General features: G+C 37.5%; 126 protein-coding genes and 3 pseudogenes (1 of these 129 running past the window's edge). 34 read left to right on the forward strand and 95 right to left on the reverse strand.

The features are described from left to right. Nucleotides 1-27: 27 nt before the first annotated feature. The 15 genes from ACOMCU_RS12360 to ACOMCU_RS12430 form a co-directional block, all read right to left on the reverse strand. A complete protein-coding gene (locus ACOMCU_RS12360; RefSeq protein ID WP_155242532.1) occupies nucleotides 28-201 on the reverse strand; it encodes a hypothetical protein in 174 nt (57 codons plus the stop codon). A 235-nt stretch (nucleotides 202-436) separates the two neighbouring features. Continuing rightward, on the reverse strand, nucleotides 437-727 hold the full coding sequence (locus ACOMCU_RS12365) for a hypothetical protein (protein WP_421050358.1): 291 nt from the start codon (nucleotides 725-727) through the stop codon (nucleotides 437-439). 396 nt (nucleotides 728-1,123) lie between these two features. Then, nucleotides 1,124-1,870, reverse strand: a complete 747-nt coding sequence (locus tag ACOMCU_RS12370) for a spore germination protein (RefSeq protein WP_421050359.1) — start codon at nucleotides 1,868-1,870, stop codon at nucleotides 1,124-1,126. 231 nt (nucleotides 1,871-2,101) lie between these two features. Further along, nucleotides 2,102-2,770 carry a CAP domain-containing protein gene (locus ACOMCU_RS12375; RefSeq protein ID WP_010861329.1) on the reverse strand — a complete coding sequence of 223 codons (669 nt, stop codon included), beginning with the start codon at nucleotides 2,768-2,770 and terminating at the stop codon, nucleotides 2,102-2,104. Nucleotides 2,771-2,974: 204 nt separating this feature from the next. Further along, nucleotides 2,975-3,526 (reverse strand): hypothetical protein, encoded by a 552-nt coding sequence (locus ACOMCU_RS12380; protein ID WP_010861330.1) that lies wholly within the window; start codon nucleotides 3,524-3,526, stop codon nucleotides 2,975-2,977. Between the two features lie 385 nt (nucleotides 3,527-3,911). After that, the gene (locus tag ACOMCU_RS12385) at nucleotides 3,912-4,814 is read right to left on the reverse strand and encodes a CobW family GTP-binding protein (RefSeq protein WP_010861331.1); all 903 of its coding nucleotides are present in this window, start codon (nucleotides 4,812-4,814) and stop codon (nucleotides 3,912-3,914) included. Nucleotides 4,815-4,904: 90 nt separating this feature from the next. Continuing rightward, the gene (locus ACOMCU_RS12390; RefSeq protein ID WP_010861332.1) at nucleotides 4,905-6,398 is read right to left on the reverse strand and encodes a S41 family peptidase; all 1,494 of its coding nucleotides are present in this window, start codon (nucleotides 6,396-6,398) and stop codon (nucleotides 4,905-4,907) included. Between the two features lie 373 nt (nucleotides 6,399-6,771). After that, nucleotides 6,772-7,512, reverse strand: a complete 741-nt coding sequence (locus ACOMCU_RS12395; RefSeq protein ID WP_010861333.1) for a peptidoglycan recognition protein family protein — start codon at nucleotides 7,510-7,512, stop codon at nucleotides 6,772-6,774. A gap of 388 nt (nucleotides 7,513-7,900) precedes the next feature. Continuing rightward, entirely contained in the window at nucleotides 7,901-8,290 is a 390-nt protein-coding gene (locus ACOMCU_RS12400) for a hypothetical protein (RefSeq protein WP_421050360.1), read from the reverse strand. Nucleotides 8,291-8,371: 81 nt separating this feature from the next. Continuing rightward, nucleotides 8,372-8,524 (reverse strand): hypothetical protein, encoded by a 153-nt coding sequence (locus ACOMCU_RS12405; RefSeq protein WP_155242534.1) that lies wholly within the window; start codon nucleotides 8,522-8,524, stop codon nucleotides 8,372-8,374. A gap of 227 nt (nucleotides 8,525-8,751) precedes the next feature. Then, nucleotides 8,752-9,177 carry a 3-hydroxyacyl-ACP dehydratase FabZ gene (fabZ, locus tag ACOMCU_RS12410; protein WP_421050361.1) on the reverse strand — a complete coding sequence of 142 codons (426 nt, stop codon included), beginning with the start codon at nucleotides 9,175-9,177 and terminating at the stop codon, nucleotides 8,752-8,754. A 285-nt stretch (nucleotides 9,178-9,462) separates the two neighbouring features. Continuing rightward, nucleotides 9,463-9,672 (reverse strand): nuclear transport factor 2 family protein, encoded by a 210-nt coding sequence (locus ACOMCU_RS12415; RefSeq protein WP_010861336.1) that lies wholly within the window; start codon nucleotides 9,670-9,672, stop codon nucleotides 9,463-9,465. Between the two features lie 52 nt (nucleotides 9,673-9,724). Further along, nucleotides 9,725-9,904, reverse strand: a complete 180-nt coding sequence (locus tag ACOMCU_RS12420) for a transmembrane Fragile-X-F protein (RefSeq protein WP_421050362.1) — start codon at nucleotides 9,902-9,904, stop codon at nucleotides 9,725-9,727. Nucleotides 9,905-9,997: 93 nt separating this feature from the next. Next, nucleotides 9,998-10,759: a phosphotransferase family protein gene (locus tag ACOMCU_RS12425; protein WP_421050363.1), complete on the reverse strand. Its 762-nt coding sequence runs from the start codon at nucleotides 10,757-10,759 to the stop codon at nucleotides 9,998-10,000. A gap of 187 nt (nucleotides 10,760-10,946) precedes the next feature. Next, nucleotides 10,947-11,507, reverse strand: a complete 561-nt coding sequence (locus ACOMCU_RS12430; protein WP_010861339.1) for a cysteine hydrolase family protein — start codon at nucleotides 11,505-11,507, stop codon at nucleotides 10,947-10,949. Between the two features lie 119 nt (nucleotides 11,508-11,626). On the opposite strand from ACOMCU_RS12430, the gene ACOMCU_RS12435 reads away from it, so the two are divergent. After that, nucleotides 11,627-11,866 (forward strand): hypothetical protein, encoded by a 240-nt coding sequence (locus ACOMCU_RS12435; RefSeq protein ID WP_421050364.1) that lies wholly within the window; start codon nucleotides 11,627-11,629, stop codon nucleotides 11,864-11,866. Here ACOMCU_RS12435 and ACOMCU_RS12440 read toward each other — a convergent pair. Both ACOMCU_RS12440 and ACOMCU_RS12445 read right to left on the reverse strand, forming a co-directional pair. Next, the gene (locus ACOMCU_RS12440; protein ID WP_421050365.1) at nucleotides 11,853-12,974 is read right to left on the reverse strand and encodes a response regulator; all 1,122 of its coding nucleotides are present in this window, start codon (nucleotides 12,972-12,974) and stop codon (nucleotides 11,853-11,855) included. The two genes, ACOMCU_RS12435 and ACOMCU_RS12440, sit on opposite strands and share 14 nt — an antisense overlap. Before the next feature lie 131 nt (nucleotides 12,975-13,105). Then, entirely contained in the window at nucleotides 13,106-14,134 is a 1,029-nt protein-coding gene (locus ACOMCU_RS12445) for a zinc-binding alcohol dehydrogenase family protein (RefSeq protein WP_421050366.1), read from the reverse strand. Between the two features lie 142 nt (nucleotides 14,135-14,276). Between ACOMCU_RS12445 and ACOMCU_RS12450 the strand changes: the two genes are divergently transcribed. Further along, nucleotides 14,277-14,651: a winged helix-turn-helix transcriptional regulator gene (locus tag ACOMCU_RS12450; RefSeq protein ID WP_421050367.1), complete on the forward strand. Its 375-nt coding sequence runs from the start codon at nucleotides 14,277-14,279 to the stop codon at nucleotides 14,649-14,651. Nucleotides 14,652-15,006: 355 nt separating this feature from the next. Next, the gene (locus tag ACOMCU_RS12455; protein WP_421050368.1) at nucleotides 15,007-15,768 is read left to right on the forward strand and encodes a YoaP domain-containing protein; all 762 of its coding nucleotides are present in this window, start codon (nucleotides 15,007-15,009) and stop codon (nucleotides 15,766-15,768) included. 136 nt (nucleotides 15,769-15,904) lie between these two features. Here ACOMCU_RS12455 and ACOMCU_RS12460 read toward each other — a convergent pair whose 3' ends face one another. The 4 genes from ACOMCU_RS12460 to ACOMCU_RS12475 form a co-directional block, all read right to left on the reverse strand. Beyond that, nucleotides 15,905-16,666, reverse strand: coding sequence for a glycosyltransferase (locus ACOMCU_RS12460; RefSeq protein WP_421050369.1), 762 nt, complete (start codon nucleotides 16,664-16,666; stop codon nucleotides 15,905-15,907). Between the two features lie 493 nt (nucleotides 16,667-17,159). Further along, the gene (locus ACOMCU_RS12465; protein ID WP_421050370.1) at nucleotides 17,160-17,420 is read right to left on the reverse strand and encodes a hypothetical protein; all 261 of its coding nucleotides are present in this window, start codon (nucleotides 17,418-17,420) and stop codon (nucleotides 17,160-17,162) included. 225 nt (nucleotides 17,421-17,645) lie between these two features. Next, nucleotides 17,646-18,206: a GNAT family N-acetyltransferase gene (locus ACOMCU_RS12470; RefSeq protein WP_421050371.1), complete on the reverse strand. Its 561-nt coding sequence runs from the start codon at nucleotides 18,204-18,206 to the stop codon at nucleotides 17,646-17,648. Between the two features lie 275 nt (nucleotides 18,207-18,481). After that, the gene (locus ACOMCU_RS12475) at nucleotides 18,482-19,327 is read right to left on the reverse strand and encodes an MBL fold metallo-hydrolase (protein WP_421050372.1); all 846 of its coding nucleotides are present in this window, start codon (nucleotides 19,325-19,327) and stop codon (nucleotides 18,482-18,484) included. 388 nt (nucleotides 19,328-19,715) lie between these two features. On the opposite strand from ACOMCU_RS12475, the gene ACOMCU_RS12480 reads away from it, so the two are divergent. The 4 genes from ACOMCU_RS12480 to ACOMCU_RS12495 all read left to right on the forward strand — a co-directional run bounded on the left by ACOMCU_RS12480 (nucleotide 19,716) and on the right by ACOMCU_RS12495 (nucleotide 23,164). Next, nucleotides 19,716-20,900 (forward strand): Ger(x)C family spore germination protein, encoded by a 1,185-nt coding sequence (locus ACOMCU_RS12480; protein ID WP_421050373.1) that lies wholly within the window; start codon nucleotides 19,716-19,718, stop codon nucleotides 20,898-20,900. 627 nt (nucleotides 20,901-21,527) lie between these two features. Continuing rightward, nucleotides 21,528-22,190 (forward strand): YIP1 family protein, encoded by a 663-nt coding sequence (locus ACOMCU_RS12485; protein WP_421050374.1) that lies wholly within the window; start codon nucleotides 21,528-21,530, stop codon nucleotides 22,188-22,190. Between the two features lie 223 nt (nucleotides 22,191-22,413). Further along, nucleotides 22,414-22,842 carry a hypothetical protein gene (locus ACOMCU_RS12490; RefSeq protein WP_010861350.1) on the forward strand — a complete coding sequence of 143 codons (429 nt, stop codon included), beginning with the start codon at nucleotides 22,414-22,416 and terminating at the stop codon, nucleotides 22,840-22,842. Between the two features lie 79 nt (nucleotides 22,843-22,921). Beyond that, complete coding sequence (locus ACOMCU_RS12495) at nucleotides 22,922-23,164, forward strand: hypothetical protein (protein WP_421050375.1); 243 nt, start codon at nucleotides 22,922-22,924, stop codon at nucleotides 23,162-23,164. Here ACOMCU_RS12495 and ACOMCU_RS12500 read toward each other — a convergent pair. The 4 genes from ACOMCU_RS12500 to ACOMCU_RS12515 all read right to left on the reverse strand — a co-directional run bounded on the left by ACOMCU_RS12500 (nucleotide 23,145) and on the right by ACOMCU_RS12515 (nucleotide 27,697). Next, nucleotides 23,145-25,400 (reverse strand): chlorophyllase/cutinase-like alpha/beta fold protein, encoded by a 2,256-nt coding sequence (locus ACOMCU_RS12500; RefSeq protein WP_010861491.1) that lies wholly within the window; start codon nucleotides 25,398-25,400, stop codon nucleotides 23,145-23,147. The genes ACOMCU_RS12495 and ACOMCU_RS12500 overlap by 20 nt on opposite strands. Nucleotides 25,401-25,567: 167 nt before the next feature. After that, nucleotides 25,568-25,762 carry a spore coat protein gene (locus ACOMCU_RS12505; RefSeq protein WP_153062537.1) on the reverse strand — a complete coding sequence of 65 codons (195 nt, stop codon included), beginning with the start codon at nucleotides 25,760-25,762 and terminating at the stop codon, nucleotides 25,568-25,570. Between the two features lie 516 nt (nucleotides 25,763-26,278). Then, nucleotides 26,279-27,262: an MBL fold metallo-hydrolase gene (locus ACOMCU_RS12510; RefSeq protein ID WP_421050376.1), complete on the reverse strand. Its 984-nt coding sequence runs from the start codon at nucleotides 27,260-27,262 to the stop codon at nucleotides 26,279-26,281. Between the two features lie 57 nt (nucleotides 27,263-27,319). After that, nucleotides 27,320-27,697 (reverse strand): enoyl-CoA hydratase, encoded by a 378-nt coding sequence (locus tag ACOMCU_RS12515; protein WP_421050377.1) that lies wholly within the window; start codon nucleotides 27,695-27,697, stop codon nucleotides 27,320-27,322. Nucleotides 27,698-27,823: 126 nt separating this feature from the next. Here ACOMCU_RS12515 and ACOMCU_RS12520 point away from each other — a divergent pair, with 126 nt between their 5' ends. From ACOMCU_RS12520 to ACOMCU_RS12535, 4 genes are all read left to right on the forward strand, one after another. Beyond that, nucleotides 27,824-28,099: a helix-turn-helix domain-containing protein gene (locus ACOMCU_RS12520; RefSeq protein ID WP_421050378.1), complete on the forward strand. Its 276-nt coding sequence runs from the start codon at nucleotides 27,824-27,826 to the stop codon at nucleotides 28,097-28,099. Between the two features lie 990 nt (nucleotides 28,100-29,089). Continuing rightward, nucleotides 29,090-30,178, forward strand: coding sequence for a GerAB/ArcD/ProY family transporter (locus ACOMCU_RS12525; protein ID WP_010861486.1), 1,089 nt, complete (start codon nucleotides 29,090-29,092; stop codon nucleotides 30,176-30,178). 203 nt (nucleotides 30,179-30,381) lie between these two features. After that, nucleotides 30,382-30,564: a hypothetical protein gene (locus ACOMCU_RS12530; RefSeq protein WP_421050379.1), complete on the forward strand. Its 183-nt coding sequence runs from the start codon at nucleotides 30,382-30,384 to the stop codon at nucleotides 30,562-30,564. A 296-nt stretch (nucleotides 30,565-30,860) separates the two neighbouring features. Then, nucleotides 30,861-31,007 (forward strand): hypothetical protein, encoded by a 147-nt coding sequence (locus tag ACOMCU_RS12535; RefSeq protein WP_421050380.1) that lies wholly within the window; start codon nucleotides 30,861-30,863, stop codon nucleotides 31,005-31,007. Nucleotides 31,008-31,439: 432 nt separating this feature from the next. Here ACOMCU_RS12535 and ACOMCU_RS12540 read toward each other — a convergent pair whose 3' ends face one another. Then, nucleotides 31,440-32,240: a CsxC family protein gene (locus tag ACOMCU_RS12540; RefSeq protein ID WP_421050381.1), complete on the reverse strand. Its 801-nt coding sequence runs from the start codon at nucleotides 32,238-32,240 to the stop codon at nucleotides 31,440-31,442. A gap of 694 nt (nucleotides 32,241-32,934) precedes the next feature. Further along, a pseudogene (locus ACOMCU_RS12545) lies at nucleotides 32,935-33,417 on the reverse strand (bclA protein); the annotation flags it as partial. Nucleotides 33,418-33,736: 319 nt separating this feature from the next. Here ACOMCU_RS12545 and ACOMCU_RS12550 point away from each other — a divergent pair. Continuing rightward, entirely contained in the window at nucleotides 33,737-33,949 is a 213-nt protein-coding gene (locus ACOMCU_RS12550) for a hypothetical protein (RefSeq protein ID WP_010861432.1), read from the forward strand. Nucleotides 33,950-34,038: 89 nt separating this feature from the next. On the opposite strand, the gene ACOMCU_RS12555 is transcribed toward ACOMCU_RS12550, so the two are convergent. Next, complete coding sequence (locus tag ACOMCU_RS12555) at nucleotides 34,039-34,275, reverse strand: hypothetical protein (protein ID WP_010861431.1); 237 nt, start codon at nucleotides 34,273-34,275, stop codon at nucleotides 34,039-34,041. A gap of 44 nt (nucleotides 34,276-34,319) precedes the next feature. Between ACOMCU_RS12555 and ACOMCU_RS12560 the strand changes: the two genes are divergently transcribed. Next, entirely contained in the window at nucleotides 34,320-35,366 is a 1,047-nt protein-coding gene (locus ACOMCU_RS12560) for a recombinase family protein (protein ID WP_421050382.1), read from the forward strand. 20 nt (nucleotides 35,367-35,386) lie between these two features. Here the strand turns inward: ACOMCU_RS12560 and ACOMCU_RS12565 are convergent, their stop codons facing one another. Both ACOMCU_RS12565 and ACOMCU_RS12570 read right to left on the reverse strand, forming a co-directional pair. Beyond that, on the reverse strand, nucleotides 35,387-35,509 hold the full coding sequence (locus ACOMCU_RS12565) for a hypothetical protein (protein WP_421050383.1): 123 nt from the start codon (nucleotides 35,507-35,509) through the stop codon (nucleotides 35,387-35,389). 162 nt (nucleotides 35,510-35,671) lie between these two features. Beyond that, entirely contained in the window at nucleotides 35,672-36,376 is a 705-nt protein-coding gene (locus ACOMCU_RS12570) for an MBL fold metallo-hydrolase (protein WP_421050384.1), read from the reverse strand. A gap of 141 nt (nucleotides 36,377-36,517) precedes the next feature. Between ACOMCU_RS12570 and ACOMCU_RS12575 the strand changes: the two genes are divergently transcribed. Beyond that, nucleotides 36,518-37,294 carry an aminoglycoside phosphotransferase family protein gene (locus tag ACOMCU_RS12575; protein ID WP_421050385.1) on the forward strand — a complete coding sequence of 259 codons (777 nt, stop codon included), beginning with the start codon at nucleotides 36,518-36,520 and terminating at the stop codon, nucleotides 37,292-37,294. Between the two features lie 159 nt (nucleotides 37,295-37,453). Here ACOMCU_RS12575 and ACOMCU_RS12580 read toward each other — a convergent pair whose 3' ends face one another. Then, on the reverse strand, nucleotides 37,454-38,326 hold the full coding sequence (locus tag ACOMCU_RS12580) for a DnaD domain protein (RefSeq protein WP_421050386.1): 873 nt from the start codon (nucleotides 38,324-38,326) through the stop codon (nucleotides 37,454-37,456). A 334-nt stretch (nucleotides 38,327-38,660) separates the two neighbouring features. Further along, entirely contained in the window at nucleotides 38,661-39,080 is a 420-nt protein-coding gene (locus ACOMCU_RS12585; RefSeq protein WP_010861426.1) for a hypothetical protein, read from the reverse strand. A gap of 372 nt (nucleotides 39,081-39,452) precedes the next feature. Between ACOMCU_RS12585 and ACOMCU_RS12590 the strand changes: the two genes are divergently transcribed. Continuing rightward, complete coding sequence (locus ACOMCU_RS12590; RefSeq protein WP_421050387.1) at nucleotides 39,453-40,196, forward strand: amidohydrolase family protein; 744 nt, start codon at nucleotides 39,453-39,455, stop codon at nucleotides 40,194-40,196. A 150-nt stretch (nucleotides 40,197-40,346) separates the two neighbouring features. On the opposite strand, the gene ACOMCU_RS12595 is transcribed toward ACOMCU_RS12590, so the two are convergent. Both ACOMCU_RS12595 and ACOMCU_RS12600 read right to left on the reverse strand, forming a co-directional pair. Next, a complete protein-coding gene (locus ACOMCU_RS12595) occupies nucleotides 40,347-41,141 on the reverse strand; it encodes a PhzF family phenazine biosynthesis protein (RefSeq protein ID WP_421050388.1) in 795 nt (264 codons plus the stop codon). 378 nt (nucleotides 41,142-41,519) lie between these two features. Further along, nucleotides 41,520-42,083 carry a hypothetical protein gene (locus ACOMCU_RS12600; protein ID WP_421050389.1) on the reverse strand — a complete coding sequence of 188 codons (564 nt, stop codon included), beginning with the start codon at nucleotides 42,081-42,083 and terminating at the stop codon, nucleotides 41,520-41,522. A 415-nt stretch (nucleotides 42,084-42,498) separates the two neighbouring features. On the opposite strand from ACOMCU_RS12600, the gene ACOMCU_RS12605 reads away from it, so the two are divergent. Continuing rightward, on the forward strand, nucleotides 42,499-42,855 hold the full coding sequence (locus tag ACOMCU_RS12605) for a hypothetical protein (RefSeq protein ID WP_421050390.1): 357 nt from the start codon (nucleotides 42,499-42,501) through the stop codon (nucleotides 42,853-42,855). A gap of 425 nt (nucleotides 42,856-43,280) precedes the next feature. On the opposite strand, the gene ACOMCU_RS12610 is transcribed toward ACOMCU_RS12605, so the two are convergent. Continuing rightward, nucleotides 43,281-43,853, reverse strand: coding sequence for a TIGR00730 family Rossman fold protein (locus ACOMCU_RS12610; RefSeq protein ID WP_421050391.1), 573 nt, complete (start codon nucleotides 43,851-43,853; stop codon nucleotides 43,281-43,283). Between the two features lie 78 nt (nucleotides 43,854-43,931). Between ACOMCU_RS12610 and ACOMCU_RS12615 the strand changes: the two genes are divergently transcribed. Together ACOMCU_RS12615 and ACOMCU_RS12620 are read left to right on the forward strand one after the other, a co-directional pair. After that, nucleotides 43,932-44,246 (forward strand): MazG nucleotide pyrophosphohydrolase domain-containing protein, encoded by a 315-nt coding sequence (locus tag ACOMCU_RS12615; RefSeq protein WP_010861450.1) that lies wholly within the window; start codon nucleotides 43,932-43,934, stop codon nucleotides 44,244-44,246. A gap of 848 nt (nucleotides 44,247-45,094) precedes the next feature. Beyond that, the gene (locus ACOMCU_RS12620; RefSeq protein ID WP_010861451.1) at nucleotides 45,095-45,289 is read left to right on the forward strand and encodes a hypothetical protein; all 195 of its coding nucleotides are present in this window, start codon (nucleotides 45,095-45,097) and stop codon (nucleotides 45,287-45,289) included. A gap of 232 nt (nucleotides 45,290-45,521) precedes the next feature. Here the strand turns inward: ACOMCU_RS12620 and ACOMCU_RS12625 are convergent, their stop codons facing one another. The 3 genes and pseudogenes from ACOMCU_RS12625 to ACOMCU_RS12635 form a co-directional block, all read right to left on the reverse strand. Continuing rightward, the gene (locus tag ACOMCU_RS12625) at nucleotides 45,522-45,974 is read right to left on the reverse strand and encodes a VOC family protein (protein ID WP_010861452.1); all 453 of its coding nucleotides are present in this window, start codon (nucleotides 45,972-45,974) and stop codon (nucleotides 45,522-45,524) included. Nucleotides 45,975-46,158: 184 nt separating this feature from the next. Next, nucleotides 46,159-46,770 carry a flavin reductase gene (locus ACOMCU_RS12630; RefSeq protein ID WP_419185175.1) on the reverse strand — a complete coding sequence of 204 codons (612 nt, stop codon included), beginning with the start codon at nucleotides 46,768-46,770 and terminating at the stop codon, nucleotides 46,159-46,161. A 275-nt stretch (nucleotides 46,771-47,045) separates the two neighbouring features. After that, a pseudogene (locus ACOMCU_RS12635) lies at nucleotides 47,046-47,108 on the reverse strand (transcriptional regulator); the annotation flags it as partial. Nucleotides 47,109-47,299: 191 nt separating this feature from the next. Between ACOMCU_RS12635 and ACOMCU_RS12640 the strand changes: the two are divergent. Further along, nucleotides 47,300-48,019: a DUF421 domain-containing protein gene (locus ACOMCU_RS12640; protein WP_421050392.1), complete on the forward strand. Its 720-nt coding sequence runs from the start codon at nucleotides 47,300-47,302 to the stop codon at nucleotides 48,017-48,019. A gap of 603 nt (nucleotides 48,020-48,622) precedes the next feature. Here the strand turns inward: ACOMCU_RS12640 and ACOMCU_RS12645 are convergent. Then, complete coding sequence (locus ACOMCU_RS12645) at nucleotides 48,623-49,315, reverse strand: Type 1 glutamine amidotransferase-like domain-containing protein (protein WP_421050393.1); 693 nt, start codon at nucleotides 49,313-49,315, stop codon at nucleotides 48,623-48,625. A gap of 740 nt (nucleotides 49,316-50,055) precedes the next feature. Here ACOMCU_RS12645 and ACOMCU_RS12650 point away from each other — a divergent pair. Beyond that, on the forward strand, nucleotides 50,056-50,280 hold the full coding sequence (locus ACOMCU_RS12650) for a hypothetical protein (protein WP_421050394.1): 225 nt from the start codon (nucleotides 50,056-50,058) through the stop codon (nucleotides 50,278-50,280). A 439-nt stretch (nucleotides 50,281-50,719) separates the two neighbouring features. Here the strand turns inward: ACOMCU_RS12650 and ACOMCU_RS12655 are convergent, their stop codons facing one another. Beyond that, the gene (locus ACOMCU_RS12655; RefSeq protein WP_421050449.1) at nucleotides 50,720-51,331 is read right to left on the reverse strand and encodes a DUF3885 domain-containing protein; all 612 of its coding nucleotides are present in this window, start codon (nucleotides 51,329-51,331) and stop codon (nucleotides 50,720-50,722) included. Between the two features lie 638 nt (nucleotides 51,332-51,969). Continuing rightward, nucleotides 51,970-52,182, reverse strand: coding sequence for a hypothetical protein (locus ACOMCU_RS12660; protein ID WP_010861457.1), 213 nt, complete (start codon nucleotides 52,180-52,182; stop codon nucleotides 51,970-51,972). A gap of 485 nt (nucleotides 52,183-52,667) precedes the next feature. On the opposite strand from ACOMCU_RS12660, the gene ACOMCU_RS12665 reads away from it, so the two are divergent. The 3 genes and pseudogenes from ACOMCU_RS12665 to ACOMCU_RS12675 all read left to right on the forward strand — a co-directional run bounded on the left by ACOMCU_RS12665 (nucleotide 52,668) and on the right by ACOMCU_RS12675 (nucleotide 54,660). After that, complete coding sequence (locus ACOMCU_RS12665) at nucleotides 52,668-53,177, forward strand: DUF3231 family protein (protein WP_421050395.1); 510 nt, start codon at nucleotides 52,668-52,670, stop codon at nucleotides 53,175-53,177. Nucleotides 53,178-53,418: 241 nt separating this feature from the next. Then, a pseudogene (locus ACOMCU_RS12670) lies at nucleotides 53,419-53,661 on the forward strand (transposase); the annotation flags it as partial. 453 nt (nucleotides 53,662-54,114) lie between these two features. Then, nucleotides 54,115-54,660, forward strand: a complete 546-nt coding sequence (locus ACOMCU_RS12675; protein ID WP_421050396.1) for a collagen-like protein — start codon at nucleotides 54,115-54,117, stop codon at nucleotides 54,658-54,660. 484 nt (nucleotides 54,661-55,144) lie between these two features. Here the strand turns inward: ACOMCU_RS12675 and ACOMCU_RS12680 are convergent, their stop codons facing one another. The 3 genes from ACOMCU_RS12680 to ACOMCU_RS12690 form a co-directional block, all read right to left on the reverse strand. Further along, the gene (locus ACOMCU_RS12680; protein WP_010861128.1) at nucleotides 55,145-55,387 is read right to left on the reverse strand and encodes a hypothetical protein; all 243 of its coding nucleotides are present in this window, start codon (nucleotides 55,385-55,387) and stop codon (nucleotides 55,145-55,147) included. A gap of 905 nt (nucleotides 55,388-56,292) precedes the next feature. Further along, nucleotides 56,293-57,228 carry a PD-(D/E)XK nuclease family protein gene (locus tag ACOMCU_RS12685; protein ID WP_421050397.1) on the reverse strand — a complete coding sequence of 312 codons (936 nt, stop codon included), beginning with the start codon at nucleotides 57,226-57,228 and terminating at the stop codon, nucleotides 56,293-56,295. An 11-nt stretch (nucleotides 57,229-57,239) separates the two neighbouring features. Then, nucleotides 57,240-57,980 carry a sulfite exporter TauE/SafE family protein gene (locus tag ACOMCU_RS12690; protein ID WP_421050398.1) on the reverse strand — a complete coding sequence of 247 codons (741 nt, stop codon included), beginning with the start codon at nucleotides 57,978-57,980 and terminating at the stop codon, nucleotides 57,240-57,242. 93 nt (nucleotides 57,981-58,073) lie between these two features. On the opposite strand from ACOMCU_RS12690, the gene ACOMCU_RS12695 reads away from it, so the two are divergent. Then, nucleotides 58,074-58,577, forward strand: a complete 504-nt coding sequence (locus ACOMCU_RS12695) for a DUF1648 domain-containing protein (RefSeq protein WP_421050399.1) — start codon at nucleotides 58,074-58,076, stop codon at nucleotides 58,575-58,577. 20 nt (nucleotides 58,578-58,597) lie between these two features. On the opposite strand, the gene ACOMCU_RS12700 is transcribed toward ACOMCU_RS12695, so the two are convergent. The 9 genes from ACOMCU_RS12700 to ACOMCU_RS12740 all read right to left on the reverse strand — a co-directional run bounded on the left by ACOMCU_RS12700 (nucleotide 58,598) and on the right by ACOMCU_RS12740 (nucleotide 67,002). After that, the gene (locus ACOMCU_RS12700; protein ID WP_421050400.1) at nucleotides 58,598-59,230 is read right to left on the reverse strand and encodes a hypothetical protein; all 633 of its coding nucleotides are present in this window, start codon (nucleotides 59,228-59,230) and stop codon (nucleotides 58,598-58,600) included. Nucleotides 59,231-59,399: 169 nt separating this feature from the next. Next, nucleotides 59,400-59,585: a hypothetical protein gene (locus ACOMCU_RS12705; protein WP_010861120.1), complete on the reverse strand. Its 186-nt coding sequence runs from the start codon at nucleotides 59,583-59,585 to the stop codon at nucleotides 59,400-59,402. Beyond that, nucleotides 59,586-59,795, reverse strand: a complete 210-nt coding sequence (locus ACOMCU_RS12710; RefSeq protein WP_010861119.1) for a hypothetical protein — start codon at nucleotides 59,793-59,795, stop codon at nucleotides 59,586-59,588. 146 nt (nucleotides 59,796-59,941) lie between these two features. After that, on the reverse strand, nucleotides 59,942-60,118 hold the full coding sequence (locus ACOMCU_RS12715; RefSeq protein ID WP_421050401.1) for a hypothetical protein: 177 nt from the start codon (nucleotides 60,116-60,118) through the stop codon (nucleotides 59,942-59,944). Nucleotides 60,119-60,275: 157 nt separating this feature from the next. After that, a complete protein-coding gene (locus ACOMCU_RS12720) occupies nucleotides 60,276-61,499 on the reverse strand; it encodes a GNAT family N-acetyltransferase (RefSeq protein WP_010861115.1) in 1,224 nt (407 codons plus the stop codon). Further along, complete coding sequence (locus ACOMCU_RS12725) at nucleotides 61,496-62,224, reverse strand: AAA family ATPase (protein WP_421050402.1); 729 nt, start codon at nucleotides 62,222-62,224, stop codon at nucleotides 61,496-61,498. The genes ACOMCU_RS12720 and ACOMCU_RS12725 overlap by 4 nt, the downstream gene beginning before the upstream one ends. A gap of 1,298 nt (nucleotides 62,225-63,522) precedes the next feature. Beyond that, nucleotides 63,523-64,416, reverse strand: a complete 894-nt coding sequence (locus ACOMCU_RS12730) for a M23 family metallopeptidase (RefSeq protein WP_010861112.1) — start codon at nucleotides 64,414-64,416, stop codon at nucleotides 63,523-63,525. 555 nt (nucleotides 64,417-64,971) lie between these two features. Continuing rightward, nucleotides 64,972-65,409 carry a hypothetical protein gene (locus tag ACOMCU_RS12735; RefSeq protein WP_421050403.1) on the reverse strand — a complete coding sequence of 146 codons (438 nt, stop codon included), beginning with the start codon at nucleotides 65,407-65,409 and terminating at the stop codon, nucleotides 64,972-64,974. Nucleotides 65,410-65,583: 174 nt separating this feature from the next. Continuing rightward, a complete protein-coding gene (locus ACOMCU_RS12740; protein ID WP_219363799.1) occupies nucleotides 65,584-67,002 on the reverse strand; it encodes a serine hydrolase domain-containing protein in 1,419 nt (472 codons plus the stop codon). Between the two features lie 863 nt (nucleotides 67,003-67,865). Here ACOMCU_RS12740 and ACOMCU_RS12745 point away from each other — a divergent pair. From ACOMCU_RS12745 to fumC, 3 genes are all read left to right on the forward strand, one after another. Then, nucleotides 67,866-68,030, forward strand: a complete 165-nt coding sequence (locus ACOMCU_RS12745) for a hypothetical protein (RefSeq protein ID WP_155242518.1) — start codon at nucleotides 67,866-67,868, stop codon at nucleotides 68,028-68,030. Between the two features lie 774 nt (nucleotides 68,031-68,804). Further along, complete coding sequence (locus ACOMCU_RS12750; protein ID WP_421050404.1) at nucleotides 68,805-69,023, forward strand: hypothetical protein; 219 nt, start codon at nucleotides 68,805-68,807, stop codon at nucleotides 69,021-69,023. 577 nt (nucleotides 69,024-69,600) lie between these two features. Beyond that, a complete protein-coding gene (fumC, locus tag ACOMCU_RS12755) occupies nucleotides 69,601-70,992 on the forward strand; it encodes a class II fumarate hydratase (protein ID WP_421050405.1) in 1,392 nt (463 codons plus the stop codon). A gap of 60 nt (nucleotides 70,993-71,052) precedes the next feature. On the opposite strand, the gene ACOMCU_RS12760 is transcribed toward fumC, so the two are convergent. The 5 genes from ACOMCU_RS12760 to ACOMCU_RS12780 form a co-directional block, all read right to left on the reverse strand. Further along, nucleotides 71,053-71,607 carry a GNAT family N-acetyltransferase gene (locus tag ACOMCU_RS12760; protein ID WP_421050406.1) on the reverse strand — a complete coding sequence of 185 codons (555 nt, stop codon included), beginning with the start codon at nucleotides 71,605-71,607 and terminating at the stop codon, nucleotides 71,053-71,055. Between the two features lie 17 nt (nucleotides 71,608-71,624). Beyond that, a complete protein-coding gene (locus ACOMCU_RS12765) occupies nucleotides 71,625-72,164 on the reverse strand; it encodes a cysteine hydrolase family protein (protein WP_010861092.1) in 540 nt (179 codons plus the stop codon). 30 nt (nucleotides 72,165-72,194) lie between these two features. Continuing rightward, complete coding sequence (locus ACOMCU_RS12770; protein ID WP_421050407.1) at nucleotides 72,195-72,659, reverse strand: hypothetical protein; 465 nt, start codon at nucleotides 72,657-72,659, stop codon at nucleotides 72,195-72,197. Between the two features lie 86 nt (nucleotides 72,660-72,745). Further along, entirely contained in the window at nucleotides 72,746-73,693 is a 948-nt protein-coding gene (locus tag ACOMCU_RS12775; protein WP_010861090.1) for a stalk domain-containing protein, read from the reverse strand. 237 nt (nucleotides 73,694-73,930) lie between these two features. After that, the gene (locus ACOMCU_RS12780) at nucleotides 73,931-75,706 is read right to left on the reverse strand and encodes a glycerophosphoryl diester phosphodiesterase membrane domain-containing protein (RefSeq protein ID WP_421050408.1); all 1,776 of its coding nucleotides are present in this window, start codon (nucleotides 75,704-75,706) and stop codon (nucleotides 73,931-73,933) included. Between the two features lie 267 nt (nucleotides 75,707-75,973). Between ACOMCU_RS12780 and ACOMCU_RS12785 the strand changes: the two genes are divergently transcribed. After that, a complete protein-coding gene (locus tag ACOMCU_RS12785) occupies nucleotides 75,974-76,213 on the forward strand; it encodes a hypothetical protein (protein WP_010861088.1) in 240 nt (79 codons plus the stop codon). A 57-nt stretch (nucleotides 76,214-76,270) separates the two neighbouring features. On the opposite strand, the gene ACOMCU_RS12790 is transcribed toward ACOMCU_RS12785, so the two are convergent. The 4 genes from ACOMCU_RS12790 to ACOMCU_RS12805 form a co-directional block, all read right to left on the reverse strand. Then, nucleotides 76,271-77,854 (reverse strand): amidohydrolase, encoded by a 1,584-nt coding sequence (locus ACOMCU_RS12790; protein WP_421050409.1) that lies wholly within the window; start codon nucleotides 77,852-77,854, stop codon nucleotides 76,271-76,273. Nucleotides 77,855-77,867: 13 nt separating this feature from the next. Then, on the reverse strand, nucleotides 77,868-78,419 hold the full coding sequence (locus tag ACOMCU_RS12795; protein ID WP_010861086.1) for a biotin transporter BioY: 552 nt from the start codon (nucleotides 78,417-78,419) through the stop codon (nucleotides 77,868-77,870). Nucleotides 78,420-78,576: 157 nt separating this feature from the next. Then, the gene (locus ACOMCU_RS12800; RefSeq protein WP_010861085.1) at nucleotides 78,577-79,248 is read right to left on the reverse strand and encodes a TIGR04104 family putative zinc finger protein; all 672 of its coding nucleotides are present in this window, start codon (nucleotides 79,246-79,248) and stop codon (nucleotides 78,577-78,579) included. Then, complete coding sequence (locus tag ACOMCU_RS12805) at nucleotides 79,235-79,750, reverse strand: sigma-70 family RNA polymerase sigma factor (RefSeq protein WP_010861084.1); 516 nt, start codon at nucleotides 79,748-79,750, stop codon at nucleotides 79,235-79,237. The genes ACOMCU_RS12800 and ACOMCU_RS12805 overlap by 14 nt, the downstream gene beginning before the upstream one ends. A 155-nt stretch (nucleotides 79,751-79,905) precedes the next feature. On the opposite strand from ACOMCU_RS12805, the gene purU reads away from it, so the two are divergent. Beyond that, nucleotides 79,906-80,814 carry a formyltetrahydrofolate deformylase gene (gene purU / locus ACOMCU_RS12810; protein ID WP_421050410.1) on the forward strand — a complete coding sequence of 303 codons (909 nt, stop codon included), beginning with the start codon at nucleotides 79,906-79,908 and terminating at the stop codon, nucleotides 80,812-80,814. Nucleotides 80,815-80,870: 56 nt separating this feature from the next. Here the strand turns inward: purU and ACOMCU_RS12815 are convergent, their stop codons facing one another. The 10 genes from ACOMCU_RS12815 to ACOMCU_RS12860 form a co-directional block, all read right to left on the reverse strand. Further along, nucleotides 80,871-82,319 carry a diguanylate cyclase gene (locus ACOMCU_RS12815; protein ID WP_421050411.1) on the reverse strand — a complete coding sequence of 483 codons (1,449 nt, stop codon included), beginning with the start codon at nucleotides 82,317-82,319 and terminating at the stop codon, nucleotides 80,871-80,873. 294 nt (nucleotides 82,320-82,613) lie between these two features. Then, the gene (locus ACOMCU_RS12820; RefSeq protein ID WP_010861081.1) at nucleotides 82,614-83,207 is read right to left on the reverse strand and encodes an MBL fold metallo-hydrolase; all 594 of its coding nucleotides are present in this window, start codon (nucleotides 83,205-83,207) and stop codon (nucleotides 82,614-82,616) included. 17 nt (nucleotides 83,208-83,224) lie between these two features. After that, on the reverse strand, nucleotides 83,225-83,464 hold the full coding sequence (locus ACOMCU_RS12825; protein ID WP_421050412.1) for an MBL fold metallo-hydrolase: 240 nt from the start codon (nucleotides 83,462-83,464) through the stop codon (nucleotides 83,225-83,227). A gap of 425 nt (nucleotides 83,465-83,889) precedes the next feature. Next, a complete protein-coding gene (locus tag ACOMCU_RS12830; protein ID WP_230491917.1) occupies nucleotides 83,890-84,966 on the reverse strand; it encodes a LolA family protein in 1,077 nt (358 codons plus the stop codon). Next, entirely contained in the window at nucleotides 84,963-86,411 is a 1,449-nt protein-coding gene (locus ACOMCU_RS12835; protein ID WP_421050413.1) for a HAMP domain-containing sensor histidine kinase, read from the reverse strand. The genes ACOMCU_RS12830 and ACOMCU_RS12835 overlap by 4 nt, the downstream gene beginning before the upstream one ends. Continuing rightward, the gene (locus tag ACOMCU_RS12840) at nucleotides 86,408-87,106 is read right to left on the reverse strand and encodes a response regulator transcription factor (RefSeq protein WP_421050414.1); all 699 of its coding nucleotides are present in this window, start codon (nucleotides 87,104-87,106) and stop codon (nucleotides 86,408-86,410) included. The genes ACOMCU_RS12835 and ACOMCU_RS12840 overlap by 4 nt, the downstream gene beginning before the upstream one ends. Nucleotides 87,107-87,194: 88 nt before the next feature. Beyond that, the gene (locus ACOMCU_RS12845; protein WP_421050415.1) at nucleotides 87,195-87,326 is read right to left on the reverse strand and encodes a hypothetical protein; all 132 of its coding nucleotides are present in this window, start codon (nucleotides 87,324-87,326) and stop codon (nucleotides 87,195-87,197) included. Nucleotides 87,327-87,336: 10 nt separating this feature from the next. Further along, nucleotides 87,337-87,537, reverse strand: a complete 201-nt coding sequence (locus ACOMCU_RS12850; RefSeq protein ID WP_421050416.1) for a hypothetical protein — start codon at nucleotides 87,535-87,537, stop codon at nucleotides 87,337-87,339. Nucleotides 87,538-87,620: 83 nt separating this feature from the next. Next, nucleotides 87,621-88,637, reverse strand: a complete 1,017-nt coding sequence (locus ACOMCU_RS12855; RefSeq protein WP_421050417.1) for an inorganic phosphate transporter — start codon at nucleotides 88,635-88,637, stop codon at nucleotides 87,621-87,623. A gap of 15 nt (nucleotides 88,638-88,652) precedes the next feature. Continuing rightward, the gene (locus tag ACOMCU_RS12860; protein ID WP_010861073.1) at nucleotides 88,653-89,273 is read right to left on the reverse strand and encodes a DUF47 domain-containing protein; all 621 of its coding nucleotides are present in this window, start codon (nucleotides 89,271-89,273) and stop codon (nucleotides 88,653-88,655) included. A 421-nt stretch (nucleotides 89,274-89,694) separates the two neighbouring features. Between ACOMCU_RS12860 and ACOMCU_RS12865 the strand changes: the two genes are divergently transcribed. Together ACOMCU_RS12865 and nhaC are read left to right on the forward strand one after the other, a co-directional pair. Further along, entirely contained in the window at nucleotides 89,695-90,462 is a 768-nt protein-coding gene (locus ACOMCU_RS12865) for a sulfite exporter TauE/SafE family protein (protein WP_421050418.1), read from the forward strand. A 151-nt stretch (nucleotides 90,463-90,613) separates the two neighbouring features. Further along, nucleotides 90,614-91,996: a Na+/H+ antiporter NhaC gene (nhaC, locus tag ACOMCU_RS12870; protein ID WP_010861071.1), complete on the forward strand. Its 1,383-nt coding sequence runs from the start codon at nucleotides 90,614-90,616 to the stop codon at nucleotides 91,994-91,996. A gap of 178 nt (nucleotides 91,997-92,174) precedes the next feature. On the opposite strand, the gene ACOMCU_RS12875 is transcribed toward nhaC, so the two are convergent. The 5 genes from ACOMCU_RS12875 to ACOMCU_RS12895 form a co-directional block, all read right to left on the reverse strand. After that, nucleotides 92,175-92,498 carry a YnfA family protein gene (locus ACOMCU_RS12875; protein WP_010861070.1) on the reverse strand — a complete coding sequence of 108 codons (324 nt, stop codon included), beginning with the start codon at nucleotides 92,496-92,498 and terminating at the stop codon, nucleotides 92,175-92,177. Nucleotides 92,499-92,775: 277 nt separating this feature from the next. Beyond that, nucleotides 92,776-93,486 carry a cytochrome c biogenesis CcdA family protein gene (locus ACOMCU_RS12880; protein ID WP_421050419.1) on the reverse strand — a complete coding sequence of 237 codons (711 nt, stop codon included), beginning with the start codon at nucleotides 93,484-93,486 and terminating at the stop codon, nucleotides 92,776-92,778. A 27-nt stretch (nucleotides 93,487-93,513) separates the two neighbouring features. After that, a complete protein-coding gene (locus tag ACOMCU_RS12885; protein ID WP_010861068.1) occupies nucleotides 93,514-94,251 on the reverse strand; it encodes a sulfite exporter TauE/SafE family protein in 738 nt (245 codons plus the stop codon). Between the two features lie 15 nt (nucleotides 94,252-94,266). After that, nucleotides 94,267-95,193 carry a F510_1955 family glycosylhydrolase gene (locus tag ACOMCU_RS12890; RefSeq protein WP_010861067.1) on the reverse strand — a complete coding sequence of 309 codons (927 nt, stop codon included), beginning with the start codon at nucleotides 95,191-95,193 and terminating at the stop codon, nucleotides 94,267-94,269. Nucleotides 95,194-95,327: 134 nt separating this feature from the next. Further along, nucleotides 95,328-95,537 carry a hypothetical protein gene (locus ACOMCU_RS12895; RefSeq protein WP_421050420.1) on the reverse strand — a complete coding sequence of 70 codons (210 nt, stop codon included), beginning with the start codon at nucleotides 95,535-95,537 and terminating at the stop codon, nucleotides 95,328-95,330. Between the two features lie 111 nt (nucleotides 95,538-95,648). Between ACOMCU_RS12895 and ACOMCU_RS12900 the strand changes: the two genes are divergently transcribed. After that, nucleotides 95,649-96,416, forward strand: a complete 768-nt coding sequence (locus ACOMCU_RS12900; RefSeq protein WP_010861066.1) for a sporulation protein — start codon at nucleotides 95,649-95,651, stop codon at nucleotides 96,414-96,416. Between the two features lie 181 nt (nucleotides 96,417-96,597). On the opposite strand, the gene ACOMCU_RS12905 is transcribed toward ACOMCU_RS12900, so the two are convergent. The 8 genes from ACOMCU_RS12905 to ACOMCU_RS12940 all read right to left on the reverse strand — a co-directional run bounded on the left by ACOMCU_RS12905 (nucleotide 96,598) and on the right by ACOMCU_RS12940 (nucleotide 102,785). After that, nucleotides 96,598-97,536, reverse strand: a complete 939-nt coding sequence (locus tag ACOMCU_RS12905; protein WP_010861065.1) for an ABC transporter permease — start codon at nucleotides 97,534-97,536, stop codon at nucleotides 96,598-96,600. Next, nucleotides 97,514-98,434 carry an ABC transporter ATP-binding protein gene (locus ACOMCU_RS12910; protein ID WP_010861064.1) on the reverse strand — a complete coding sequence of 307 codons (921 nt, stop codon included), beginning with the start codon at nucleotides 98,432-98,434 and terminating at the stop codon, nucleotides 97,514-97,516. Before ACOMCU_RS12910 ends, ACOMCU_RS12905 begins: the two co-directional genes overlap by 23 nt. A 5-nt stretch (nucleotides 98,435-98,439) precedes the next feature. After that, a complete protein-coding gene (locus tag ACOMCU_RS12915) occupies nucleotides 98,440-99,135 on the reverse strand; it encodes an ABC transporter ATP-binding protein (protein ID WP_010861063.1) in 696 nt (231 codons plus the stop codon). 10 nt (nucleotides 99,136-99,145) lie between these two features. Then, nucleotides 99,146-99,502, reverse strand: coding sequence for a GntR family transcriptional regulator (locus tag ACOMCU_RS12920; RefSeq protein WP_010861062.1), 357 nt, complete (start codon nucleotides 99,500-99,502; stop codon nucleotides 99,146-99,148). After that, nucleotides 99,499-100,278, reverse strand: coding sequence for a hypothetical protein (locus tag ACOMCU_RS12925; protein WP_010861061.1), 780 nt, complete (start codon nucleotides 100,276-100,278; stop codon nucleotides 99,499-99,501). The genes ACOMCU_RS12920 and ACOMCU_RS12925 overlap by 4 nt, the downstream gene beginning before the upstream one ends. A gap of 178 nt (nucleotides 100,279-100,456) precedes the next feature. Then, complete coding sequence (locus ACOMCU_RS12930; RefSeq protein ID WP_010861060.1) at nucleotides 100,457-101,314, reverse strand: patatin-like phospholipase family protein; 858 nt, start codon at nucleotides 101,312-101,314, stop codon at nucleotides 100,457-100,459. A 29-nt stretch (nucleotides 101,315-101,343) separates the two neighbouring features. After that, on the reverse strand, nucleotides 101,344-102,441 hold the full coding sequence (locus ACOMCU_RS12935; protein WP_421050450.1) for a DUF2812 domain-containing protein: 1,098 nt from the start codon (nucleotides 102,439-102,441) through the stop codon (nucleotides 101,344-101,346). Nucleotides 102,442-102,446: 5 nt separating this feature from the next. Then, complete coding sequence (locus tag ACOMCU_RS12940; protein ID WP_421050421.1) at nucleotides 102,447-102,785, reverse strand: PadR family transcriptional regulator; 339 nt, start codon at nucleotides 102,783-102,785, stop codon at nucleotides 102,447-102,449. Between the two features lie 639 nt (nucleotides 102,786-103,424). Here ACOMCU_RS12940 and ACOMCU_RS12945 point away from each other — a divergent pair. Continuing rightward, complete coding sequence (locus ACOMCU_RS12945; RefSeq protein WP_421050422.1) at nucleotides 103,425-104,291, forward strand: pentapeptide repeat-containing protein; 867 nt, start codon at nucleotides 103,425-103,427, stop codon at nucleotides 104,289-104,291. A gap of 251 nt (nucleotides 104,292-104,542) precedes the next feature. On the opposite strand, the gene ACOMCU_RS12950 is transcribed toward ACOMCU_RS12945, so the two are convergent. The 6 genes from ACOMCU_RS12950 to ACOMCU_RS12975 form a co-directional block, all read right to left on the reverse strand. Beyond that, a complete protein-coding gene (locus ACOMCU_RS12950) occupies nucleotides 104,543-104,761 on the reverse strand; it encodes a hypothetical protein (protein ID WP_155242514.1) in 219 nt (72 codons plus the stop codon). Between the two features lie 362 nt (nucleotides 104,762-105,123). Further along, on the reverse strand, nucleotides 105,124-106,842 hold the full coding sequence (locus tag ACOMCU_RS12955; RefSeq protein WP_421050423.1) for an FTR1 family iron permease: 1,719 nt from the start codon (nucleotides 106,840-106,842) through the stop codon (nucleotides 105,124-105,126). After that, on the reverse strand, nucleotides 106,817-108,076 hold the full coding sequence (gene efeB / locus ACOMCU_RS12960; protein WP_421050424.1) for an iron uptake transporter deferrochelatase/peroxidase subunit: 1,260 nt from the start codon (nucleotides 108,074-108,076) through the stop codon (nucleotides 106,817-106,819). The genes ACOMCU_RS12955 and efeB overlap by 26 nt, the downstream gene beginning before the upstream one ends. A gap of 6 nt (nucleotides 108,077-108,082) precedes the next feature. After that, nucleotides 108,083-108,952: an iron uptake system protein EfeO gene (gene efeO / locus ACOMCU_RS12965; protein WP_421050425.1), complete on the reverse strand. Its 870-nt coding sequence runs from the start codon at nucleotides 108,950-108,952 to the stop codon at nucleotides 108,083-108,085. Between the two features lie 277 nt (nucleotides 108,953-109,229). Then, on the reverse strand, nucleotides 109,230-110,429 hold the full coding sequence (locus ACOMCU_RS12970) for an MFS transporter (RefSeq protein WP_421050426.1): 1,200 nt from the start codon (nucleotides 110,427-110,429) through the stop codon (nucleotides 109,230-109,232). Between the two features lie 12 nt (nucleotides 110,430-110,441). Beyond that, on the reverse strand, nucleotides 110,442-110,861 hold the full coding sequence (locus ACOMCU_RS12975) for a MarR family winged helix-turn-helix transcriptional regulator (protein WP_010861049.1): 420 nt from the start codon (nucleotides 110,859-110,861) through the stop codon (nucleotides 110,442-110,444). A 91-nt stretch (nucleotides 110,862-110,952) separates the two neighbouring features. On the opposite strand from ACOMCU_RS12975, the gene ACOMCU_RS12980 reads away from it, so the two are divergent. Next, nucleotides 110,953-111,312 carry a hypothetical protein gene (locus ACOMCU_RS12980; protein WP_421050427.1) on the forward strand — a complete coding sequence of 120 codons (360 nt, stop codon included), beginning with the start codon at nucleotides 110,953-110,955 and terminating at the stop codon, nucleotides 111,310-111,312. Nucleotides 111,313-111,330: 18 nt separating this feature from the next. Here the strand turns inward: ACOMCU_RS12980 and ACOMCU_RS12985 are convergent, their stop codons facing one another. From ACOMCU_RS12985 to ACOMCU_RS13000, 4 genes are all read right to left on the reverse strand, one after another. Next, nucleotides 111,331-112,278, reverse strand: a complete 948-nt coding sequence (locus tag ACOMCU_RS12985; protein ID WP_421050428.1) for a nuclease-related domain-containing protein — start codon at nucleotides 112,276-112,278, stop codon at nucleotides 111,331-111,333. A 137-nt stretch (nucleotides 112,279-112,415) separates the two neighbouring features. Continuing rightward, nucleotides 112,416-112,883 carry a hypothetical protein gene (locus tag ACOMCU_RS12990; RefSeq protein WP_421050429.1) on the reverse strand — a complete coding sequence of 156 codons (468 nt, stop codon included), beginning with the start codon at nucleotides 112,881-112,883 and terminating at the stop codon, nucleotides 112,416-112,418. Next, nucleotides 112,843-113,811, reverse strand: coding sequence for a FecCD family ABC transporter permease (locus tag ACOMCU_RS12995; RefSeq protein WP_051112226.1), 969 nt, complete (start codon nucleotides 113,809-113,811; stop codon nucleotides 112,843-112,845). Before ACOMCU_RS12995 ends, ACOMCU_RS12990 begins: the two co-directional genes overlap by 41 nt. A 31-nt stretch (nucleotides 113,812-113,842) precedes the next feature. Then, nucleotides 113,843-114,680: the 3' portion of a FecCD family ABC transporter permease gene (locus ACOMCU_RS13000; RefSeq protein WP_010861044.1), read on the reverse strand. It continues 164 nt past the right edge of the window; only the last 838 of its 1,002 coding nucleotides appear in the window; the start codon falls outside the window, past its right edge — the gene reads right to left on this strand; its stop codon occupies nucleotides 113,843-113,845.

The following is a 114,680-nucleotide window of genomic DNA, read 5'->3' on the forward strand; positions in this document are numbered from 1 at the left end:
ATGTGAGTTGGATATTTAGCTATTCAACTAAGGAGCCCCGTTAGTTGAACTAATAAATAGAATTACCGCACTCCCATAAATAATACTGAAAGCAAAAAAGACAATAAATAATACAGCTATAGCTTTTGGTAATTTTCCATAAAAATATATTAATGCAATACCGATTAGTATGTGAATAACAGCAAAAAGTATAAAACTCATTCACCGCACCTCCTTACCTTATTTTACCACTTCTCTATAATTAGTCGATAAGATTTTCTTAAATTATCATGTTTAGTCACTCTTGAATGTCCTCTATTTAATATGATTCGCATAATCTCGCCTTCCTTTATATTAAAATACGCTACTCGATGTGAGTAGCGCTTACTGAACAATATGAAACTAATCCGTATCAATTTTAGTAAACTGTAAAGCTAAATTTTCTTTTGTTAAATAGCTAAATGCTAAAGGATCTTGTTCTTGTTGTGGCAGCCTCTTGCGCTAAAATAGCTTTACCCTCTGCGTAATGTGCTTTTTCCTCTGCTAGTGTTGCGCTTGCATTCGCCAACTCTGTTGCGGTTTTAGTTAAAGCCGTTGCTTGTTCCGTTGCAGTCGTAGCCGTTCTTGCATCTTGTGCAGCTGTTAGAGCTTGTTGAATTAAATCATTCAAACGAGCAAGTAATTCCCCAATGTTCTCACCAGTTAACATATCAATTTGCTGTTGTAAATTATTGATTTGACCTAACATTTCTTCTCGTAAAGCGTCTGTAACCCCACTCGCTTCACCGATTAAGGCTTCTAACAGACCGAAATTAAAGTTTAAATCGCCACGGTATCCTTTTGTCTAAGGTCGTGCCGATTACACGCATACGTGAAATGGGTTGCACCTGAAATTTGCATAGTGTTCCAACCTGGTGATAGTATCAGGCCTTTTTTATTTGTGTCTTTGAAAATGCTTAAACCGTTCTTAGTAAATCTAGTAGGCGTTTCTAGCTTAATCACGTCATTGGCACTACTAGCACCTGTGTATTGCCACGTCGAGCCGTTTGTATCATTTCTAATGTTTAAATTGTTACTAGCACCACGAAATTCAATTTAAAAAAACATGTCTCGTATGTTCGTTTTCAAAGGAACATCACCAGCGTTAAAAACTCGAATTGAAAAACGTCACAGGCGCTATTATAGCTGCTGGCGAAGTATTGGTCATGACAACGACTTTCCCTTCTACTAAATTGGCAACCACGCGATCAGGTCGCTCGGTATTGAGTAATTGAGGAAATGGCGACCATACGGAGTCCTCTAACTCATCGCTTAGCTGGCCCATACTATAAAAATAGTCAATATTTATGGCTTGAATACGTTTTTCTAATTCTTGTAGGGTCTCTGGTTTTATAACGCCATCCATATAGAGATAATAGGCTTTTGTATTGGTCTCTTTACCGATTAAAAAGGATTTCACGACAAGGGCAGGCGTATTAATTCGTTTCCGTAACAAAGCTAAATTTGTATCAAGGTTTTCAATCAGACCATCATGTGATCCTCGAAGAATATGTTCATTATTAGGTTCATCTGGATTTCGATTTACCTCATTCAATATAGTGAGAGAAAGCATTTCACCTGAATTAGGTAACACAATAAGTGTTTCTCCATTACAAATCCGTTTAACTGCTTGTGGTAGCGAGAAGCGTTCTAGCGTTGATACTAAAGTTTCACTCCAAAAAGGTTTCTCCGTATCCAAACGAGCATAGATAGTATAAAGAATTCTTTGCACTTCTTTGGCATCTACTAGCGAGGCATAAAAGCATAAAATTGCAGATGATCCTTTTCGCCAATCTACCTGTCTAACTGTAAAATCAGATGAATGATAAAAGGCCTTTTGTATACTTTTCATCATTATTCCACTTTATCCATAAAACGCCTCCTATAGAGGAAGTATAGGCAAAAACGGCTTTTTTCAAACGTTACGCGTGCTAACCCAAGTGCAAGAGTGGCGTAATTTTTCGCACAGCTTAAACAACAATGCTACAAAATAAAAAGATGTCCAAAAAAGCCATTGAAGACTTTTTTGGACATCTAGATCATGAAATTATTAAACTAGCTTTTCTTAGAAAGATATTACTAATTATTTTTGAATAAATTGTTGCGTCCAGTAGTTACCTGACTTCACATAACCTACACCGATGTGTGTAAATTTACCATTTAAAATATTAGCACGGTGACCTGGTGAATCCATCCAAGCTTGTACAACCTCTTGTGGTGTACGTTGACCTTTGGCAATGTTTTCACCTGCTCCTTTATACGTAATACCTAATGCTTTCATGCGATCAAATGGTGAACCAAATGTTGGACTCGTATGTGAGAAATAATTTTTTGATTGCATATCTTGTGATTTCTCACGAGCTGCTGCCATTAATTTTGTATCCGTTTGTAGTGCTGATAAGCCAGCTTTTGTACGTTCTGCATTCGTTAATTTTACTACCTCTTGTTCAAATGCATTGACATCAGACGTAGTTGATGTCGGTTTTGAAGTAGATGGTGCTGTTGTTGTATTATCTTTTTGCGGTGTCTGTGTATTATTATTAGTCGTTGTTTGTGTTGGTTTTGATGGCGTTGTAACCTGTGTTGGTTTTTTCACCTGCCAATTATTACTTGACCATTTATAGTAATAAGTTGTACAGTTTGTTGTTTGTTTAACTGTATTCCCCTCTGTAGTATTAGATGCAGCAGAAGCCAACTGAATTGGAGCTGCTAATAGAAATGTGACACAAATTGCAGTGAGTGTTTTTTTCATTTTGCAATCTCTCCTCTCTGCAACCTATCGTAAAGGATGAATCGATAAAAAATCTTACCAACATCTGCTAGCTTCGCCAACAAAAGAGTAGATTCCTGTTAAACGGGGGTTTTTTTATAATATATTTTGGCAAGTTCCACCAATCTATGAAATACTTACGTTATAGATAGGGTTGACATCCCTCGAAAACTAGCGAATACTGTGCTAATCTTTTTCATATTGCACACCATAATATAGATTGGCGACTACCGAAAATCCATGTGGAATTGCCGTTGCATCTTCTAAATTAAGACCGAAACTAAAAAAATCTCCTGGCCCTTGTGAAAATTGGCCAAGGGCGATGGATTGCTCATTATCCCCCCGTAGTTCAATAAATGGCATTGCTATATCAATTGACGCATCCCTTAAATTTTGCGTTAAGAAATAACCTTGCGATCTAGGTAATTTATTTTCGATAGTAAATGTGAAGTAAATATCTTGCACCTCTTCTCGTACCTTCACTTCTGTTAGCACAATTTTAGAGTTGCCAATACGGGTGACCACCTCATGCATACTTTGCGGCTTCTTGGAATGCAACGTAAACCAATCAGGTTTCACAAAAAAGTTTACAGCCCTATACTCTTCACCAATAGTTGTTCTATAACTATTTGCAGTCAATATATCTTGTTCTATTGCGGCATCCCAATAATAGCGATATAGCAATAGTCCAGGCAATAGAAGAAAGAACACAAGTAATAAGGATAAGGTTTTCTTCAATCTATCGTCCCTCCTCTATATCAATACAACATTACTTGTAAGGTTAAATCATACCACTTCAGTCCAACTAAAATAGTAGGACTGAAGTGGGGGTTTTCTTTTTCTCCCACCGATTGTTAGTTGAACCAATCGGGCTTTTACGGTCAGGTGTTCGACCACCTACTCGTTTCCACGTTCCCACTGGGCGTCTTTGTCTATACTGACCGTTAACGCAGGACAAAAAAGGAAGTGCCTCAGAAATGATCTAAGACACCCCCTTGTTTGTATGAAATCATGCTGTTTGATTGCGTTGTGCATTAAAAGCCTAGTGCCAGTTATCACCTATGCTCTTAATCAGCACCATGACTTACAAGCTCCATCGTTAAAATGGCTGGCATATGTTCTTTTAATCCACCGCAATTACATGCACAGCTCCTACGTTTTCTCCTATAATAACGAGTTTTGCCGGCATTTTCACATATTCCGGTAGCCATTGGACCATGCCATATGCATATTGGAATAACATTGGATTTTTAATCCCTTCTATTGGCACGTAGCCCTTCATTCGGTACACGGAATCAGGTAATTGACGTACCCACTCTTCAAATTGCTGCTGTGTAAAAGCCACTTCTGTAAACTCGACTAAACGTGAGCCTAAATGCATAGATGCAAGAGGCGCACTTACTATATCGCTTTTATCCACCTGTGATGTTGCCGACAAACTTTCAAGTAAATGTAGTGGCACACGCCCATTAGTAGTTTGTAAAATAAAAGCATGCGGATTAAAGCCCTGCAACTCATATACTACCTGTGCTTGCTCAGTCTCTGTCAGTAAATCTATTTTATTGGCCAGCAATAAATGAGCATGACGAATTTGTTCCATAAATAATGAACGTATTTGTGGTGTTAACGTCTCCCGATCTAGCCATAACTTCGAGTCAGCCACCGTGACAATTCCTTTCACATTCAACTGCTCTGCAAATAATGGTGAGTAGACAGCATCTAATGCTTCTACGGGATGGGCCGCTCCAGTTGTTTCAATTATAAGCACATCAAATTCACTATCTAATAGAAGAGATTGAATTTGGGCCTCAGTTTTTTCAGCACCGGAACAGCAAATACAGCCTTCTAGCATTTCTTTAAGCGGTACATCTTCCTCAACAGCTTGTGAGTCGAATGGTAACTTGCCAAGTTCATTCATAATAACAGCAGGCTTTAAGCCCTTTTCTTTTAGTTGACGAATGACATCTGTCAGCATTGATGTTTTGCCACTACCTAAAAATCCACTAAATAAGTATACGTCTTTCACACTTGTGCCCTCCTATGAAAAAAGCTGCCGCATTAGCCGTACGAGACGACTTCTGCGACAGCTACTGTGTTCGTTTGTTCGTTCTAGCGTTTACTCTTTACCGCCAGTAAGCAATTCTTTTGCTTTTAACAGTTGCGGATCATCTGACTTCATTTTTATACGTAATGCATCCATTAATGCATATGTTGTTTCGCCTGTTAAAACTCCCGTTTCTTCAAGCTTACTCGCTGCTTGTAGTTTCTCAACCGCACGTTCTGTGTATTGATCGAAAACGCCATCCACTTTCCCTGGATCATAGCCAAGGACTTCTAACATTTCTTCTGCTGCTTTCACAGATTCTGATTGTAAGCCCTTCTTCATTTCATACGACGCATCCAAAAATGGTAGTGACGCGTACGGTGGGTACGGTACTTTCACATCGGGTTCAATCCCTTTTTCATTAATCCAGTTGCCATTTGGTGTTAACCATTTGCCTGTTGTGAATTTTAGATTAGAGCCATCTTTTAATGGTGTAACATTTTGCACGGTACCTTTACCGAAAGATGTTTCACCAACAATTTTTGCCCCGACTGATTCACTTAACGCTGCCGCTAAAATTTCAGAGGCAGATGCGCTACCATTGTCAACTAGTACGGTCACTGGTAAGTTATATTTTTTACCACCGATAGCATTTTTGATAGCCGGTTCCTCATCTTTTTCCTGCACTTGAACAATTGGCTTACCTTCTGCAACGAATAGATTTGAAATTTCAAGAGCTGCATCTAAGTAGCCACCCGGGTTTTGTCGTAAATCAAGAACAATACCTTTCATGCCTTTCCCTTCGTACTCAGCAAGTATTTTTTCCAACTCATCTGCAGTCTGTTCACTAAATGAAGTGATTTGAATATGAGCAATATCCCCATCAAGCATTTCACCGTAAACCGTTTCGACAGGTATATCATCACGAACAATCGTCATTTGGATTGGTTCTGCATTTTCACCGCGTTTAACGGTTAACTTAACGGGCGTCCCTTTTTCACCTCGAATAAGGGCTACAGCCTCTGAAGAGCTAAATCCTTGAATACTTTTCCCATCGACCGTTAGAATGATATCTTTCGGTAATAGTCCTGCCTTTTCAGCAGGTGAATTTTTAATTGGTGACACTACTGTTATAAAGCCGTTACGTTCTTGAATTTCCGCACCGATTCCTTGGAAACTTGACGAAAGACCTGTGTTGAATTTTTCAGCCTCATCTTTCACCATAAAATCAGAATACGGATCGTCTAACGCGTCGAACATGCCATTGATTGCACCATCGACCACTTTTTCATCTTCAATATCTTTGTAATATTTGCTTTTTAGCATATCAAATGCTTCATATAGTTTGGTAAATTCCGCACGCTCAATCGGAACCTTTACTTCTACTACTTTCTTTTCACCGAATGTTAACGCAAAAATCGTTAAGCCTGCGGTAATTAAGATTGTAAAGAACATCAGCATAATAAATTTAAACGGTTTCATCTGAATAAATTGACCCGCTGGTTTGACTTCTCCTTGCGGTGTTTGTTCCTGCTGTTCTAAATCATCTTTTTTCTGTTCATCCATCTTAATTGTCACCACTCTCATATACACTAACTTGTTGTCACACTATTACCATCTTAACAGGTTATAGAGTAGACGAAAAGAAAAAGACTGTCAAAATTTCATGACAGCCCTTCCTTTCAACTATCTTCATAATATCCGGCTTAAAAAGGAACCTTTAACTACGCTGTTAAAAAGGAAAGTACCTATATATAGACAGCTTGTCCTAAAGAAATGTTGCAAAGGTTGTCATATTTTAATTCGGCAAAGAAAGGAACGCAACTAAAAAATCTGTAGAGTCCCTCTCTCCTCTGTTAAGTTTACGTAATATGATACTTGCTTTACTATTGTACTCAATTCTTTAAAGCAGTCAAATAATTTTTTCCAAACGTGGTAGTTATGCAGGGACAATATACGTAACTTGCGCCAATTTCGTAGTTTTTATTTTATTTTCTGCATGCTGTGCAGCGTTCAAACCTGTAAATGTACCTGTTTTCACTCGATATTTAGCCCCATCCTGCTCTATATAAGCAACCCAGCCAAACCGATTCTGCATCACTTCTAAAACGCTCTGCGCAGCTTTCCGTGTACTGTACGTTCCAGTTAAAAGACGGTATTTTAATGGCTCCGTTGAGGGGTTCTCTGGCTGTTGTGTATCTGCATCTGCAATCATTTTCAAAAAATTGGACCAAGAGATTTTTCCAGCTCTCATATTTCTTGGACAGTTTTTCCCACTAAAATAGTGATGCTGTACAATGTTGTCAATTGATATATTCTCATCTTTTATAATTTTTGCAATAAGACTCGCCGCATTTTCCACGGCCTTCTTGTAATTCCCGTCACTATTCACACATATTTCAATTTGAATCCCTTGATTATTTCCTATATAAGTCCCAGCTCCCCAGCATTGCCAATAATGCGCAAACGATTGTACAGCTTCCTTATCATCCACTTGCCAATGCCAACTGGCGTCACGGCTGTTCCCATTCACTTGTAATCGTGCGTGAGCATCTGCATCGGCCCCTACACTGGTATTGTCTGTTTCATGTACAACAATATATTTTTTAGCATTGTTTTTACCGTTCGTTATTTTGGCCGCTTGACTAGCTGAAACTAATTTTTGTCGAATCGTTACCAAGCATTTTCCTCCTCTCTGCTAGTAATATCATGCCCTCTGCTAGAAATGCTCATTATAAAACCGACTACATGAAACTGTAATCGGCTTGTAACGAGCACTTCTATTCATCTTATCGCTATCAGTGTCGTCTCTTGCCGTAAGTATTTCTACCCACCATGAATCGAGTTGCTATTTCTATACTATGCACTATTCAAAGCGGGTGCTGTGTTTTTATATGCACTGCTCCTAAACAAAAAGGCAACGGATACTATCGCCATTCATCTCTAAACAATAGGTCGAACATACATCCAATATTTTTCTGTTGTTGCTTAACGTAACTAAGAAGTGCTAGCAATACTTTTGAGAAAGGATTTACACGAACAAAATCAACAGAAGGATATAACTTAAATCAGTGTGAGATGAAGAAAACCCCCATTGATTGGAGATTCACTTTATCTGCCGCTGCTACTAGATTTTCTGTCGCAATAGCTACATATGGACATTGAAAAGAGCGAAGAATCGTTAAATTATGGAATTTTTTGACCCTGTCATCCCAATCATTAGGAAAATAAGGATTCAAAGTTTCATTAGTAAATTTATAAGCAAGTAATTCAAAACCATAGGGAGCCGTATCAACCACTTCGAACTGATTAGTTAAAAAGAAATCCTGGCTTGGTGCCCAAGATGTTTTCGCATTCGTCACAACCACGACACCTTTTTTTGATAACTTTTTTGCATCCTCAATCCATTTATTGATGAGTTGCGTGCCATAGCCCTTACCGCCTTCACTTACCCACAAACAATGGATGACTAAATAACCGTCAGCATGTACTACTCTAGAAGAAAATTCTGCAGCAGTATATTCAATAAATCCAACTTGTTATTGATTTCCAAGTAATTGGACATATTTTAACCCTTCCTCGAATTGATTGTTTAACCAGTTAGTTTTATTGATATATCCCGTCGATTTCTTTTTACTCTGTAAACAATAACTGCCTATGCCCTCTAGCATTTCATAATTTAATTCCACCATTTAACATCGCCCAATTAACAAACACTCTTCTCAGCAACAATTACTTTTGGTAACTATACCTTTTTTGTATTTTAATATGTAAGCGCTTCAAAAACAAGATAGATTTATTTGTTTTTTGAGCATTGGATCAACCACTGACATCGGTCAAGAAACGTAGGTTTAAAATCTTTCATTCGATGTATGAAAAAAGGATCAACAGGCTAAGTTAGCACTGCTGATTCTTACTGTTAATTACCAAATGCAAATATTAGCTCTGTCTCACATACTAGTTCTCCGTCAACAGTTGCCATCCCTTTGCCTTTTCCAATTGGACCTTTTAGTCGTGTAATCTCTACTTCAAGACGTAGCTGGTCACCTGGTTTGACTTGTTTTTTAAAACGACAATTATCGATACCTGCTAGTAAACCTAACCTACCTTGATTTCCTTCTTTTGTTGACATGATTATCGCACTGACTTGCGCTAAAGCTTCTACAATTAACACGCCTGGCATAATCGGATAGTTAGGAAAATGACCTTTAAAAATCTCTTCATTAATCGTGACATTTTTAATGCCAATCGCTCTCTTTCCTTCTTCTAGTTCTAAAATTCGATCAACTAAAAGAAATGGATAGCGATGCAAAATAACATCCTTTATTTTTTGAGTGTCTAACATGGAAAACCTCCTTTTAACCCTTCACCACATTTTATCACTTGATGTTATAAGTTGGTACTAATTTTTAAGAAATAGTCGATTTTACAACAAAAAAAAATCACGCTCTTAGAACGTGATGATCATGTCAATCGCTTGGATGAATGAAATATAGAAAATTTTATTGAACTAGACTGCAATGTCCTGAAATAATTTTTATTTTGTCATCGTCATTTACCCAAACACGTGTGTACCACATTTCATCGTCAATAGGTTCAACACCAACTGTACCTTTTAATGAAACCCGTGTTACAGTAACAGCTGAACTAGTTCAATCGAAGTAAAATTTAATAGTCCGGAGCGATGTGCTTGTAAATCAGCTGTTTTTGTTAACCTTTGCCCAAAATGATTTACAAAAATCAACTCATCATGAAGTAGCTCACTTAATATTTCCACATCACTAGCTACCATTGCTTCTCGAAGTTTTTCTTCACACTGGATTATTTGCTTCTTTTCCATCATGAACCCTCCCTGTCAAACTATGTGCCGATAGCGTTAAGTCGTTCTACCATTATCGTTTTCTTGCTACTAGTACTGCAATGACTACCATCATTAACTTTATGAAAAAAAACAAGGCATAGATACTAAAGGAGATAATCGATGGTAATAACACGAACCACCACGACCACGCTATAAGGCCTGTTAACTTTAGTAGTACAAAGACAATTGTTAATACTTCTGCAATCCCCATAATCCTACCATCTCATCCCATTTCTTTAGTTATTGAACAGCATTTTTACATCATAGAAGCTTTTCTACACTTTTGTGTAATGGCCTACAGCTATTAGAAAAACTCATATAAACCATCATTGAAAAATGCAAACTCTAGTACCGATGACTTGTAACGTGTATACCCTTCATAAAAAGCAAACAAATCTGATGGTTGATTCATCATTTGACGAATAGCAAGTGCTTCATCATAACGTGGGTCACCAACCGTCATGCCTGCAACATCAATAAAATAAGCAACTTTTCCATCCACAACGAGTACATTATCAATTGTACAATCACCATGAATAAAAGTGTCTCTAACAGCATTTGGTCGATGCACATTGAGAAATTCCCATAATTTCAGATCTCCATCGCACTCTTCTTCGAGCGCATAGTGATAACCTGTCTGTAATTGCCGATCTAACCAATCATTCGACTGCTCTTTAACCGTTAGTGCATGAAAATTGTTAAGAAAGCAGCCAAAACTTGTTAATAATTGGGCTCTCTCTCGGTTTGAATTTACTTGTTCCAGCGCTTTACGCAGTGTTATGCCTTGAATATATGACATGAGTAAATAACTTCTATCTTTATCTTCCCAAAAAGTTATAAGCTTCGGAATAGCCACTTCCTTTAAAACAGCAAATTTACGCATCGCTAACGCCTCATTCTTTAGCCATTCCCGATACTTCCGTTCACTGGAAATTTTCAATACATACGCCTCTGCATTCGTGCTTACTTTAAACACCTCGGAAGTGCAACCTTGAAAGGCTAATTTTTCAATTTCAACTGGCCGTTTCAAGACATTCTCTACATAACGCAAGACGTTTTTATCCATCCTTATCTCCCCCCTTTAGAAAGTTTTAAAAAAGAATTTCTTTTGCCATAAAGAAATTGCAGCAAGTTAAAGGGCATGCGTCCGGTTTAACCCCCGATTCATGCCCAATAAACGGTCTTATAAAATGTCTTTTTTTAATTGATAACAAGTTGGAGTCGTAAGTCCATTAACGCTTACTTACAGAAGACTAACGATATTGGTGATGGTTAGGTTCAAAAACATGTTCTTGAGCCTTTCTGACAACAGAAAAATTGTCTACATTGTAATGTCCATGAAGGATATCATTGTGGTGAGCGATTATTTTTTCTGCCGACATAACCTTAGAATCTGTCGTCGAATGGCCATCCCCAACAAGCGTTACATCAAAAGAGTGAACAGTAGCTGTGCGAACGGCTGTATCGATACAGTGTTCTGTCTTACAACCCATGATAACTAAATGAGTCACTTCTTGTTCTTTTAAATATTGCAGCAATTCAGTTTTGTAAAAGGAATTAGTGGCCTCTTTGTCAATAATAATGGCCGTATTAGACGGCACATTGATTTCATTGTGAACTTGAAAACCAGCACCTTGCCCATTCGCTACATCCTTATCTCTTACAAAAATAATAGATGCTCCTGCTTGTATTGCTTGATTGATTACGCTATTGATATTGTCAATTAACCTTTCTTTCTGAAACACTTCTTGTTCTTCTTGATTGCCGTCAATCAACTCTTGTTGGGCATCAATCACTAATAATGCTTGATTCAATATGTCTATCTCCTCTACGCTAAAAATTTTTAAAACAGTAGGAATTTCTGTAATGTGCAAAAATTACTACTATTTATCCTGCATCAACGGTCAGTAAGACGCCCACCTCAAGTGGAAGGATGAGAACGAGTCAACTAGGTGGGCGGTCAACTGACCGTAAAAGCCCGATTGGTTCAACTAACAATCAGTGGGGAATGAAGAAAACCCCCACTGATTGGAGTTTCACTTTATTTAACAGTATTTTATCACAGTTTGTAAAAAATTGGCAGCAGAACAATCATTGTAAATATAAACGCGCCATTTTGATTCAGGCGGATGACAAACGATATACTAGCCTACAAGAAATTAGTCATTTATGATCTTTTCATATATGGCTATTGTTTTAGAAGTTGGAAAAATTCCTAAATCATTTTTTAAGTTCTCCTGAAATCTATTAAATACCTGTATAGCATCCGCACGATTACCCGTTTCTATATAATGTTGCAATAGTTTTTGTATAATTTGATCTGAATAATAATCTTGTTGTAACCATATTAGTAGCGTTTCCTCTTTTTTCTTTAAGTCACCGTTTAGTGTATAAACTTCAATCATCTTTTCAAGTAACAATGTGAATTGGTCAAGATAATACTTTGCTGTATCTGCCACCCAAGAGTAATACATAGATTGCAAAAAATCACCACTGTAACTTTTTAAGAAAGTTTCTGCTCTTTCTATATCTAGATTAGCTATATTTTGGCTAAGTTTTTCTAGTTCAAAGGCATCACACTGTAAATCCTCCATACTTAAAATATAATGATTATTTTTGTATCTCAGTTTATTTTTATAGCCTATGTGCGATAAAGCTGTGCGCAAATATGTGATGGTTGTATGTAACCTAATCCTAGCCTTTTTAGTTTCAATATCCCTCCAAATACTTTCTAAAATTGTATCACGATGAATTTCTGTATTTAGATTTGTTAATAAAAATGCAAATAGTTCCTTCGTGTGGGACGTGCGCCAATTTACAATGTTATTTTTATGATACACTGTAAATCCTCCAAAACATTGTATTTTAAGTGAGGGTGAACAAGGGCTAGCATGAGGAATTTTTCTATTTCCAAGGTATAATCTTTCCTTCAGTCTATCGATAGTCTCTGCTAATCGTAATTGTGAAATAGGTTTTAAAATAAAATCAAACGCATTTATTTCAAATGCTTCGACAGCATAATCTTTATAAGCCGTGAGCACAACCAAATGTACATTCGAATCCAATTTTTTCATTTTTTCAATGATATCTAGCCATTCCATGTCACAATTGTCTACATCTAAAAAAGCCACTTCGAATCTATCCTTGTCTTTCTCCTGACACAACTCCTTGACGCTTGAAAAAACGCTGACAACTTCCATGATGGAATGAAATTCATGTAGCTCTCTTGTCAAAGTATCTATCGTTACTTGTTCTTGTCCAATTAAAATAATGCGAATCATTAATAGTAAATCCTTTCAACAACAACTGTCCTTTATTTAGTAAAAACAATAAATTCTATTGTTCATACTTAGTCATGTTACAACAAAGATGACGTCCATTCATAATGGTAGCCATCTTTGTTGTAAATTAATTACTCAAAATGTTCTATTACCACTTTGCCAATAGTCTTACCTGTTTCTAATAGCGCATGCGCTTGTCGCAAATTCTCAGCATTAATGGGATAAAGATGTGTAGCAATGGTTGTTTTTACTATATTATTGTCTACTAAATCAGCTATTTTAGTTAACAGCTTGTGTTGTTCTATCATATCTTCCGTTTGGAACATAGATCTTGTAAACATGACTTCCCATACAAACGTAGCACTTTTATTTTTTAGTAGTGTTAAATTAAGTAGCTCATCTGTTTCCACGATTGAGCAAATGCTTCCTTGGGGCGCAATAGCATGTGCCATGTTACGCCAGTGTTTATCTGTTGAATTTAAACAAAGAATGTAATGGACCGTCTCAAAACCTAACATTTTAAGTTGAGGAACGAACTCTTCATAGTGATTGATGATGTAATCAGCCCCTTGTTCTTTAGTCCACGCTATTGACTCAGGTCTTGAAGCTGTTCCAATTACGGTTAAACCAGCCCACTTTGCTAGTTGGACAGCAATCGATCCTACCCCACCTGCTGCACCAATAATGAGAATTGTTTTATTGTCATTTTGCTGTGGCTGCAAACTTACGCCCAAGCGCTCAAATAGTGCCTCATAAGCTGTAATTGATGTTAACGGTAAGGCAGCGGCTTGCGCATAGTTTAATGACTTTGGTTTTTTGCCTACAATTCTTTCATCCACTAGATGGAACTCGCTATTACACCCTTGACGAGTAATATCTCCAGCATAATAAACTTCATCGCCTGCTTTAAACAACGTACAGTGAGGTCCCACTTCTTCTACTATCCCTGCGACATCCCATCCTAAAATTTTTGGAATTTCTTCCTTCTTGTCCTTTGGCGATCGTACTTTATAATCGACAGGATTTACGGCAACAGCCTTGACTCGCACAAGTAAATCTCTGCCTGAAGTACTCGGCTTCTCTATGTGTAAATCCACTAAACTTTGTGGTTGATTAATAGGTAAATATTGATATAAACCAACAGCTTTCATTTTTTCCATCGATCGTTCCTCCTCTATTCAGCAACAATATTGATGTCCCTTATATCTGCTATAATAGTATACAGTTGATATTTTATGTAAGTACGCACATTTTTGTTGCATAGTATCAAATTTTATACTATTGGAGTTTGGAGGAATTCTAATGATAGAAAATAATGATTTCAATCCTTATCCTGCTTGTCCTGATGCTCATGGATGCCCTGTTGAAGCAACTTTAGAAGTAATTGGTGGGAAGTGGAAAGGAGTCATTTTATATCACTTACTATCAGGGACAAAGCGTTTTAATGAATTCCGTCGATTAATGCCCGATATTACACAGAGAATGTTAACGCTACAGCTTCGAGAATTAGAGAAAGATGGCGTAGTTCATAGAGAGGTGTATAAAGAAGTGCCACCGAAAGTGGAGTATACATTAACAGAATTCGGCTATACACTCGAACCCATTATTATGCTGATGAGAGATTGGGGAGAAAAGTATAACAGTAAAGTAAAACACCATAAAATACTTGAAAGATAACTTAGTATCGCTCAACTAGTTTAGTAATCTGTCATAACACTGTAACAACATACATTCCGAAATAAGTAAAGTTGGTGCTGGAGTATTACACCACTGCTTCAGGGTATGGGAACGAAGATTGTTATTGGGGTGTGTATACGGATGAATTAGGACGATAGCTGTATAGATAAACATTTTGGTATTTTGTTGTGCAAGGAAAAGGATATTGATGAGGCTGACCGCGCATTTACTGTATAGGTCGAAGAGGATTTAACACCTTTTTAACGAAAACAATAGAATATGCCTAATCAGGACTAATTTCAATTTGAGATGGTCTTTATTGAACCCATCTTCCCCGAAAGGTGCGATTAGAAAAATGTCATTCATACACATCACTAAAAACAATATTGAAAGTGAACATATTTGTTGTGCTTTAGGTGCCAAACAATATGAGAATGCCGTATTAGAAAAGAAACAATGGTTGACGGATCGAATGGATGAAGGACTAGTATTCTATCGTTTAAATGAACGTGCCAAAGTATTTATCGAATATTTACCAGCTGAAGTGGCATGGGTTCCTATCCAAGCGCCTAATTATATGTATATCAATTGCTTATGGGTTTCTGGTAAGTATAAAGATCAGTGCTATGCAAAACAATTATTAGCTTACTGTAAAAAAGATGCTATTTCCCGTGGCATGGATGGGCTTGTACATATTACAGGGAAGAAAAAATTACCTTATTTAAGTGATCCTCGTTTCTTTGAACATTTAGGTTTTGAGGTAGTAGATCAAGCTGAACCATATTTTCAATTAATGACCTTAACATGGCAGGATGAAGCAATTAAACCATCATTTAAAAAGCCAATGAAGATTTCTAATGAAGAAGAAGGAATCACTATTTATTTTACAGCCCAATGCCCCTTTGCAGTTGGGATTTTAGACGAGCTAAAAAAAGTAGCAGAAAATCATCAGGTACCTTTCCAAGTTCACAGGATTACAACAAAACAACAAGCGCAAAATGCACCCACTCTATGGACAACGTTTGCTTTGTTTTACAACGGGAAATTCATAACGCACGAAATAATGAGTCCAGCTAAATTTGATAAATTACTGGCAAAACTACCATTAGAACAATGACGTTTTTTCTAATGATATGCAAGAGACCAGGCTCAAAATAAATGAATACCTGGTCTCATTCATTTAGCTAGTGGATTTATGACAAATGCCTTAAATGTTTTACATGGCACCTATTTTAATCACCTAAATAGTCTCATCATCTACCTTGATTTTCATAATAAACTTCATCTGCAGATTTTCGGTCATTCCCTTTAAGGTAGGCTAAAATCATTTTTGGTCTTTTAAGTAATGCCCAATCTCCATGCTTATCAAATCTTCTGCACGATGTGATCATCCCATTTTTGATTGTGCCGTATTTTTTACCGTTTTTCTTGCCCCATTTTTTTAATCGTTTAGCAAAATCAGCATCTTCAGCCATTAACATATTTTCATTGAAGCCTTGTATGGCCTGAAAGTCTTTTTTGTAGCACCAAAAGATACCTACAGATATAAACCCGTATTTAAAAAGCAAGGGAACTATCAATAGTATGGTAGAAACGATGATCCCTACTGAGATTCTTTCAAATCCACCATTCACACCCCCCCCAATGTAATGGTTCGTAGCTAGGAGCTTTTCAACATCGGCTAGCAAATGTTTGGTCATCCGAGAATCAGCATCGATGGTAATGATTATTTCGCCTCTGGCAATTTCAGCTCCTGCATTCCTTATTTTCGATAAATTTTTATCCTGATTAATTATTGTAAGGCAATTATAAGATTGGGCAATTTCCTCCGTTTTGTCCGTACAACGATTTAGGACTACAATGACTTCGATTTGATGGTTATATGGTTCAGATGCCTTCAAAATTGAATCCAAACATTCGCCAATGTAGTGCTCTTCATTATGAGCAGGAATGATTACAGAAAATTTTACATCCTCATTCGGAACATCTTTGACGAATCGATTCTTGTCTATCATACTTGACTATCCCCTTTCTGAATTATTTTACCTATTTTATCCTATTCACCCTAATTAAATATATCACTTTCACGCTAATTTTTTGCTAAATGAAAAGGGAGTTTTCATGACAATAATCATGCTTTTGCGGTAATCATTAATTTCTGCAAAAAAAAATATCCTACATCTCATAGGATACCTCACACTGCAGTTCTATTCGGCAAAATCGACTTTGACGATAACCATTCTTCTTTAACAGCGGAAGTAACAAAAATCAGGTCAGGAAAAAGCCACTCAATCGCTAATCGCTCAGGTATACCGCCGTATCGATCGGGTCTATTGCAGTTTCGCTGAGGTTCACCTCAGTAATGCTCGGGTTCACCGCAGTTTCGCTCAGCCACAAGTAACAACCGCTCCTTTTTTCTGAAATTGCTTTGTAAAACAAAAAAGACTTCTTTATATGAGTTGTAATCATAAAAGCAAGTCCTATAGTTATTCAATTAGAGCATTCAAATTATACCGAACGTTCATGTACATTTAATTGTTTGTTTCTTTGATATTTAATGATGATTAAAATCAATGCTTGTATAGTCATAGCTAATACGAGCAGCACCAAATGGGTTGAATAATGAAAGAATGCTGACAGAATATACAATATCGGTGCTGAAGACAAATAAGACACAGTCGAAATACTAGCAGTAACTAGTAAAAGCTCTAGTATGATACCGATAGAACCACTATCTAAGAAATACTGTACGTCATAAAAGTAAGACATCTATGAACCCCCTCTGAATTATCAAATTATCCTTCAAAAACACTTTCCGTATAGCATCGAATATCAATATTAGTATATTAATATCAGTAATAATTGTCAATAATTCTATAAAATGTTTAATATTATTAATTTCAATTGATTTAGGGTAACTTTCTGTAAACTATAATGTCTTAGATGCATAGAAAAAGTCACATTCCACTAAATGATTGGATGTGACTGTATGTGTTACTTATATTCACTTTTCAATTTAGAGAAAATAGCTAGATCAACATATTTTCCATTCTCAAATTCATGTTGGCGTAACACACCTTCTTTATAAAAATCAAATTTTTCTAATAACCTCATAGATGATGTGTTTTCTGGTTCAACCTTCGCTTCGATTTTATTTATATTCATCGTCATAAAAGCAAAATGTATAATACAAGGTAAGGTTTCTTTCATAACGCCCTTGCCCCAATATTTTGGTGTTAAATCATAGCCGATTTCGATACGATTATGAGCTTTTTCATAATTCAAAAACCCACATGTTCCAATGATATTTTTGGAATCAATATCTTCAATAACCCATCTTAAACCCGTCTGTTCCTTGAAAATTTTATCGTACCAATTTATTTCATTTATCGCGTCTTCTTGCGATTTAAATGGAGTGAAAGGCAAATATTTCACTACTTCTTCATGTGAATAAAGCGCAAAAATATCACTCGCATCATTTGTTGTTGCTTGTCTTAAAATGAAACGTTCTGTTTGAAATCTAGGAAAATCTGTAAAAGTAAATGTTGAATTCAAACTAATCCCCCTTTAATGCCGTAAATTAACAGTATGTTACTGTAATAGTAACATATACTTTTAACCTGAGTGTTAAACTGATCTTAGAAAATTTCATGATTAAATCTATTTTGCAGGCTATCAACTAAACTAAAACAGCTTTCGAAACATATTAATAGTAGTGTAAAGCTAATTTAGCCTTACACCTCCTGAATTGTTACTAAGGGTCACGTCTGTGGCCCTTTTCGTATTAGCTTTAATGCCCCTTTGGGACAACCTCTAAATCTGTTAGTGAGTCAATTCAGATATTTGCTATGGTTTGGTACAGCAATCTTTTCAAAGTCATACACTAATTTCTGTAAGTTGTTTGTTAGTTCTTGTCCAGTCATCGGTAATCCATGGCCAGCGATGGCTACTGCCGGTTTAAGTGCTGCTAATTTTTTCACTGATTCCCAAGCAGCCAACCAATCGGTCGTAAAATATCGTGGTGGACCACTGATTTCCTTTTTCTGCATCACCACTTTATAAAGGGACTCCTGTTTGACGGTGACAAAAGCATCTCCAACAATTAAAGCCCGATCCTCGTCTCTAAATAAAGATATATGTCCAACTGTATGGCCAGGCGTGTGAATCCATCGGAAACCAGGCATATATGGAACAGTGCCATCTGTAGGAAGTGCCTTAACGTTGCTGCCTAAATTTATGGCTTCGTTAGGAAAAAAAGAGGAGATTTTGGCTATTAGCCCACCATTTGCAATGGGGTCTGGCTCTGGATAGTTTTTTCGACCTGTTAAATAAGGCAATTCTAACGGATGGGCATAAACAGGAACCTTCCAATAATTGATTAATTCAATAATTGCCCCAATATGATCGAAATGACCATGCGTTAAAATTACTGCTCGAGGGCGGCTTTTAAGACCAAACCGTTTTTCTACTACATCGATGATTTCACGAGCACTTTTAGGCATACCTGCGTCAACTAATACAAAATCGCTAGTATATGGGTCACCATAGAGTGCAATATTGACAATTTGAATAGTATGTTGGTACAAATCTCTTAACACTTCAATGCCATCACCGCTACCGATTGAAGTTGCTGGAATATATTTAAAATCACTACCATAGGTCATATCCTTGTCCATTGGAAAAACCTTCTTCCTCCTGAAATTTATGAAGACAATGGTAGTTTTCCTTTTCGTAGCAAAAATAAAACTAGAAAAAAATGGTTATTAACTGTTGCTACACAACCTGTGCTTGTGAACGAGCAACAGTTGAATATTCATTTACACTAGATTTTTGAAAAATAGTGATGACCTAGCTCATTCTTCCAGCGAGTTATCCTGTAACATCAATTGCTCTTTGCGTTTAGCAATACTCTCCTAATCCTTATTAACACAAACAACCGGTCTAAAGATTAAAATTGACATATTGTTATTTTATTTGTGATGGTGATTAGTGTTTCTTTAATATGTTTATCCTTCTATATGAAATCATAAAAATGGACCCGAGGTTATTTTGGGGGTGACCAAGATGAAAAAATTCTTAATATTGTTCTTACTTATTTCACTCAGCTTCTTGTTAAGTAGCTGTTGGGGGAAACGAGAATTAAACGAACTAGCGATTGTAGTAGCCGTAGGTGTTGATAAAATAGATGATGGGTATGAAGTTTCTGTGCAAATCGTTAATCCTAGTGAAGTATCTTCAACTAAACCTTCTAGTGGACAATCACCAGTCATCACCTACTCTGCAAAAGGAGCTTCAGTATTTGAAGCAGTAAGGAAAATGACGACAATAACCCCAAGAAAGGCTTACTTTGCACATCTTCAAGTTCTTGTTATCGGAGAAACATTAGCTACGGAAGGAATCAATCAAACATTAGATTTACTATCGAGGGACCAAGAAATTAGAAATAATTTTGATGTCATTGTATCTCATCAAGCCTCTGCTAAGGATGTTTTAAATGTATTAACTGCTATAGAGAAAATACCTGCAAATAAAATAATAAGTTCTTTATCTGGATCAGAAAAAGCTTGGGGTTCTACACTATCTGTAACAGTAGACGATTTAACAAATGCCCTAAATCGTATAGGGAAAAGTACTGTTCTACCCGCAATTGAAATACAGGGAGACAAACAATTAGGCATAGATAAAACGAATGTCGAAAGAATTAAAACGCCAGTCATATTAAAGTATGTCGGTTTAGTTGTATTAAAACAAGATAAATTAATTGGCCTTTTAACGGAAGAGGAAAGTCGAAGTTTTAATTTTTTGAATAATAAAATCAAAAGTACAGTGGAAATTATTTCTTGCCCCAAGGAAGGGAAACTAACAACAGAAATTACAAAATCAACAGCCAAGATGACAGGCAAGTTTGACAAGGGTACACCAAAAATTGAGATCGGAATTACTATAGATCAAAATGTAGGAGAAGTTCGATGTAATATTAATCTAAACAACAACATTGAGTATATTAATAAAAAAACCGCAGAGTTGATAAAGGCTCGAATTGAACAAACACTGAAGACCATTCAAAAAAGTTATCAATTAGACATTCTAGGATTTGGTGAAGTACTTTATCGCGAGGATCACAAAGCTTGGAAGAAAATTAAAGACGAGTGGCCGACAATATTTCCGGATATCGCTGTCAATGTTGATGTCAAAGTAAACACAAGTGGTTTGGGTACTATGAGTAACTCTTTGTTAAAACATGATTAAATGACAGTCCTTGCCTTTTACTTTTTTTAGCTAGCATTCATAAACCCCTAAAACATTAAACGCTAATGGGCTCTTTCACTATCCGATCATCACTTCCCTAACAGCATGAGCTTAAACAGTATATTGAATACGACAAACATAAACAAATTAAGGCCACATTAAACGGATTGCGTTCAGGTCAATAGCGAACTCGTCTATATTTGACTTTTTAGGTTCATTTCATTTCGAAGTGAGCCTATTTCAAAATACGTAATAATAACTTCTACACTAAATGCCAATATCAGCTTGAATAAATATTTCTTATGCATATAAAATTTCCCCCTCCATTTTTGCAGTTACTCTTTATACGGTTTAATTGAATTAAAGTTCTAATTTTTAATAAAATCATTTTCAGAAAATGTCATATACTTTAATTGCAACAAAAATCAATATCTATTGATTTGGATATAAATTCACATTTTTGTGGACGAATATCATACTCTTTTATCCAGTTATCGCTATTTTAAGACAATAAAAACATTTTTTACAAGAAAATCCTATAAGTATTAATTTTTTATGAAACTTTTGGTTTGTTCGCCCGTATATTCACTTATAAATATTATTTAATTATTTTATGGAGGATTTTAAATGAACAATTATAATGAACATGAACAGCAGACACCTAGGTTAAATCCATTAGTATCTGTTTGGTTACATCCAAAACAAACAGCTGCTTTTATGATGAATTACAAATCAATAGGCTTTGCTATTTTATTAGTGTCATTAGGCTATATCGGGGCAATGTTTTCTGGTTTAATAGATAGCGATATCTACCCAGGAATGGCCGTTTGGCTCATCGCATTGCTAGTGATCGTAATATCACCTATTTTAGGCATAATCGTTACATCCATTTATGCAGGAGCATTATTACTATTTGGTAAATTATTTCAAGGGACTGCCACTTATCAAGGTATGTTTAAATCTTTAAGTCTGCCATTAATCCCGTCGATTGCTCTAATACCCTTTTACTTCTTTTGGTTATTCACATCTCCGGAAACTTTGTTGACTTCTGAATATACAGATACAATGCCTATTATTTTCTGGATAACTGTTTTACTAACAATTGTAACAAGCATATGGTCGTTTGTGATAACAATTGCTGTAGTGGCTGAAGCGCACCAAATTTCAAATTGGAAAGCATTCTTCACTGTATTTATTCCTAGTGTTATTTTATTTATTGCATTCATTGTACTTTTCATCATTATTATTTTTGGTCTTATAGGTTTTGGCATGTTCTTTGGTACGCCTTAACGTTAAAATCTCCCATTCTTTATTTTATAGAATGGGAGATTTTTAATTTTTTCGTTCTTCAAACTCTACGCTTTGCTTGCCTTGAAAACAAAATGACAATCGTTTTTGCAGGTGGTAAAAGTTAAACAGCCGAATTTTTATCTGAAAAAATAATAAAATTAATTTGATTTTACTAATGTGATATAGTTTAAACACCGTTGACACCAATATTACAGGAGGATTTATGAGCAACCCCAATAAAAAAATAAATAATTTTCTAGCCGCATTAATTATTATTGCAGGTCTTATATTACCGATTTTTCTACCCGCGTTTATTATGGTGACTTTAGCTAAATGGATGCCAAATGAAATTACCTATACAGGAATGATGGCATTAGTTATTTTATCTATTGAATTATTTATCATAGCCAGTCTTTTTACTAAAATTCTCAGCCTTATAGGGTTAACGGAAAAAAAGATAGACGAGTTAGGATTTCTAGGTACTACAATCTCAATAATCACATCATTCCTCTCTATCCTGGTCGGATACTATTGGATGAAAACTCTTCATTTAACATCAGTTCAATTATCTTCTGATGGTATTATAATAATAGCGCTTGTTTCTACCATTATTCTAGTTGTTTTATTAAAAGCCTTAGAAAAATTCGACTAAATACTAAATGACTAAGATAGCAATTGAGCTATTTGAACTGCACCCCAATTTGGACAACAGTTGGAGGTGCAGTTTTTGTATGGCTAAATACCATGCACAAATAAAATTAAAGGCCGTTTTAGCTTACCTAGAAGGAACAGCTTCCTTGCAAACAATCACTCATGTATTTCATAGTATGTTACCCCTTAAAAAGGATTGGCTTGCTCAATATCAGGTGCTTGGAAATGAAGAAAAAGTTTTTCATCATGCTATCTATACAATTAAGTTTTCAGCGTACAGATTGACAGATGACCTAGCTACCTTCATATATTTTCATTTCTAATACCAATATTGTTCATTAGTATCGTCCCCTGTTTGGTTAAATTAAATTGGAAATGGATTTTATCTAGCTTCAATGGATCAAACTGTGGATTCGCTTCTTTAAAATCTTTTAATGAAAATCCATAATGTTGAAACACTGGTTCTGTAGTATTACCTGCATTGGAAAACGGTTTTTTCAGCACTTTTCCTCTTATGGCAGGTGTCAATTTGGCAATGTAATGAAGAGGCAAGCTTGCCTGGTTGCCATTGTGGTCCTCTACAGTTACTGTAAAATCGACCAGCTCCTCTTGTCTTAACTCCTTTTCTTCCTTTCTATCATCTGCAAGTGAAAATACGATAGCCGTGTTCTGTCCTAACTCCAGTCCTTTATCGGGAAGCGTCAACGTGTAAAAAGCTGGGGAAGAGGGGTCATTTGCATTCCACCCTAATCGAACGGCATTAAAATCTGCTTCGTCATATTTTAATTTTACTTTTTCTTCCTTCCATTCCTCCAAATTTTTACCGACCAGTTTGCCGTCTGGGACAGTGGTCGTGTTGAGATCAATATCTTCATTAAATGTAGCGATAAAAGTTGTTTGCGAATCATTGTAATTACTGATATACATGGTGTCAGGAAGCCACTCTTTCGCATAACCTAAATCTTTAAATATCGCTTTGTATGGTTTCTTATCTTTCAAGGTACTATCCAAAAAAGCGGAGATTAATACTTTAGCAATGGTTTCTTGCTGATCACGAGGCATAATTTGTTTGAGATTAAAGAGTTGATTTGCCGTGCCAGCTCCATCTCCTCGTCCCCATTTTTCATTAAATTGACCATGATTCGCACCATAGATATAGACAGACGCATTCATATAATCTTCCCTATCCGTATAGGACATCCGATATTGCTGATTAGCGCTATCGAAGGTGCTCACATCCATATCATGCGCTCCATGTAGTGCCAAATAGTTAATGTTTTTTAACGGAAGCGGTTTCCCTGATGGCAAATATTGTCCGTCTGTTCCTGCAATAGAAATGAGCGAGCGGATAGAAAAGTTATAGTCAAACTGAATGTTTCCATTATCAGGAGGATGATCCATTTCGTTAAAAGCGGCTGCAATCGCAATAGCTTCTCCACCTCTGGAATGCCCAATCAGCGCAATTTGTTGCAAATTCACTTTTTGATAAAATGGATTGTTTTTATTCTCGTTCCATTCTTTCCACGTCTGTAAATGCTCTAGCAGCAGTAAACCTCTCGCTGGATTCTCATTCTCTAGCGGACTGGCCAAAAATAAATCATTGTAGGGTGAACCGTTAAGAAAGTTTTCATCTACAGATACAACGATATAGCCTCTACTCGCAAGAAGGTTACCTAAATATTCGTAACCCGGATCGGAATAATCAGTCATTAAATGGTTTCCATGAACAATCATGACTAACGGAAAGTCTCCTTTCCCTTCTGGGTACCACACATGACCGTTTAACGGCATTGCATCAGGCCCAAAACCGAGTGTTTTCGTGCGAACAGAAGACCATTTTTCTACAAAATGGCTCGCGTCCACTGTTTTAGTCATCAAAGAATTTTGTTTGTTAAACTCTTGTCGATAAGTATCCGGACTGCCGTAAGTGAGTTTTTTAACCGGATAGCTACCGGATTCCCCCGGATTTGTAAGCACAGTATTGTCATAACGTGGCGAAGTTTTAAGGTGCTTTAATACAACATTTGGGGTGTTAGCTTCCCCGGGATGAATCAGCCAATAACTCCCTGCTCCGATGCCAATTGTCATCATCAATAGAATTATGAGAACGCTAAGTTTTCTAGATTTTGCTGCATTTTTATAGCAGCCATTTACCCATTTAGATAGTAGTGCGCCCCACAAAGAAACGACAACCGCTATTAGTAGTATAAATGGGATTGCAACGTCCAAAGGGGCAATAAAGCAGAACAACAGAAATACAAGTGAAGTGAGTAGTACCCAGATATAACGACTAGGAATTTTCTTCAATCCATGCCATAGTAGCGTAAGAAATCCACTTATGAGTGTAACCGATAACATAAATAGGACGAGTGCCATAACGAAATCAAAAAAGCTACGCTGCTCTAATAAATACTTCCCTTGAATCAAAATCAATAGTATTGCTACGGTACTTAGAGCGCTAACTGCACCTTTCCAACCTGGTGACAATGGCTCTATACGGTTTCGTTTTCCATAATGCTTTCGAACAAATGACGCAATGTTTTTCTTGAATGCTTTCAAATTTTTTTGATCCCCCTACCTACAATCTATATTATAAGTATTCTATTGTAGGTGACAGGATGACTCTTTCTGACTGCTTTCATCATTCTTGCAATCATCATCAAATAAATGACTGCTTGTGTATTGTTAAATAATCCAGTTTTTTCAGAGTAGGCACCTTATTTAAATTAGTAGCCGTATGGACGATTGTATGGTCGGCGATAGAATGGTGGATAGAACGGAAAAAATGGGTAGAATGGGTAGAATGGATAATACGGGTATTGATAACGCGGTCGTCTCCTTCTTCGACGTCTGCCATAACTGTCATAATCATATTCGTAGTCATCATCGTATCTGTCATATTGACCATAATTATATTGCATAATTTTTCCTCCTTTAGATTTCCGTATAGGTTATGCTATGTAAAGATCGACAGCCTACGCAATTGCCTAAATGTAAATATTGATAATCTTCAGTTGGTCACATTGGGCCTCCTCATTTTTAAGGAAGCCCGCAGAAAAGTCGACTACACAATTAGACATGTCCAATTGTGGATCCTCTTAGCAAAAGAACAATTACCTTTCCTAGCAATTTTCTAACGCTGCTTCACATTGAACTATCGATTGCGGGCGACGAACACATTCATTAAGCTATCTATTGAGCTGAAATGCATGAGCCAAATATGTATATTGAATAGAACGAATTACAGTTGCTACAAATCTGTTCGCTTTTCTTAATCTTAATTGATGTCATGAACAAAACATCCCGAATGGGGAGCATAGTAACTCATCCACTATTCGGGGTTCAGTTCATTCATTCATTTAGTTGCTGGATTTTATATTAGCACTTTATAGCTCTCCTATTTAAAACGATGAAAATAGTTGAAGCTTTGTTTTTATTTATATAAGAAGATCTTGGGGTTTCCAATCTATCGGCTTTATGTTGTTATGCAGCCATTTCTTGTCAGGGGCTTGATATGGCGTACTTGCGATCAACCAATCATTGTGCCAACTAGCTGCGCCTGAACGAATCATTTCATCGAGCAAAATTTGAACAAAATCTTTTGGCTGCGTTTGAAACGCGTATCGTGCAAAATCTTGGAACCAACCACATTTTAGTAAGTAGTTAGCCATTTCCTCTCTTGGTAATCCATTGTTAATGATTAAGGTAAAGGAAAAAATCCGCTTACAAGCATGCCATGACACTTTCTCTGGTTTATCGAGCCATTGTTCAAGTCTCTTCCTCGCCAAATCAATTGTCTCTGATGGATTTTCTATTTGTGGTCCGTGTCCTGGGTAAGCTTTCTGAATGCGAAGCTTTGCTAACCTGTCTAAACTTTCTATTGACCGTTGAATAGCGTTCACACCTTCTCTAAAGATATTGAGCCAGCCAATATCATTTTTGTGAAAGAGATCTCCACAAACTAATATCTCTTTTTCAGGTTCATAGAAAGAAACATGTCCTAGCGTATGACCTGGTGTATGTAAAACTTGCAGGACACTACTTCCCGTATCAATTTCATCCTTATCTGAGAGTATTTTATCCACTCGATATGGTTCTACTGGTTGGTCTAACCATGCTGCACTACAGGCTTCAGGATGACAGCAATTTATTAAATCAGCCTCCCATTTGTGAGCAGCAATAGGTAATTGATAACTTTTTTGCAGATGAAAATTGCCTCCAACATGATCACTATGATAGTGAGTGTTCACAAGAAGATGTAATTCATTAGGTAGAACGCCTGCATCTTTTATTAATTGCTCTGTATCTTTTACATCACTGCCAAAACCCGTGTCAATAAGTATTGGAAGCTGATCCTTAACTAACATCATATTTGCACTTGGAAATTTTCTTTCAAAGAAAATAATAGTGGATGTCTTCATATTCAACTCTCCTTATATTTAAAATAGTAGATTTTTATATTTAAAATCCATATCAACCTAAAGGATAATACCAGAAAAATTGCCTTTTAATACTTCTTTTTCGTGTTGATTTTTACAGAAAAACGTTGTAACAATTGCAGTTCTATTATTTTCTTTTTTGTCATATTTTTCAATTTTCACTTCACAAATAATCGTATCACTCGTAAAGACGGGCCGTAAAAATTCAAAATTCATCGTACGAGCTAAGACATTATGTTCCCCACCCACTTTTGTTGGCAGCGTGGCTGTTAATAAGCCTTGAACTACTAGTCTCCCTTGTTCGTCTGGCGTTATATGATGAATTCTTTGGTCCCATGAAATATTTGTAAATAATTCAACATCTTTTACCGTAAACGTTCTCTCAAACGTAATAATATCTCCTACTTTTAACGCCATGTAAAATCCCCCCTGTATGTCCACATTAAATAACCTGAATTTTCACAATATATTTATTATACTCTTTTTATATGCATGTTAATTTTTTTAGTGCAAATAAATATACTGTGGATAGGTGTTGATCAAATGTATTTTTCTTCAAAAATAAAAGAAGAACGTCAAAAGCATAATATGTCACAACAACAGCTTGGAGAAAAACTTAATATTAGTAGACAATCTATTTCCAAATGGGAACGTGGAGAAAGTTACCCTAGTATTGAATTGTTAATTAAGTTAAGTGACATATTTGATATTACTCTTGATGAATTAGTAAAGGAGGATAATTCTTTGAAAGAGAAACTCATAAAAGATAGCCAAAAATTAGTCTATCCAAGATGGAAATTATTTTTGATATTCTTCTAATAATTGGGTTTTTAATCATACTAGCTAAGATATTCATTGTAATAGGTAATAAGTTATTTGATTTAAATATTGTGTTCTTACAGGATTCTCTGTTATTTCAAATTGGACCGTTTTTTATGACTATCATTGGAGCAATTGGCAGCGAATCTCTAGCCAAAAAATACAAATAATCATTTTGTTTTTAGAGTTATACACTATATAGGAAAGTCCCTTCAAACTATCTGAAGGGACTTTTTTTCAGTATATATCTTTTTAACAAAACTGCTCCGTTAGCTCAATAAGAAAAAAGAGCTGTTTAAGCAGCTCAATGTTCTTCAAGTAAAGCTTCCGTTAGTTTAAGTGAAAAACGTCACTGAAAGTTGAATAACAACTAATTCTTTTCAAACATTTTAAATTCCGTCTAAGTTTTAATTACACTTAACTTTCAACGATAGCCCTTACTAGTTGGGTAATAAACCGGGTTTTAAGAGAAACCGTAATTGATCCATAAACCTTCATTTGCCGCTGTCGTTAACTTAATTACAAGGAAAGTAGTTGATATTCTAAATCCATTCCCTATTAAGTGAGAGTTTGTTGAAAACAACCAATTAGTCGCGTGCGGACGGTCAATGCTACCTACCCAAGCACCGCCTCATGTAATGCCTAGCTTTGTGCAATAGCCCCTACTCGGTTTAGAGTAGTCACATGATACAAAGATTGTGGAGGGCCAACAGATGTACCATGCTAAACGTGATTTATGATTATCATTTAACGTCCAAGTTACAATCTGAATTGTAATGATAAAAGCACATAATTAAAAAATATATTATAAATTAAACAGGAAATGAATAAGGCCACCCTTTAAGGAGTGGTCTTGTTGTATATTAGTTTGATTATTTCTTCATCAATATGTATATCCTTTTAATTGAAACTAAATAGAAAAACAATATTCCGTATATTACCAAGTGATGACTACTATAAAAATTTTCGAGAGTAAAGAGGGTGACATATATGGAAGAAGAAATTATTAGCGCACGCCAATTCACAATAATTGTATTTCTCTTTTCAATAGGTACAACTATATTAATTATTCCTGCAACGATGGCGAAAGCAGTTAAACAGGATGCTTGGATTTCGTCTATACTAGGGGTGATATTAAGTTTATTACTCGTAAAGCTTTTCATTTCTTTAGGAAATAGGACCCCAAATTTAACCTTTATTGAGGCCAATGAAAAAATACTAGGAAAATTTATTGGTAAATTTACCTCTGTTGGTTTTATCTCTCTACCTTTACTTTCAGCAGGAGAATTATTTTTTTTCATAGGGACTTTTATGAATACTGAAGTCATGCCAGAGACACCTAAAGTTGCATTTGCTATCTTGTTTAGTATCATTATTTTATTTGCTACTTATTTAGGGGTAGAGGTCTTTGCACGATGTGCCGAAATACTATTCCCTATGTTTTTGTTCTTATTTGTTGTTTTTGTAATTTGCATTTCTCCACAAATAGACGTTAAAAATGTACAACCGATACTTGATACACCAACAAAGTCACTGCTAGTTGGTATATTATATTTTATGAGCACCTTTTCTTTTCCATTGGTTGTTTTATTGATGATTTTTCCCTCTTCTATTAATGAACAAAAGCCAGCTCAAAAAGGGTTTTATATAGGTTCAATAGCAGGAGGTTTGGTATTAATTGTTATTATAACTCTCTCTGTACTTGTACTTGGGGCAACAAATACATCTCACCAATCTTACCCTAGCTATGCATTGGCTCAAAATATTTCAATTGGGAATTTTCTACAACGTATTGAGATAATAATGGCTTTTTTGTGGATGTTCACAATTTTTGTTAGATCGTATGTATATTTTTACGCATCAGTAAAGGGTTTAGCGCAAATATTCAATATTAAAGATCATCGACCGCTAATACTACCACTTGGAATGATTTCAATTGCATTTTCCCAAATTATGCATCCAAGTATTGTTCACTCAATTAAATATAATGAAGAAACATGGCCACTATTTACATTAACCCTAACCATTTTATTGCCTTTATTATTACTTTTTGTTGCAAAATTACGTAATATTCAGTAGGTAGCAGCAAGTTGATAGTCGGTCCTAGTAGTAAAACCCTTTTATAAGGTTACTCCAAACACAAATTTCCGCTGAAATTTCACCGTTTATTTTGAGTACCTTTTACAAAACGATTTAACTTTATTTCAAATCAACAATTTTTCCTGTTTTAAAAATTAGGATTAGTTTTTACAACTGGACAGACGTTGGACCTGAACATAGTTATGCAATTCGCCGGAGAAGCAACAGTGTCTCTCTTCGATGAGGACATTGATGAGGACGACCACCTCGGCACTATCGTTATAAGTGAGTCAGAATTAAATCAAGGAGTCCACTCTCAGACATTTAACGGAGATGATGCCAATTACATTCTGTTTTATGCAATGGTACCCGGGTTAATCGGATAGCAAATGCAGAAGACCACCTATCACGGAGTGGTCTTCTTTTTTGGGGATTATTGAACTAAGAACTGGATAGTTTAAGAAGAAACCGTAAGTCTCTCCTTTTAGTTTTTAGTTTCTTACTGTTATTAAACACTGATTATCCATCGGCAAAGCTGACGATGTTCCGATTTATGGATTGGTATAACCGAGAATCTTTATTAATTTCCATTTACATTATGTGGTTTGTATAAAGGAATGTGTTTAGCATCAACCTACAATTGGTTAACGCAACACACTAAAAACAATTGGAGGAATACCACATGAGTAAAGATGGATTTGTACCAAAAGATTTGCTTGAAAAACTGGCAAAAGAGGGAAATGAAGAAGCAAAGAAAACGCTTGTACAAATGGACACCATTGAACAAAAAAAAACGAAGGAAAAAAATAGTGATGATGCTAATTCATAGCGGTTTCTCCTATTTACCATTCCAACCAATTTTCTAACGCTGGTGCATCGATTGTGGACCGTCTATCACGTTATTTTAAACAGTTATAAAACGACACTGGACGCCTTATATTCTCTGTTTCTTCTATAGATAATGTCATAGCAATGATTCATTCTCATCAACCTAACTATGTAAATGAAAAACATTCTTTAATATGAATATACTTTGATTTACCAAACATACATAAAAAAGAAAAAAGCCCAAACTCAAAATTAATTTCTTTATTATTGCCAAAAGGCAGTTGAAAGTTCGACTCAAACGAACTTTCAACTGCCTACTCAAATTTCAGATTTTTTCAGTGTCCCTTAAATATTCCAGGGCTGTTTATTTTCTGATATACATTTTTTGCATTGCACAGCCCTTTTTATTTGCTCTGGCCTCTAAAAACTAGGATTACCAATCATTAGTAGGACATTCATTAGCAGGACTAACTGGAGGAGTAAGTCCTGAAAGAACAGGCGTTACTACACTGCCCGCCGCAAGGCGGATTTGTTGAACTTGTAGTACTTTAACAGTAAGATCCAGTACGATTTTTTCACGCAATTTACTGAAAGTTCCTTCAGGTCTTGCCATAGTTGGTGAAAAATCAAGTTCAAAGAAGTTTGCAGCTACTAACTCGCCAAATGGTTGTTCATTGTATTTCACGAGATTTTGGAAGAAAAACTTATCCAATCGAGCATCCAGTTGGGTATGTTCATTAAGGAAGTTTACTTCGGCAAACTCGGAAATTCCTAAGATCGGAGTAGGGCCTCCAGCTTCTTGTGGGAAAGTGAGGTCTGCAAAACCAGAAAACGGAACATCGGCAATTCTATCTCGAAGTGCCCCATTACATTCTGCTGAAGCATATTCTATATTTTTACGAATATGTCCTGCTACAAATAATTTAGCTCTTGTTACTCTAAAAAAGTCAGTGCCAGCAATCCGTGCAAATTTAACCGGTACCAGTTTCACTTGATTCAGGAATACATTTTTTTTCACTCTTTTGATTTCAGTTGCTGCAGGATTAAGCGTAATATCTGACTCCACAACAATTTGAAGTGTTGGTTCTGCAAGAACCACCGGTATTTTAATAATTGGAGTGGAAAGCTGTGAAGCGATTACTGGAGTATTAGCACTAAATAATGGTGTTTGTTGAGTTGATGATACAGGACAAGGAAGAAAAGGTTGGATCTGATTATCTAATTGATCACTCAAAAAAATTCCCTCATTTCTTTTTATAGTAATAGAGAGGTCTCTATATAGCTAGAATATGTAGCAATGAAATCTATGCATAGACGTTTTACTAGTTCTTTTACTCATTTTAATAAAAGAGGTTTTTTGAGCTGAGAAATAGATTTTTAATTATCCTCTAGTCCCTTGTCTATCATAACTGCCTCGAATTTGCTAATGTTTTTCTCATAGCTATGTTGTCACTTCGAGTATATGCTTCTATCCTAATCTTCTTATTAGGTAAACTAAAAATGTAATCAGTAATCCAAGTAACTGCTTTTGTTCCAACACTTTTTCCTCTAACATTGCCGTCTATACGAATTTATTATCTTTTTCAATCCAAAAAGTTACCCTATCCTCTTGATACAAACCCTTTTGGTATGCTTTGATATTTGCTCGTTTAAGGGTTTTTAATTTGGTTGAAAGTCCCCAGTATTATTTGTCATTAATGCCACTAACTTATTTTCCAATTTTATTATATTAATTTCGCTCACCTTTCTCTCCCCCAGACTCTTTCTTTCTTACTTCGGAATGATGTGTCAAATTACCTTCCTATTTAGCTAATTTGCTTTGTTAGTTGAATAAAAAAAAGAGCTGTCTAAACAGCTCAATAATCTTCAAGTAAGCCACCGTTAAAATCACTATTTTTTATTATCCACTTTCTCACAACATTCTCTATTCAATTAGTCTGCCCTACAGCTACAATTTTGCAAGTTGAAATTGCAAATCTAAAGATTGGTTGATTAGGACTTATTGGTAGAGTACCTAACACAATACCAAGACCTGTTTGTTCCACGTTAAAACCTACTGCTGTAGATCCATTACCTGCCAAAAGATTTACTGTTGAACCAATAAGTGTATTCAGCAATTGTCTAATTGGCCGTTCGCGACAATTGCATTCACACCCAGAATCAACAGGTGGCAACAAATTGATATTAGGTCCTGGTGGGAAAAAACCTACCCCTGTTACATCAGAAATATTTACCACATAGGTTGTCGTTCCATTTGTAACAGTAACTAAAAAATCATTCACCTCAACAATAGTGTATAAAAAAAAGAGAGGCGGTACATTAGGTGCGTCTGCAATAGTGCCCAGAATTACAGTTTGCCCAACAAGTTGTTGTAAGACGGACTGAAGTGGAGAAACACAACAGTCACAAAGACTCAAACAAGGGGCGCTTGGAGGAGGGCATATAGTTTTCACCGACGGACAACATTCATTAATCACTCTAACTATTTTTCTTTTTTTAGAAATGTTTTCACCCCATCAATTCTTATTCTTATAAAATACGTTTTTAAGCAATATGAAATTGGATTAAACCCTAATATGCCAAAAAATTGCTGAAGCGTTAGAAATACAGCGAGTAGAAGAATTACTTGAATTTGTTAAAGACAGATAACTAATCACAGTTGTTTGTTTTTTGTTGTGTACTTTTAACGCACACTTTCCTAAAATGGTAATTGAAAGGACATGTACATAAATGAAAAAATGGCAACGAAGTAAAGGATTTGTGATCTCTTGGTATATATTATTAATGGCGTGGTTATTGCTTTCTATTTTTGTTCCAGGTATTATTAGTTACTTTTTCATATTGTTTTCGGCATTTGGCGCTATATATAATCATATTAATTATAAAAAGGCTATTCAATCTCAAAACACCCTTAATGTAAAATCCGTTGACCTAAATAAATAAAATAAACACAAAAAAGCCCAGGCTCAAAATGAATTGAGTGCCTGGGCATTTGTTTAGTGATATTAATGTGTCATTTTAACTACTAGTGATTATATGTCATAAGCCTTCATCTTTTCTAATTCTTTCTTTCTTTTTTTAGATAAACTTTTTCTACCACTGATCCAATATCCTAATAAAAATAGTTCACCAACAATAGCTAGTAGAATTAACTGTATAATAGGCCATTCCATTGCCCCAGAGATTTGTATGTATATTAAAGTTGCAATATATAAAATCGGCATTAGCGCATCCACAATTGTTTTAGCTTGTGTATTTCCTACATCCACCTCAGATTCACTATAATCACGCTTTGTCTTTTTACTTAAAATACGTGTTTGATATTCCAGCTGTAAGCCTGAATCAAAAAGCGAAAGAAGGAAAATGGACAGTAAGTATCGCACCTCTTGGCTTCGACAAAGATGGCGACTATTTAGTCATTAATGAAAAGGAAGCTATTATAGTAAAAGAGTTATTTGATTTATATTTAACGGGAAAATACGGTGTTGGAAAAGTAGCAAAAATATTAAACCAACGAGGTATCAAGACAAAAGCTGGTGCTATGTGGCATTTTAACTCCGTACGTTACGTATTAATGAATATGATATACATGGGAACTATGCGTTATAACTACCGCGTTAACAAAGACCAATACTTTGAAATTGAAAACGTTGTACCTGCTATTATAGACAAAAAAGATTTTGAAGAAGCCCAGCGTTTACTATCCACTCGTTCACAAGTACATCCGAGAAAAGCAACTAGTCCTTATATATTTACGAGTGTAATTAAATGTGCTCGCTGTGGTTCTTCCATGTCAAGTAAACAATCATCTGGGAAAGCTCGTGGTTATATAACCCACAGTTATTACTGTGTAGGTAAACGAAACGGATTATGTGATTTACCAGGTATTTCTCAAAATTTCTTAGAAGTGCAATTTCTAAATTTGATTAAAGATTGGAATTATAATGAGCTGATAAATGATGAAGTGAATTCCGATACCCCTCCTGTCAATGTGGAAGACAGAGTGAGAATGTTAAAGAAAGAACTATCTGATATTGAAAGTAGACGCTCAAAATGGCAATATGCTTGGCTAAATAATTTAATTAGTGATGACGATTTAAAGAATCGAAAACTTGAGGAAGACTCTAATGAAGAACGGGTAAAGCAAGAGTTATCAAAATTAACTCAGAATGAACAAGCCAATAAGAGTAAAGAACAATTAGCGTTATCTTTAAAAAAGCTATATGATACCTGGATACTATTAGAAGTATACGAAAAGAAAAAGCTAGTTGGAATGTTAGTGAGTAAAATGAGTGTTGATAAGAAAATGAATGTAAGAAGACCCGAATCTGTTGCAATTACTGAGATTGAATTCTTATAAACACTAATGTGCCTATCATCCTAACAAGATGACTGGTTTGTACGACGATCAAGTGAATTATCATGCTTATGCAATTTCTTTTTTAAATCACTGATCACTACTACTAAAACTAACAATCCCATAATAGCAAATAATAACCCCATTGTTCCCCGCTCCTTTCTAATCACAATTCAATTTAATTTTGACATCTACCTCTAATTGAATGATTATATTCCACTCTTGAAACTGTTGATTGTATGCAGCAAAGGATTAAAAAAGCTTCTTTCGCCAGTAAGATCTAATAAAAAATTGATGTTGATTTCAGCTTAAAACTCATTGATCACAACATTAAATCCTAACGATTGCGCTTCTTGGCGGTCAAAACCTTCATCTAAATGCATACACCAAAATTTAGCACGGAAATTAGGATCAACTAATTCACTAAGTTTTCGCAGTGACAAATGAACATTGCCTTCATAATCAGCTTGGCAAGTATCTACAAATACGTAATCATAGTGCTCATTCGTTAAGGATGATTTTAGGCTATTGGTATCTCCGGTGTAATAAATAACGCTATTATTAATATGTAACTCAATCGAATAACATGGTAGCTCCTCAACATGACTTGATTTCTCAAATCGTACTTTACAGAAAGGCAGTGTGTACTGTGTGTCGGCATGCAGTTGTTTTGTTAAACAATGCGTTTGTGGCATAACGCCGTTAATTATCAACAGCTCTTCCATTTTTACATCATGTACGTAATAAACAGTTACTTTTGATGTTGCAAATTCTCCATGTAAATAGTACGTATAAAAAATTAAATCAGCCAGGCTTCCTACATGGTCTGCATGCGTATGCGTCACCAATACATGGATGTGTTCGATCCCTTCCAGTATTTGATTTTCCTTGATTCGATGAAAAATATTGCTGCCACAATCAATCAGTAACATCTGATTGGCTACTTTATAATACGCTGAATTATTGCCTAATTTCGTATTAAATGCACTCCCTGAACCGATGAATTTCAACATGATGCTTTCTCCCTTTCCTTGCTATTAATATATTACACAAAGTAATTATACAATATTTACTTACTAAGAAGATTATTGACAATCATACGCCCGTATAGTATTATCTTCATTCTTACTTGTTGCGAGAGAGGTGGATTGACTTTGTTAATTGAAGATGTAATAGACCACATAGCGAGCCTTAAAGGGTATTCTTCTATAAAAAAAATCGAAAAAGGATACTCACCAGATAAAAAATACATAGTTACCGTCGGCCAAAATCATTACTTTATACGATTATCTGACATACAATATCACGAAAAACGAACCATCGAATTTTCATTGCTTCAAGCATTAGAAAAACAAGGTGTACAAACACATAAAGCCATAGAATGTACTTTATTGAGTGAGGCCAATCTTTCGGTCATGGTATTAAGCTATATTGAAGGATACCCTGCCGATGAAATCATTTTGAACCTTTCTGATGTGGGACAATTTAATTTAGGCCTTGCTGCTGGGAAAGAATTAAGAAAAATTCATCAACTACATGCCCATGTCCCACAAACGATGCACTGGGAAGAAGCTCAAAGAAAGAAATTCAGCTTTTATTTAAATGACTATAAAAAAGGTAGCTATCAAGTGCCAAAAGAGCATAAAATACTCAACTTTATTGAAAACAATTTTCATCTTCTTAAAGATCGACCTATAACCTTACTCCATGATGATTTTCATCTAGGTCATATCATCGTTCAAAATAACACGTTCAATGGCGTAATTGATTTTAATAGCTATGATTTTGGAGACCCCTATCATGATTTTTATAATCTGTCCTTATTTAGCAGAAGACATAGCATCCCATTTTGTATTGGACAAATAAATGGTATTTTACAGCACCTCCAGACGATACATTTTGGCGAATATATGCCCTTTATGCAGCAATGAATATCGTCTCGACGATTGTGTGGACGAAAAAATATGATGAACCATCTTTTGATGATGCATTAGAAAGAATCCATCTCATTTTAGCGGATCATGACTATTTTAATGTGGATCAACCATTATGGTATAAAACGCTTTAATAGCCTTATTCGATTGTCTCCTTCAACTATCTGGCACCTTGCTTAATTTTGCCAAGATTTTTTTACGTTCAGCTTCAAAGTTAATAGCTTGTTCAGCTTGTACCTGGGTGTTGTCTTCATGTCGTTGGTGGAACCATGCAGGAATAAGTTCATGACGACCTTGTTGCGAATCTCGCTTAACATTAGGATGTTGCTTTCGAGCTGCAAATCGTTGGCGATCCGCTGCCACATCTACAATGGTTGTTAACCCCTTGTTGCGCCAATCTAGTAGAATTTTTTCAACGTAATTCCAACGAAGTACATTGTTTTCAACAGCTAGTTTCATGGCATGAATAACCAGTTCTTCCGATAGTTCATCCGACCATCGATCTATTTTGTCCGCTACATGACAAACAAGAGAGCCAAAGCCATTTTGCTCATAAAATTGACATGCCGTTTGGCGTTTTGACGGATTCCCTACAATGGGATGAGGAGCATCATTATTATTATTATTTAGTAAATGATTATTTAGTGAATTAGTAATTAGTAGTGATGGTTTTTCCGTTTGTGGTGTTTCCGGTGATGGATTGTCCGTTAACGGCTTTTCAGTAGACGGTGTCAACTGTGGTACTTCAAACACTAACAGGTCCGTTTTGCCAAACATTCCACGATTTGTTCTTCCCTGTTCCTTATGAATATAGCCAGCTTTCATTAGCTCCTTCACAATATTACCTGTTGCATCACGTCCACAGTTGCTACGAGTTGCTAAATCTGCAAGACAAAATGACCAATCATTTGGCAATGACAGCATATAGGCCAGCAAACCTTTTGCTTTCCAGCTTAAACGATTGTCATTTAAAAATCCTTTGTCTAATACAACATAATTTTCCTTCTTTTGCACTCTAACTATAGCCATATGCATCCCCCTTATTGCCCTCCGTTTTGTGGTTTAACGAGCTTCGATTAGCAATTGCATTGACCCGAGAATAATCCTTTTGATTTGTGCTACATACCACTATCGAAGACTTCAGCCACTTCAGCTACTCAATCCTGTAGCAACTCTTCCTTTTGACAAAACTTAGGCCTTTATTCACTTATATACAGTTGGTATCTACAATCAGGGACAAGGTTTACCGATTTTTTTAAACTTTTAGGACATAAAAATAGGACATGCTGCTATAGCATGTCCTTGAACTGACTCAATATTTTTCTAACAACATAAATTCTTTTTGTATGGCGCACAAAACGGTTTATTGATATAACTCTTTATAAACAATGACTTTTAACGCTGCTATTTCCTCTTCTGTCAATTTTCCTTGGAATTCTTGAAGAGCCTCTTCTTTTGTCATGGAGCCGTTTTGTAATTGTACGCGAATATCATTAAGCTCTGAGATACCCACTTTTTGAATGATTACCTTAGTGGCTTCTTCTTTTGTCGTAAACGGCAATGTACTACTATCTACTGTTTTCGCTTCTTCCATAAATGATTTTAACTCTGGGTCACTTTCAATCGTGTTCTTTATTTCTTCCATTTGTCCGTTGTTCTCTAATTCCGTCGATATCGTCTCCACTATTTTATCAGATGCAAACTTAGTACCATAATGATACACACCATAACCAATTAAACCGATGAAAACAAACAATATAAGTAGAAATTTAATAAATTTCATATTTTCACGCTCCTTCATACTAGTTCATAATACTATATTAAGTGTACAGATGAGAAATAATTATCTTTCTATTCATGTCTTGTGCACAATGCAAATTAACAAGAGCCAGCACCTCATTATGGCCACCGCCTTTTCTCTTTAGCTTTATTCTGTGGCAGAGCACATCCATCATGTAGGCGCAACACAAGCAATCGTTGCTTACGAAGAATCGACGAGGTTACGCATTATGGTGTCTATCAACAGTCCTTTTTAAACCTGCCTTTTTCGAAATAACGTCATAAGTTCTACTTATACTGTTTTATAAAATAATTTGATTATTCTTATAAAGGAATTAGATTTATAATCAAGCCAACAAAAAAATGAGGTGAAATAATGAAAATTTTTGATGCCCATTTGCATATTATTAATCCGGCCTTCCCTTTATACGAAAATCAAGGGTTTATGCCTGAGCCGTTTACTGCAGACGATTACTTACGAACTGTAAATTCTGTTGATGTAGTTGGCGGAGCCATCGTTTCAGGTTCTTTTCAAAAATTTGACCAATCGTATTTAATTGATGCAATGCAAAAACTAGGAAAATATTTTGTTGGCGTTACACAGCTTCCATTCGACACAACCGATGAAGTAATCTTAGATTTACATCAAAAAGGGGTTCGAGCACTTCGTTTCAATGTAAATCGTGGTGGCTCTGAAGATGTGACACGTTTAGATTCCTTTGCAAAACGTGTGTATGAAATAGCAAATTGGCATACCGAGCTATATATCAATGCCAAAGATTTGCCTGCAATTGCACCCATTATTAAACAACTTCCAGCAGTGTCTATTGATCACTTAGGATTATCAAAAGTAGGTTTGCCTAACTTACTTGCATTAGTTGAGAGTGGTGTGCGTGTAAAAGCCACAGGATTTGGACGCATTGATTTTGATCCTGCCCATGCGATGAAAGAGATTTATGCCATTAATCCAGATGCATTAATGTTTGGAACAGATTTACCATCTACCAGAGCAAAAAGACCATTTCAATTTTCGGACATTGATTTAATTGAACATCATTTTGATGAACAAGCAGCAGCGAAAATACTATATCAAAATGCTCAAAATTGGTATTTCAAATAGTAATTCAGTAATTTATATTGCCATTAGCACCTACGAGGAATTTTGGAAGAATCACATTCAGATAAGGTATCTTCACTTCAGTTGATATAACCGATAAACTTTAATAAATAAGGGTTTATCGGTTAATTTTTATTTAAAATTAAGAAAGATTTAAATCAATAGTTCACCCCGTAATATCTGAACTGCTGGACCTGCAATCGCAACATCATTTACTTTGGGTGTCACAAATAATACCCCACCACGTTTTGAAAGCTGTTTGCTAACAATACGTTCTTTTGATAATTTTTCACACCAGTAAGGTCCTAACGCACCATGACTAGAACCATTTACATGGTCTTCATCAATACCCTGTGCTGGTGAAAAAAATCTAGAGACGATGTCGATTCCCTCATTCTTAGACCTACTCGTAATACAGACGCCACGTACTGGGAAGTGGTTCATTGCAGTAAAATCAGGTTCAAATTCTGCAATATATTCTTCATGACTTAGTTCCACGATATAATCTAAGTCTGTTTTCCCTACATATATAGGTTTCGTCCCGAGCCAATCTTCAAGCTCTGAGGGGCATTCAATCTCTTCTAACGGATACTTCTTAATGGTTATTTCAACCATTTCATTATTCCAGCTAGCTTGCAAAGGACCGCTTATCGTCTGGAATGTAATAGAGCGATCTACTGGTATAACCCCTTGTTGCCAGAGCAGAAAAGCACTAGCGATTGTTCCATGCCCACAAATCGGTATTTCCATTACTGGCGTAAACCACCTCAGAAAAAAGTCATGATCTTTCTTTTGGATAAAAGCTGTTGTTGGTACAGGTATCTCCTGAGCAATTTTCTGCATAGTCAACTCAGGAATTGTTGCATCCAGTAAACATACTGCAGCGGGATTTCCCTTGTAAAGTTCTGTAGTAAAAGAATTGACGATAAAATACGAAACTTTGTTCAACTTCCTCACCCCATTTTCGTTACTATTAAAATAACAACTGATTTCACGTACCTACTTTACTCATATAATAATACCTTATACGATAGTTGTTTGGATAACTTTTTCCATTTGCACTTCCATACACAGCATTTCTAGAAGGCTTGCTCATTTGAATTTCTAAAATGATCCGCCTTTTCAAATCCTTCAACAGCTACTGCATCAAATCAACGATCTTCGCCGTACCAATTTGGCTTTTGAATATGACGAATTTCAATACCCACCAAAGGAAAGGTATCTGTTTTTTTCAAATAAACCCTATTCAAAGTACAATCTTCTAACTACCCATGATTTTAACAACCGCTCTAGAATTCCATTTTTATTAAGCTGGTAATTACGCAGTTAATGTCTCTCCCAAAATAAAATACCGCCGTCATCTGCAATTACAAAATAATTGCCACTATATGAAAAGCCATAGCAATATAAAAAACCTCTATAAATGCGAACACAGCTTATATTTTGTCCTTCAACAAAACAGTCCTCCAATGCAGGCTCATAAATTATGTCTTCACAAGGGAAAAGAGGAGATACTCTTCGTAAACATTCCCCGAATTTATTGCGGATTGGCAGAATGCTACCACCGTATTTGCTTGCCAATTTAATCGATTTATCTTTTAAAACGTCGAAGCCTTCACAAATTAACAACGTTTCATCTAAGTCAAAATCATCTGTGTCATCACGAGCAATTTTTTCTGCTTTTGCTAAATCTATTATTCCTCTACCATTACTAGATACAACAAGTAATAAATCGGATGATTCATCGAACCCAAAGTATTCAAATCCTCCAATGCTAAAATTACCCTTAAAAGTCCAACCAACTGGGCTATTAGCATAGGGTATTTGTTCTAATAAGCTATATGTATTTTTTCTATGTTTCTCAAATGCCTTACTTTTAAAATAATCCATAATATCCTCCTTTATTGAATTGAACTATTAACAATCAAAGCGTTAGGTCAAAAACTTTACTCCGCAGATCCTTCTCCACTAATCTTCGAACTTAATTTAATAATATCCTATTATTAAGTAGTTGGATTTAATTGCCCATTTACCTAAATAACTTGTTACTTACCGTGAATTTACTTTAAACGCTTCATTCATCCTCACATTGCATCGCTTTCCTAAGAATGAGATGAACAGATTAATTTTTGACAATTGTCTGTTTTTCATTGTACTAATGTAATTATTTTCTATAAAATGAAATTAGAATCTGCTCCAGGCGTTGGGAATGGATGCAATTGCAGAAGCAATAATATTCACAGGCTATTAAAAAGAGGCAAGACAAAGACTAAATAAATTCAAAAACTATAATGGAGGAATTAACTTGTTTAAAAATTTGCGTGATGAGCTAAGAGAAGAGTTGAAGAATACAAAAGAGGATTTAGAAAAAGAAGTATTTAAAGTATGGCAAATAGAATATAAAGGACATGTCATTCGAATTGTAAATGCAATGACGGAAGAAGTTCTTTACATTAATAATGAAGTAGTGGATATGAAAAGTAGAGCAAATGGGTTCAAACAAATCTTCCCCTATGTAACATTAAAGGGTGAAATTACAGAAGATAATGGCACTATATCTACTGTAAGAGTAAAAATTGGTGGTTTATTAAGTTTAAAATGTGTCGTTAAAATAAACGGTACAATACTTCTTAATGAGACATACAAAATATCAATTAACTGAATTTCACTCTATAGGTTTGGCGGTCCTAAGTGTTAGGAAATGAGTTAAGCTATTTTACAGGTACATATTCAATGATCGATTTATATGAAGCACCAACTGGCAATTATCAAAGTGCTGATGTTGAGTTTACAATACAATTGATAGGATTAAAACATCAAAATTCGTGGCAGAAGATTCAGATTTAATAGAAACGGCAGCGTACAGGAATGTCCTTGTATTATTTATACTTGGAACGAACTTATCTGATGATACTGTAAGTTTCCCTCCTGACACAGCTACTATAACTACAGCTATTACTTCACCTTTTTGAAATGATTAAATAAGGTGAAGTAATAGCTGATTAAGGTGAAAAATTGGTAAAGAAATGAGTGGTTAGACTTGCTTCATTAATTGCTTCAAAACAAAGCGTAAGTTCAACCAAAACATTAATTATGTTGATATGTTTTAATTGCAGGAGGCACATAAGCTAAACATTTTTCTAAGAGCCGAGTTACGTCACTGTCTACTAAAAGTGCCTCCCGATACTGTGTTTGTAGAAAATGTTCGTCTTGCATATGATCAAATAATGCAATAAGTAAATCATAATAATGACTGATGTTTAAAATTCCACAAGGTTTTTGAATCAAGCCAATTTGGTTCCACGTGAACACTTCAAAAAACTCTTCTAATGTACCCGGGCCTCCAGGTAAAGCTATAAATCCATCAGCTAGCTCCATCATTTTACTTTTACGCTCATGCATAGAATTTACAACAATCAACTCTGTTAAATGTTTATGAGAAATTTCTCGGTCCTCAAGTAAAGTTGGTATAACACCAATGACTTTACCCCCTTCTTGAAGGACAGTGTCTGCTACCGTTCCCATTACACCCACACTTGCTCCACCGTAAATTAATGTAATATTTCGTTTAGCTAATTCTCTCCCTAAGAGTATGGCTCCTTCTCGGTAAGCTTCAGAAGCTCCGATGCTTGAACCACAAAAAACCGCAATGCTCTTCATGTTACTTCCCTCCATATTATGCACTATTCTTTTATAGTATAATTTAATTTATACAGGAAAGAAATGGGGCTTGAAAATATGGAATTAAATGAATTTCAACTGTGGGTAAAAGAATATTATGAAACACGTGGTTGGTCTGACTTAAATATTTTTACACGGATAGGCTTTTTAGCAGAAGAAACTGGTGAAGTAGCGCGTGCCATACGAGCGCTTGAAATTGGAAGAGACCGTCCTGATGAAAAGGTGGGTTCCTACGAAGAAAATAAGCAAGAATTAGTAGAAGAACTTGGCGATGTTTTAGGAAATATAATTGTTATTGCCAATAAATATGACATTTCGCTTGAGGAAATTTTTAGTACTCACCAAGAAAAACTGAATAAGCGCTACAAATGATAAAATAAAATATCTCCTTGGCACTTTTACAACATAAAAATCCAAAAAATTTGGGCCAATCCTACTGGCGCGTTGGAAAAATCAAGCTTTTGCCTGACCGCCCGAGTGATGGTTGGGCTTAACTGAGCGTTTCTGCTCCTGACCCGAGCGGTAGACTGGCTTACCTGAGCGTTTCTTCGACCTACCCGAGCGATGGTTGGGCTTACCTGAGCGTTTCTTCGACCTACCCGAGCGGTGGTTGGGCTTACCTGAGCGTTTCTTCGACCTACCCGAGCGATGGATGGGCTTAACTGAGCGTTTCTTCGACCTACCCGAGCGGTGGTTGGGCTTACCTGAGCGGTTCTGCTCCTGACCCGAGCGATGGTTGGGCTTACCTGAGCGGTTCTTCGACCTACCCGAGCGATGGATGGGCTTACCTGAGCGTTTCTTCCACCTTATCAGAGCGGTCGATGGGCTTACCTGAGCGTTTCTGCTCCTGACCCGAGCGATAGACTGGCTTACCTGAGCGTTTCTTCGACCTACCCGAGCGAAGGATGGGCTTACCTGAGCGTTTCTTCGACCTACCCGAGCGAAGGATGGGCTTACCTGAGCGTTTCTTCGACCTACCCGAGCGATGGTTGGGCTTAACTGAGCGGTTCTGCTCCTGACCCGAGCGATGGATGGGCTTAACTGAGCGGTTCTGCTGCTGACCCGAGCGATGGTTGGGCTTACCTGAGCGATTCTTCCACCTTATCCGAGCGGTCGATGGGCTTATTCAACGAAGCTCCCGTTATTTTAAGGGCAATGTTTCACAAATAAGTGAAAATAGATTATACTGGACTAACATGTTCAAAAAGGAGGAATTTCCTATGACTGAGAATAATCAATCCGAAGCACCAAAAAAGAAAATCAGCTTGCAAGAGGCAGTGAAAAAGCAGCTTGAAAACAAAAAGAACCAATCATCTACTAATAATGGAAAAAAGAATGCCGACCTTTCAACTAAAAAAATGAAAAGCCAGCAAGCGAAAAAAACAAGCAATACCCGTAGAAAAATGGGCGTCTAATAAACGGACAAAATCGGGCATCTATCCCCTGGTATTAAAGCCCAGCTAACAGATGTACTGGAAATTCACTCTAAATATTAGAAGAGAAAGCATTCAAGGGACAGTTCCCTGAATGCTTTTTTTCATTATTTCTTCTTTTCAATTTATTACTTGTTTAACTAATCTGCATCGTTAGTACAATATAAGTTCAGCAAAAAGAGCGTTACTTGTTTGGTACAGCCCGTACAAATAATTACCGTTTTCTCCACTCTTCAAGAGACATCTCATTAAAATCCTCAACATCATCTAATCTTAAGGGTGTGATGAATTCTAATGAATTACCGTCTGGGTCTGAGAAATAGAGTGCAGCATGTGCATGAGGATAGTTTGATAATACCAGGGGTTGCTGGTCGGAAGTAAGGGCAAATTCTGTGCGAATTTCGATTCCAATCGATTTCAACCATTTTTTCGCATGCTTAAAATCTTCTTCATCAATTTTAAACGCTAAATGTCGGATAGATGGATGATATGGTAATTGAACAGTCTCACTTTCCCATAAACCCAACCAGCTTTCGCCTTTCACGATCCAAAAGAAAGCCACTTTTCCTTTTTTAGATGCCAGTTTTAACCCTAACTTTTTATAAAATGCAATAGCGTTTTCTAAATTACTGACTGGTAAATGTGCTTCGTATAAACCTTTTATCATTTAAACATGCTCCTATTCATATGTATTTATGAAATAATATAGTAAAATTCAGTCACTTTTACATCAATCATTCGACTGAAACATTGATAATATTTTTCAAAATAAACGAAATAAGACCAGGCTCAAAATTAATTGAACCTGGTCATCGTGTATAATATAAGTACGACTATAAAAGATAAAATTTCTATATCTCGGATCTAAAAGTTTTTCCTAACTGATTACCAAGACCGAAATAATGACGAAAATTATAAATAAGTGGGCTCCATTTATTTGGGTCAATATGATTTTCTCCAATAATGATTTCCTGATGGGCATGTACATGTATAGCTTGCGTCTCAACAATTGCAAAATCTGAAGAATAATCAGGAATTCGTATGTGATGAACCCTTGCCTCAACTTGTATTGGACACTCTATAATACGTGTAGGTTTTACTGTTTTAGACAAAGCAGGTGTTAATGAACTAACATCATATTTTTCTTTTTCAAATGTAAATCCATTGTTCTTCTTATATTCTGGAACGGGATTTTTCCCTGTAAAAGGAGCTAATTTTTCAACATTCTCCCATAATGAAGGACTCGGAATATTGATCACACATTCAGGATGTCGCGCTAAATTTTCAATCGCTTTTCCCCCAAGTCCAACGCCCAATATAATACAATCCCCTAATGCCCATGATGATGACAGGGGGCTAATATTTACTGTTCCATCCTCATTTAGCGAATTTAATAAAATCACAGGAGTTCCGTAGTATAGAATTTTCGGGTTAATAATTTCTGTATTGGGAACGTCAGTCATTTTTTTCACTTTTATTTCTCTCCTATCCATATCTTCTTCAATATTTATAGTAGATTATAAACATGTAGATATTCATCGAAATATGGATTCCATAAGAAAAAAATGAGCCATTAGCTATCTGTTTGTTATTTTCTCGCTGCTGAATAGTACCAACCAAACGAATGAATGCCTACTTAATTCAAGTAAAGCGCCCTTTTCTTGAAGAAATCATTCATCATTCTAGCCGTTATTATGATTATTTGGTGTGGCGGATTTTTGTTCCTTTTGTTTCTTATTCATATAGTTTTTGCCCACTCTCCTATAATGTCCAGTACTGGGATAAAGCTTTTCCTTTCTGGTGTTAGCGAGTATTCTACTTTAGGAGGGACTTCTTTATATACTTCTTTTTGGCTCCCTTACGTAGAAACAAATTTGACTTTTCATGCTTTTCATCAAGCTTTTTATTACTTTTTTTGTTGGTGATTGTCGCATACTATTGAGCTTTCTGCACAAGCTATTTTTTGACAGCAGTTTAGGAGTTGATTGATGTATGGGAGACTTTATTCACGCTCAATTTTGGGAAATGACACTTAGAGTCATCATTTCTTTTTTTGTGCTACTTATTTTAACTAGAATCCTCGGAAAAAAACAACTTGGCCAACTTACTTTTTTCCACTATACAACAGGTATTTCATTTGGCTCCATCGCTGCCCAAATTGCATCACAGGCTCAAACACCTTTTTTAGATGCACTCATCGCGCTCATTTGGTGGGGCGTTTTAACCTATTTAATGACCATCCTTACCATAAAATCTAAAAAAGCTCGTGTCCTGATAGATGATAAGCCAACTATTGTTATTCAAAATGGTCTTATTTTGGAATCTGGGCTAAAGAAAAATCGGTTGCATATGGATGAGCTAACAATGATGCTACGAGAGCGATCTATTTTTTCCGTTCAAGATGTACAATATGCAATCCTTGAAACAAACGGTGCGCTAAGTGTATTACAAAAAACCTCTGAACAAGTTGCAACGAAACAGGATGTTAAAGCGGATGTCTCACCACCAACCTATCTACCAACAGAGGTGGTTTCAGATGGCCAACTTATTTACGAAAACCTTGTGGAGCTTGAGTTGACAGAAGATTGGCTTATAAAAAAATTAAAAAAACAAAATGTCCAATCCGTTGAAGATATCTATTTTGCGCAGGTTCAAACAAACGGCTCTTTATATATCAGCCTGAAGGATAAAGCAAGACAATCCAGCCCTTAAGAGCAATAATATTCCTTGTGCTATGTCAAAGTTTGCTGTATATAAAAAAAATATGGTGCACTTATTTTGATTTTTGCGATTAAAATAAAATGCAAAAGATCTTCCTTGTAATTACTGGCATCCCTTGTAATACTTCATGCTGCCAGTATTATTTTTGCCCTAGTTGTTCAAAAGAGCTATAACTTATAAGTGTTGAAGTTACACAAAAGACCAAGTTATTGAAGTCTGGGTAATGCAATAGGATATCTATTTACATATTCAGATTAATAAATGACTTTGATACATCACCTTCTGAAAAGGATTCTTATCGGCTGAATCTATTAGTTTTTGCCCATTCCCTTACCTATTGCGATTATTATTTGTTCGCCATCTGAAAAAAGAAGCGCATTCAAAATACTGAATACGCTCCTTAATAAACACTGTTTCACATCGAACTATCGTTTACGGAATGTTATCACGTTGCACTAACATTTGTCCTACACAGCTGATACACATACAATTAGACAACATAAATAAAATCACTTGTCACGGAGTGGTCTCATTATGGTCTATTCTACTAAGCCCTTGTTTGTTTAATAAGACTAGTATGTACTATTTTTCGTATTAACCTAAATATTTCGTTTCAAGTGCTATCTCTATAATTTTCTCATCGTTATTCACTTTATATGCCTTCGCTCTAGGTCTTGAACTAACAATATTACTGATTTCTTGGTCAATGAAATGAATAGCAACTCCATCATCTGTTGCAAATCCAGGTTTTATTTTATTAGTGGAGATAAGTTTTTGATAAGTAGGTCTTCTATCGGATTCTCCATCATAGTGGGGACAATTACTACCTTTTAGAAATCCTAAACACTTTAATGGTTCTAGTCCATCTCCATAAGAATCGGTAACCCCTTCTTCAAACCAACAAATGGAACCAGCACTAATACCTGCTAGTATAATTCCTTGCTCCCAAGCCTTTCTTAGAATGACATCTAATCCCCATTCCTTCCATAGAACTAATAAATTCTTGGTATTACCACCACCAACATAAATAATATCTTTTTCTAGTAAAAAGCTTTCTACGTCTCTTGTAGGTGGGTTAAATAATGATAAGTGAGAAGGCTGACAATGCTGGTTTTCAAAGAATTGATAATATCGAGAAATATAATTTTCCGAATCTCCACTTGCTGTTGCAATAAAACAAATTTTTGGATTTGATTTCCCAGATTGATTTAGGATATATCTATCCAACAAAGGATTATCTGGCTCCATAGAAAACCCACCACCACCAAGAGCAATGATTTGTTTCATCGATCTACTTCCTTTCTTTTCAACTAGGGATTATTAATGAACATTTCTCCCTAATGAATATAAATTTTTTCTAGAATTAATCTACTCCGTTAATAATACATCAAATTCAATTTATTTGGATTTGATTTTCCATTTATCCTAAAAGTCAGTTGTCTAACGCTGCTCACATTGCACTATTGTTCATGGTTATCACTTTTATACTTTGACTTCCACGATTGATGAATTTATCCCGAGTACTATTGAAGATTACATTTAGCCGTTACAAAGTCTTTCATACTAGCAACCTGTGAAGCTATTTAACAAGAAAGAGATAAAACGACTTCGATAATCGGTTGTCAAATTGTGGAGGGCAAACCATGTCGTTACTGACTTCCTCGCCCTCTCTTGTTGAGACACGCTCAATCTGTATAATTTTATTCTTCATTGCAACTTGTTAAGTAGAAGGGCTCGTATAATCAATCCTTACTTTAAGGAGGAACGTTTCCTCAAAAAGGTCTCAGCAGGACCATTCATCCCTTTTCACTGCATTACGCTATAAAGGGAAGGCACGTCCATCAACAAAAATTTGACAAAATAACACCGTTATTTTGTCCATCATTGTAACTTGTCGTTCAGTAGAGAAAAGAAAGAGCTGTGCATGCGCTAGGGCAATAAACAATAACATAAAACCGCGTGGTAAATGGAATGAATTCTATGAAATCCTTGATCAGTTCTATAAGCCTTCCACTTTTGAGGAATACATGGCTGACTTTGATTTCGAAGTGAGTGAAGCCGATAGCAAGCAATTAAAACAGCTTTATGAAGAAAGCTTAGCACTTAATAAAAAAGAGGAGCTTGAAAAAGCAGAAGAAAAATGGGATGCTTTTCACAAAATTCTAGACCCATATATTAAAGCAAATGAAGAAATTCTTATCTCAGCTTCTAAATTAACGATAAACGGTCAAGAATATTTTCCACAACATTAACCAGTAAAAATTCGGAGTTATTCTAAAGTCATTGAAAATGATTTTTGGTATAACCCCCTTTTCTTATCTCCTTGTATTTCAAAAAGAGCCATCTTCTATCCCCTCTCTACCATTCCAGCCAGTTCCCTATATTTGGCCTACATTTTATTTGTGTACGACTATCACGTTCTTTTAATCAATTGTATAGCAGCACAGAACACTGCTATGCGTTTCAAATGACGAATTACAAATACAAAAAAACCCCCCTCACGGAGTGGCCTTCTTTTTTATGGATTATTCAACGAAAACAACCCGTTAGCCATCCATGTAGCGCAAAATCAACACTACACCACAGAAAATGAAAGATTTTCACGTTCTTTCATGGGAGTTTAACAAGACGTATAAACCTTTTTCTTAGGACAAGTGTTAATATAGAAGTGAGAATTATATAATGACACCCTTATTTAAAACGTTTAACAATCTCTTCTCGTGAGTACTCATCAATCCAATCACCGTATTTTTCATATAAAGGATATATGGTTTCATTATTAGTTGCGATGACCTCGCATCCTCTATCATCATAAATAAAAAAAATCACATTTTTAGTGATATTTATAAAAAACACATCTGGATAGTTTGAAACTGGACCGAATTTTGGTTTTAAGGGGAAATCCTCATTGCACGCTGCTTTAATAAGTAATGGGTATTTAAAATCGTGTTTGCAGCACTTTAAGGAAAATCGAGAAGTATAATAATCGACTGCTTCTTCATCATCAAATACATATGGCAAAGTTTCTTGTCTTAAATGGAGTTTTAAATCTTTATTTTTTAAAAAGCGATTAAAAACCTTTATTCGCTTTTTCTTAATTTCATCAGACCTGTGCTGATAAACATTCGTAACTAGAAAAATTTCATCCAAATCAGAGAAAAGTTCGTTAAAAATAGACAATGCTTGATTGTATACGCAGTCAAACATTTCGAGATTCAGGCTACCATCATCTTTAAATTGATAAAGACTAGGTGCCAAAGTAAGTCCTGGAAAAGCATTATTTAAATATTGATCTAAATCTATCGTCGTTCACTCCATTCTTTCTATTGTTCTTTAACAATACCATTATTGAACTAACCTGGTCTTTTAGTTGAATAAGAAAAAAGAGCCGTCTGACAGCTCAAAGATTTTCTACTAAAGCACCCGTTACTTTAATGAGAAAACAACTTAATTTTTTATATTTTTTCCAATCTTCTTATATAAATTGAAACGCAATCTTTAAACCGATAGGGATAGTTAACCAAAGCAGAGAATTACTCAATATAATTTTAATATTAGAAGCATTTTCCAATTTGTCTTTGGAAATAAATCTCCACATCAATAGTACCCAAAAGCCCATATTAGTATGATTAAAAAGAATTCTGGTGTCAAAGCATCAACCTCACCTAATGCCCCTTCTGCAAAAAACAAGAAATAAATAATGCAACAAAACCACTAGATATAACATTACCCATAACTAAAATTGATTTCATTTTGAACCCCGCCGTTCTCTTTGTTTATATAAAACGCTTTATTCACCAGTCGATTTATATATCATTCTTACAAAGCTATTCTGCTCCGTTAGCACAAGAAGTGATTGCTCTAATTGAACAATCTCCCTCCGTTAGCTTAATAAGAAACCAGGAAGTCATTTAACTTTAATTCCTCAAACACAAAGTTTTTTATTTTTTACACTCGAAAGAGTATTCACTTGTGAAATTATTATGGATTTCTAATATAACTTTTCCACCCTTTTCATAGCAGCGAGTACTAGCAAAATTTATTTGTTTAGTATTGAAATAACTCGATGAAATCGTTAAAAAAGCGACACCAAATAAAACGATAACTAAAATCCATAAAACTCCTGCAAAATACTTATTTCTAAATATAGTCATTTTTTAAACACCCCTTATTTAAATCGAACTAAACTACCCATTTACTTTAATACGATTGAAACAATTATATGTTCCAAATATTTATAAATTTACCATTTAAAATTAACGAAAATCCATCTATGCTTATTGAAGAAACCTGCTTCATTAGTAAAAAGCAACTGCTCTATTGAACAATCGCCCCCATTATAATCCACCAATCTAAATCATTTAGTACAATATTGGACAGGAGAGGTGAAAGAATCCTCCTTGCGGAGTCCCTTTGATTGGAATTCCTATACCTTTTACAGGGGCTTTAAGCATTTTTGAGACTACAATTCGTTTCAGCTCAGTAATGACAGCCCTCCCATGTCATGCATAAACATTTATAGGGAAACGTTACACAACCTCATATTGTTCAATAAATTTGTTTTTTTTGAATTATATTTCTGATTTTACCCATACTATCCTTGTTTGAAATTAGCGAAAAAAAGGAAGGAAGTGCAAGTATGGGTATATTAGGTGGAAATCCTAAAGATGAACCATTACATTATGGTGAAGTGTTTAGTGTCTGGACAAATTTAGCTACAAATAACGGCTTAATCGCTGGATATCAAACATTTTATAATCACGCTGGTGATGAAGATTTGAGAAAAGTCATTGAAGATATCATCCAAGTCTTAAGAGACGAAGTGAAACCGTTAGAAAAGATATTAAAAACTAACGGAGTTGGATTACCTCCTGCACCACCTGAGCGTCCGGTAGCAAGAATTGAAGACATTCCTCCTGGAGCAAAATTTAATGATCCTGAAATTAGTGCTGCACTATCAGTAGACCTTGCTGCTGGATTAGTAGCATGTAGTCAAGCAATGGGCATGTCTACTAGAGAAGATGTTGCATTAATGTACGGTCAATTCCATACAAGTAAAGCGCTGCTTGGCGCAAAACTTTTACGTCTTAATAAGACTAAAGGTTGGTTAGTTCCACCACCATTACATGTAGATTATCCAGAAAAATAATATTTATTTACCTGCCAAACCGTCGAGGCTGGGACAAAACAACTCACCTCAAAAATGAAAAGCCTCGAAAATTTTACGATTAGTAAAATCTTCGAGGCTTTGTTTTTTTAGTCTACTTCGTAGTCATTTTTCTCCGCTACGGCGGACGCTTTCCACGGGCACGGCTCCAGCCTTCGCTCCGAACAACAATTGAAACACTTCTATTTCAATTAAATCTATTCATAATTTTAGGCATAAAAAAAGGACATCTATGGTCAATGAGAAATGGGAAGAGCAAAAAGAATATGTAAGAGCGAAGCTTTCAGAAGAAGAAACGGCTATGATTTACCGTCAACGCAAAGTTGACGTGGAGCCGGTTTTCGGATTCTTGAAAGCTAATTTAGGTTTCACACGATTTTCTGTCCGTGGAAAATCGAAAGCTGAGAACGAAATCGGCCTTGCATTAATGGCCGTAAATTTAAGAAAATATGCGGTGCGAGGATAATCCTCCACTACATAATGTCAAAATCAAACGCAAAAATCGAGATTGCATGATGCAACCTCGATTTTTTACGTGAACTGAAACTATTTATGTCCCAGCATCTTTTCTTCGGACCTTTTTCATCTTCAAAATTGCTTTTCACACATATTTATAGTTGTAATGTTTTAAAATCGCATTACATATATTAGTTTCGGGATAGCTGCTTTTGCATCGCCCCAAACTGTAATTGCTTTTTGCTATCCCACCATTCCAAAGCCAATCATCTTCCTCCCCAGCACATTTTCTTTCGATTAATCCTATGCAGTCACTTCACATTTATATAAATTAATTTTAATCATGCAACTCAACTTCCTTTAAAATAAAAAATCAATAATGAATGATTTTAGTTGATTGTTAGCCTATTGCCCTTTACTCCATTTTTCACACGAATATAATACTACAAATGGAGGTGGAAAAATGGATAACTGTAGTAACTGTAATAAACAATCCTGTTTATGCGGAAAACAAATAGGACCATTCAGAGCTGTCGATCTCTGTGGAATTACTGGCGGCGTTCCAGTAACACCACCAACAACATGTAGCGGTTTATGCGAATATGGATATATATATAATCTGAGCGCTGAAACTGTAGCTGTAGAGGCAGATATTATTTTTGATTCAACAGGCATAGTTACACCTGGAATTACGCACGTCCCTGGAACCTCTCAAATTTTTGTTACCACACCGGGAATCTACGAGGTTACTTTCATCGTATCAGGTGTTGAACCTAACCAATTCACACTATTTTTAAATGGTGCACCGGTTACGCAAGCAGTCTATGGTTCAGGAGCTGGTACTCAACAAAACACAGGTCAGGTTATAATTTCTATACCATCCGGCGGGTTTCTTACACTAAGAAATCATTCTTCTGCCGCAGCAGTAATCCTGCAAACTTTAGCAGGAGGCACACAAATAAACGTAAATGCTTCTATTATCCTTAAAATGTTAAGTCCTATTGTCTAGAGATAAAAATACCCTGTAAAGCTTCTCTTCGTTTCAAAACTTCAAAAGAATAGATTTTCATAGTTAGGAGTGATTAACCTTTAGTGCAGGAATTACTCCTCTTTTCTTTACTGTTTTATGCACCCTTTTCTTGCACCATTTCTTTCAACTAAGCAACTCCAACTCATTTTTTACATCAATTCGTCTCCGAGGTTTTGTGTATTTAAATAATTAAACACCTAGCTTTTTGAGCTCCAATACAATTCTTACAATCTACCGATGTGGAAATGCTTGTACATTCACATTTCGATTGCAAAGCATCGATTTTCTGTAATATGTCAATTCGCTTTTCAAGCTTTTCTGCTTTCATGATAAAGCCCACACTTTCTTGGTGTGCCAGCCTTCTTCAATGTATTCCTGCACCCATTCGTTTTTGTATGGCATAATGACGCTTGCTTCACATTTACCACCTCATTATTCTGCTTTAACCTTCTCATTTCTTACTTTAAGGCATACACGAGGTAGGCTTTTGTTGTCTTTCATGTTCCAAAGACTCCCTTAGTACCTTTTGAAATTCCCTCATGTCCTCGATACTTAGTACTAACCCGGACTTTTCTTCATCTTCGATACCACCGTTAACCTCTTGTTTAAATTCGCTGACCACGAAGTGAAAAATCTCTTCATCCGAATTATTTTTCACCCATAACGAACAGCCTTCACCTGTGTATTCAATTCTTTTTTCTCCCATATTAACCACTCCCCTTATTTAATTGCTTTCAAATGAAGTTACACAGTCTTACCTCCAACTAAAATAGGAGTACCACGAATAAAAGTCACTGTTGAACATGGCTATGATGAAGATACTGGAGAACGACTTAGATATACTAAAACCGTTCGTATGAAATCAATGTCAGATCGTGCTATAAATAAGACTATGACCGATTTCGAAATCGAAGTAGCAAATATAGAAAATGAAAAGCTACAAAAAGTTGAGAATATTAAATTTAGAGATTTTATTGACCGATGGATGGATTTGTATGTCAAAGCTGAATTATCTATCAAAACAATAGATACTTACAAAGTAAGCTTAAACATGGAATTCTAGAGGATTTAGGGGATTGTAAACTTTCTAACATCAAAACACTACATCTGATGAAATGTCGAGAGATGTCCTAGTGTAGCAAAAGGGCAATATACAGCTTTAAAAAACGTCTTCTCTAAAGCGATTGAATGGAAGTTAATTAAGGAAAATCCTATGGATGGCATTAAATCTCCCCGATTGGACCCTAAAAAGAAGGACTAAGAATTTTACAGTGAAGAACAGTTAAAACATCTTTTCAAAGTATTAGAAGGTGTATACCCTAAACACAAGGTCCAGATTAATTTGGCTGCCATGGTTGGACTTCGATTAGCAGAAGTAGCAGGATTGCTTGGAGTCTTTTGATTTTGAAAATCATACTATCTATGTAGACAAAACGCTTCAATTTGATATTGAAATTAGAAAACTAAAAATTTTGCAATTAGGCCACGCCTATATACATGACAATCAACACCTATAGCCATTTAACAAGCAAGGATAAAAATGATGCAAGCGACCATTTTGATGATTTAAATTAATTAGTCACTTTTTGGTCACTTGCTCATTTATTCAACTTAAAACTGAGTGCATAATTCTTTATAATTACAGCCCTTACACCGCCAGTCATCAAGGGTTTTTTCAAAGTCCTCAAAATCCACTGGCTCGTTGATGAAAATATCAGCTTGGTACTTTTTCATTTCCAACACACTGCGTTGAAAAGTGTGCAAAATATTATCCATATCAAACGTTGTAAAGGTGTATTTTTTTCGTTGTCCCGTCAATAAGTATTCATTGTAAACATCAATTTGTTCGAGCGCTACACCATATTTTTGTTGAATATAGTAGGCATAGAGCGCTAATTGTTGACGATCGTCCTCGGATTCCCCGCCCGTTTTCCAGTCAATAATGACCCACTTATCCTCCAGATCGTCATAATAGTGAAAGTCCATTACGACAAAAACTTGTATATCCTCGATCTTCATGGAACGAAATTGTTCGGGTTCACCAATGCGTAAAGAGCCCGTTCGTGCGGTGATTCGCTGCAACGTCTCACTTTGTAGAAAGTTTTCCAACACCGCTTCCAATCGTTCCTTATAGTCATGTACTAGTTCAGGACTAAGTCGCCCAGCATAATAGATTTCCTGCATCATATAAAATTTATTGGGCTTTTGTCTCCATAAATCCACATGCCTTGTAGAATCGATAAATGCTGCATTTAGCTGACCACGTGCACGATTGACAAGTTCAGCAAGTGACGTGACTTCACCAGTTTGAATATAATGAGTGATCGTCTGTTCAATCAAATGATGGACAATCTGCCCAAATAAAATCGGCATCGACTGCAGTTTTTTTAGGCGGTAGACATGCTGATGGAATGGCTCCACATTATAGCTTAGCCAGCCATTATGTGCAAAATAGTATTCATAGCCATATTTTTTGGAACAGCTCGTTAACGTTTTATGTCGTGAAAATGACCACGAAAAAGCTGGATATGGTGTAATTTCAAACATATTACCCCTCCCTATAACTGTGTGAAGAAATCATAGACAAGCTGTAGAATTAGCACAATTGTTACAACGCGCAGCAGGATTTTTACGTGGTTTGCCTTTACCTTCCTTGCAAGGACAATGCCAATTTGCGCGCCAATAATCGACCCGACCATTAACACTAGTGTCAGTGACCATTCAATTTTACCCGTTGCAATATAGGTAACCGCTGCTCCTGAACACATAGCAAAAACACCAACACGAGATAAAACAACCGCTTTCATGTACGTTATTTTTTGATGTGCATATGTATACAGCGCCAATGTACTACTACCAGGGCCAAATAATCCATCATAGAAGCCAACAGCGAGCAGAATTGATCCATTTATGCGATTCATCGTAAAACTTTCCTTATTACCAAAGTCTGACCCACCAATAAAGGACATGACAAGTGCAAAGCCAAGTAGAATAATCGCAATTAGAGTCAATGTTTGACTACTTATATATGAGGCGAATAGCCCGCCAAGTGTGCCACCAACTAAGGACACTAATAACACAGAACGCATTTCTGCCCAAGATAATTCCTTTCTTCTATAAATCGTATAAAAGCTTGAAAAAGCACTGACCATATTGGACACCTTATTCGCCCCAATCGCTGAGTGAACCGGTACCCCCATCAACATCATTGTGGGTAATGTAATTAATCCACCCCCTCCGACTAACGTGCCAATCACGTTACCCGCAACTCCAATCAATAAAAATAACAAGTATTCCATGTAATCCTTCTTCCTGCTACGCACAATATGTAAATCTTATGTTACAGTATAACAGAATGCTATTTTAAAAGATGAGATTTCCGAGGTGACCTAATGCACGAACATCAAAAAACACCTACACCACGTTTCTGTAACCAGCTGACCTTGATTGTCACTACCATTTTTATTGCTGGACTTGCAGCAACGCTTATTCAATATCGTCAGCTGCCTACATCCATTCCAATTTTACACAGCTTTACGAGTGACCATGCACAATTCGGACCGAAAATTGCTATCTTTTATTTACCCTTTGTGGCTTTGATGCTGTTTTTACTATTGCACTATTTAGAAGTAAAAGCTGCTTATCCTGTGAAACGGAAAAATAAGCCCGTCCTTTCACATGCCCAGAGACAAAATGGTATTCTCACTTTCTGCCTGATTAAAAATAGTATTCTGCTATATTTTACGTATTCACTCTTGAATGACTTAATGGTCGCTTTTGGGCGAAGTCGTCTGTTGCACCAATGGCAAGCCTATGTTTTCCTTGCCCTGTTATTTATTATTTTTATTTCTGGCATTATTCGTGGACTTTTACTCGATAAAAAAGCAAAAAGCTAGTGGCACTGTCATTATGTGCACTAGCTTTTTACTATGTCCGTTTTCATTTGCTCAAAGGTATGTATTAAGGCATATTTTTGTACACCACGTGCGGCGTCTATACAGTTTCCTGCAAATCGTTCAAATTCTTGTTTATCCTTTAGCTTATGTGCATAGGCTGCTTCAATCGCTGGCTGCATCCACGGCTGTGTTAACTTATCACTATGCATATCTGAAGTCCGCCCCTCAAGTGCAGCAATATAACAGGCCGCATAACTTTTAATCGGGTCCTTATCAATATGCTTAGCCGCTTCCTTAGCTGCTTCCAAATTTTCCTCTAGCAGTGCTTTATTAAATAAATAATTATATTTAATCGTTGGTTGTTTATATTTACCCGCTACATCTGCCAGTACCCTAATTTGATCTGCTCTCGTCCCATAAGCCAATGCATAAATATGAGCAAAAAATGGCTGCTTTTGACGGTCTCTCACAAATTTATCTACCTGTTGCATATTATTCGTTCGATATAAAATATGTATATGTCTGTAAATCATTGCGGTTACAATTACCGCAAAAAAACCGAGTGCCACTGACATGCGCACACCTGCCAGAGATAATGCCATCGCCAGAGCAATAATGCCGATATAAAATAAAGTTAGTTTAACGATTCTCATAAAAACCTCCTACTGTAGTTTCTTCCGCATTTTCCGTGTGAAAATAAAGCCTGCCCCAAGAAAAAAAATGAGTGCCATAAATTTCATAAGAGGAATGACAAATAACTTACTAATCACAAAAACAACAATGATATAATAGACCACCATTGCGAGTAAAAACAATGTCAGCTTATTCACTAGACTTCCTACTTTCTTTCAGTGACGTTGCAATGGCAGCTAATGCTTTTGGTCCCATGCCATGTAAATCCTTTAATGTAGTTAAATCTACCTGTTTAAGTTGCTTCAATTCTGTATAACCCGCCGCATTTAAGGCCCGTATTGCTGGCTTTGCTACACCCTTTGGCCATTGCGTCATTTACGTTCGTCCTTTCCTTTTTCGAACATTTATTATCTCACTACCGATAATCCCTATTGCTAGTATGACGAGGGATACGACATGATAGTCTGTAAAAAATGTCGGAAAATCAAGTCCATAGTACGTGCAGATTGCTGTTACTAGACGTCCGGCTAGCATGACAAAACCAACAATCAAGCATCCTTTTATCGTTTTCTCTATGACATTCACCAGTAAACACCTCTCACATTATTATGCAAGGGAACACACTGAAAAGCAAATCGTGCTATTGCTATTACAACCCAGTGAAGATTTATACGATTAAAAGACAGGAAACATGGCCACGAAAGAAGCCATAATATTCGCGATGCTATGTATCATCCAACTTGAAATAATGGACCCATTTGATTTTTTTCATTGATCCAGCCCATTAAATAACCTGCAAGTGCCGTTGCAATGAAGAATAATAGAACAGCTACTATATGATTCGAAGAAAACAATAGCCATCCATGAAAAATGTCACAATCGACCGCATTGACTGCTTCCATGTCCATTTTTTCTTACATTCAATACATTTTGGCATACAATCAATCCCCCCATTCACTAATTATGCCATAATGAAGGGCAAGTGACGCACCTATTTTGTGGCAACTAAAAAGGAATCTACACAGGAGCTTTCTTGTGCAAATTCCTTCTTTCATGTGAAACGCATTAAAAATAATCGATAAACGTTGGAATCCCTACAGGTAGCACCGCCTCGAGTAAGGCAATGTCGACCGCATTGCCGTGTAAACGTTCGATTTTCTCCAAATAATATGGTCGCTTATAACCTAATAGCATCGTCGCTAGCGTTTGCACCGTGAGTTGAATCGCGTTTTCGGACAATAGCTCACTCAACTTTTCGACCGATACTTCACCATCCTGTACCGTTACAATAAACGTGCCATTGTTCCAAGCTACAATACGATCACTAACTGCTAAGCGAAGCTGAAAGTTGTTACCTATAAATGGGTAACGCAGTAAAAATTCCTTCACATCTACAATACGCGCCATAAAATACGGCGATACTTTTTGAATAATTTCGCTATCCTCTAGTAAAAATGCGACTGCTTCGTTCCCCGTCGTTTTGCCGTAAACATTGTAAACCATGGAGCTGTGGGCAGACACAAAATTCCATAACCCTTTTCGTGCCTCTTCCTGTAAATAAACAATTTCATCTATATAATAATTTTCTTCCATGATGCGGTAAAACAGATACCCTTGTGGATCATCTTCTTCATCGTAATAGACAGCAGCCTGCAGTTTCACATCACTATCAATGAACTTTTCCTCCCAAAAATCCTCTTGGAATTTTTCATTCCATGCAATACTATTACGTACCATCACACCATGTGTTTTTTTCGCATAGCGGGCATAAATCGTTACGACATCCTCATGTTTTGGATCGACACGACGGATTTTACCGTTTAACCCTGGATAATGTGGAAGCTGTGTATCCTTGACTTGAAATTCCACGATATCACTCATAATTTCCCAACCCTTTTTCCGATAATACGGAATAGAATATGGAAATAAATAGGATATATATCGTTCTTCATCACGCATTCGCTGTAGGCATTCCATAATGAGACTTTCCATTAAGCCATGCCCCGAATACTCTGGATACGTCCCAACTGCTGTAATGCCGCCCATTTCATATAGCTTGCCATGAACATTAACTTGAAATGGTAGATTTAATATTTGGGACACTAGCTGGGTGCCATCAAACCAACCAATTGCATGCCCTACGTCAAACTGCTTGCTTTTCGCATTCACAAACCGACGATCCTTATTGATAGACATTGACATTTGAAACACATAATTTAGCAAATCAATCGACTGTGCCATTTCATCTAGACGAATTTCTCTCATGACTAAGCCTTTACGTTGATTCATGATTCCCTCTCCTCATCAAATAACTCAGCAAAAATAGTTTCTGGTGCATTTAAAAATCGTTTCGTGACAATATAGTGTATGGTGTCTTCGTAGCGAATCGATTCAATTTCTCCTTCATCAAAACTATAAATTGTCGCATTCGGATAGCCTAATAAGATCGGTGAATGTGTGGCGATAATAAACTGTGCCTCATGTTCTAGATCCTTCATAATTTTAAGTAGGCTCAGCTGCCGTGTCGGTGACAATGCCGCTTCCGGCTCATCCAGTAAATAAATCGACTTATCTCTGAAACGGTTCATAAACAACGATAAAAACGACTCACCATGTGACTGATGGTGTAAAGACTTGCCGCCGTAAGCAGCATACTTATTTGGGTGTTCTAACAAGTCAATATGGCTAGCAAATTGATAAAACGTCTCCGCTCTTAGAAAAAAGCCGTTTGAAACTTTTGGCCACCAAGATAAACGAATGTGTTCCCCAAGGGCCGATTCTGCCTTATGTACATCATACATATTCTGTCGTCCACCACCTGCTGTATTAAAATCGCAGCGATCTGCAATGGCCTCCAATAAGGTGGATTTACCAGAGCCATTTTCCCCAACAAAAAACGTCACATTTGTTGGAAACTCTAGCTCTTTTAGTTCCTGCAAACTCGGTATATTAAACGGATAAACGTGTTTATCATCAATGTCGTCCTGCAACACCTTACATGATTTTAAATACATTCAGTTTTCCCTCCCTGTGCTTCTATTATAACGCTCACACGTTCTCTGATACCGCCTTTTTTCCAAAATGAAACGAATGACACTGAAAGTAAAGTGAAACTTCAATCAGTGGGGATTGTTTTCCCCATCCTCACTGATTCTTAAAGGGTTATGCCAACAAGCGAAATAGGCAACCAAGTAAGCATTTATGTCAATCACTCCAACAAAAGTTAGAATATTAGGATATTGCATAAATTCATCATTACTATAACTATTGAGACGTACTGAATGCCTAATCGTCATAACGCCATTTAAAGCGCGATAACCACCACCATTACAGCCATTATCCTGCTAATATTTCCCGAGAAATAATCAAATAAAAACATGTGTATTTCTAAAAGTAATAATAAAATTATGCTATAATAACGATGCATCAAAATTATAGGTGACGTCTGTAGTCTTCACTTTTTTTCCTTGAACACTCGTGTAAAGTACTGTACCCATTCCGCATGACCACTCACAACTACCACGAGTTTAATGGTAAATATCACAGTCATTTGTACTGCAGAGTTCTCGCTAAAAACACTCTAATTAAAATTATTCATGCAAATAATGCACCAACTGCCATATAATTCGCTGTACCCTCACAATCGATTTCTCGGCAATAACTACGAGTATTCACAAAAAAACAGGCTCATTCCAGCTCAAGCAAACTTGCAATCGTTGACTCTGCGTATTTTACTCGAAATAAAAGCCCATAAACGTTAGAACAGATACAACATGCCATTTGACGACAAGCACAAAGTTCCTCGCCACTGATTGTGCTGTTTAACTTTACGTGCAAAACAAGAAAAATAGACAGCCTATAAAAAACTAATAGCCACAAATGATCCTTCACCTAAAATACTTTGGTCTTCTCAGTTAGTAGTGTCCCTTTACTTAATTTAATTTTGGACATAATTATAGTCTTCGGTAAAAACAGAGCTGACTCTACAGAGGCGTAGAATAAGCGCTATTTCACTTTTACTATTCCAGGCCCAATCAATTAATAGGATATACTCCACATCCAAGTCAGAATTGTTACAATATAAGTGAATGAGATAGTTAACCACACTGCATTTCTATTCATTTTTGCACCACTATCTTTAGATAATTTCCGAATGATACTAACTAAATTAACGCAAAAAACAATTGCAAATATAGGATTTAGAAAAAAGCCTAGTGCGATAAACGTTTCCAAATCGATTACCCTCTTCACTTCATTTTAATTGCCTGTAGCTGGTTATTCTGTAGCAGCAACAACTTATAGTAACTTCTACTTACCAAATCAAGCTGTTTCTTACGAGAAATCTTCCATTGAAGCGCATTGGCACACCTACTCCGTCTTTTTCCGCATGAATGTGCAAGTGCGGTTCTGAGGTATTACCTGAATTCCCGACTAATCCAATTTGTTGTCCTTTTTGTAAAACATCTCCTTCTTCAACAACAACACTGTCTTTTTGCAAATGTGCAATATAGACATTTACATCCTCACAGTTAAGTTTGACATAATTTCCTTCTGCATTTTCAGAATCTGCGTTGGGCGGTGTTAAATCAGGCAGATGATTACGAACTTCTAGCACCTCACCGGTACAAGGACTCGTCAATTCATCTCCGTATATGACGTATTTATCAAGTTCTTTCGGGTAAATACCAGCTGCCCGCACTCCTACTTTATTTAGTTTAGTAATATCCAGCGCGTACTGTTGTGCAGGATAAGCATTATGATAATTAATTTGCACATGATTCCCACCCTGACCAACGTAATATGTCCCGTTTTTCAACGGAAAGTCGAGTTCTATCGCCTGATGTTGAGTTGTATATCCGCTGAATAATAAAACATTATAAAATCCAAAAATAAGTAATAGCCCCCCATTGATAGCAAGCGACCATTTCTGACTACGGTTGAATTTAGTATGCATCGGAAAGGATTTTACTTTTTTCCAAGATTTATAGACCGCTAGTAACAATAACATTAGCCATATGAATCGCCAGTAATAACTAAACCAATTCCATGGCCCTGAAAAAAATATCCAGGATGTATAGAAGACAGTAAACATCGCCTGTACTATCCATTGAATCTTACTATGGAAAGACCCTTTCCATAAAGAAATAATGAATGCGGCAGGTAAAACTACTTGGATAACAACTAATTGGATAATCACAAGTGTCATATTCTTCCCCCCTTGATATTTTTTACTCTAAAACTATTTTGATCGTGTCGTGAAGCATCGTTCTTGTTAGAAGCTTAAAATATCGTTTACTACATAAATACTACTTTTCTCCTCTGCGTTTTACTGTAATACGAATGAAATGGAGTAAAGTTCCATAAAATTAAAAATGCTTATCGCATGAAAAAAACCGTTTGATGATAATGAGACACTATAATTTATCTACTGTGCTTCCTAGTACTAGAAGTTCAATAAAAAAGCGCTAATCCTTTTAGATCAACGCACCCTGTTATTAAGTATATATTTGAATCAATTTCATCATTCACTTTCATATCAATCAAGGCGAATATTAATTAAGAAAAATAAAGGAATTGTTCCTATCATATAGGTATATTCCGCTACAGGCGGACGCTTTCCGCGGGCAAGCACCGATCCGCTTCCTTCGTTACGCTCAGTCCAGGGTCACGGTTCGCTTACTTTTCCCGCTGGAGTAGCCGCCTTACGCTCCTACCAAAAATGTTCGTGTTTCTTTATAGAAAAACTATTTATGAAATTAATTCATGTAGCTTTTTTTCTTTTTTTAAAGCGTAATACCATGATAAGGACAATTGATATTAGAATAGCAATAGGTAGAATTTTTGTGAATAAATCCATCCAATGAAAAGGTGCCTCGTGAACGTATACAGCTTTTTGCCACTGCTTGTCTCCCACTTCGACCGCAATTGTAGTATCAGTAGATATATCATTCATTGCAAAATACTTCGTTCCTTTAGAATACGCATTTGAAGCGTCTCCGTAGTAATCTCCAGTCATATCATTGGGTCTTGTTTTTACTGCGCCAATATTCTTGCCAATTTGACTCTCTACTACCTTTTCTTCTTTCACTTCATAAACATTGCCATTCCAAACCACAAAAGGATAAGCCCAATCTAACGCTTGAACAGATAATGTGTACGCAGATAAAAATAATAGAATAAACGAGACGATTCTAGTCATCAGTATCTCCCCCTAACATTTATATTACCATCAAAACCCATTATTCTATCACCTAACCTCCCCCTTTTGCTACATAAAAAAAGACTGCCCATGACAGTCTTTTCGTTACGCTATTGCACCCCGTTCGATAAATGAAGAAAGGTTTTTTAAATGTTTAAAACCAAACTACGCCCCTTACTTGACCTTTGGGATTTGTCTATATCCGAATTTAATCCTTACGATTGTGCCATCCTCATCTCTTTTAAAACGCAGCATCAAATTCGAGTCCATAACTTGTACTAAAAATGTGTCTTCCGCAATTGCTTTAATTATTGTCTGAATTCCGTCAAAATTCATATGCAGTTTCCCCGCTTCAACATGAAGTTTCACTTGCGAACCTTCACCAGAAACAAATTCACCTTCATATTCCTTTAATTTAACAAGTGATATATCCATTTCTTTTAAACTAAAATGAGTATCGTGCACAGATTTACCCAGTTGTTGTGCAAATGCACTATATAATAGTTGAGTAGATGGTACTCCTGCTAAGTTTGCTAGTGATATACCTGTTAAACCCAATTCTGGAATCATGTTCAATTGGGCTGCCACACCTTTAATGGATCCTCCATGTTCTATCAGTTGATAGCCAAAAAAGTCTGGTATGATGATTAAGCCGTATCCGTAATATTTCTCAGGGTCACATTGTATATAAGGAGTTGTCATTAATTCAACGCTCTTTGGTGTCAAGATTTGTGCTGAGCCTACTTTGCCATTATTTCTGAAGATTTCTGCGTATTTAAGCATATCGTTTATAGTAGATTTCAAGAATCCAGCTGCACGCATAGCGGGCGCGTCCCAAGGATTATTCGATTCAAACACGATTGTTTCTTCCGCTTTTCCCCGTGAATCATAAAGGGTTGCAATATCCTCGTGTCCATTTAATTCTTCTAAATGAAATACACTTTGATACATGCCTGCCGGATCTAAAATATAGTCTTTCATATATTGTTCGTATTTGATTCCACTTACTCTTTCAATAATAGTACCTAAAAGGGCGTAACAGTCATTTGAATAGCTAAACTCTGTACCTGGTGCACCAAGTAGCTGAAACTCCGCGTTCGCAATGTCTTCCATCAGTTCCTCATAGGTATCAATAGATGGGCGCTTAGAAGGTTCATTTTCTTTCTTTTTATCTTCTTCAAATTTCGGATCCAACTCTATACTGTTACGTAATGCCCCCATTAATGTTTGTAAAGGAGGTAATCCTGCAGTATGCGTCATAAAGTGATGAATGGTCATTTGTTTCGTATAATCTTCATTATTCGTTTTAAATTCTGGTAAATAATTTATAACAGCATCGTGAACAGACAATTTCCCAGCCTCTTGTAGCTGTAAAATGGCCACACATGTAAATGACTTCGTTATTGAACCGATTCCAAATACCGTATCAGAGGATAAGGGTAGCTCCTTCTCTACATTGCGATAGCCCAAGCCCTTTTCATAAAATAATTGACCGTCTTTTGCTAAGCCCATTGCAAAGCCTGGAATTTGATATTTCTTCGTAATTTCACCAGCATATTGTTTAAATTCTTCCATCATTGTTGCTTGTTTCATATTGTCCATCTCTCCATTTCTGATTTTTCTTTTTTAATGTTTAACCATTCATTGTTTTAGATGCCTGAATTGCTATGAGCATCAGCGCTATTACGAGTAATCCTTGAAGTAAATTATTTGCCTTAACACTAAAAGATTCGAAGGAAGTCCTCTCACATTTTCCTGTATAGCGATTTCAACAATCTATCTTGCACCTTTTTCATGTTGATTCTGTACACTGATAAAATATCAGCATGTCTACCCACTATTAATGAACTATTCCGATTTTTAAGATTAAATAATTACTTTCCCTCTCCTTTTCTTATTTAAAACAATCGTTTTACCCGCTCATTGGGACCAAAAAAAACATATATCTTCCCTTGTTAACATACATACGGAAGGCAGAAATAACCTCTTATCTTTCATACCTTTATATTAAGTTATTTTTAATAGATATCATTTATAACCTCCCCTTACGATGTATCTAATTTTATTATAAAAAGGAAAACTCTCTAATTTATTACTTGATTCTTACTTATTTCTTAAATGTATAAGAAAAACCTGTAAAGCGTTACCAACTCGACAAGCAGAGTTGTTTAATACGTACTCCTAAAAAAACAGTAAAAAGCATTTCTTATATGAGGGGTACATGTAGCCATTTATTAATGCCTTAGCATGAACATCTAAAACAAATCCAAACCTAAAATTTGTGTCAACAGTATATTGCTTGTGGAATGTACGCAAACAATCAGTAACTGCTCATGTTATGTTCATCAGTTAAAACAACTTCTTTTTTTGGCTATGAACTAAAACATACAACATTTCATAATATAGATATGAAATATTTTAAAAAGGATGATGCTTAAAATGTCAATGATGAGATTATGAGAATCTCAGTAGCAAGAACGGGTAGCCTTCCTAGTGAAGGAGAACTACCTGACGGCTGGAACGATGAAGGATGGGATATTGATCGTTGGGAGAATGACGGTGGTAGAAGTATTGGTACAAGACTTGGCGGCGGTCGTGACTCTTGGAAGAACTACTTTTAAATGTTTGAATTGAGGGGGAGACGACTTGTCTCCCTTTCATACATTGTAAGGACAAGTTTTTATAACAGCGAACCTTGTGGCTGCAACCCAAGGGCATACTGTTCAAGCTCCATCTCCTGTAAACGCTCTAGCGGTAATTTAAGCAAAAATTCTTGATGTAGTGCTTGTGCTTTTCGTGCATATTTCTTTCCTTTCTTCAGTCGCAAACGCATGAATTTGTGAAATCAGTTGTTCCATCTATGTATCTCCCTCCAAATAATGGATGTAGTGCCGTTTCAATTATAAGACAGTTACTGCGTATAGGTATATAGCACTTAGCATATTTTTACAATTAATTTAACTAGACCTTTAATCATGGGTCAGAAAAACGATGTACTGACGGCTATGGATGTGTAGCAATGTTAAAGCAAGACTAACAGAACACTTTACAGGGCTGTCAAAAAAGTAAAAACAACATGCTTTGAGGCATCCAATTCTGCTATTTTTTTGATGCAAAGGTAAAAATCCACGTAGACTCCTGTGGGAAAGCAAGAACATGAGACCCAGCAGGGAGCGTTAGCGAGCGATGCGGCGTATGCCTTGCCCGCGGAAAGCGAAGCGGATTTTTATCATAAAGGAGGGCGGACGTTTTTGTTTGAATGACTTTTTAGATAGCCTCTTACTCCTGAAATTATATAGACGCACATTGTTTTTAAAAGAACTTATTTAAGCTGTTCTATATCCAGGGCACTCCTCATAAATTGACTAAAATACGCAATAAGGAGACCGTAGAACATGAATGTTGTACATTTTTATGAAAATAAGACCTCCCTTTTAAATCAGTTATTAGTTCGCATTCCGGTTATTGACGACAATATCCACATTAAAGGGCGCAAAGCGAAAGTGGTCGAGATTATTCAAGTGGATGACCACAAATATCATGTAAACGTAATTTTTGAAAAAATAGCGAAAAAGCAACCTTTAACAAAAGATCTTGGCAAGAAAAAGAGATAGCACCTTCCCCATTTCCTGTTAAACGCTATCTGCCTGCCTATAAATATGACATTGCTATCATTTCCTCATTGGATGAAATGGTAGCGTTTTTCATGCATTTCAATGCCTCTACCCTTCTTGGTCCGCCCCCATCAGGCATTGCTTGTTGTAGGCTATGGCGAACTAGTTTACAGAAATTCAATCTGGGGTACTACAAGAACGAATAATCGATTTTATTAAAAGTTGAAGACTTCCGACTTTGAAATCTATGTTTCAAAAAATCTTGGGCAGTCATCGAACCATTGGCATTTAGCAACGAGTTGCAAACTATTCTCAGTTAATGATAATTTCTTCATGTAAAGGTGTTGACTTTTTAATTGATAACAATTATCATTATCAATAGATTATTTCTTTTCTCCAAATGCTTAATTCAGAATCCCCCCTCTTTTTTGAATAAGCATGTATCAAACGGATATTCTTACATCAGACTAAGAATATCCGTTTTTTTAATTATATTTTGCTTACTGATGTTCTAGTTTTCTTCGCAAAACGAAACATATGCGCTATAGAATTTACATAAACAAAGGAGCTGTTTTACATGAATTATCGTATCGAAAAAGACACTATGGGTGAAATTAAAGTACCTGCAGACAAAATTTGGGGTGCCCAAACACAACGTAGTAAAGAGAACTTCCAAATTGGCACTGAACAAATGCCGATTGAACTCGTTCAAGCTATGGCTATTTTAAAGAAAAGTGCAGCTATTGCCAATAACAAGCTAGGCAAGCTTTCAGATATTAAGGCTAACGCGATTGTACAAGCGGCTGACGAAGTTTTAAACGGCCAATGGGACGACCAATTCCCACTTGTTGTATGGCAAACAGGTAGTGGTACACAAACGAATATGAACGTCAACGAAGTCATTGCGCATCGTGCCAACCAAATTTTACAAGATGCTGGTCAGGATGATCGCATTCATCCAAACGATGATGTCAACAAGTCACAAAGTTCAAACGATACTTTCCCAACGGCTTTGCATATTGCCGCTGTGTTAAAAGTAGAAGATTATTTACTGCCCCGCCTTCGTTTACTGAAAGCGACGTTTGACGACAAGGTGACAAATTTTAAAGATATCATTAAAATTGGCCGTACACATTTACAAGATGCGACGCCATTGACATTAGGTCAAGAAATTAGCGGATGGTCTGCTATGCTTGAAAAATCTGAGCGCATGATTAAACACAATGTTGAATACATGAAAGAATTAGCTATCGGCGGGACAGCAGTCGGTACGGGCATTAATGCACATCCTGAATTCGGTGACCGTGTAGCTGCTGAGATTAGTGCGTTAACTGGTAAAAGCTTCACATCAGCAGCCAACAAATTCCATGCACTTACAAGTCATGATGAAGCTGTAGTGGCACATGGCGCATTAAAAGCACTTGCTGCAGACTTAATGAAAATTGCCAATGACGTGCGCTGGTTAGCAAGTGGCCCTCGCTCTGGTATCGGTGAAATCACAATTCCAGAAAATGAACCCGGCTCATCCATCATGCCAGGTAAAGTGAACCCAACACAGAGTGAAGCCATGACAATGGTCGTAACACAAGTTGTTGGAAATGATGCAACAATTGCCTTTGCCGCTTCACAAGGTAACTTCGAGCTGAATGTCTTTAAACCAGTCATTATTTATAACTTCTTACAATCAACTCGCCTACTCGCTGATACAATGAAATCATTCAATGATAATTGCGCAGTTGGCATTGAGCCAAATAAAGAGGTTCTTGACCATAACCTGCAAAACTCATTAATGCTGGTTACCGCATTAAATCCATATATCGGTTATGAAAATGCCGCTAAAATTGCGAAGAAAGCCCATAACGAAGGCACAACATTAAAAGAAGCTGCCATTGCAACAGGATTACTTACAGAACAACAATTCGATGAGTATGTTGACCCAGCTACGATGATTTATCCAAACGCAAAATAAATTCGCAACAAACCCAGCTAAGCATCTTCGCATAGCTGGGTTTAATTTAACGTTGTGGTGCTACAAAGATGAGTCCTGACATCTGCCCATCACAACCGTATTATAGTATTTACCGTCAGATAGTATTTTATCATTTTTCAATAGGCCTTCTACTTCAAAGCCTAGCTTTTCATAGAGCCTAATCGCTTTGTCATTCGTTTCTAAAACATGCAATGCCATTTTTTTAATATCATTGGCATCTGCCCAGGCAATGGATTGTTGTAAGAAGTTCTTTCCTATGCCATAGCCCCAAAATTCCTTTAAAACTCCTACACCAAATTCAACTTTATGAGAAAATCGTTTTAACGCAAATCCTTCACATCTTGAAAAGCCAACAATTTGATGATGAGCGACTGCCACTAAAAATAAGTTTCGAGGATTGTCAGTATCCGCTTTTATTAACTGTTGAAATCCTTGTGGATCGATAAAGGCCTCCCCTTTTTCTCGGTCAAGGTTTTCTGTCTCCCCATCAATTTGTAACCTTAATGCAGATAACTCACGCGTATCTGTTTCAATGGCAGACCTGATTGTATAATGCAGTCCGTTTTGATAAAATTCTTGCTTGTTTATGCGCATGACGGCTCCTTTCGTTGCTATGCCTCTTCTAGTTGATAATTTGTACTTGGCTGAATGGTAACAAAGCGATTATTCCATATTAACTCATGATGCTCCACAATTTGTTCAGCATCCAACAAGTGACTATTGATCGTGCTATGTGCACCTTCTATTAAAATATTATGGTGGTATCCATGGCTATACGCACTTCGAATCGTAGTATCTAAACAAAATTCCGTTTGCGCACCGACAAAAATAAGCTGATCAACCTTAGAATCCTGTAAATATTGTGCTAATTCCGTTCCATAAAATGCATCCCAAGTAGTTTTTTCAATAACTTTGTCTTCCTGCTGTTTATGTAGGCCATGATGTAGTTCCCATCCAGGTTTTCCACATGCCATTTCATCATCCTGTTCTAAATCTGTATGCTGTATAAAAATTACCTGAATCTCTTTAGCTCTAGCCCATTTAATTAAGTGATTAATATTTACTACAACTTTGTCACCTTCAAATAATTGATACTTCTTATTTATAAAGAACACTTCTTGCATATCTACAATGACTAATGCTTGTTTCATAAATTCCTCCTTCAATATTTTGGCTTTGTGTCATTTTATTGTATATGAAATCAATCTTCCTGAAAAGTAAATGACAGGCCTCATAAAAAACACCGCTACCTTTAGATTCGTCACTTGGGTTGTTCTATCCGTCAGTTCGGGGGTTCTATCCGTCAGTTCGGAGGTTCTTTCCGTCACTTTGGTTGTTCTATCCGTCAGTTCAAGCGTTCTTTCCGTCAGTTCGGAGGTTCTTTCCGTCAGTTCGGAGGTTCTTTCCGTCAGTTCAAGCGTTCTTTCCGTCAGTTCGGTGGGTCTTTCCGTCAGTTCGAGGGTTCTTTCCGTCACTTTGGTTGTTCTTTCCGTCATTTTGGTTGTTCTATCCGTCAGTTCGGGAATCCCATGTACATAACCATCTAAAATCGTAGAAAGCCCGATAGTAGATGGCAATAGTTGCTGTTCGGTTCTAGTGAATAGATGCCAGTGTTTGATAAACCGCTTCTCTGATAAAAATGTCAAAAGGTATTCGGAATGTTATTATACCGAATACCTTTTGTCGTCAATATAACCCGCCGTTGCACAATGCATGGCGGGTATTTGGGTATTTATTTCATTAATTCTTCAACAAATTCTACAGGTACATATGTTTTTGTTGGTTCAAGTAAAGCTGGTGCCACTTCGAAGTGACGAAGTGCTTTATTGTAGCCATATTCTTTTTGACCGCGTGTTATCGTATAAGATAATGCACCTTTTGATACGATTGCACCTTTTCCTGTTGATTCTACTGTAAAGCCAAGTTCTTCAGCAATTAATCGTAAAGGAACCATTGTCGTACCATCTACTTCATAGAAATCCGTTTTAATAATTTCATCTACAGCCGTTTCTGATGGATCTACTTCTCCTGGGTCCACTTCTCCCGGTTCTTCAACGATAGTGTCTAATACTATTACTTTTGATGGTGGCGTTTGTGCCGGAATACTCATTGTTGTAATTGTATAGAACACAAGTAAATGTTGTTCTGCTAAATCTTCAACTGTCACATCTTTGCCAGATAAACTTTGTACGGCCGTTTCTTTGCCGACATTTAATTTTAGCGTGTTATCTGCGTTCACTAAATCTTTGTTGAAAAAGTCAACTGTTACACTGCCCATTTCCTCTGTTTCCACAATAAGTACTTCTGGATTATATTGTGGCGGGTAAATCATCAGCATCGGTTTGTTTGCATACGTGTAAGCCGTTACTTTGTCACCCTTTTGAAGCTTCACTTCTTTGCCTGTATTATCGAAAACAAGTGTGTCCTCATTCATTACAAAGACATTAATGTTTTCGCCTTCTTTAACCGTATAATATGTAGCATTGTCACGTACTTCGACATTCTCAACTGTGCCTGCTACTTTAATAAAGATTGGCTGCACTTGAGGATTTTGTGCTTCGTCATTTTGTGCGTTGGTCACAACTGCCTCTCCTCCGTTTGCTGATGCAGTTGGTGCTATTACAGCTCCACCGATTAATAATGCCGACATTGCGAATGGTACGACTTTTGTCATTTTCATAAAAAACATCTCCTTTATTTCACGAATTCATAGGAGTAGTCGTAGTAAAGAGGAAAAGGTTACAACATATTGGTAATATTATGACCGTTTTCAGGAATTATTATTTTTTCCTAAAAATAATAAGAAGGCATTTTAGATAGCTGGTATACTTTGATTTCTATTCCACTCAAGAAGGGGAATCCGTATAAGCCCCCTTCACTGGTTCTCTTAGTGCCTGTCTCCCTCTCTAAAATGACGCTAAAAAATAAATTGAAGTCGATGTAATACGCGTTGTAAAAAGTACTGATGTTCACTTTGCTTCGTCCTTATATCCAAAGCTATATCAGGATGATCTGTAATAACGCCCGCAACATTTTTTCCAATAAACTCTTGTAGAGAGCGATCTTTGTTTAAAGTCCAAACAAATAAATCCATATCCGCTTGCTGTAATTCTGCAATTAAGTTATCTGAAACCCAAGATGCTTCTAATGCTATAAAATCTACTGTCGTATCACTCATGGACCCAACAGTGAGCGCATAGACAATACCAACACGTAAGTTAGGCGCTAATTTCTTTAGCTGTGTCATCAATTGGGAATTCGCTGATTGGACATAATACGTATCCAATACCTGATGTGTTGTTAATTTTTCTAGTAAGCGTGGCAATAAATCTTCTCTTTCGTTCCCCTGCACTTTTAACTCAATGAGTAATGCGACATCAAGCGCTTTCGCCATCTCAATAAAATCATCTAGTGATGATATTTTATCGCTATAACCATTCGAGTGGACTGTAATGGTCTTTAATTCACTTAGGGTCATGTTCGTTACTACCCCATTTTTCCCAGCTAGTCTCCTTAATGTCCGGTCATGATACACAACAAAATCTCCGTCTACGGTTTGCTGAATATCTATTTCTACCAAGTCAGCACCTGCAGCGGCGGCACTAACAAGCCCACCAATCGTATTTTCCACAGCCTCTGCCGTGTATCCTCGGTGTGCGATGATTTTCGTATCAGGCGCATAAACACTTTTCTCCAACGAATTTACATTGATTACGCTCAATACGATAAATACGATGCAAGCGAGTATCGATAATCGTTTGTAACGCTTTTTTAAAAACTTCGGTGAAATTTTTGATTTCGTTAAGAGAAGCGTATTGTAGGTAATTGCCACCATTACCTGTGAAAACATTGCCTGTAACAAACTAAACAACACCACAAAGGCAATTTCCAAAAATGCAAGGGTCATACCAGCAGTTAAAAGAGCTGCACTTGGCATCACACGTTCTAAGATAAATAATGGTATTGTGCTCACCACGGTAATACCTAATAACATCAGCAAGTGACCTGTTAAAATCATGGCCAATAATACGAGTAATTCAAACAAACCTCTTCTTGAAAAGCGCCAACTTTGTACGAGCGATTGGCGAATTGAAATCCTTGGTTGAATCGTAAAAATCGGCAATGTCAGGATGCTACGTACGCCAACAATGACTAATACACATGCTACAGCAGCATAAAGTAACTTTCCTGACCGACTAAGCATTAATTCATCTGTAATAAAATGCGGAATGGAAATGGCTTGGGTTAACGTCAGAGGTAGCATAAATGAAGCTAGAGGTAATAACAAGGCAATATAGACAACCAAATATATTACCTGAATACTATAAAAATAGACGACTTTACGATTTAACTGCTGCCAAATTGCTAGAAATCGATAACGAATACCACGCTGTTGATAAAAAGCCATTAAAAATAAAAAACCCATCTCATAATAAATAAATAGTAATACAATCATTACCCAAATAAGGAGCATACCAATGACGAAGGGATGCGCTAGAAAGCTGTGGATATTTTCCTCGGTAATATGGGTGTAGCCAGTTACGCGCAACATCAGCTTAAAACCAACCGTTGTGATGGGTACAACCATTAAAAACTGAAATAACCGAATCAGTGCAAAAACCTGTATATAATGAACGCGGTACGTATAAATATTGTACATGGCTAGTCGCATAATTTGACCTGCTTTGTGCATTCACTCACCCCCAGTGGCATACGAACTTATTTCCCCAATAAATCATTTACTACACTTTTTTATTACTTTTCTATAAGGTATGAATTGAAATATACGTTCAATTACTTCCAAGGTAAAAATCCATATCCGAAAAAGATTTTGTCCATTATAGTATGTCCTTATACATCTTTAGATTTATGTATTTAACACTGCCAGCTAAATTTTTTGAAACTTTTTACCAACTGATTCGGTAAATAGTTATGGAAACTTATAAATGGAGGTATACATATGAAGAACTTTTACATTGGCGACATTATAAGTACAATCATGATACTACTTGTTTTCGTAGTCATTTTTTACGTTATGATCAAAATGATAAAAAAATTAAAGCCTTTGTCTTCAGTGGCTTCCTCGCCACCTGAAGACACACTTCTCCGACAAGTTGATGCTCTCACTTCGCGTGTTAATAGCTTGGAACTACAAGTAAAAGAGTTGTCCGAAAATCATCATGCAAATCAAAATAGCTAGCCAGCTGACTATTGTTATAGTACTGGTCTCGTTAAGACAAAAAAATCGCCGTGAAGATTACTCTTCACAGCGTTTTTTTGTTTTTGCATAAACTATTTGTCCATTAATAACCGTATAAGCGACGTCTATATGTGGCATGTTTTCGATGTCTACCGTAAAAATATCTTGTTCAAATACAGTGAAATCCGCAGCATAGCCCGCTTCTATCTTCCCTCGAACATGGTGCTGTCCGATAATTTCTGCGGCCCCTACTGTATACAAACGTACAGCTTCAAAGCGTGAAATTTTTTCCTTCGAACCATAACCATCATGCAATTCGCCAAAATTCCGTCTTGTCACAGCTGCGTAAATTCCGTGTAATGGGTTGGGCTCTTCAATCGGTGCATCACTACCTCCTGCTACAATAAGCCCTTGATCCAGGAGCGATTTCAATGGATGTAAGCCTTCTGTCCGCTGCTTCCCTAACCTTACGAGCTCCGCTTCATATTCACCTTGAACAAATTGTGGTTGCATATCGACTGCTACAGGTAACGCCGCAAGCTTTTCCAAGATGTCCTTATCAACCAAGCTACAATGAATGACGCGGTCTAATTGTCCTTCTCGAGGTGGATATTTCGCAAACACCTCTAAAATTGTTATAATCGCTAAATCACCAATCGCGTGCACAGCGACCGTTTGCCCATATCTTCTAGCGAGTTGCACATACGCCTCTAACTGCTCTGTTGTATGCACCAGCATCCCTCTATTGTTAGGCTCATCACTATATGGTTTACGCAGAGCCGCCGTTCGTCCACCAAATGCGCCATCGATGAAGATTTTCATGGCACCAAACTCGACAAATACTGTTGATGCTTCATGCAGTTGAACAACTTCCTCAAAAACAGTGTGGTGTTGCAGTAAGTGCACTTTAAATGATTGTCGCGCCTCCACGATTTTTCGAAAAGCAGCTATTGGCTGACTTGGGGAACCGTAGTAACTTAAATCTTCGGAATGCCCCCCAACAAGACCATATGATTGTAGGGAGTTCACGGCTTTTTCAAGCGCATCCTCAATATATGCAGGCGTAATATGTGGCATATGATTGACAATCATATATAGTGCAGCATCCTTTAAGACACCTGTCACTTGTCCATTCTCTTTGTCAATAATGCCGCCCTCAGGTGATGGTGTATCGTTGGTAATCCCGGCAAAAGCAAGTGCCTTGGAATTAACTACTATCAAATGATGACAGCTACGTTTTATAATCAAATGGGCCTCACCCAGTGCATCAAGTTCCGCTAATGTTGGAAAAACTGGTACGATAAATTGTGTTTCATTGAGCCCAATAGCAATAACCCATTGTTCTGGCGTCGCCTTCTCCATCTGTTCACGAAGTATGGCAAGTAGCTCGTCCTTACTTTTCACCTTGGATACATCAATATGCTTCAATTTTTCACCATAGCCAATGATATGTAAATGACTATCGACAAATCCTGGGTACATCACGCAGCCATGTAATTGTTGGATAGAAGCAGCTTGTGGCAACAAGCTGTCTACTGAGCCTGTTGCCACTATTTTTCCATCTCGTTCAAGCACAGCTTCAACCGTTTCGCCAACCTTTGCCATCGTGTAAATCGCGCCACCTGTCCATAACGTTGCCAAAACCATTCTCCTCCTATGCTATTGCTTCGATTAAATGCGCTCTTTCTAAGCGTTTACGTACAACGACACCAAGCCATGCAGCTATTACCGCTTTCAAAACACCTACAACGATAAACGGTGCGACACCGCCCATAAATGCTGCTGTCCATGATAAATCCGCTAAAATTTTTAACCAAACTGTACCGAATGTTAATGTCACAGCCATCCCAATAATATTAGCAATGATGGCATGTACCATCGTAATGCCGAATTTATCTAAGTATAACCCCATGATAATTGCTGTTACGAGGAAGCCTACTATATATCCACCTGTTGGTCCTACTAAAATAGCAAAACCTCCTGACATGCCACTAAAGACTGGCATACCGGCAGCTCCTAGTAAGATATATAACAATACCGATATTGTACCAAGCTTCGTGCCCAAAATTGTGACGATTAAACCGACTGCTAATGTTTGCCCTGTAATTGGAATAAGTGGTAGCGGAATCGTAACTTGCGCCAGTACTGCTATAATCGCTGCACCAAATGCCGCTAACACATAATTATATGTATGACTCTTCTTCAAACTAAATTGCCTCCCTTTGTGCGTTAACTACATAACAAAATAAGTTAACACAAAGATATAGCAAATGAAAACTGATGTCAATCAATTTTGAAAAATTGCCATAAAAAAAGAAATTGCTATAGTGAACTAGCAATTTCATTCCCTTCATCAAACTTTCTTACCAAAGAGGCTCATTCATAGGATCATCTTCTTGTAGATCAAAGATATAAGGTGCTAATTGATAATAATAAATAAAGACACCTGCGAAAAAAAAGCCAATTCCAAGAAAAAAGTTATCAAAAAAATGATTCATGAACACCATCATAGGAATCGGAATATTGAGTATTCCGGCTAATTGGACAGATTTTTTCGTCCGATATTGCTTTTTCCCGCAGTACGGACACTCTATTTGCCCATTTTTACGATAAAATTTTCGCGCTTGTTTGTGTGTCCACGTTTCTGCACACTCGATACACACCGGTAAACCATAGCCCTTTTTTAGCAACAAGCGTTTTACCAGAAATGTGACACCTATGAACAGAATAAAGAGTAGTATTCCTCGCACTACATCATAGTCAAAAAATGTCCAAAAACTCCACGTATCCGATTCTTGCTGTAAAGTTGCCGCCTGTTGACTACCAGCCGTACGATCATCTTTACTCAGTGATAAGATGTATGTAAAAGTAAGGACAAACACAGTGAAAGTTGCAAGTACGATTCGATACTGCCACTGACTACTACTTCTCGGCTTGCTTTTCCCACGCATTTTTTGAACGATTGCTTGCTTTTTTTCAGCTGAAAGCTTAATTTCCTGTAGCTCCGTTAATACTTCTTCTTTAAATTGATTCATGGCGTAACACCTCCCAGTCATAGTCACCGATTGCTGTTGCTAACTGTTTTCTAGCACGCTGTAATCTCGTTCTTACCGTTGCTTCTGGACAACGAACAAGCTGTGCAATTTCTACTGTGTTCATATCCTCGAAATAATATAGAATGAGTACTTCTCTATATTGCACAGATAATGTAAACAACGCATCCACTAACTCTCGCTTTGTCGACTTTGCAAGTAACTCTTTTTCTGGTGTGACAGTTGTAGTGCGCCCCGTTATTTTTTCGAATAGTGACAGCCGTTTACTTTTCCAGCTGCGCAAATAATCATGGCTTCTGTTAACTGTCATTTTCACCAAATATGTACGGTATGATGATTCTTGCCTAAACTGCTGTTGTTTTTGATAAAAGGCGATAAACACATCCTGCACAATGTCCTCAGCGGTCGCTTCATTTTTCACATATAAATAAGCAACCTTTAGTAAATAATCACCGTGCTCTGCCATAATTTGTTCTATTTCCATCGCTGCCCTCACCTTCTTTCTATACTACTGACGGATGCCAATCCATTTCCGATTCATTTTGCAGGAAATTATTTTTTCTCTGAATGTTTTTGAAAATAACGATTCATTCTGATAAAGTAATAAAGTGACGAATTTTGTACGAGGAGTTGTAGTAAATGACCGTGAAACACCAAGTAAAGGCTATAGCAAAGGAGCAGGACATTCAATTTGAAAATCGTGCACGTTTATTAGTCAAGTGCCCAGACCAACCAGGAATTGTAGCTGTGTTATCTTCATTTTTATTTAATTTTAATGCAAATATTATCGAGTCGAGCCAATATTCAAGTGATCCTGAGAATGGTACTTTCTTTATACGGATTGAATTCCATTGCGACAATCTGCCAGAAAAATCACAGAACATGGAAGAGGCATTTACATATATTGCGAATGACTATGGCATGGAGGCTAAATTTTGTTATTTAAATAAACGGGAACGAACAGCCATCTTTGTTTCAAAAGAGCTACACTGTTTACAAGAGTTATTATGGGAATGGCAAAATGGTGATGTAGAGACGGATATTGCAGTGGTCATTAGCAATCATGAGGATGCACGTGCGCTTGTCGAATCATTTCATATCCCGTTCCATTATATCCCTGCGCATAAAGAGATTCGCCAACAGGTGGAGCAAGAACAAATCCGATTAATAGAAGCATATGAAGTTGACCTGCTGATCCTTGCCCGTTATATGCAAATATTAACGCCTGATTTTGTGGATCATTTCAAAAATCGCATTATCAATATACATCATTCCTTCTTACCCGCGTTCATCGGCGCAAATCCATACGAGCGTGCACATACAAGAGGGGTCAAACTGATTGGTGCGACTTCGCATTACGTTACGAACGATTTAGATGAAGGACCGATTATTGAGCAAGATGTAGAACGAGTGGATCACCGTGATACGGTAGCACATTTGAAAAAAATTGGCCGCCAAATAGAACGGCGTGTACTGACGAAAGCTGTAAAATGGCACCTAGAAAATCGAATTATCGTGGAGGGCAACAAGACAATCGTTTTCCATTAATCATTTCATGGAAATTTCTTCATGCAAAAGAGGGGCTCCATATGCCCCTTTTTCTATTATTTACTATTTCCCACATCGCTATATTGGTTATAGAGTGTAATTTGGTTACGTCCATTGCGTTTTGATGTGTAGAGCGCACTGTCCGCATGATGTATTAAAGGTTCAACTTGCTTGATGTATCCACAGTCATTCGTGCTTACCCCTATACTAAATTCTAATTGTACAATTTCCTCATTAATCGTCAATGATAGTGAAGTTAATGTATGGTATAGGTTTTGTGCAATGGCTTGAACGGACTCTCCTTCTTTTAAATGCGTGAGAATAATAAACTCATCCCCTCCAAAGCGAGCTACAATCGATTCATAAGGTTGAAAATAATTTTGCAATGTAGTTGCCGTTATGGTTAGTGCATCATCCCCAAATAGATGACCATTCGAATCATTTATGGATTTAAAATGGTCCAAATCAACCATCATTAAAGCCAGTTCTTGACTTTCCTTTGCAGCATTTTTCACCATTGTCTCCGCATGTTCATCAAAATAACGACGATTATAAATATTGGTTAGTGGATCAATATACGAATTTCTTTCAAACTGTTTTTTCTGCGCATTATACTCCATTTCAAATAACACTTGTGTATAATTTTCCCTTTGTATTTCTAATAAAATGTTTATATATTCCTTTTGGATAGCACATAAAACAATTTTATTGCCTTGGTCTTCAATGAGCCTAACTAAGGAATTATAAATGTCTTGAAGCAAGGATAAGTCATTATTTTGCAATGCAAAATGCTTTGATTTTTGATACATATCAATCGCCTCGCCAATACGGCCCTGTTTTTCACAGAGTAGGGCATAGGCATTAAATACTTCTAATTGTGCCTTACTATAAGGCGGTACATGAATTTGCTCAAGTAAATTTTGCAATATCTCCTGCGCTTCATTAAATTCCGCTAACCCAATATGTGCTATCGCTAAATTTGTCTTCGAATGTATAATCCCTTTATAAGGTTGCACATGTTGTGTGTCAAATTCATTGGCATAGTATAGACTTTTTAAGGCAAGTTCCTTGGCCTTATCATATTTTTCTAGCTCAATCTCCATGCCACTCAAATTATTGTAAATTTTGCCCATGCTCTCCACATGCTGAATTCGCTCCGCTATTTCAAGCCCCTTCATCAAAAACTCTTCTGATTTTTTTAGATGACCAAATGTAAACCAATAGACGGAGGCAAGGGAATAATATTGAATGACGTCGATATCATTGCCATACAAAAAGGTAAGTTCACGGTATTGCTCAAGTAAATTGATGGATATTTGTAAATCTCCTACTTGAAAATAGCTCATACAACGGTATCGTAACAGATGCATTGCTTTATCGTACAACGCCAGCGCATAGGCCCTATCTATTGCAGCACCACTTAATTCTATATATTCTAAATAGCGATTGGCACTATATAATTCATCTAGTGTAATCAATAATTCTTCAAATTCTTGTGTGTCCATACCGTACCCCCCTTTAATATCTCTTATTCCTTTAATACTACCTTCACACTCAAAATATTACAATTCTTTGTACTCATTTATTTGGCAACAATTGAGTAATTTAACCTAAAATGCCATTTTAAAATGAAAAAAGCCTCTTTAACAGAGGCTTTTCATCATTCTTCAATGCCTACAAATGCTTTTCAAGCTTTCGATTTTTTCTGGTTACAACGGCTATCAGGCGTAGTTGTGGTTTTATCAGCGATTTTGTTGGTTCTATCAGCGATAATTCTATTCTATCAGCAATCTCGTCTTTTATGATGGTTTTTGTTGTAGATCAGTGTATACCTTTGAAAGATTGGCTTTTATGCCATTTACGCCTTTCCATGCTCGATACTTACTAGGTGTTTCAAAGTCAGAGATAAAGTCTTCACGCGTTATGTTTCTACGATGCGCTTCTGTTGCTCTTAAAATCAAGCATGATAAATAATCTGTAAGCGTATCACAAATAGCCATGCCCTCTACGCTCCCGTGTCCTGGCACAATGGTTTCAATTTCCATTTGTTTGACTGCCTGCAAAATTGACAAAAATTCTGTAGCGTCATATATCGGGACATGTAAATCCTTAGTTATTAAATCTCCCATAAATGCTATCTTTTCATTGGGTAAATACATAAATGTATCACTTGGCGAATGTCCTCCACCTAAACAGTACAGTTCTACACTTCGTCTTGAACCTTTAATAATCAGTTTTTCCTCAAACAGCACTGATGGTAGGATCATTTTCATATTAGGTAAGTCCTTTAATACTTTGGACATTTCATTATACTGGTTTAATAAGCTCTCTTTTAAAATGGCGTCATCTGTTGCATCAATTTGATTTCTCACATTTACAAGGTAATGTTTCATGTCCCTTTCTTCCTTTGCTACATCTTCCAATTTATTTTTTCTGCACACCATCGATGTGTTAATGAGGTAGCAATGATCGTTGTATCCATAAACATTTGATTACCAAAAACATGATCTCCATGGTAATGACTGTTGATGAGGTACTTTACTGTCTTGCCAGTAATGTTTTCAGCTTGACTCCGTAACTCCTTCCCAGCAGACGGTGTGCCAAGCGCGTCAAAAACAAGTAATTCATCACCTAAATCCAATACCCGCATTGCTCCATGCACCTTGGCCGGGTTTTGCGATAGCTGCATACACGCCGTCATCTAAGGCATGCAACGTAAAATAAGCTGTGTCTACAATATTCATCTTCCCCTACTCTACCAAATATATTTTTACATATTATAGCATTTGTTGATTTGTGGTGAAGCAAAAAAACCCACCCTTGTTGAGTGGATTTTCGCTTGGTTATATAAATCGTTTAAACATCTTCTCGTATAATGCCACAATGAGCAATCCGCCTAGTAGCGGAATCAGCGAGCTGAAGCTGAAATAAAAGCCTTCCTCATTGAATTCTCCTAAAAATTGAAATTGTAGCCATGTCACGTTGTATGTTTCGCCTACTCCATATAAAAAAACTGTGCTAAATAAAAACAAAGCCAGACATTTTATACATTCACCTTTCCGCATATGATACACCTCACTGAACAATAGTCATTTGTTGTGCAGCTGATAAAACATCTTCGATTGTCATTTCAGGGTTTTCAATGATTATGCCATATTGATAGCCATGTTCCTGCCAGCCAATATAACGGAATTCCCCTTGCTCCATTACTGTTCCTTTTTGCCCGCGCACCTCAATTTCTTTCTCACCTGGAATAGCTTCAAGCTCCGCAACACTATTATCGGCTTTAAATACAGTTAGTGAAATTTCTTGCTGTTCATTCTTTACGTATTCAAATGTATATTCAGGGCGATCTTCAAATCCTTTATCAAATGAAATATTTTGCAAAGTAAGTCCATTTTCATCTGGCACCATTAAAAATTCCCCAAGTTGCGCTTTCACAACATCCAGCGTTACTGTCTGTAAAGCAGAGTCTTCCGTGCTGATTTCCTCCACTTTTGCATCCTCTGGAATATCGATTGTAAATTGAGCATCTTCAATCTTTGCATTATCATCCATTTTCGTATAGGCAGTCGTCATTTCATTTCCTGCATTGTTCGTCGTTATTTTTAATGTTAGCCATGTTTTTTTGTCAATCCATACTTCCATATCTCCGAGTAATGTATCATCTTTTTTCGCTTTCGCTACTATTTTATACGTATCTCTGCCGGCAAGTTTCTCTTCGCCAGCGATGTTCACTTCATGCGTATCCTTCACCATATTAAATATTAATTGTGCCTGATCTCTTGGTGATTGAAGCCCATCGAGTGCACCCTCAGCATAATTCATTTTATGCACAGTATTTCCTACTACATCATACATAATGATCTGTGTGCCATTATTGACTGAAATAAAGTGTTCACCATTTTCACTGGTCATGTCAATACGTCGTTTACCTTCCTTGGCCCATTCTTTGACCTGTGCTTTTCCACCCATCTCGCCCATATCGATTGTATATTCACCGTAATACGTAGTCGTCTCAGCTGTTTCCTGTAATGCTTGGTCAATAATCTCCTGGGGTGAATAGGACCCTTGCGTATTACATCCAACCAAGCTAAATGTCAGTGCAGTAACTAATCCCGCTGCACGTAATGATTTTTTCCAATTCATCATTCATTTTCTCCTTTATATCGTGGTAACCAGCACAATACCGCTGTTCCAAAACCTTCTTGGGATACCAGCTCTACAGTCCCACCGTGTTTTTCTATTATTTGTTTTGCAATATTTAAACCAAGTCCTGTACCACGCTGACCAGCCTTTGTACGGGCGTTATCTGCTTGGTACATGGGCTCAAATAGTCTTTTGATGTCTTCTTCCTTTACACCATATCCGCTATTTTGTACCATTACATACATGCCCTCTTGCTTAGTAAGAGCAGGTTTTACAAAATCAAAGCACCATGCAGGATACGTTCCAGCATTTACGGCAGCCAAACCAATAGTGCTATTTATTTCTCCGTAGCGCCAAGCATTGCTCATTAAATTGTCTAGCACACGCTGTAATTGCTTCGGATGCACAGCAAATATGCCATCTACCTCACATATAACCGCAAGCATAAAGCCTTTATCCTCACAAAGTGGTTCATAATCTGACAGCGCCATGTCAAAAAACTCTGCTCCATCGACTTCAACAAGTTCTAAATCATAGCTTGTCGATTGCAGTAATGTATACATAAGTAAATCTTCTAGCATATGCTTCATCGTTTCAGCCTTAGATAAAATGACTTCTCTATATTCGCCTTGCTGTTGTTCTGTCAATGCCTTGTTTTGCAAAGACTCAGCGTAAGCCTGTATAGAGGTAAGCGGTGTTTTCAAATCATGTGATATACTCGCAATCATTAATTCCTTTTGCTGTTGTTCATCTTTTAAATGAGCACGTGCTAGCTCGATTTCATTGTGCATGGCAAGAAATGTTTGGGTCAGTTCACCAATTTCATCTTTTCTTAAGCTTAATGTAGATTCCACATGTTCTCCCTTTGCAAAGGCACGCATTTGCTGCATAAGTTCTTGCAAAGGTCGGTTTAATTTTCGGTTAAGCAGCACAATAACGGCTGTATAGATTGCAAAAAAAAGTGTAATAATGCTAGCGATTACAAGCCATGAGCGTCTTTCTACGCCTTGTACCCAATCGGCTCTTACTAATTGAATTTCATAAATGCCAACCAACTCATTCTTATAATAAACAGGTTCTTTATACGTAAAGGCGTTGTATTTTTGCTGCAATTCGAATAAATCCTTCAAAATGGTATCTTTTGATTTAAATCCAGAAGTCAATGGATTAGAGGAATAATTAACAAAACCAGATTTTGAGTACAGCGTAATGGCAAGTTGGTCATTAACAAGCGCTTCAACTTCCTGCAAATCTGCTTTTTTTTCGTACAGTGTTGGATCCTCTAGTACTGACTTTACTTGATTGAGTTCAGTCCACTTTTCGATGTATTCACCGACATTTTTATCGTGATAATAAGCATTGATCCACACGTATAAGCCGTATGCCCCGCCAATTGGCACAATCATGACGATGAAAAACATGATGAACAGCCATGTTTTAATTTTCATAACGGTTCACCAACGAAGCGGTAGCCCTTGCCCCATACCGTTTGAACAAAATGTGGCGTTTTGACTGGATCTTTTAGCTTTTCGCGTAACGCCTTAATATGTACCGTTACTGTGTGTGTTTCATCGACACTTACCTGCTGCCAAATATGCTGGTACAGCGCTTCTTTTGAAAAGGTTTGACTGGGATTTTTCGCCAGAAGCTTTAACAGGGCAAATTCCTTTTGTGTTAAAGCCAGCTCAGCATCATCAAGGCTCGCGGTCTCCCTTTGCCAGTCAATGATCAAGCCATATGCAAAGGAGGTGATGTCTTCGCTATCCTGTTTTTTGTTAAAACGTTGCCATCGACGTAAATGGGAGGCCACACGCGCCTTTAACTCCTCTAAGCTAAACGGTTTCGCAATATAATCATCAGCGCCTTGCAAACCCTCCACCTTATCGGCCTCTTCCTTACGGGCGCTCATCATTATAATGGGCACATCACTATCCCAACGAATATTTTGGCAAACGGTCAGCCCATCCATCTCAGGCAGCATCCAATCGACTAACACTAAATCAAACGTATCCGCTTGAAAATCTGCCAGTCCTTCAAGTCCAGTTGTCGCCCAAGTAACTTGGTAGCCCTGTTGTACAAGCGTATCTCTCACAATACGGCCAATCGCTGTGTCATCTTCAATTAGTAATAGCTTTTCTGTCATCTGTTTTCCTCCTGTACTAACCTTACTATGTAACAATACATTTTTTTCGAACTTTACACTTTCTTTATAATTACCCTAGCTGGATTTTTCAGTATGAGGTGGTGCTATCCGTCACTTCGTCGGTTTTATCCACCACTCTGCCTGTTTTATCCGTCACTCTACCTGCTTTATCCGTCACTCTGCCTGCTCTTTCCGTCACTCTGCCTGCTCTTCCCGTCACTCTGTCTGCTTTATCCGTCACTTGAGCCTGCTTTTTCCGTCACTCTGCCTGCTTTTTCCATCACTCTGCCTGCTCTATCCGTCACTCTGCCTGCTTTATCCGTCACTCTACCTGTTTTATCCGCCACTCTGCCTGTTCTATCCGTCACTCTACCAACTTTATCCGTCACTCTACCTGCTCTATCCGTCACTCTGCCTGCTTTATCCGTCACTCTACCACCTTTATCCGTCAAACTGCCGTTTTCTCAAATAAAAAAAAGGAATGCACGCAAGTTGTGCATTCCTTCATTATATATTAGAAAAATAAGCTAAGTATAAAGTAAATTGAGCCAGCCATTACTGCTGAGATTGGCATTGTGATGACCCAAGTCGTTATAATTTTACGTGCCATGCCCCATTTAACGCCCTTTACACGATGTGCAGTACCTACCCCCATAATAGAAGAAGAAATTACATGGGTTGTGGATACAGGTAAATGGATTAACGTTGCTCCAAAGATAATGGAAGCGGATGCTAGGTCCGCCGCCACACCATTCACTGGACGGATTTTCATAATCTTGCCACCCACTGTTTTGATGATTTTATAACCACCTACAGATGTTCCAAGACCCATCGCAGTAGCCGCTGCAAAACGTACCCAGAATGGAATGTCATCCCCTTGGTGCAAGCCACCTGCGATTAATGCAAGTGTAATAATCCCCATTGCTTTTTGCGCATCATTTGTACCGTGTGTAAATGATTGCAAAGCCGCTGTCCCAATTTGCATTGTGCGGAAGCCCTTATTGGTACGATATAAATTCATATCTTTGAAAAACACTTTAAAGAGAGACATCATTAAGAAACCGGCAGCAAACGCAAGTAATGGCGAGAAAATAAGCGCTTGAAGAATTTTGATAAAACCTGTGTAATTTAATGCACTAAAGCCAGCTGCCGCAATCGCCGCACCTGCCACTGAACCGATTAATGTATGGGAAGAACTTGAAGGGATCCCAAAGTACCACGTTAACAAGTTCCATGTGATGGCTGAAAGTAAAGCCGCTAAAATAACGACAGAACCGGTAATATCGCCGTCATAGGCATTTAAGGTAAATGGGTCAACAATATCCTTCGTCAAAGCTTTTGCCACACCAACAAACGTAATTGCACCCACGAAGTTCATAACGGCAGCCATGTAAACAGCCGTACGTGGCTTTAGCGCACGTGTTGATACAGAGGTTGCAATTGCATTGGCTGTATCGTGGAAGCCGTTAATAAAGTCAAAAATAAGCGCAAAAATAACGACTAATATTGTTATTAGTAATATCGTATCCATTCAGTACACTCCATCTTATGCATTACGCATAATTATTGTTTCAATTGTATTCGCTACGGTTTGGCAGCTGTCTGCAATATCTTCAAATTGCTCGTAAATATCTTTGAACACGATGATGCGCAGTGGATCTTTTTCTTGAATAAATAATTGTTTCATAGAAGAACGGAAAATTTCATCACATTCACGTTCATAATCTTTAATTTGAATGGAGTGCTTACGCATTTCCACAAGTTTTTTGCTGTTTAATAATTCCATTGCTTGTACCATTTCATCAGTACTTTTCGCAATATATGTTAAGAACTGGCGCATTGGCTCCGTTACTTCTGTTAAGTTATACATATTAAAGTGAGCAATGCAGCCTTCCATGCCGTCGATTACGTCATCTAATTTATTGGCTAAAGCTAAAATATCCTCACGTTCAATCGGCGTCATAAATGATTTATTTAGCATAACGATGAGCTCATGGATTAGTTTGTCTCCACTTGTTTCATATTGCTTCATCGTAACTGCAATTTCTTTTAAGGCATCTATATCTTGAATGCGTGCATTATGTGCATAGTAGATTCCTTCTTTTACATTTTTAGAGATTTTTAATAACGCTTGAAAAAATGGATCTTGCTTATTTGAGTTGAACATGAAGTTCCTCCTGTTGAAAATAGATTGTCGATTTCTGCATCATCATAACAAAGCCTTTACACAATTCTACAGAACTTTAAACATAAATGAATTGAATTTACAAAATTGTAATATAAAAATTGTCACATTTACATTCGAAGTTCTTCGAGCGTTTTAAAAAACATTAAATATTCTCACCAAAACACCGTTTTTACTTTAAATATGACCGTTTTTTCTTTTATTTTTCTAAAAATACTTGAAAAAAATTTTTTCTTATTATTTTGGTATTGTAAGAAATGTTAAGGAATTGTAAACGTCTAATTTTGACGAAATAGGTCGAAACAGCATTGTTATTTTTTGTAAATCGGAGTACACTTAGTACAAAGATGGTATTTTTCTATCAAATAACTCTTTAGAAACGGATGTGAGCCAATACATACATATGGACATCAATTTATTGTCTCTGGCTATACTATTATTCTTTGGATTTATCGCATCCTTTTTAAATGCAATCGTCGGTGGTGGTGGTCTTATTTCATTACCAGCATTAATGGCCGTTGGTTTACCACCGAGCACAGCGATTGCCACAAACAAACTGGCCAATACCATCAGCAATGGTACAAGCATGCTTACCTTTCTACGCGCAGGCAAAGTTGATTTTAAAAAAATCGGTAAAGTTCTTCCGTTTATTTTTATCGGCTCTTTGTTCGGTGCGTATACGGTGCATCTCGTCTCACCTGCAATCTTAAAGCCACTTATGCTTGTTATGCTCGTCCTCGTCGCTACTTATACCGTTTTAAAAAAAGATTGGGGACATCATGCTGAGCACAAGCTTTTGACTACTTCGAAAAAAATCGCCTTTATTGTCGCCTTTGCTGCGATTGGCTTTTATGATGGCTTTTTTGGCCCAGGCACAGGCTCATTTTACATCTTCTTACTATTAATGATGGGTAATGATTTCTTGCAGGCTGCAGGCAATGCAAAAGCTTTTAATTTCACATCTAATTTAGCAGCACTTGCCATGTTTTTAGCATTAGGTGAGGTTAATTTCCTATACGGCTTGCCAATGGGCTTTGTAATGATTTTTGGTGCAATCTTAGGCTCTAAATTTGCGTTAAAACGCGATACTAAAATCATGCGCATTATTTTCATCATTATGACATGTATATTAATCGTAAAAAATGCTTGGGATTATTTTGGTCCAAATTAATGATTTAGTATTATTGAACGGTAGCGAGAAGACAATTCGCTACCGTTTTCATGACGGAATTTTCAATCAATTGACAATATTTATTAGCGTGCTATAATACTTTTGGGCTTCACCGCATTGAAGCGCAAAAGTAATCGTTAGGAGGATTAACATGTTTCGAATCGAAGCAAAAAGTAACCCTCGATTTTTGGAGGCAGGCTTCATTATACTATTAATTATTGCCACGATGGCTGTTAGCATTGGGATTTTCCAAGCAACACCACATATTCCCATTGTGCTTGTCATTTCAATATTAATCGCGTATGGACTTATAAAAAAAGTGCCATTTCGTGAGTTGGAAGCTGGGATGATAGCTGGTGCAAGTGCCGGATTAGGCGCCGTTTTTATTTTCTTCTTTATTGGCATATTAATTTCGAGTTGGATTATGGGTGGCACAATTCCAACGCTCATATACTATGGATTTCTCACTGTTTCACCAAGTTTTTTCTTTGCCATCGTTTTTCTTATTTGTAGCATCGTCGGCATCTCCGTTGGTAGCTCGTTAACAACAGTCGCAACAGTTGGGGTTGCCTTTATGGGCATTGCAGGCGCAATGGATATTTCACTTGCGATAACGGCTGGAGCCATTGTTTCAGGTGCATTTTTCGGAGATAAGATGTCTCCGCTTTCTGATACAACAAATCTGGCATCAGGTACAGTTGGTGTCGATCTTTTTGAGCATATTAAGAATATGGGCTGGACGACGATTCCTGCCTTCATCATTTCATTCATACTGTACGCTATTTTATCACCAACTGGAGCAGATACTTCCTTTGAAACGGTAGAGCATTTTAAAGAAGGTTTGCTGTCAACTGGCCTTATTCATTGGTATACTTTATTGCCAATCGTCGTTCTTGTAGTAATGACGTTTTATAAGGCGCCTGCGCTCATTACACTTGCAATCGTGTCAATTGTTGGTGTGGGTCTTGCGTACATCCAAGAACCACTTGCCATTTCAAATGTCTTTAAAATACTTTTTGAAGGCTATGTATCTGAAACTGGTAATAAGGAAGTAGATGCACTGCTTACTCGTGGTGGTATGAATAGCATGCTATTTACGATTGCCCTCGTATTACTCGCATTAACAATGGGTGGGCTATTATTTACGCTAGGTATTATTCAAAGTATTTTAGGAAAAGTTGAAAGCTTATTTAACAGTGCGGGCTCAGTCATCACCGGTGCTGCCCTTACAGGAATAGGTATTAATACGTTAATTGGTGAGCAATATCTATCCATTTTACTTACTGGTGAGGCATTTAAAGCACAGTTTGCAAAGGTCGGACTGGCTCCAAAAAACCTTTCACGTGTGATGGAGGATGCTGGTACAGTTGTCAATCCGCTCGTACCTTGGAGTGTCTGTGGGATATTTATTGCTAGTGTCCTGGATATACCAACGACAACCTACCTACCTTTCGCCTTCTTCTGTTTGCTTGGCCCAATCTTAACAGTGGCATTCGGCTGGAGCGGCAAAACATTAACAAAATTAGAAAAATAACAGGGGTAGCTGATGACAACGTCAGCTACCTATTTTTTTGTCTAGCTCAAACAATTCTTTTTCGCAAACATTACTTCACATTTTATTCTCAATATCCTGTCACTATGCTGCGCTAACCATACATTTAACGAGGTGACAATGCTGATTTTATACAGTGTCAGACAGTACCTCTTTTCAGTTATGAACGCGGTAATAATATAACCAGCACACCTACTAAGCAAATCCCCGCTCCAACCCAATCCAATATATCCGGCTTTTTCCCATCAATGCCCCAGCCCCATAAAATAGACAGCACGATAAACACACCACCATAAGCCGCATAAACTCGCCCAAAAGTTGGGAAGGACTGAAATGTAGCCACAACGCCATATAATGCTAAAGCAACACCGCCTAAAACTCCCCAGTAAAAGGGTTTACCTTCTCTTAACCACAGCCAAATTAAATAGCCCCCTCCAATCTCTCCAATGCCAGCTACTATAAATAAGACGATAGCATAAATCATTTCTTTCACTCTTTCTAGTAAAATTTTGTCTAGTACATGGTGACTAAATTGTAGCACTTTTAATAACAGTTGTAGCTGGCACATAATAAAAAAATAGGAGGCATGCTAAAAAGCGTGTGGGGTCATAAGTGCACAAAAAAATTCCGCTCCATTTCCACGGATGATCCGCAGGAATATCGCGAAATTTTTAAAGTGATAGTTGGCGTTCTTACACCCTATCCTTACATTACTGGACGACTCACCTTCAATTGAAACTAACTATACTGAAACACTATTTTTAAAAACCTGAAAATCCATTAAAGAAAGGGCTTAACCACATAATAATATAGGTCAAACCATCGAAAAAGAGCAGTAAGCCAAGCGCAATCATTATATAGCCGCCGATTTTTGTTATCTTACGACTGTATTTTCGAATCCAAGTAACTTTCGTCACAAATTGTGTTAGTAGGAAAAACGGGATTGCAAATCCTAAAACGTACGCAAGCATATAGAGCATTCCTACATTTGGATTTTGTGATGCCATCATAAACACTGCACCTGTGATGGGGCCAGTACACGGCGTCCACCCCGCAGCAAATGCAAGTCCAATTAAGAAAGAACCAAAGTAGCCTGTTGGTCGATTCTTAAACTGTATTCTTTTGTCATTCATCAAGAATTTAGGTGAGAATACACCAATAATCATCAAACCGAAAATGACAATTAATATAGCCCCTACTTGACGCAGCAAATCTTGATATTGAAAGAACAACCATCCGACAACTGACGAACTATAGCCTAAAAAAATAAATATAATAGAAAATCCTAAAAGGAAAAATATTGTATGTAGCATCCCTATTCGTTTTGACTTTTTATTTTCACCTTGTAACTCATCCAAAGACATTCCTGTTATATAGGAAATAAACGCTGGATATAAAGGCAATGTACATGGTGATAAAAAATTTAACAAACCTGCTCCAAAGGCTAGCAGTATATTCAAGTCTGAAAACATCTATTTTAGCTCCTCACTATATGGTTGTTAATACAAACCCCAATAAGTAATTGTATCTGTAACCCCTATAAAGACTAGCAATATCCCTGCAGCTGTTTGTATTATCTTGCCCATTTTCATGCTAGATTTCATAATGATACGTTTTGTATCGAACATGTACATGAGCGCAAGCATTAGTATTAGTGGGACCGACGTTGCAATGCCGAAAATCCCTGGCAATATCAGTCCATAAGATGTGGTCACCACGGTTGGCATCAGCCATACGAAAAACAGCACAAACATCGTTGGGCAAAAGGCCATTGAAAAACTAGCGCCCATTAAAAACGAACCAAATTTCCCCTCTTTTAGCATTTGAGGAATGAGTGAAGGGAGACGATTTAGAAATTTCAATTTTAGAATGCCAAGGAGAACAAGACCAGTCAGCAACATGATAGGTCCAATAGCTTGGCGAAGAAGAGGGAAATAGACTGTCATTTCCGTTTCGAAGGATTGTCCAAACAACCAAGCAAATAAGCCTATTATGCTAAAGACTACGACTTTTCCAATGATAAAAAATACGATATCCCCGCCATTACTTTTCATTTGTATCGTTCGATTGCCATAGAAGGTGATGGCACTCATATTACCTGTTAACTGACAAGGTGCTAACGCGCCAATTAGTCCAAGAAGGATGGCAATGATGAATGGCGAATGTTTATACGACGTTAAAAACAACGTAATCGGCCCACTTACTAATTGACTAATTTCTGACATGAAACTATACATTGTGTATCACCCTTTTTAATCTAGTAACTCGCCATCTGATGCAAGCTTATCCCATGATAGTCCTTCATCCCTCGTTACATAGATATCTATATTATTTGTCATGATGACTAGTTCTTTGTCTTGTTGTGGATTAACCGCTAGATAGATAATTGGCTGTAACTTTTGACCTGTTGGCAGTGGAATCTGACGCTCGCTTTTATTTCCAAATAAAAACGAAGTCAAATACACATGATTATTCTCGATATTTGAATAGTAGCCTCCGATGTCATTCAATGTGACAGACGTCACCATTTTTGCGTCATTCATTAATGTAAAGTTTTCACCATAATTATCTGAAATGAATAGCCCATCCTGACTACCAATACCTAATACTTGCTTTTTTAATGGATGTGCGGCGAGATTGGCTATTGTATTCGAATGATAGCCCGTCATCGCAACTTTTTCCCATGTTTTCCCTTCGTCAGCCGAATAGTGTAATCCTATTTCCATATTATCAGTAGCAGTTTCATTGTAGACATAAATCATATTCGAATCATAACCAGCTGCAAGGTAATGAAAATCGATTTCCCCATAAAAAGCCAATTGTTCAAAGCTGGCACCCTGATTCGTACTTTTAATTAAGCCAAACGGATTTTTCAAATGTGCCCCTTCTTCTGGGTGACCACTAGCAAAGAAGCCCTCTCGCGTAGCTTGAAAACCCATATAATCATGTTTCTGTCCATTCGCTTCCTGCCATCCATCCTTACCGTATTTATATAATCCGTCATGCGTGGCAATGGCAATGTCATGTCCTCCATTTATATAACCTAATCCATGAATATGTGCAACTTTGCTATTTTTCACTTCTCCATACGTAAATACATCCTCTTGTTGTTTTGCATTACAGGCGGACATTACTAAACTCGCTATAAATAAGCTCAACATGATTTTTCCTTTTTTCATCAACAAAATCCCCTTTTCAAGATCTGACATTGACCTAGTATAAGAGGTAAATATGAAGGAATTATGCAGAAACTAATTATCTGGCATTTTTAATTGATGAGATAGCAGTATTTTTGACCGAATGATGTCTGAATCTAATAAGCACCCATAAAGAATCGGGTGTCTCTAAAAGTTGATAGGCATGTCTTTTCACGTTCATCCTTAAATACGAAATGGCACACAGCTTGAAATGCTTCAATATCTGCTGTCAAATATTTTGCTAAAAAATAAGTATTGGAAACAATGTGTGAAAACCCTTCTGCCAAGAAGTTTTGAAGTAACTGCTGCTGGTATTCCACTTCCATATGTACGCCTCTTCTGTTTTTCTTCCATAGTAATGAAATTTACGAGGGCCTTGAAACCTTTTGTGAATTCTTGCGTATAAGTAGCTATCTAACACTTTAGGAGGAATTCAAATGTCATTATTCAACAAAGCACTTGCAAGTATTGGTATTGGGGCAGCAACGGTTGATACGAAATTAGAAAAGGCTACATACAGAGCGGGCGAAGTCATGCACGGAGAGATACTTGTACGGGGCGGGAATGTGGAACAGCAAATCGACGCTATCTATATCTCGGTTCATACTACTTATATACGAGAATCCAATGATAGGAAGTATACAGACGTAGCCGCTATTCACAAGGTAAAGGTAACAGAACCATTCTCAATAGCAGCGGGCGAACATAAAGTGTTTCCTATTTCATTGACACTACCGATTGATACGCCGATTACGGCTGGTAAAACACAAGTATGGGTTCAAACAGGACTTGATATTAAAAATGCTGTAGACCCGAACGACAAAGACTATATTCGTGTTCAACCGACGAAACTCGCTGAAAGTGTACTCGAAGCTGTAAGCGGTCTTGGTTTCCGTTTACGTGAAGCTGAATGTGAACAGGCTTCAGCTCGCTTCCGTGGAAACTATCCATTCGCACAGGAATTTGAATTTGTGCCGACTGGTAGCTATCGAAGCCATCTTGATGAGCTGGAGCTTGTCTTTTTGTCACAATCTGATTATTCACTTGAGGTGTTATTGCAAATTGACCGAAAAGCTAAGGGACTAGGCAGTTTGTTTGCTGAAGCATTAGATATGGATGAAAGCTTTGTAAGAACAACGATTACAACACAGGATTTACCGAATTTACAAGCAAAACTACAGCAAATCATTGCTAAACATTCATAGTATACTGTCGCGTAACTCAAGGTCTGCGGATTAATCTGAATTACCCGCGGTAGCTAGTCAAATACCCGCGGCAAGCACTGTATTACCCGCGGTAAACACTGTATTACCCGCGTTTATCTCCTCTCCGTCTTCATTACAAAAAACGCGGTATGAAAATCACCATTTTCATACCGCGTCTTTTTTATGCTGTTACATCACGTTTCATAAATGACAAGTAGCTAATCACAAGGAAAATCACTGCGTAGATAGCGAGTATAGTAAGAGAGAATGGCATTGTGATACCCTCTATCATTAAACCACCTGTTTCATACTGCGTTAAATTCGAATGTGTTAACCACACGTATTTCACAATTTCATATTTACTTAAGAACATGACAATCATTGTACCCGTAAATGATAAAAACATTGTTAGGCCGATTGCTAATGAGCTTGAACGGAAGACAGAGCCAATTAAGAAGGCAAACAAGGTAGACATGACAAAGTCACCAGCAGACAGTAAGTAATGATAAGCTAAATCGCCCCATACTGCTTTTTCAACAATTTGACCATCCACCATTTCTAACTCCGTGCCCGTTGCTACACCAAATAGCACAAAGCCTACAATTGCACTGACAATGACATTCACTAAGAATAAAAATAGTCCAAATAGGAAAGTAGTAACTAATTTAGAGGTTAATATTTTTGCGCGAGTCATCGGACGTGTTAACAGCATTTTAATCGTACCTGTTGAGAACTCACTCGATACGATACTCGCTGCCGTAATCACTGTAAATAATGTCACTAAAGTCAGCATACTGCTTGTAAAGGACATAAAACTTTCGAGGCTTCCTTCCGTTTGATTTGGTACATCATTTGCTAAACGGTATTCAGAAAGGGCAATTTGCTCTTCGAAATATTTTTTATCTTCTACAGTAAGTTCTTCATTTGTTAGGGATTCTTTATAATTTGAAATCGTTTGTTGTTCATTTTCTTGCCATGACAAGTCTTCTGCAGTCTTTGATTCATAATACTTCATCATGATACCTGGTCCAATAATCACAACGATTAACAGCGCGACCATCGCCCAAGTTCCTTTTTTATGCCATAATTTCATCCATTCATTTTGAATTAGCTTCAACAATTTGCCCACCTCCTGTCATTTCCAAGAATTGATCTTCTAATGTTTTTTGATGTGGTTGTACAGCAAATAGCTGAATACCTTCATTTACGAACTGTGTCATAAGGTTAGGAATGTCTTCTTTCTTTATTTCCACTACGACACCATTATTGTCAACCGTAAAGCTGTAATCCAGTTTTTGTAACTGTGCTGTAACCTGTTCACTTGGTGTTGCCTCAATATAATAAAATGAAGCTGTTTCATTATTTATTTCACGTATGTCAATTAATTGTCCATTTTGAATAACGGCTACGCGATCACACATAAGCTCAATTTCTGACAGTAAATGGCTCGATACAAAAACAGACACGCCATCTTCCGTTGCAATTTTACGTAAATACATACGAAACTCTCGAATCCCTGCAGGATCAAGGCCATTTGTTGGCTCATCTAATATTAAAAATTTTGGTCGGTGTAAAAGTGCCTGTGCTAAGCCCAGACGTTGACGCATCCCAAGTGAATACGTCGATACTTTTTCATGAATGCGGTTTTCTAATCCGACTTGAGTTATGACTTCATCAATACGCGCTTTTGACACGTTTTTATGCATTCGTGCAAAATGCAGTAAGTTTTTATAACCCGTCATATATTTATACATTTCGGGATTTTCTACAATGACGCCAACCTTACTAATAGCTTCCTCATAATGCTCTTGTAAAGATTGGCCATCGATAATGACTTTTCCTTCTGATGGATGCATGAGTCCGGTCATCATCCGAATCGTTGTCGTCTTCCCTGCTCCATTTGGTCCTAAAAATCCAGTAATCTGCCCTGGATATAAATCGATATTTAAATTGTGAATCAATTGCTTACCTTTTATGGTTTTTGATAAGTTTTGTAGTTGGACAATTGGTTGTTGCATGGATTTCACCCTTTCCTATAGTACGTTTTCATCCATTGAAGTGCATCCTTATTCGTGACATCTCGAATAGTCTCCACTTCATCATGCGCAAGTATAGCGCCATTTTGCAAAAGGATGATTTGATCTAAAATTGGTTCAACTTCGTATACTTCATGTGTCGATAAAATAATGGTTTGGTGTTCAATATCTGTAAATTGGATCAGCCCTTTGATCAGCTCTTCACGAACAATTGGGTCAAGACCAGCGAATGGTTCATCCATCACATAATACGGCACCTCTCGGCCAAGCGTTGCCGCCATTTTCATTCGTCCTCGGTTGCCTTTGGATAAATTCCTTAACTTGGTATCCATATCAACATGCAAAAATTGTGCAACGATACAGGCCTTATCGTAGGAAAAATCTTCAAACTGCGAGGCGTAGTGCTGCAATAGCTGCTCGCCCGTATAAAAATCAAAAAACAAATCGGTGTCTGGCAAATACGCAATCTGATCAGCACTTCTGCGCGTAACAGATTGCCCATTCAACAGTACTTCCCCACTCGATGGCAACAACAAACCTGTCAAAACTTTCAATAACGTCGATTTTCCACTGCCATTTTCACCAACAAGCCCGATGATTTGCCCAGTAGGAAAAGAAAAAGTCACGTCTTGAATAATAGGCTTTTTTAAATAACGGAAAGAAACATTGGATAACTGTAACATTTATTTCACCTCACGATTTCTTTTGTAAAACAACGAGCATTTCTTCCCTTGAAAACCCAAGTGCTTCAATGGAAATCAAAAAATTTTGTGCTAATAAATTTTTCATATCTTCTCGTAGTTCTACTATTCGCTCTTCATTGGTTGTAATAAATGTCCCCTGACCGCGTTTAGTTTCCGTTAAATCCATCGCTTCCAACTCCTTATACACACGTTGTACGGTATTAACATTCACGCCCGTTTCCACAGCATATTCTCGAACAGAAGGCAGTCGGTCCCCAAGTAATAACTTCCCTTTCAGAATATCACCACATATACGATCTACGAGCTGGCTATAAATTGGTTTGTCACGCGAAAAATCCAATGTCATCGCAATACCACCTTCTCAAGCCACTTTGTCGCTACGATAAAAAGGAGTGCAAGTACAATGATAAAAAAGAATTCTTCCACAAAGTACAACGAGCCCAGTTCAATTTGCATGGTTGGCACTTCAGCTTTTGGTAAATATTGTTCCAATCGACTAATTCGAATTTCACCGAACTGGAAGATTTTATCATAAAATTCACTCTCTGTAAATCGGAACCATACATCCATACTCAAGAAAAACGCAGGAATGGCAATAACGATGGCAAAACGACCTATAAAATGCTTCATTTGTAGATAAAATGCTAAGAAGAGTAGGAGTATCACAAACAAAACAAATTGGAACATCACAATCATTCCTACAATGAGGAACAGTAACAATAGGACTTCCCCAAAAGTTGCCACATAATTTTCTCTTACAAAATAAAGCGCGAGCGACGTAAAGAGTAGATTGAATATTGCATACCCGGTTAATGTGAAAATAATTTTTACACCAACCAGTTGCGCTATGGAACTCGTTGAATGGAGCCACATTTCTTTCGCCTTTAAATCAAAAAGCATACTCGTGAAAAACTGTAATACGGCATAAAAGTTACCCAGCATTAATACAAGTATCGTGAAGAGAAAGAATAATTGTTGATGCGCCGTTGTAAAACCGTCTCCAAGACGTAGCAATAAATAGGGAACTACGAGCGAAAGCGCAAGGCCTCCAATGATTGTGAAAAAAAGCCTCCCTCTATAAAGTACCCATTCCTTCTTCATCAGACCTGAAAATTTTTTCAATGAAAACACCTCGTGTCATAGTGTACTAGAAACATATTACACTATGACGAAATAATTTGCAATAGCCAAAGAAAGGAAAAAGGAAGAGCCTAAAAAACAGTGCTCTTCCTTCGACCCTTTACTATGGCATTTGAAATAGGCAAGTTGACATTTACTTGCTGTTAGTACATGGCAACCGTTATTTTAAAAATTGCTTCAGTGCTGCCATTTGCTGCAAAGCTTGTTCATAACCCATTTCATAATTGGAACGCATTTGTGTAGTATCTTTCTCAAAGCTATTTAATGCTTCAGTAGGTCGAAATATAAATGCCCGACCTTCCTCCTCTAGCTGCTCACAGCGCGCCAATGAGGCATTATAATGATCAGCCCGCTTCTCCATACTTTTCACTAAATTAGGATAACGTTTCGCAAGCAATCGCATTGCCCACTTGCTTTGCCTATCTAGCTTTTTTCGATAACCCTTTGGTCGCGTTAACACAAGCACATGTTTATCAAAGCCTCTCTCAATACCATGCTGAATCGGTATAGGCTCTGCTAATCCACCATCATAATAGGCAGTATCATTTAATTTTATTTCCGGAAATAGGATGGGAATGGCACAAGTAGCACGCAACATCGTACATTGTCGATCCATTTCACGAGCATCCATATACTCCACTTGCCCCGTCGTTGCATTCGTTACACCAAAAAGTAATTTCCCTTGATATTGCTGGTACGTCGCCCAATCAAAAATATCTAACTGATTAGGAATCACATTATAAGCAAAATCTAAGCCAAATAGACTCTTCTCTTTGAGAAAATTTTTCAAGCCCATATAACGCTTATCATGACGATAATCCATCAATACACGTAAGGAACGTTCCTTTTGCTGTGATACATAAGAGCATGCATTGATGGCGCCTGCCGAAATTGCTACGACATAAGGCATCATAATGTCATGCTCTAAAAAGGCATCTAGAACGCCCGATGTAAACAACGTGCGAAACGTACCTCCCTCTAATATTAAACTCGCATTCTCCACATTGACCTGTAGCATCCCATCACTCTTTCCTCTATATTCCCTATTTACAGTCCTGCTTTGATCATTTTCAATTCTTTAAAATAGCCAATTATTGTTCTAGAAAGTATTGTTGCCCATAATGCCACACATAAAATTAACAGCACACGTAATACACCGTCAATCGACCATTCAAAAAAGGAGTCTGCCATTCTATAAAAATTCGTATATAAAGAAAAACCAAGAAATAGTAGCAAATAACCCCCGATGCCTGCGCTCATATATAATGCTTTTTTCATACCACGAATCTTCTCTTTAGGATCATAGGTCAATGCCGGTGTATTCTCTCCTTTTTCATATGGCATTGCCCAAATCGAATAATGGAGCCATGTGATGTTGGATGCAAACTTTAACTGCCAGCCCATTTCCTTATGAATGGTAAAGAAGCTACTATCAACCTTTGGCTCAAAGCTAACTTCATAAGCAATGCATTTGCTTCCCGTTTCACGAAATGTAAAAATAGCTGCAGTCACACGTTCTAACTCTAATCCAAGTCGTGCTTGTTCCTCGAGCCATTCCTTCGTTTGCAGCGGCAAATACATCCAGCCAAGTTTCATTTTCCGCACCTTTCGCCCGCTGCCTATGTCAGGAACAGTCATATCCATTTCTTGCTTTTCAAACTTTCGGTATGCCCTATACACATAAATTGATAAGCAAATAAAAAGTGTAATAATAGCAAGAGGTATAGCAATCGACCACCAGTTTATACCGCCAATCACATTTGACATGATTGCAGTTATTAAAATTATATTCAACTGTGCTGTAACAAAAAATATGCCTAATAGGATAAATAAATACGTATGCATTCTAGCTCGTTTTACAATGGTTTCCCGAGATGGATAGACAGGAGCCTCTGTCGTTTGCTCATTTTTTACAAATTGCCATCGACTCGAAGACGCTACTATCTGCCATCCCGCCTGTTCCAAAGCATTGGGTAACATATTTTTATCCAAACGAATCGCATATGCTACTGCTCTTGGTTCCCCCTCTTCAAAGGTAAACATACGTGTCACCGCATTAAAATCACGCAAATGATAGCCCCGGCTCGCCATATCCGTTAGCCATTTTTCAGTTTTATCAATCTCATAGCTCCACAGCCATTTCATCCTCTTCACCTAAAATCCCCCTCAAAGCGTAATACATGCGCATGTACTTCCTTTAAACGCATCATTTCAGCCTGCATCACTTGCTTGCCAATTGCCGTTACTTCATAGATGGTTTTTCTACGTTCATCCGCAAAGACTGAAATCATTCCATCCTGTTGCATTTTAGTTAGCGTACCGTATATGGTGCCTGAGCCAAGCTTTATACGACCGTCCGTTAATTCTTCTACGCGTTTGATAATGCCATACCCATGACGTGGCTCTGTAAGAGATAATAATATATAAAATGCGGTTTCAGTCATCGGTACATATTTTTTTAATAACTTTTCCAATTTGTTTACCTCCATATGTCGCACTGTGACTATATCGTATCTCGACTATATCACAGCGCGACATATTATTTCAAATTAAACATTGGGATAAAGTGAAACTTCAATCAGTGGGGGTTTTCTTCATCCCCACTGATTGTTAGTTGAACCAATCGGGCTTTTACGGTCAGTTGATCGACCACCTAGTTGATTCGTTCTCATCTTTCCACTTGAGGTGGACGTCTTACTGACCGTTATTGCGGGATAAAGTGAAACTTCAATCAGTGGGGGTTTTCTTCATCCCACTGATTGTTAGTTGAACCAATCGGGCTTTTACGGTCAGTTGATCGACCACCTAGTTGATTCGTTCTCATCTTTCCACTTGAGGTGGACGTCTTACTGACCGTTATTGCGGGATAAAGTGAAACTTCAATCAGTGGGGTTTTTCTTCATCCCACTGATTGTTAGTTGAACCAATCGGGCTTTTACGGTCAGTTGATCGACCACCTAGTTGATTCGTTCTCATCTTTCCACTTGAGGTGGGCGTCTTACTGACCGTTATTGCGGGATAAATTTCATTTTTGACAGCATAAAGTTTAGTTATTTTAATAAAAGTCATGTAAAATTAAATAAAAATAGCATCCTATTTTCAGTTATTCGTTAAGAGGGGAAACAATTATGTTTGGCGAAAAAATTAAAGGTAACACAGCGAAAAAGATGAGAGAGAGCTTACAAGCAGATTGTCAGAACTGCTTTGGCCTTTGTTGCACGGCGCTCAATATTGTGGCATCTAGTGATTTTGCCATGAATAAGGCAGCGGGCACACCTTGCCAAAATTTGCAGGCAGATTATAGCTGTCACATTCACAGTAGTCTAAGAGAAAAAGGCTTTAAGGGTTGTACCGTATTTGATTGTTTAGGCGCTGGACAAATGGTTTCTCAAACTACATTTGGTGGACAAGACTGGCGAAAAAACCCGCAAGTTGCCGCAAAAATGTTTCGTGTATTTCCAATTATGGAACAGTTATATGAAATGATTGCGTATTTGGCAGAGGCATTGTCTTATGAGGTATCAAGTTCCTTATCTGAAAAACTAAACAGCCAATTAGCGCAACTACAGCAACTAACAAGGCAAGATGCTGATACACTGTTAGTCATTGATATTATGAAATACCGAATGCCCGTCAATGCTTTGCTTTTAGCAACAAGTGAACAAATACGGCTTGGCGTAATGGCTAAGGCTTGTGAAGCTAAAAATAAGCGAAAATACAATTTTAGAGGGGTCGATTGGGTTGGGAAAAACCTCAAGGGCAAAAATTTGACAGCGACTGACCTTCGAGGAGCCTATCTAATTGCCGCTAATTTGCAAAATACGGATTTACGAGGCGTCGATTTTATTGGTGCAGATTTACGAGATGCCGAGTTAAGCGGTGCAAATCTATCTACAAGTATGTTTCTTACGCAAATGCAAATTAACTCTGCTAAAGGCAATAGCAAAACAATATTGCCCGGTCATTTGAAGCGACCCTCTCATTGGAACGATTAGTGAAGTGAAACTTCAATCAGTAGGGATTTTCTTTGGCCCCACTGATTGGTAGTTGGAGCAATTGGGCTTTTACGGTCAGTACATCGACCACCTACTTAATGTTCACCTTCCCACTTGAGGTGAGCGTCTTACTAACTGTTCGTGCGGGGTAAACATCGCTTCAACCTACAATGCATTTTTCACAGCTATTAATTAATAAGCGTATTCAAGCTTTCATGCTCACATACGCTTTCATTTCTAATAACCCAAATTTATTCGTAAGGCTTAAAGTGTTTTAATTGTTCTGTCGTAAGAGTTGTGCCATCAATTGTGTAATGCTCAAATTGCCCTACATGGTCTTTATCATGAACAAAATAAACATAGACGACATATGGTTCATCCGAAAAAATAACGTTTATCCAATAACTTGGAAGCCCTGCAAGGTACCATTTGCATTCAATAGACTGTCTAGCTTTCTTCTGATAAGACATGTCTTCTATCAAATAGTTTTCGATTCTTTTTTCATATTTGTTTTTTGATATAGACTGTACAAAATGGCGCAAGTAACGCAACGACTACGTAACAATCAAAAAATTTTTCATTTGACACTTCCCTCAACAAGCTCAGCCCTATTATTCAAAAAGTAAGAGCAACTTTCCGTTTGCTCAGTTTCAATATTATTTCGATAATTATCCCCTAAAATCCTTGTTATGCTAGCATTTGACTTACTTGAATCGTAGAGAGTTCTTTTTATACATTGCTTGTTTTCACTCACTTCTTGAAAACCCGAGCGAACATCGTGAAGAGCCTTTCCATAAAAAAAAAGCTGTGGTTTTGAGGCCACAGCTTTTCGTTATTTCCTTGGTTTCTTCTTATATATGATCGTCACAATAACTAAAACAAGTAAAATCGCTTGTCCAATCATTGTTTCCACCGTTGGATAGAAGCCTATGAAGCTAACAACTGGTAGACCATCCACAATTGTTGTAGAAATTTTATTCGTCAATTGTAAGGTATGCAGACTAACACCAATAATTTTAAATGCCAAGACATAAATTAACACCGTTGCCACGGCAAAGAACTTATGGATGGCAATTTTGCCACTCGCCTTAAATAACACAACGGCTATAATCGCTAAGATAACAATTGCCACCACAATACCTAGCACAAACTGAGATGTTTCCATTTTAGGTGCAATTCCTGCATAGAATACCAATGTTTCTGCTCCTTCACGGAACACCGATAAGAAGCTGACAGAAGCCATAGCAAAGACCGAACCACTAGAAATGGCATTGCCCATTTGTTTCGAAATATAACGATTCCAGCTTGTTACGCTTGCTTTACTATGAAGCCAAATACCAACACCGATCATCATTGCAGCAGCAAGTAGACCGACATAGCCTTCCATCATTTCACGATTCGCATCAACCGTTGCAGAGTTAAAGATCGTTGACATTAAAATAGCTGCTACTGCCGAAAGTAATACCCCAACAAACGCCCCGACATAAATCCATTTACGCATGGCTGATTGACCGGATTTATTTAAAAATGACACTAATGCTAAAATGATGAGCAGTGCCTCTAAGCCCTCACGTAGCAAAATTAACGCTGAATCCCACAACGTATAGTCTGTATCACCTTGTATCAGCTCTATTTCAGTACGGAATTTATTCAGCTTACTTTTAACACTTTCTTCATCGACTTGACTTTTCAATAAGTCACTAACAAGTATTGGCATATCACTTTCGATTTTCGTATAGAGACTACTATTTCGAGTTGAAATTTCAATTTCCACGCTTGGCCAAATTGTAATGAATTCACGAATTTTATCGGATGCGGCCTTATAGTCACCTGCATCAATGAAATCATTTGCCTCATCAATATAGGCAATTAATGTTGCGAGCGAATACTCACCCTCTACAACTTGTGCAGTTTCCTCACCCGCAACAAAATCCTCAATCGTTTGCTTTAGATCGGCATATTGTGATTGCATTTCTGCGATATCCGGCTCCTCTGAGGAAATCGTAATACGTAAGAAAGCCATCTGCGTTTCGATTTGTCCATACATAGCAATACTTTGCTCACGAACAGGTCGTTCATGTTTATTCCATTTAATATTGAATTCCTTGTAAGCCGCGCCGATTGCCGTGATGTCACCACTAGCTAAGGCTTTCTCAAACTCTATCATAATAGGTTTGAATTTTGTACCGAATTCCGCTCGCTGTGCCGCTTCATCCACTGGGTTTTCTAACTTTTCTAATGAACGTAAGGCATTCGATAAGGCAGATAACGCCGCTAAACGCTTTTCTTTGGATGTCGATTCCACTGCTTGTGCTAGAATGGTATCAACCTTTTCTTTCGCTTCGGTTTGTTCAGATGTTACGGAAGCCCAGTCAGTTGTAAATTGTTCCAGTGCACGCTTTGCTTCTGCTTCCTTGTCCTGCTTAGTATTCATAAGGGCGTCACTAATAGAAATGTATAAATGACTATAAGACTGCGCCGCTTGCACTGGCACTGCAAGTACAACTAGCAAACAAAGGATGATGCTACAGCGCGTTAAAAAGTGCTTCACCTAAATAACTCCCCTTTTGTACACCAGGGAAGCAAGCAAACACTGCACTGCCTCGATGGGTAATATATTCATTCATTTTATCCATGCGGCCTAAACTATTTTGCACTGTTGTAAACTGAGCAGGGTCTTTCTGGAAAGATACAAATAATAGTCCTGCATCATGGGCACCTGTATTGGACATAACACCTGAAGCATAAGAATACGACCGACGTAGTATCCGAGCACCTGATTTCCTTGCTAAGTGGACATGGGATGTATCGGGCATAACGTACTCGCCCTTGTCGTCCTTCGCCTCTACATCGAAATCTTCAAATTCCTTTGTTTTCCCGAATGCAGCACCGCTGTCACGATAACGACCAAACGTTGCTTCCTGGTCTTTCAATGAAGTACGATCCCACGTTTCAAGATGCATTTGAATTTTACGTGCTACTAAATACGAGCCGCCCTTCAACCAGCCTTTTTCCACCCACACAACTTTCTTTACATCTTTGTCATCTGTAATAGCAGGATTTACTGTGCCATCCTTAAAGGCAAATAAATTACGAGGTGTTCCTCCTCCTGCTGGAAATGAATTAAAGCCAGCCTGAGACCATTTAATCTCCACTTTGCCCGAAGCTGCACGCACTAAATTTCGTACAGCATGGAACGCAACTTGCGGATCATCTGCACACGCTTGAATACACAGATCACCACCAGTAAATTCTTTTTGTAGCTGGTCCTTTGGGAAGTGCGGTAAATCTACTAATTCGGTCGGTTTCAAATGTGCCATGCCAAGCTTCTCGAAAAGAGAGGGGCCAACGCCAAATGTGATAGATAAATTGGCAGCATCTAAACCTTCTGCCTCTCCTGTATCCCCTGTTGGCACTCTGATATTCGTTGTTAAATCTACCATTAATTCACCATTCATCAAACGAACAACAAGAGGTGTCCATTTTTTGAACAACTCTTGTAGCTCTTTCTTCGACGTTACTAAAACATCTAGCGAAGCAAAATAAATATGCGTTTGAACAGGCGTAATAATGCCGGCTTGATGCTCGCCATAAAAATCCACTTTGTTTTGAGCAGTTGTACTATCCGCTACAGGTTCAAACACATCATAACCCATTGCTTTCATAACACCGCCTAAGCCGGAAGCACCGATAGCAACTCCTGCTACGCCGATGCCAGATAACTTTAACATGTCACGACGAGATATTTTTTTATCGATCCATTTATTATCATTTGACGCTGTCATTATTTATCACTCCAAAATAATTCCCATTTGACTTAATGGCTCACCAAGTTGGTTGACTGCTGCTGCAAGAGCTTTTGTATGTTCTTCAGTTAATTCTTCATAAGAAATATAACCACCATCAGCTGTTGCATGCTGTGCTAATAAATCATCGACTGCTTTGAACTTTTCATCTAATGTTGCTACTAAATCTTTATCTTTTGCTTCTAACTTAGGACGAAGAATGTCAAAGATTTTTTCTGCACCTTCAATATTTGCTTTAAAGTCATAAAGGTCCGTGTGTGAGTAAATTTCTTCTTCACCTGTGATTTTTGAAGTCGATACTTCATTCAATAAGTCAACTGCACCTGTCATCATTAAATCTGGCGTTACTTCAACCGTTTGTACAAGTGCGTGTAATTCTTTCGCATCCGCAAGTAATTGGTCTGCCACTGCTTCGTAACCCGCTGTCGTATTTTTTTCCCAAAGCGCATATTCAAGCTTGTGGTAGCCAGTCCATTCTTCCTCACCTTTGCCTTCTTCTTGAATATCGGCTAAACGACCGTCGATGCGTGGGTCAAGGTCACCAAAGCTTTCGGCGATTGGCTCAGAACGCTCGAAATACATACGCGCAGGAGCATAGGCTGCTTTTGCCCCTTCCATATCACCAGCTTTGAACAATTTCACAAAGTTCTCTGTTTCTATGAGGAATTGGTCCATCTGCTCTAATGCAAACTGTTGATAAGCTGTTAGTTCAGCACTTAAATCAACCTCAGCTGCTGGTTGTGCCTGCTCCGTTGCTGGTTTTTCTTCTTCTTTTTTAGCTTCATCTGTATTGCCACAGCCAGCCATCATAATACCGCCCGCCACTAATACTGACAGGAATGATTTGTTTTTCATGTTAAGTACCTACTTCCGAATTTGTTTATCCTGTACGAACGAACACTAAAATTTAAGTGGTGCATTAAGCCTCGTAAGTACTTGATATATTCAACTACGAATCGATAGGGTATTAAGTCCCCCTTCAATTTCAGTTTTCCTTTATATGTGAATGATAATGATTATCATAATTGATTGCAAGAAGTATTTTTATTTAAAGAAAAAAACGTCATTTCGCAGTTGAATTTTATAACCAACTAGCAAAAAGACGTTTTTTCCACAATATAACGATTCTAATCTATGAAATTTTCGCTTGTTTTAAATTCTCATGTTTTCCATATAAGAAATAATAGAGCACAATTGACAGTAAAATAACAAATACCATGGCCAAGAAAGTGGTGCTGTAACCCATCGTCGGTGCAAAAGAACCTAAGAAATAAGGCCCTACTCCTAATCCTAAATCATATAAAATAAAATAGGTCGATGTCGCAAGTCCTAGTCGTTCATTTGGTGTAACTTTAATAGCGATTGCTTGGGCTACGGAGTTGAAGTTACCATAACCAATCCCAATACAAGCAGCAGCTATTAAAAATACAACAGTACTCGTTGCAGCACTAAAGGCGTACATACCAATGGCAAATAGCACAAGACATGGGTAAATCACAATATTGGCGCCCCTTGAATCGAGTAGTTTTCCTGTAAATGGACGAGTCGCTAAAATGACCAGTGCATACACGATAAAGAAATAACTACCTGCCGTTACTAAATCCAATTCTTTGGCATAAAACGTCATAAACGACATAACGCCTGAATAAGCAAAACCAATTACGAGTGCTACAAATGCAATTGGCACTGCCCGCATTTCAATAAAGTTGGACAGTTTGAAACCTGTCTTCGCCGCTAGTTCTTTCACCTTATTCGGTGCATCTGGCACTGTCACAATAAAATACATCATAAAGCAAATAACGGCTAAAACCGAATCGACCGCAAAAATCATGCGATAATCAGCAAATAACTGTGTTAAAAGTATCCCTACAAAAGGTCCGATAGCCGTCGCTAAAATGGCACTTAAGCTATAGTAACCTATCCCTTCACCACGTCGATCCGCTGGTAAGATTTGAGCAATAATTGTACCCGTTGCCGTACTTGCTACCCCGAGCGCTATCCCTTGTACTAAACGATTTAGCATCAATAATGGTAAATTTCCTGCAAGAAAATACGACATTGTAGATAACATAAATAACAACAGTCCACAAAATAATGTCTTTTTACTACCCCAATCCCCAATAATTCGTCCAGTACCAAGGCGCCCAAATAACGTCCCTATTATAAAGATACTAGACACAAGCCCTGCCGTACTCGTGGAAGCACCAAATTGCTCCACTGCGTAGCCCGCAATCGTCACCATTAATAAATAAAAAATTAACGTAATTGTAAAATTGATTAGGGATACGATTAAAAAGTCTTTTGTCCAAAGTTTATGTCTAGTTGCTTCCACTTGCTTCCTCTCCTACTGATGAATGTTTGCACAAATTTTTGCTAAAACTTGTGTAGCAATTTCAATATCCTGCGTTGGCACACCTGCCAATGCCTTTTCTAAAAATGGTTTTAAATGTTCCTGAATTTCCTGCACGATATTTTCACCATAAGCGGTTAATTGTACAAGCTTTTCTCGCTTATCCTTGCCTGCCACTGTTTCGACATAACCAAGTTCCACAAGCTTTTGTACAAGCCTCGTCACACTCGGCTTCTCAATAAACATAAAGTTGGCAATTTCAACAAGCGAATGCGGTCCCTTATCGATTAAAAATCGCAAGACAGCCCACTGTGAACTAAATAACTGATAGTGCTCTAACTGCACATTGAGCTGATTTGTAAACGGTCGGTACATCAATCGGTACTCATTAAAAAAATTCTGTTCAATCGTCAAAGTATCACTCCCTCACTTTTTCACTACTACTGTAAATTAAATTAGTTAGCCTAGGTAACTATATACCCAACTTCCCTATTTGTCTAGGGTTTTGTCTGTTAGTTCGGCGGTTTTTGTTCGTCAGTTTGCTGCGTTTATCCGTCACTTCCGCGATTCTATCCGTCAGTTTGCTGCGTTTATCCGTCACTTCCGCGATTCTATCCGTCAGTTCGAGCATTCTATCCGTCAGTTCGACGGTTCTATCCGCCAGTTCGAGCATTCTATCCGTCAGTTCGGCGGTTCTATCCGCCAGTTCGAGCATTCTATCCGCCAGTTCGACGGTTCTATCCGTCAGTTCGACGGTTCTATCCGCCAGTTCGAGCATTCTATCCGTCAGTTCGGCGGTTCTATCCGCCAGTTCGACGGTTCTATCCGCCTCATATCCCAAACAGCCAAAATTCAGACCGCTTGAATTTTGGCAAACCCATATTTACTCTGCAATCCAATATCTCCTATGTCGTTTTGTTCCCAGCGCTTTCAACGGAAGCTGCTGCAATATTCTATACGCCACATTCGGAGAGCTAATTGCAAAAAATTCACAAAAGCTTTTGTTCGTTAACCATCCGTTTATCAGTAAACGATAGTCATCAAGTGTAGTAAAAATTTCCTGATTATCCACTAAGCCGCATCGCTCGCAGAACCACTTTTTATAGCGATAGCTCATTTTTTGTCCATCCGAGCAACGTGGGCATAACACGCCTTTCACTATATCCTGTATAGGTAGCGTTAATTGTCTTTTCATAGGTGTATGCATGGTAAACAAAAGATTCGCAAAGCGTTGGAGTGCTGCTTCATCCATGAATACCTCATTATGTTGTTGAAGCCACGCTTTTACTTGATTACGCAACCCCGATACATGAAACACAGGCTGCCCCCTTAAACTTTGTGATAAAATTGCATTTTTCGTCGCAAAAATGACAGCGTACTTTACAAGTATATCGAGTCGCTCCTGCTGAATCATTCCTTTCATCCACTCCACATGCCGCTTTACCTGATGTAGGGGGTCAAGCATTCCTTCAACAATGCCCTCTGCGTTGGTTCTAGTAAATTGAGCAAAGGCTTCATCAAATTCCAGATAGCCTGTTATATTTTTAATTTCTAAAATCAGTATAAAGTGGGGGCATAAAAAAATTGTGTCCATTTGATGCGAGGTGCCGAAGCGGTTGATGACTTGCAAATCATGAAGAAAATAATGGGGATGAGGTAAATTCATTTCAAGCCATTCTGCATCTACTCGCTGTTCCCCCGCATAGCCTGCTTGTATGCGACGTAAACGCTCAGAATAGTAGGTGAACTCTGCATGGGTACTAGGGAGTCTTCGTATCAGTGCCTCATAAATTTTTTGTGTCTCTGACTTTTGCCGAGCTAATACTATCATTTTTTCTCCTCCTTTTCCCCATTATAAAGAAAAAAAGGCTTGCAAAAAGGCTTTCCAAAAAACTTTAAACTGGGATTTGGCAAATTAAATCTTTCGTTCATATTTTTAGATAAAAAGTAAGGCAAAAACGGCCGTGGCTAGCTCTCGCTACTACTTTTCCGCTCGCTATCCGTCAGTTCGGCGGGTTTATCCGCCACTTCCGCGATTCTATCCGTCAGTTCGACGGTTCTATCCGCCTCTCCCGCGATTCTACCTGCCACTTCCGCGGTTCTATCCGTCTCTCCCGCGATTCTACCTGCCACTCCCGCGGGTTTATCCGCCACTTCCGCGATTCTATCCGTCAGTTCGACGGTTCTATCCGCCTCTCCCGCGATTCTACCTGCCACTTCCGCGGTTCTATCCGTCTCTCCCGCGATTCTACCTGCCACTCCCACGGTTTTATCCGCCACTTCGACGGTTCTATCCGTCAGTTCGAGCGTTCTATCCGTCAGTTCCGCGGTTCTATCCGCCTCCCCTAACTCGAACACTAGCTCAAACAGAAAAAAACTGAACAGCCTAAGCCATTCAGTCGTTTTTGCGTAATAAATATAAAAAATAAGGTGCACCGATACATGCTACTACAATTCCTGCTGGTACTGTTGCTGTTGAAATGGCCACGCGTCCAATGGTATCGGCAAGCATTAATAAGCTAGCCCCGATACATAGTGTTAACGGTAAAAAGAATTGATAGCGTGGTCCGACAAGCTGTTTCGCGATGTGCGGTGCCATTAAACCGATAAAGGCAATTCCACCAGTTACTGATACAGCAGCCGCAGCAAGTGCGACAGACACGATCAATAATTGTAGTCGCTCGCGCCCAATATTCATGCCAAGACCAGTGGCTGTTTGCTCTGTCATAGCTAGGACATTTAACACATTCGCCTTATAGAAAATAAATGGAATGCACAGCACAAGCCACGGCACTAAAGCCCAGAAAAATGGCCAATCTGTTCCCCACACGCTGCCCGCTAGCCATTGTGCGATAAATTGCACATCACTTCGCTCAGCAGAGGAGATTAAAATCATCATGAATCCTGATAAAGCAGAAGCCACCCCTACCCCGACTAAAATGAGCTGTACCGGTTGAACACCTGTGTTCCGCTTGTACGAGAAAAAGTAAATACATAATGCAGTGATTAGAGCGCTCATAAATCCTACCACTGGGAGCACATACGCAAAGTTTGGTAAGTCTCCCTTCGCGAATAGGTAAAAGAGTGTAATCCCAACACCTGCACCTGCATTGATACCAATAATCCCGGGATCTGCTAAATCATTGCGGGTTACACCCTGTAACACTGCTCCTGCTAACGCTAACGCCATCCCTGCCGCTGCCAAAACAAACATTCTTGGCAATCGAACAGAAAACAACACGAATGATTCTTTAAAACTACCATCTCCCAATAGAATCGGGATAATGCGGTCAATCGACACGGAAGCTGCACCTAGCGAAATACCCATTACAAAAATTACGAGTGTCAACAATATCCACGCCATTAACCAGCGACGCCGTTTTTTACGCCCGACATTAAACAAGCTGACGACCTCCCTTCCGTACGAGAAGTAGGAAGAATGGAAGGCCGATAATCGAAATAATGGCCACTACCGGTGTTTCATATGGCGCATTAATCATCCGACCTGCAAAATCAGCAATCACCATAAACCAACCACCAATAAGGGCACTCATCGGTAGGACGAATCGATAGTCTGTACCAACGAAGGCACGTACGATATGTGGCACCATTAAACCAACAAATGCTAAATTACCTACAAGCGCCACCGCAGAGCCTGCTAAGACAACAACGACAATCATCATCACGCCTTTAATCACGGACGTATTTTGTCCTAAACCTACTGCGACTTCTTCATTTAAGCTCAAAATGGTTAGTTGACGACTGAATGCAAAGGCAATCACTAAACCAATGATTATAAACGGCACGATAATTAACGCTTTCCATGTTGTGCCAATTAAGCCACCACTTGTCCACATGGATACATCTTTTGAAATCTGAAATAATATACCCGTACCATCTGCAACGGCTTGTAATAGTGCGGATACGGCAGCACCAGCTAAAACAAGCTTTAATGGAGAAAACCCCTTCTTAGTTGAAGTTCCGATGCCATATACAATGATCATGCCAATTCCTGCACCGACGAAGCATGCAAAAATCAACATATAATACGAGGTACTTGGGATGAACGCCAGCGTTAAAGCGAGGGCCGCATTGGCACCTGCCGTTAGTCCAAGAAGCCCCGGATCTGCTAATGGGTTTCTTGTAACCCCCTGCATTATAGCTCCAGCGACTGCAAGTGCACTGCCTACAAAAATAGCTGCCAGGATACGAGGAAATCGGATTTCTCGTAAT

Source organism: Lysinibacillus sp. UGB7 (assembly GCF_049058285.1).
In the GTDB taxonomy this organism is placed as follows: domain Bacteria; phylum Bacillota; class Bacilli; order Bacillales_A; family Planococcaceae; genus Lysinibacillus; species Lysinibacillus sphaericus_B.

Bases quoted from the DNA above. Each gene is read 5' to 3' on its own strand.
- ACOMCU_RS12360 (WP_155242532.1), bottom strand. From the start codon at position 201: ATGAGTTTTATACTTTTTGCTGTTATTCACATACTAATCGGTATTGCA.
- ACOMCU_RS12365 (WP_421050358.1), bottom strand. From the start codon at position 727: ATGTTAGGTCAAATCAATAATTTACAACAGCAAATTGATATGTTAACT.
- ACOMCU_RS12370 (WP_421050359.1), bottom strand. From the start codon at position 1,870: ATGAAAAGTATACAAAAGGCCTTTTATCATTCATCTGATTTTACAGTT.
- ACOMCU_RS12375 (WP_010861329.1), bottom strand. From the start codon at position 2,770: ATGAAAAAAACACTCACTGCAATTTGTGTCACATTTCTATTAGCAGCT.
- ACOMCU_RS12390 (WP_010861332.1), bottom strand. From the start codon at position 6,398: ATGGATGAACAGAAAAAAGATGATTTAGAACAGCAGGAACAAACACCG.
- ACOMCU_RS12405 (WP_155242534.1), bottom strand. From the start codon at position 8,524: ATGGTGGAATTAAATTATGAAATGCTAGAGGGCATAGGCAGTTATTGT.
- fabZ (WP_421050361.1), bottom strand. From the start codon at position 9,177: ATGTTAGACACTCAAAAAATAAAGGATGTTATTTTGCATCGCTATCCA.
- ACOMCU_RS12415 (WP_010861336.1), bottom strand. From the start codon at position 9,672: ATGGAAAAGAAGCAAATAATCCAGTGTGAAGAAAAACTTCGAGAAGCA.
- ACOMCU_RS12420 (WP_421050362.1), bottom strand. From the start codon at position 9,904: ATGGGGATTGCAGAAGTATTAACAATTGTCTTTGTACTACTAAAGTTA.
- ACOMCU_RS12425 (WP_421050363.1), bottom strand. From the start codon at position 10,759: ATGGATAAAAACGTCTTGCGTTATGTAGAGAATGTCTTGAAACGGCCA.
- ACOMCU_RS12435 (WP_421050364.1), top strand. From the start codon at position 11,627: ATGAGAACGAGTCAACTAGGTGGGCGGTCAACTGACCGTAAAAGCCCG.
- ACOMCU_RS12440 (WP_421050365.1), bottom strand. From the start codon at position 12,974: ATGATTCGCATTATTTTAATTGGACAAGAACAAGTAACGATAGATACT.
- ACOMCU_RS12445 (WP_421050366.1), bottom strand. From the start codon at position 14,134: ATGGAAAAAATGAAAGCTGTTGGTTTATATCAATATTTACCTATTAAT.
- ACOMCU_RS12450 (WP_421050367.1), top strand. From the start codon at position 14,277: ATGATAGAAAATAATGATTTCAATCCTTATCCTGCTTGTCCTGATGCT.
- ACOMCU_RS12455 (WP_421050368.1), top strand. From the start codon at position 15,007: ATGTCATTCATACACATCACTAAAAACAATATTGAAAGTGAACATATT.
- ACOMCU_RS12460 (WP_421050369.1), bottom strand. From the start codon at position 16,666: ATGATAGACAAGAATCGATTCGTCAAAGATGTTCCGAATGAGGATGTA.
- ACOMCU_RS12465 (WP_421050370.1), bottom strand. From the start codon at position 17,420: ATGTCTTACTTTTATGACGTACAGTATTTCTTAGATAGTGGTTCTATC.
- ACOMCU_RS12475 (WP_421050372.1), bottom strand. From the start codon at position 19,327: ATGGACAAGGATATGACCTATGGTAGTGATTTTAAATATATTCCAGCA.
- ACOMCU_RS12480 (WP_421050373.1), top strand. From the start codon at position 19,716: ATGAAAAAATTCTTAATATTGTTCTTACTTATTTCACTCAGCTTCTTG.
- ACOMCU_RS12485 (WP_421050374.1), top strand. From the start codon at position 21,528: ATGAACAATTATAATGAACATGAACAGCAGACACCTAGGTTAAATCCA.
- ACOMCU_RS12490 (WP_010861350.1), top strand. From the start codon at position 22,414: ATGAGCAACCCCAATAAAAAAATAAATAATTTTCTAGCCGCATTAATT.
- ACOMCU_RS12495 (WP_421050375.1), top strand. From the start codon at position 22,922: ATGGCTAAATACCATGCACAAATAAAATTAAAGGCCGTTTTAGCTTAC.
- ACOMCU_RS12505 (WP_153062537.1), bottom strand. From the start codon at position 25,762: ATGCAATATAATTATGGTCAATATGACAGATACGATGATGACTACGAA.
- ACOMCU_RS12510 (WP_421050376.1), bottom strand. From the start codon at position 27,262: ATGAAGACATCCACTATTATTTTCTTTGAAAGAAAATTTCCAAGTGCA.
- ACOMCU_RS12515 (WP_421050377.1), bottom strand. From the start codon at position 27,697: ATGGCGTTAAAAGTAGGAGATATTATTACGTTTGAGAGAACGTTTACG.
- ACOMCU_RS12520 (WP_421050378.1), top strand. From the start codon at position 27,824: ATGTATTTTTCTTCAAAAATAAAAGAAGAACGTCAAAAGCATAATATG.
- ACOMCU_RS12525 (WP_010861486.1), top strand. From the start codon at position 29,090: ATGGAAGAAGAAATTATTAGCGCACGCCAATTCACAATAATTGTATTT.
- ACOMCU_RS12530 (WP_421050379.1), top strand. From the start codon at position 30,382: ATGCAATTCGCCGGAGAAGCAACAGTGTCTCTCTTCGATGAGGACATT.
- ACOMCU_RS12535 (WP_421050380.1), top strand. From the start codon at position 30,861: ATGAGTAAAGATGGATTTGTACCAAAAGATTTGCTTGAAAAACTGGCA.
- ACOMCU_RS12550 (WP_010861432.1), top strand. From the start codon at position 33,737: ATGAAAAAATGGCAACGAAGTAAAGGATTTGTGATCTCTTGGTATATA.
- ACOMCU_RS12565 (WP_421050383.1), bottom strand. From the start codon at position 35,509: ATGGGGTTATTATTTGCTATTATGGGATTGTTAGTTTTAGTAGTAGTG.
- ACOMCU_RS12570 (WP_421050384.1), bottom strand. From the start codon at position 36,376: ATGTTGAAATTCATCGGTTCAGGGAGTGCATTTAATACGAAATTAGGC.
- ACOMCU_RS12580 (WP_421050386.1), bottom strand. From the start codon at position 38,326: ATGGCTATAGTTAGAGTGCAAAAGAAGGAAAATTATGTTGTATTAGAC.
- ACOMCU_RS12585 (WP_010861426.1), bottom strand. From the start codon at position 39,080: ATGAAATTTATTAAATTTCTACTTATATTGTTTGTTTTCATCGGTTTA.
- ACOMCU_RS12590 (WP_421050387.1), top strand. From the start codon at position 39,453: ATGAAAATTTTTGATGCCCATTTGCATATTATTAATCCGGCCTTCCCT.
- ACOMCU_RS12600 (WP_421050389.1), bottom strand. From the start codon at position 42,083: ATGGATTATTTTAAAAGTAAGGCATTTGAGAAACATAGAAAAAATACA.
- ACOMCU_RS12610 (WP_421050391.1), bottom strand. From the start codon at position 43,853: ATGAAGAGCATTGCGGTTTTTTGTGGTTCAAGCATCGGAGCTTCTGAA.
- ACOMCU_RS12615 (WP_010861450.1), top strand. From the start codon at position 43,932: ATGGAATTAAATGAATTTCAACTGTGGGTAAAAGAATATTATGAAACA.
- ACOMCU_RS12620 (WP_010861451.1), top strand. From the start codon at position 45,095: ATGACTGAGAATAATCAATCCGAAGCACCAAAAAAGAAAATCAGCTTG.
- ACOMCU_RS12625 (WP_010861452.1), bottom strand. From the start codon at position 45,974: ATGATAAAAGGTTTATACGAAGCACATTTACCAGTCAGTAATTTAGAA.
- ACOMCU_RS12630 (WP_419185175.1), bottom strand. From the start codon at position 46,770: ATGACTGACGTTCCCAATACAGAAATTATTAACCCGAAAATTCTATAC.
- ACOMCU_RS12640 (WP_421050392.1), top strand. From the start codon at position 47,300: ATGGGAGACTTTATTCACGCTCAATTTTGGGAAATGACACTTAGAGTC.
- ACOMCU_RS12645 (WP_421050393.1), bottom strand. From the start codon at position 49,315: ATGAAACAAATCATTGCTCTTGGTGGTGGTGGGTTTTCTATGGAGCCA.
- ACOMCU_RS12650 (WP_421050394.1), top strand. From the start codon at position 50,056: ATGGCTGACTTTGATTTCGAAGTGAGTGAAGCCGATAGCAAGCAATTA.
- ACOMCU_RS12660 (WP_010861457.1), bottom strand. From the start codon at position 52,182: ATGACTATATTTAGAAATAAGTATTTTGCAGGAGTTTTATGGATTTTA.
- ACOMCU_RS12665 (WP_421050395.1), top strand. From the start codon at position 52,668: ATGGGTATATTAGGTGGAAATCCTAAAGATGAACCATTACATTATGGT.
- ACOMCU_RS12675 (WP_421050396.1), top strand. From the start codon at position 54,115: ATGGATAACTGTAGTAACTGTAATAAACAATCCTGTTTATGCGGAAAA.
- ACOMCU_RS12680 (WP_010861128.1), bottom strand. From the start codon at position 55,387: ATGGGAGAAAAAAGAATTGAATACACAGGTGAAGGCTGTTCGTTATGG.
- ACOMCU_RS12685 (WP_421050397.1), bottom strand. From the start codon at position 57,228: ATGTTTGAAATTACACCATATCCAGCTTTTTCGTGGTCATTTTCACGA.
- ACOMCU_RS12690 (WP_421050398.1), bottom strand. From the start codon at position 57,980: ATGGAATACTTGTTATTTTTATTGATTGGAGTTGCGGGTAACGTGATT.
- ACOMCU_RS12695 (WP_421050399.1), top strand. From the start codon at position 58,074: ATGCACGAACATCAAAAAACACCTACACCACGTTTCTGTAACCAGCTG.
- ACOMCU_RS12700 (WP_421050400.1), bottom strand. From the start codon at position 59,230: ATGAGAATCGTTAAACTAACTTTATTTTATATCGGCATTATTGCTCTG.
- ACOMCU_RS12705 (WP_010861120.1), bottom strand. From the start codon at position 59,585: ATGACGCAATGGCCAAAGGGTGTAGCAAAGCCAGCAATACGGGCCTTA.
- ACOMCU_RS12715 (WP_421050401.1), bottom strand. From the start codon at position 60,118: ATGGACATGGAAGCAGTCAATGCGGTCGATTGTGACATTTTTCATGGA.
- ACOMCU_RS12720 (WP_010861115.1), bottom strand. From the start codon at position 61,499: ATGAATCAACGTAAAGGCTTAGTCATGAGAGAAATTCGTCTAGATGAA.
- ACOMCU_RS12725 (WP_421050402.1), bottom strand. From the start codon at position 62,224: ATGTATTTAAAATCATGTAAGGTGTTGCAGGACGACATTGATGATAAA.
- ACOMCU_RS12730 (WP_010861112.1), bottom strand. From the start codon at position 64,416: ATGACACTTGTGATTATCCAATTAGTTGTTATCCAAGTAGTTTTACCT.
- ACOMCU_RS12735 (WP_421050403.1), bottom strand. From the start codon at position 65,409: ATGACTAGAATCGTCTCGTTTATTCTATTATTTTTATCTGCGTACACA.
- ACOMCU_RS12740 (WP_219363799.1), bottom strand. From the start codon at position 67,002: ATGAAACAAGCAACAATGATGGAAGAATTTAAACAATATGCTGGTGAA.
- ACOMCU_RS12745 (WP_155242518.1), top strand. From the start codon at position 67,866: ATGAGAATCTCAGTAGCAAGAACGGGTAGCCTTCCTAGTGAAGGAGAA.
- ACOMCU_RS12750 (WP_421050404.1), top strand. From the start codon at position 68,805: ATGAATGTTGTACATTTTTATGAAAATAAGACCTCCCTTTTAAATCAG.
- fumC (WP_421050405.1), top strand. From the start codon at position 69,601: ATGAATTATCGTATCGAAAAAGACACTATGGGTGAAATTAAAGTACCT.
- ACOMCU_RS12760 (WP_421050406.1), bottom strand. From the start codon at position 71,607: ATGCGCATAAACAAGCAAGAATTTTATCAAAACGGACTGCATTATACA.
- ACOMCU_RS12765 (WP_010861092.1), bottom strand. From the start codon at position 72,164: ATGAAACAAGCATTAGTCATTGTAGATATGCAAGAAGTGTTCTTTATA.
- ACOMCU_RS12775 (WP_010861090.1), bottom strand. From the start codon at position 73,693: ATGAAAATGACAAAAGTCGTACCATTCGCAATGTCGGCATTATTAATC.
- ACOMCU_RS12780 (WP_421050408.1), bottom strand. From the start codon at position 75,706: ATGCACAAAGCAGGTCAAATTATGCGACTAGCCATGTACAATATTTAT.
- ACOMCU_RS12785 (WP_010861088.1), top strand. From the start codon at position 75,974: ATGAAGAACTTTTACATTGGCGACATTATAAGTACAATCATGATACTA.
- ACOMCU_RS12800 (WP_010861085.1), bottom strand. From the start codon at position 79,248: ATGAATCAATTTAAAGAAGAAGTATTAACGGAGCTACAGGAAATTAAG.
- ACOMCU_RS12805 (WP_010861084.1), bottom strand. From the start codon at position 79,750: ATGGAAATAGAACAAATTATGGCAGAGCACGGTGATTATTTACTAAAG.
- purU (WP_421050410.1), top strand. From the start codon at position 79,906: ATGACCGTGAAACACCAAGTAAAGGCTATAGCAAAGGAGCAGGACATT.
- ACOMCU_RS12815 (WP_421050411.1), bottom strand. From the start codon at position 82,319: ATGGACACACAAGAATTTGAAGAATTATTGATTACACTAGATGAATTA.
- ACOMCU_RS12820 (WP_010861081.1), bottom strand. From the start codon at position 83,207: ATGAAACATTACCTTGTAAATGTGAGAAATCAAATTGATGCAACAGAT.
- ACOMCU_RS12825 (WP_421050412.1), bottom strand. From the start codon at position 83,464: ATGCGGGTATTGGATTTAGGTGATGAATTACTTGTTTTTGACGCGCTT.
- ACOMCU_RS12830 (WP_230491917.1), bottom strand. From the start codon at position 84,966: ATGATGAATTGGAAAAAATCATTACGTGCAGCGGGATTAGTTACTGCA.
- ACOMCU_RS12835 (WP_421050413.1), bottom strand. From the start codon at position 86,411: ATGAAAATTAAAACATGGCTGTTCATCATGTTTTTCATCGTCATGATT.
- ACOMCU_RS12840 (WP_421050414.1), bottom strand. From the start codon at position 87,106: ATGACAGAAAAGCTATTACTAATTGAAGATGACACAGCGATTGGCCGT.
- ACOMCU_RS12855 (WP_421050417.1), bottom strand. From the start codon at position 88,637: ATGGATACGATATTACTAATAACAATATTAGTCGTTATTTTTGCGCTT.
- ACOMCU_RS12860 (WP_010861073.1), bottom strand. From the start codon at position 89,273: ATGTTCAACTCAAATAAGCAAGATCCATTTTTTCAAGCGTTATTAAAA.
- ACOMCU_RS12865 (WP_421050418.1), top strand. From the start codon at position 89,695: ATGGACATCAATTTATTGTCTCTGGCTATACTATTATTCTTTGGATTT.
- nhaC (WP_010861071.1), top strand. From the start codon at position 90,614: ATGTTTCGAATCGAAGCAAAAAGTAACCCTCGATTTTTGGAGGCAGGC.
- ACOMCU_RS12875 (WP_010861070.1), bottom strand. From the start codon at position 92,498: ATGATTTATGCTATCGTCTTATTTATAGTAGCTGGCATTGGAGAGATT.
- ACOMCU_RS12880 (WP_421050419.1), bottom strand. From the start codon at position 93,486: ATGTTTTCAGACTTGAATATACTGCTAGCCTTTGGAGCAGGTTTGTTA.
- ACOMCU_RS12885 (WP_010861068.1), bottom strand. From the start codon at position 94,251: ATGTATAGTTTCATGTCAGAAATTAGTCAATTAGTAAGTGGGCCGATT.
- ACOMCU_RS12890 (WP_010861067.1), bottom strand. From the start codon at position 95,193: ATGAAAAAAGGAAAAATCATGTTGAGCTTATTTATAGCGAGTTTAGTA.
- ACOMCU_RS12895 (WP_421050420.1), bottom strand. From the start codon at position 95,537: ATGGAAGTGGAATACCAGCAGCAGTTACTTCAAAACTTCTTGGCAGAA.
- ACOMCU_RS12900 (WP_010861066.1), top strand. From the start codon at position 95,649: ATGTCATTATTCAACAAAGCACTTGCAAGTATTGGTATTGGGGCAGCA.
- ACOMCU_RS12910 (WP_010861064.1), bottom strand. From the start codon at position 98,434: ATGCAACAACCAATTGTCCAACTACAAAACTTATCAAAAACCATAAAA.
- ACOMCU_RS12915 (WP_010861063.1), bottom strand. From the start codon at position 99,135: ATGTTACAGTTATCCAATGTTTCTTTCCGTTATTTAAAAAAGCCTATT.
- ACOMCU_RS12920 (WP_010861062.1), bottom strand. From the start codon at position 99,502: ATGACATTGGATTTTTCGCGTGACAAACCAATTTATAGCCAGCTCGTA.
- ACOMCU_RS12930 (WP_010861060.1), bottom strand. From the start codon at position 101,314: ATGCTACAGGTCAATGTGGAGAATGCGAGTTTAATATTAGAGGGAGGT.
- ACOMCU_RS12935 (WP_421050450.1), bottom strand. From the start codon at position 102,441: ATGAAATGGCTGTGGAGCTATGAGATTGATAAAACTGAAAAATGGCTA.
- ACOMCU_RS12940 (WP_421050421.1), bottom strand. From the start codon at position 102,785: ATGGAGGTAAACAAATTGGAAAAGTTATTAAAAAAATATGTACCGATG.
- ACOMCU_RS12945 (WP_421050422.1), top strand. From the start codon at position 103,425: ATGTTTGGCGAAAAAATTAAAGGTAACACAGCGAAAAAGATGAGAGAG.
- ACOMCU_RS12950 (WP_155242514.1), bottom strand. From the start codon at position 104,761: ATGTCTTATCAGAAGAAAGCTAGACAGTCTATTGAATGCAAATGGTAC.
- efeB (WP_421050424.1), bottom strand. From the start codon at position 108,076: ATGACAGCGTCAAATGATAATAAATGGATCGATAAAAAAATATCTCGT.
- efeO (WP_421050425.1), bottom strand. From the start codon at position 108,952: ATGAAAAACAAATCATTCCTGTCAGTATTAGTGGCGGGCGGTATTATG.
- ACOMCU_RS12985 (WP_421050428.1), bottom strand. From the start codon at position 112,278: ATGATAGTATTAGCTCGGCAAAAGTCAGAGACACAAAAAATTTATGAG.
- ACOMCU_RS12995 (WP_051112226.1), bottom strand. From the start codon at position 113,811: ATGGCGTGGATATTGTTGACACTCGTAATTTTTGTAATGGGTATTTCG.